Consider the following 112,124-nt stretch of genomic DNA (forward strand, 5'->3'; position numbering starts at 1 on the left):
GTGATACCAGAAATTGTATATTGTTTTTGTACTTCTCTTGTTTCGAGTAGCTATCTGGTGGTGCTTTTTATCGCGTTTTACCACCGGCATAAACACTCACGAGGGCCCTAGGTGAGGGTGCGGGGTCGGATGGCGTTGGCGCGGTCCACCAGCGCGATCCGGTCGGTCGTGTTGTCGGTGAGCCGGGCCAGCGACCGGTAGCAGCGCTCCAGCCCGAAGCGGACGTCACGCTCCTCCAGTTCACAGCCGAGCACCTTCGCCGTCGTGACCGGCTTCGTCTGGTTCGGCACCTTCAGCCAGTCATAGGCCGCTTCAAGGACCTCCGCACTGAGCCGCGTGTGCCGCTCGGCGTCGAGGTTGAGCCGCTGCAACCGACCCGACGCGTCGACGAGGTCGCCCTCGGTGACAGTCGGGTGTTCGCCGGTGCCAACGCCTTGTGCGCGCGTCTTGATCTTGATCGCCGCAACCTGAGCGTCCACGTAATGCGTAGAAGTAGCCGGAACCCCTTCCAGCACCTCGACCGCACTCTCCCGCGCACCCTGTGCCAGATAAACCCGCGCCAATCCGAACGCAGCACTCACATACGTCCGGTCAGTTCGCCAAACCAGCTCATAGAACCGTGCGGCACCGAAGTAATCCCCAACGCCCTCAGCACTGACCGCCAGCGCCAGCTTCGGTGCGATCTCGCCGGGCAGGTCGTCGTAAACCGCGTCGAACGCCACGTGCGCGACTCGCGGCCGACCGCCAGCCAGCTCGATCAGCCCGCGGTACCAGTCAATCCGCCAGTCGTGCGGGAACCCGTGCCGGATCGCCAGATACTGCGCGGCCTGCAATTGCCGCTGCGCCTCCACGAACTCGCCCAGCTCAATCCGCGCCCGGACAATCCGCAACCGCACCTCGATCGACTCACGCGGCGCGGTAGCCAGCGCCTCGATCGCCTCGTGCGGATCAAGCGCAGTAGTCGTGGCGAGCACACCGGCAGCCGGGTCGTCCGTGTCCACCTGCGGGATCGGCAGACCGGCGACAACCTCGGCAGCATCCGGCAACGGCACCCGCTCGCCCTGTTCCGGGACCACCAGGTGGACGCCGAAAGTCCGGCTCTCCGGCCCGAACACCGTCGACGCGGCTGGCCGCGGTTGACCGGTGCCCAGCGCCATGATCTCGCGCAACACACCGGTCAGCTGGTCAGCCATGTCATCGGCAGCGATGAACCGCCGATCCGGATCAGCGTGCGTGGCGCGCTTCAGGAACCGGTAATACGACCCGAAAAGCGCGAACAACGGCACCGCGTCGGGCCCGGGCAGCGTGTTCTTGAACTCGCGCGTGTACCCGGCGAACTCGAAGCTCAGCACCGCCAGCGTCCGGCCGACCGTGTACAGATCCGAAGACACCGAAGCGCCGTGCGACGCCAGCTCGGGCGCGCTGTAGCCGGTGGTGAAGAACAGCGGGCTCTCGTAGTCGTCGATCCGCCGCACCGCGCCGAGGTCGATCAGCTTGAGCTGCTCGCGGGTCTGGATGACGTTGTCCGGCTTGAGGTCGCAGTACAGCAGGCCCTGGCCGTGCAGATAGCCGAGCGCGGGCAGAATCTCCAGGCCGTACGCGATTACCTGGCCGATCGGCAGCGGCTCTGGCCGGTTGCTCTCCCGGTGGTGCTGCAGCGCGAGCTGGCGCAGCGACTGGCCGCCGACGTACTCCATGACGATGTAGCCGACGGCGTTGCCGGTCTGCGCGTCCGGATGCTGCACGAAGTTGTGGATCTTGACGATGTTCGGGTGCTCGACTTCGGCGAGGAATCGCTGTTCGTTCGCCGCGGCGGCCATCGCGGTGGAGTCGCCGGTGTCGATGAGGCCCTTCAGCACGACCCAGCGGTCGGACACGTTGTGGTCCTTGGCCAGGTAGATCCAGCCGAGACCGCCGTAGGCGAGCGCACCGAGCACCTCGTACTGGCCGCCGACGACCTCGTGCGCCTTCAGCTTCGCGATGAACGAGAACGCCGTGCCGCACTTCTCGCAGGTGCCCTCGGGCTCGCCGGGCTGACCGTCTTTGCCGCGGCCGACCTTCGCGCTGCAGTTGCCGCAGAACCGCTTGTCCTCGGCCACCACGGGGTTCGCCAGCACCGCGGTCGACGGATCGCGGTAGGGCACCGGCGGCACGTCGATGAGACCAGCGCCGAGGCGTCCGCGCCGGGACCGGCGGGTGCCGCGCGAGCCGGTGCGCCGGGAGGTGCCGGGGAACGAGCCGGTTCCGGTTCCGGTGCCTTGTGAGCCCTGCGAACCGTGGGTGCCGGTGCCGTGGCCTTCGCTGCCGCCCGACGGCAGGACGCTGTCCGTGCCGTGATCGGGCAGCGGGCCGCCGTCGGCGGGGGCCACCCGCGGGGCCGGCGGCATGATGCTCTGGGTGTGCGGCGTCGGGCTGGCCAGCACGCTGGTCGGCATCGGCGCGGCCGGGTCGACCGGAGCGACCGGCTGGTTCGACTGCGGCAGGATCACCGGCGCGAGGTCGCCCGGCGGGCGCGTGGGGGCTTCCCCGCCCTCAACGGGACGCTGGCCCTGCGCCGCGCCCATCGGGATCGGGCCGGAGTTCGGTCCGGTGGCGCGGTTCTCCGGCGGCCTCGACGGACGGTTTCCCTGCGTGCCCTGAGCCTGTTGCGGACGGTTCGGCGGGGGTCGCTGCCCGGTGCGCGACTGCGGCGGATACGGCTGGCCCTGCGACGGCGGCGCGGGCTGACCTGGCGCGGCTGGATACGGCTGGCCTTGGGTGGGCGGACGGCCTTGCGGCGGCATCGGCTGGCCGCCACGCGGAGCCGGACGGCCCTGCGTCCACGGCGGCTGACCGGCCTGGCCCGGCTGCGCGGGCTGACTCGACTGCCCTGGCTGCGCGGGCTGACTCGACTGCCCTGGCTGCGAAGGCTGTCCTGCCTGCCCCGGTTGACCGGGCTGCCCTGCCTGCTGCGCCTGACCCTGCGGAGCCCCGGGACCGGACGGCCGCTGCTGCCCGGGTTGCCCACCCTGAGCGCCCTGCGGACGCTGCACGGGAGCGTTGATCAACGTCTCGGCGTCGGGATCCGGCTGCGGATTAAGCCGCCCGGACACCGACGGTTCCGGGGTGTCCCAGCGCACCGGCGGCGGCGGAGTCCACGAAGCGTCGGCCGCCTCGCCCCGCCCGGACGGCTGGTCCGCGGCTTTCGCCTGGTCGCCGTCCCCCTCCGGTGCTGCGTGCCGAGGACGGCGCGCCTCCTCCGACACAACTACCTCCCGAGCTCCCCGCGGCAAACCTGCCGCTCAAAAAGTACAACTTGCGCGGCGCCGGCGCCGCAAGACCGGCCGGTCAGCCGTATTGCGGGGACGGCGGGTTCGCCGGCCCCAGCCGCGCGCCGACCCAGTTCTGGTAACTGCTCGCCCAGGTGCCGTCGCCGCGGATCTTGTCCAGCACCGCGTTCACGAAGCGGACCAGGTCCTCCTCGTCCTTGGGGATCCCGACGCCGTAATTCTCCTGGGTCATCGGGTCCCCCGCGACCTTCACCGTCGGGTCCTGCGCGGCCATGCCCGCCAGGATCGTGTCGTCCGTGGACACCGCGTCGACCTGGCCCTGCTGCAGCATCACCAGACAGTCCGACCAGTTCGGCACCGACACCGCGACCGGTTTGGCCGGGTCGGTGGCGATCTTCGCGAGCGAGGTCGACTTCGCCGCCGCGCACACGCGCTTCCCGGCGAGGTCGGTCAGCGACTGCGCGTTCGACGACTTCGGCACCAGGATCTTCTGCCCGGCCACGTAGTACACCGACGAGAACTGCACCTGCTTGCGGCGGGCACAGGTGATGCTGTAGGTCCGGACCACCACGTCGACCTGGTGCTCCTTCAGCACCGTCTCGCGCTGCGACGACGTGATCGCGCGGTACTGCACGTGCCCGTCGGAACCGAAAATCGCTTTGGCGATCTCGTTGACCAGGTCGATGTCGAAGCCTTCGAGCTTGCCGGTCTTCGGATTCCGGAAGCCGAAGAGGTAGGTCGTCTGGTCGACGCCCGCGATGAGTTTCCCGCGCGCTTTGATCTTCTGCAGGCTCGGCCCGGAGGTGTCCAGACCATTCGGCGCGAGGCTGGCGAGCGGGTTGCAGCTGGTGTCGGAGTCGCCGCCGGCCGCGGCGTCCGGGCCGCCGACGCCCGCCGGGGTCGGCCAGGCCGCGTCGGTGACCGGCGCGGCCTCCATCGGCTGGTCCGCCGTCCCGCAGGCGGCGGCGAGAACCGCGACCACCGCGAGCACGGCAGTCCGGACGAAGTGCCGCGACCGGATCACCGGTACTCCCTCAATCTCTCTCGCACGCCGACTGTCGCGCCGCCCGCGGCGAGCACCGCCAGCACGCCGACGCCCGCCGCGAGCGCGGTGAGCGCGTTGTCGCCGGATCTGGTGCTGTCGAGGAATTCCTGCCGGCAGACGTCGATCGCGGCCTGGAGGTTCGTGTCGAGCCGGGCGAACGCCGCGGCGGCGCTGTTCTGGCTGACGCTCGTCGCGAAGTCCACCGCCTCCTGGTACTGCCCGCCGTCGTCGAGGCGGCGCACCTGAAGGTGGGCCAGCGACCATTCGCGCGCGGCCTGTTCCGCCGCTTCGATCTTCTTCTCGCCCGCGGTGCCGGACGCGAGGTCGCGCGCCTGGCCGAGCAGGCCGCCCTTGCCGTCAGCGCCGACGAGGTTTTCGGCCAGCTTGATGAACTGCTGTTCGTACGCGCCGCCGTCGCCGCGCGCGACCAGCGTGAGAGTTTCGTCCGCGCGTGCCTGCAGCGCGTAGATCCGGGCCCGCACCAGGATGTCGACCTGCGAAGTGCCGTCGGTACGCCCGGTCGCGACGAGACTGCCCTGCACGACGAGCGCGACCGCGCCCCACAGCAGCGACAGCACGATGCAGCCGGTGGCCACGAGCAGCCCGATGTTCAGCACGCGGTTTGTCCGCCGGGTCAAGTAGATCTGCGCGACCACGAGCGCGGCGAGGAGCACGAGGACCAGCGCGACGGCCGCCCACGGCACGTCGCTGCTGCTGTCCTGCTCGTCGGAAAGCTTCTGGGTGTGCGCTTTGTAGAGCGCGTCCGCGGCGGGAAGGATCGTCGAGCGCATCAGCTGCGAAGCCTCGCGCAGATACGAAGCGCCGGACGGGAAACCCTGCCGGTTGTTCGCGCGCGCGGTTTCGACGATCCCGGTGTAGACCGGAACCTTCTGGTTCAGGATGTCCACCTGGTGGGCGGCGTCGCCGACATCGGCGGTGTCCGACGCCGCGCGGGCGAGCGCGGATCCCGCTTCGGCGACGTCCTGCTCGTACCGCTTCCGCAGCGCGGGCGGTTCGGTGCCGACGGAAAGGAAAGCACTGGCCGCGGTCGCGTCCGCGTCCGACAGCGAGCGGAAAACCTGCTGCGCGGCCGCCGCGAGCGGTTCGCGATGGTCGATCAGGCCGTTGATCGTGTTGTCCTTGTCTTTCACGGACAACACGCCGACAAGCCCGGCCACCAGCGACAACAGCACCAGCGCGACCGCGATCAGCGAAAGCTTGCCGGGCGTCGTGGTCGTCGATCTGACGACCGCTCGCACCGCCTGGCCGGGCAGGTCCAGCAGCCCGGCGATTCCGCTGCGGCCCCGAAATTCCTCCGGTGGGGGCTCGGCAGTCGTTTCCGGCCGCGTCGCAGTGCTGCTCATCCCCGATCCTCCCCGTGTGCCACTCGCAGAAGGTAGCCGGTCGGGCAAGGCGCAGCGAACGACACCCGGAAGGTGTCACCTGCACGTGATCTCAGCCAGCGCAGCGACCGTGGCTTCGGCCTTTCTCGCCGGTCCCGCTTGTAGCGGTGCTGCGCAGCAACCCCTGGGTTGCGGCTTCGGCCATCGCCGCGCGTACGTCGACGCACCATGGGCCGTCGGCGCGCAGTTCTACGTACGCGCCTTCGCCGTTCTTCAGCTCCAGCTCGCGTTCTCCATCTACCGCGATAACGCCGCCACCTGCGGCAAGGTCGACGCGTACGCCGGGACGAAGCACTCCCCAGCCGCGTACGCCGACTGGACGCACCACGCCGGGCGCGATCGCGGCGTGCACCACGTACGCGGAACTCTCGACCGGGCCAAGCTGAAGCGCTACGCCATCCGCGCTGGAACGAGAACTCGGACACAGCTGTCCGGCGATGCTCGACAGGCCAATGCCGTCCGGCTCGGCGAAGGTGCAGTAAAGCTCGGTGAGCGCGGTGGGATCCCAGAGCGCCTTCGCGCCGACGTGCTTGTTCATCGAGACCGCGACGTCCACCAGCGCGATCTCGCGGCGGTTCTTCGTGACGACCTCGAGCATGCTGACCCGCTGGGTGACGAGGTCCGCGTCGACTTGGCCGCTCGCGACCATCCCGGCGGCGAGCCCGGCCACCGTGGCCTCGCCGGCCTGCGGGAACGCGTTGTTGGTGCCGGTCGGCAGCGCGAGCAGCGGCACGTCACCACAGGCCTTCGCGGCGACGCGGGCGGTGCCGTCGCCGCCGAGGCACACGATCACGCCGGCCCCGGCGTCGACCATCCGGCGCACCGCGTTGACGGTGTCCTGTGCGGTGCCGGTGAGCGTGTCCTCGTCGCAGAACTCGACCGCGGGCAGCGGATCGCGGCCGAGGTCGCGCAGGACGGCGGCGGAGATGCCGCCGAGATCGGTGGAGAGCAGCACGCGTTCGACGCCGGTCACCGCGAACGCCGACAGCAGCCGGCGCACCAGGTTGGCCTTCTCCTCGACCGGGACGGCCGACGCCTGCGTGACGAGTCTTCGGATGTCCTGTCCGGAAGCAGGGTTCGCCACTATCCCCGCAACGACTGCCCCCATCGGGCACCCCCCAAGTCTGCTGCCGCCAGGGGGCCAGCACACACGTCCGGCCGCGCGGAGGAAAGGGTTGCACGGACGTTGCATCGGCCGTGCCTCCACGCCGGCCAGAGCCTACCCTGGGTTCCCGCGTGGCTACCCATCGTTCAAACGAGAGAAGCAAGCCCTTCGTAGGTGTACCCGGCTTCCTCGACCGCCGCGCGAACGGCCGTTTCGTCGAGGGCTTCGGCGCTGCGGACCGTCACGTGCCCGGTTTCGACGTCGACGGTCACGTTCTCGACCCCGGGCACCTCGGTGAGTTCTTCGGTGACCGACTGCGCGCAGTGGCCGCAGGACATCCCGGTGACGAGATAGGTGTTTTCGCTCATGTCCGCGAGCCTACGAGCACCCGGGCGCGCCACGATCGGGTGATCCACAATGGCCGGTCAGGCACAGAAAGCCTTGGCGGGCAACACAATCCGCATCGTGAGACTGGGCCGCGACTGGCGGGGCGCTGAGACGAAAGAAGCCACCACCCCCGGAACCGGGAGTGGTGGCGACTTAGCGATTAGACGCAGGTCAGATCAGGCTGACCGACGTGGCCTGCGGGCCCTTCTGGCCCTGGCCGATCTCGAACTGCACGCGAGCGTTCTCCTCGAGGGTACGGAAACCGTTGCCCTGGATCTCGCTGTAGTGCACGAAGACGTCGCCGCCGCCGTTGTCGGGAGTGATGAAGCCGAACCCCTTCTCGGAGTTGAACCACTTCACGGTGCCCTCAGTCATCTAAACAATCTCCATACATAACACCAAAACAGGAAGCCGACCGACGTCCTGGGCCCAGACACGGGCGAGATGCGTTCCCCGAAGAGGAGGATCACGCCCGCTGAGTCTTGCGAGCGTGCTTTACCACGAACACAAAAATCGAGACCAAGCAAAGTAAAGCACAGCGGAGCGGGACCGGACAAGCCGACTCACCCCAGTTCGCGCGGCCGGGTCACTCCCCGCTGGCTTGGCGGAGCGGCGCGCCGAACGGCGAGCGCCACTCGGCACCCTGGTCGGACGCGACCACGGCTACGTCGTGGGCCTCCGCACTGGCGCTGAACAGCACCGGAACCACTCCGGACCGGTTCTGCTCGGGCACCTCGGCGGCGGCGTGCTCCGGCTCTTCGCGCACTACGGACACCAGCGCACCGGCCCGCGCGGACCGGGCCCGGCCGCGAGCCGTCGCCGCGGCGGTACGGGATTTCCCGTCCTTTTCGTCGGCCATGACGAACTCCCCTCGTTCCTTCCTCGCGGCAAGCGAGGCGATGACCGCGATGGTGCCATCCGGCACCGACAAAATCCGGCCGAAACCGGTTGTCCCCACCCCTGAAACGCGCCGAATGGCCGCGAACCGAGCCGGGGAGCGTGTCCACCCGGGAATTTCCCCAACCGAACGCCGGCCGAACTCAGCCGAGCGAACCGGGTCCGGATGCCGAACCCCGGGAACACCGTCAGGTTACCTGAGGCAACCCCGGGCAGCTACCGAACATTCCCGGCGTTTCCCTGTGTTCTCAGGAAGATTTCAGGTCCCTGCGGGGCGCGGGGCTCCGAGAAGCGTGCTGAGCCGCACGTCCGGAGTAACGACATCCGGGTCTGTGCGCACGTCGATTACGCACGGCCGCTGCCGGACGAGCGCGCTCGCGATGATCGGCTCGAGCCGCTCGCGATCGTCCACCGTGTACCCCGCCGCGCCGAGCCCGCGCGCCCACGACGCGAAGTCAGTCAGCGGGATGGTCACTCCGGACAGCCGTCCGTGCGTACGCGCCTGATGCATCGCGAGAGGGCCGTGCAAGCCGTTCTGGAACACGACCACCATCACTGGTGCGCGGTAACGCACAGCGGTCTCGATCTCTTGCCCCGTCATGAGCGTGCCCGCGTCGCCGACCATCGCGACCACAGTGCGCCGCGGCTCGGCGAGCTTGGCCGCTACCGCCGCGGGGACCGCGTACCCCATCGCAGCGTTGCTCGGACCGAGCTGGCTGCGCGGAGCGGTGAAGCACCAGTAGCGGTGCATGAACTGTGCGAAGTTGCCAGCGTCACTTGTGACGATGGTGTCCTCGGGCGCGAGCTTTCGCAGCGCGCGCACGACGTCGACCGGATGTACGCGCGTGTTGTTGCTTGTGTTCGGCGGTGTCATGAAGGTGTGTACGGCGGCGTTCGCGGCCGACGCTCTGCGCGTACGCGGCGAAGCGATCGCGCGCAGCTCCTTCAGGAACGGCTCGACCTCAGTGTCCACACGGAACGTCAGGCCGCGACGGCGTTGTTCGTCGATGCCAGTGCCGACAAGGACAAGCGTCTGCTGCGGAGTCGGATAGCGGAAGCCCTGCGTCGTGACTTCGTCGAGCTGAGTGCCGAGCGCGAGCACGAGGTCGGCCCGTTCGAGCGCGTCGAGCTGGCGCGCCGGGATGCCGAGCCCAAGGTGTCCGGCGTAGCGGGCGTGGTTCTCCGGGAACGCGTCCTGGCGGCGGAAAGCGTTGTACACCGGGAGCGCCAGCTCGTCCGCCACCGCGATCAGCTCGTCCCGCGCCGACCGCGCGCGCCCGCCGACGATGACCACCGGGTAACGCGCTTCGTCCACCAGACCGGCGACAGCTTCCGCCGAACGGCCCAGCGTTCCGGTGACCGGCGGGCGAACCTTCGCCACCGGTTTGGCCGAGTCGTACGGCACGCCCCACGCGTCGCTCGGCACGCCGATGACGACCGGACCCGGCCGTCCCTCGCGGCAGCGGGCGAGACCTTCGGCGAGGAGGTGCGGCACGTCGTCGGGATCGTCGGCGCGGACGACCCATTTGGCGATCGTTTCGAACATCCCGGTCGAATCGGACGCCGGGACCTCGCCGGTGAGCACCGGGTCGAGCGCGGGGGTTTCGAGCAGCACCACCATCGGCGTCTCGTCCTGGTACGCCGTCTGCACGCCCATGACCAGCGCGGCGGCGCTCGGACCGCGGCTCGCGAGCAGCACGGCGGGGCGTTCGGTGAGCTTGCCCTCGGCCTCGGCCATGAAGGCGGCGCCCGAATCGTGGCGGGCCGAAACGAGCGTGACGTCGCGCTCGCGGCGGAGCGCGTCGAGCAATTCCAGGAACGACTCGCCGACGACCGCGTACACCCGGCGAACCCGGGCCTCGTTCAAGACGCGTACGGCCGTTTGCGCGACGGTGGTTCCCACTTGGTATCTAATGAGGAGAGCTTAGGGCGGCACCGTGAACCGGCGTCAAGTGATCTTGAAGAACTCACCGCGGGATTGTGCCGATTGCCGGATCGCGCTGCCCACCAGTTGGGAGGACGCCGTCGTGACATCCGCCGAACATGAGACTGTTTTCACTTACGGGGCTCCGGCGCTCAAATACGGAACCGGTTCGAGCGACGAGATCGGATACGATCTTGGCCAGTTCGGCGCCCGTCGCGTCCTCGTGGTGACCGACCCGGTCGTCGCGGCGACCGGATGGCCGGAGCGGATCGCCGAGGGCATCCGCGGCTACGGGATCGCGGCCGAGACGTTCGACGGCGTGCACGTCGAGCCCACCGACGTCAGCATGCAGAAGGCCGTGGACTTCGCGCGCGGCACCGGCCCGTACGACGCGTTCGTGGCGGTCGGCGGCGGCTCCAGCATCGACACCGCGAAGGCCGCCAACCTGCTGACCAGCAACGACGGTGAACTGATGGATTACGTCAACGCGCCGGTCGGCGGCGGCCGCGCGCCGGCGAACCCGCTGAAGCCGCTGGTCGCGGTGCCGACGACGACCGGGACCGGGTCCGAGAGCACCACGGTGTGCGTGCTGGACGTGCTGTCGCTGCGGGTGAAGAGCGGGATCAGCCACCTGCGGCTGCGGCCGACGCTGGCGGTGGTGGACCCGCGGCTCACGGTCAGCCAGCCCGCCGGGGTCACCGCGGCGAGCGGGATGGACATCCTGTGTCACGCCGCGGAGAGCTACACCGCCAAGCCCTACACCGAGTTCGGCCGGAAGCGGCCGGAGGAGCGGGTGCCGTACTGCGGGTCGAATCCGCTGGCGGACATGTTCGCGGAGAAGTCGCTGCAGTTGCTGTCGTGGGCGCTGCCCGCCGCGGTGCGCGACGGCGAGGACATGGCCGCGCGCGAGGCGATGGCGCTGGCCGCGACGTTCGCCGGGCTCGGCTTCGGCAACGCCGGCGTGCACATCCCGCACGCCAACGCGTACCCGATCGCCGGGCAGGTCCGGGATTTCCACCCCGACGGCTATCCCGGCGACGAAGCGATGGTGCCGCACGGCATGGCGGTTTCGCTCACCGCGCCCGCCGCGTTCCGGTTCACCTTCGCCGCGAACCCGGAACGCCACCAGCGCGTCGCCCGGCTGCTGGCCCCGGATTTCGAGTGGTCCGGCGACTTCGCCGACCACCTGCCCGCCGTGCTGACCACGCTGATGCGCGACATCGGCCTGCCCGCCGGGATCGGCGCGGTCGGGTACACGGAGTCCGATGTGGACGCTCTCGTGGAGGGAACGCTGAAACAGCAACGGCTGCTGGCCACCGCGCCGCGCACACCGTCCGAAAAGGACCTGGCGGGGATTCTGCGCGATTCGGTGCAGCTGTGGTGAACTATCCGCATTGGCAGACGGTTCCGTTGCGGTGGAAGGACAACGACGTCTACGGGCACGTGAACAACGTCGTGCACTACTCGTTGATGGACACCGTCATCAACACCTGGCTGATCGAACGCGGCGGCCTCGACATCGAGTCCGGGCCGGTGATCGGGCTGTGCGTGGAATCGCGTTGTGCTTACCACGCCTCAGTTTCGTTCCCGGACACGCTGCGGATCGGGCTACGGGTCGCACACCTCGGGCGGTCGAGTGTGCGGTACGAGATCGGGATGTACACAGCCTCGGAGACCCTGGTGGCGGAGGGGCATTTCGTGCACGTTTTTGTGGATCGCGAGTCCCGTCGGCCGGTCGAGGTGACTGGGAAGTTGCGGGAATCGTTGGCGGAGCTGGCTGTTTGATCATTTGGCCGCGCGCAGCGCCCGGCCGCCGAGTTCGCGCAGGTGCTCCGCCAGCTCCGGCGGCTCGTGCACCTCGAACTCGCGACCGAGGCTGGTCAGCCGGAACGCCAGCCACTCCAGAGTGTCGGCCGGGCTGACGACGCGGCAGGTGCGACCGTCCACCGCGGTCACTTCGCTTGCCGCGCCCCAAATCCGTGCTACTTCGTCCGCCGGCGCGCGCACGGTGACCACCGCGCGATGCGTCGGGCGGGAGGTGTGCAGCTTCTTGGTCACGTACGCCGCCGGGTCCTCGGCAGGCAGGTCTTTCGCGGTGAACCGGGTCCCGATGGCTTGTGGTTTTTCGATGCGATCGACGCGGAAGACCCGCCAGTCGTCGCGCTCGCTGTCGAACGCCAGCAGGTACCAGCGACGGCCGGACGACACCAGATGATGCGGTTCGACCAGCCTTTTCGTCGCCTTGCCGTCGTTGGAGAGATAGCCGAACCGCAGCCGCTCGCGGTTGGCGATCGCCGTCGCGAGGACCGTGAGCGACTCCGGATCCACGCGCGGCCCGTCGTTCACCGGCAGCGGCACCGTCGCCTTGCTCAGCACACTCACCCTGCGCCTTAACCGAGACGGCAAGACCCGCTCCAGCTTGGTGAGCGCCCGCACCGACGCCTCGTCGATCCCCGTCACCGCGTGTCCCGACGCCATCCGCAACCCGACCGCGATCGCGACCGCCTCCTCGTCGTCGAGCAGCAACGGCGGCATCGCACTGCCCGCGACCAGGCGATATCCGCCCTCCGCACCCATCGTCGCCTCGACCGGATACCCGAGCTCGCGCAACCGCTCGATGTCCCGGCGAACCGTCCGCCCGTCGACACCCAGCCGCTCCGCCAGCTCACTGCCCGGCCATTGCCTCGGCGTCTGCAACAAGGACAGCAACTGCAACAACCGCGCCGCACTCACGATCTAGGACCATATCTGACCTATATGGTCTCTAGCGTTCTCGGCATGACCATTCGCCCGTTCCGCATCGACATCTCCGACGCCGCCCTCGCCGACCTGCGCGCCCGGCTCACGCAAACCCGCTGGCCGGCGCAACTGCCCAGCGAAGGCTGGGACCGCGGGGTGCCGGTCGACTGGCTGCGCGAGGTCGCGTCCTACTGGGCGACTGGCTACGACTGGCGCGCCCACGAGGCCCGGTTGAACGAATTCCCGCAGTTCCAGACCGAGATCGATGGCGTCGACCTGCACTTCCTGCACATCCCCTCTTCTGTTTCGGATGCCACGCCCCTGTTGCTGACGCACGGCTGGCCGAACTCCTTCGTCGAGTTCGCCGACCTGATCGAGCACCTGTCGGACTTCCACGTCGTCGTCCCTTCACTGCCCGGTTTCGGTTTCTCCTCCGCGCCCGGCCCCGGCTGGGACGCTTTTCGGGTGGGTCGCGCATGGGCAGACTTGATGCACCGCCTGGGCTACCGCGACTACGTCGTCCAAGGCGGCGACTACGGCGCATACGTCGCCCCAGAAGTCGCGCGGGTTGGTCCGGTGCTGGGCGTCTACATCACCGCTGGCCTGGGGATTCCCACGGAAGCCGACTTGCCTGATCTGGACTCCGCGGAGCGCTTGGCGTTCAACGAGATGATGTCCCAGGACTGGATGAACGGCGTCGACCACCACTCGCTGCTGCGGACCGCACCGCAGACGTTCGCCTATGGCTGGAACGACTCCCCCGTGGCCGCGCTGGCTTGGATGGCGCAAAAGTTCCACGAGTTCGGCGGTGGCGGCCGGGCCTTGGACGAGATGCTGGACGCGTTCCTGACGAACCTGAGCGTGTACTGGTTCACCGAGACCTTCGGAACATCGTCGTGGTCGTTCTACTCGAGCACCGGTTTCGCCTGGCCGAGGGGCCAGAAGGAGGCTCCGACCGGGGTGTACAGCGGGGTGCCGGGGATCCGGCGGCTGGCTGCGCGGGAGTCGGAGATCGTGCACTGGCCGGTCGACAATCCGGCCGGGCACCACTTCATCGCGATGGACCAGCCGCAGGCTTACGCGGCGGATCTTGCTCGGTTCGTGAGGCAGGTGCGGTCTATGCGGTGAGGCGCAGGTGCTGGGGTGGGCTGGGGTGGGTACCCACCCCAGCGAGCGGCCGGGCGGCGCCCGCTAGACTGAGCGCGCGGGCCGTTAGCTCAATTGGTAGAGCTGCGGACTTTTAATCCGTAGGTTCTGGGTTCGAGCCCCAGGCGGCCCACCACTCTTGCAACGCGTCGACCCGGTGTGCTCAAGCCACTGGTCTGAGAACTCAGCCCGAACTCGTACCTCACCGTCACGAACACCGGCTGCGGATCGTCGCTGGCTCGGTTACGCGACCGGGGAGCGAGTGAGCACCGCGGCGAAGCCGAACGCCACACCCATCACGGTCAGTTCTAAAGCCGCCCACTGCAGCAGCGCGGTTGGTTTCTGCTGGACGATCGCCGGGAGCAGGCGGAAGCGGATGTTGCCTCCCAGTGCGGCCAGTCCGAGCAGGCACAGCATTTTGCCGACCACCAGCCTGCCGTAGCCGGTGCCGAACAGCCCGCTCATCAGATCCCGTCCCGGCGGAGTGAGCGTGACCTCGGCGATGCCGTTGGCCAATCCGGTGACGGCCACCAGGACCAGGCACACCGTGGCCAGTTTCGAGAATCGCGGCAGTGCGTCGGCGAGCAGCGCGCGGTGGTTCGCGGCCAGGGCGATCACCGCGAACAATCCGCCGGCCCACGCGGTCGCGCCGAGGATGTGCAGTTCCATCGACACCATGGTCAGGTCGTGCCAGCGCCAGTCCATGGCGTGCCCGGTCACCGGCAGCGGGAGCAGCGCTAATAGGGCCACCGCGGCGCGCGCTTCGGCCGGCAGCGACTCGCCGACGAGCAACGCCAGTCCGGCGCACGCCAGCGCACTGACGATCACCGTCAGCAACGCCTGGCCCGCGCCGAGTTCACCGATATAACTGCGAATCGCGGCGAACGACACGTCTCGCCCCGGGTGCAGTTCCGCGATTTGCAGCACGAGCAAGACCAGCGCGCAGGTGGCCCACACCAGCGAACTGGCCGCGGCCCACACCCGGCTGCCGGCCAGCACCGGACCGGCCAGTTCGGGTCGGGCAGGCCCGAGCAGCAGCGGCAGCACGCACAGGCCGACAGTGACCAACGCGGACACGTCCAGCAGCACCCGCGCGATCGGCAGGCCGACCTCGATCACCGCGCCCGGATCCAGCAGGCCGGAAGCCGGCCGGGCGGCGACGATCGCCGTCCCGAGCAGCACGCCCGCTCCGCCCGCCGCGGTGAGCAGCGCGGTCAGCCGGACCCGAGGCGAGGCGATCAGGGTCGACCTGCCAGGGGTCACGACCGTTTGCCGACCCGCAGGGCGACGGTCAGCCCGATGCCGAGCAGCACCGCGGCACCGAGAATCCACACCCAGACCGGGAGGCCGGTGCCGTCCGGTTCGCTGGGGGCGGCGACCGCGGAACGCGGCGCGGCGGCGGCCGTGGCCGGGGCGGCGGGCGGCTTGTTCAGGGTGAAGGTGATCGAGCCGCTGACCGGATGGCCGTCCTCGGACACGATCCGGTAGTCGACGGTGTACTCACCCGCGGCGCCCAGCGTGCGCAGCGGGACTGTCACCGCGCTGCCCTTCACCACCGCGGGACCGGCCTCCCAGTGGTTGTGCCGCGCGTCGGTGACCGCCACGGTGTTCAGCTCCGTGCCCTGCTGCACCGACTCGTTGAACTTCAGCTCAACGGCGGACGGTGCAGTGTCCACAGTGGACTTGTCTGCCGGAGTGGACCCGACCAGAGTGTCGTGTGCCAAGGCCGGCGTCGCCAGCCCGATCAGGGGCACCCCGGCCAGCAGCAGGGTGATCAGCGCACGTTTCATCCCCGCTCACCCCGGCTCGCCGCGGCGATTCGCCTGACTCGCGGTAACTCTTGGCGGTTTCTCCGAAGCAGGTGAAATCGACCGCGTGCGACGTGCCGGTCGCCCGCGTCCGGTGTTCCGACAATCTTGCTGTAGCGCATCATCGCCTCCATCTGGTCCGACCGCACCTGGGTGTCAGGAGAGGAAACCGGCGCGAAAGCCGGCGGCGACCGCTTCGGCTCGGTCGTGGACGCCGAGCTTGCGGAAGATCCGTTTGCAATGGGTTTTGACGCTGTCTTCGGACAGTGCCAGATCGGCGGCGATCTGCAGGTTCCGCTCGCCGTTGGCCATGCCCCAGAGGATTTGGAGTTCGCGTTCGGACAGGTGGGGACGACCGGCTTCGGGCAGTGCGCTGCCCTCCGGCTCGGCGACGACGTACGGCTCGGGGTACCAACTGTCGTATTTCTGAAGGAATCCGCCGATGCCGTGCAGCAGCGCGCTGGCCGCTGCGGCGGCCGTGCCGGACGAACCGAACAGGATCACCGAGGCACCGGGGGCGATCGACAGCAATCTCGCCGCAGCGACGGGGCCGGACCGTTCGCCCGACTGGACCGCGACGAGCACCACGTCGCTGGGCGACCGGGTGTACCGGCGGACGAGTTCGTCAGCGGTCGCGGCACATTCGACGCGCCCGATTCCTGGCGCGCCCTGCAGCGATCGCGCGACCCCGTGGCGCGCATTCGGCCGCTCGGCGTAGACCAGTATCTCCACCGCGACCGCGATTTCCGTAGCTCTTTCGCGATCGCGCTCATTTCGGGGATCGACCACGGTATCCATGCCTCCGGAACGCGGGTACACCCATTCCCTTACGCGAGATTATCAAAACGTTACCCGGATGATCGCCTGACGCATTCTCCGCCGCCGAACGGTCCCGATCAGCGCCGGGCGGCACCCGATCTCGCACTCGCCGCCGGCCAGCCGCGGAGCAGCACGCAGCCTGCCGGTTCCTCACCCGCCAACGGGGCAGCCTTGCGATCCGACTCCCCTACCAGCAAAAACGACGGCTCGTTACCAAATCGTGACTATGTCCCCACGGCGGCTCCAGGTCCGAATTCCGACCAACGGTTAACCGCCACTATCCCTATTCACCCGATCGCGCACATATTGTTGAGCTCGCGGATTCGGACACCGACGGAGAGTGGTTCGTGCAGCACGGCCAACTACCAGGAGTCACATCGACGGGTCTCGTAAGTGGCGGTTCTCTATTTCCCAGCGGATCTTTACGATCGACGGCCGGGGCGACCTCTTCGAGCAAGCCGGAAATGGTGGAGTGCGATGGCGTGGCTGCGAGCGACCTACGACGAAACGGGCACGAAGCCCGTTTCTCGTGGTCGGCGCGGACCTGCCGAGGCGCTACTTTCAGAGCCATTTGCGCGCCCGTGCCGAACGTCAGCCGGCGAGCAGGGCGAGACGGCGAGCGCGAGCCACTCGGCGCGATCGCGGCGGGCGACGTGCCTTGCCGCGATCTGCCGTGCCGTCCTTCTCGGCACGTTCGTCCTCGCGGGCTTCGCCATGGCGAGCGCCTTGGAAACCTCTACCGCCGCCGCTGATACCGGATGCGATCCGGCCGACGCGCCCGCAGCGTGCGGCCTACCGGACGTCGCCGTTCAGCCGACGGGTTTCGTGGGGCAGATCGCGTCCGCTCCGATCGCGGTGCCGACGCACCTCGCGCCGCCAACGCACCTGGCGACGAACTCGGTCACCTCGCTCGTGAACACGACCGTGCGGCAGGCCAACGCAGTGGCCGAGTCCGCCGCGCCGACCTCGGCTCCGGCGATCAAGCAGGTCGGCTCTGCGGTGCAGACGACGACCGCCGCGGTCGCCAAGACTGTCGACAGCGCAGCGCAAAACGTCGACACCGTCGCGCGCGACACCGTCACCACGGCGAGCCGCACGCTCGACAACCCGATCACGAAGAAGCTCACCGGCACGGTGTCCGCGATCGCGCCGGTCGTTTCCGCCACCGGCCTGCAGCCCCACCTCGAAGTACCGGGCGTAGCCACGATCACGGCGACAGTGCCGGTTTCGACGGACTCGGAGACGTCGCCGGCCCCGCTGACTAGCCCGGACGCACCCCGCCACCCGGCCTCATCGGCACCGCAGACCGCACCGGCGGCGGCCCTTCCCGTGCCGACCGCCGCGGCGACCCCGGCCAGCGGCGGCTCCGCGTTCTGCGTGAGCGGGCCGCACGGCCAGACCTCTTTTCAGCGATCGACCGCGACGGCGACGCCAGCCGGCATCGGCTCGCAGCGCCCGGCCGACCCGCTTCCCCTTGATCTCCCGACGGCGCCGATCGGCGCCGTCGGGTCCGGCAGTGGCACTTCGTCTGCGGGCTCTGGCAGCGGCGACGCGCAAGGCGCGATCGTGCTGTCCGGAAGGACCGCCCGCGACCAGCGGCTCGCCTGCTGGGGTGTCAACCCGGATGACGTTGCTCCGCTGCGCATGCGCGCACAGCAACCTCCAGTGTCGCCCGACTGACGTGTCGGCCGCCAACGCGAATCAACGCGTAAAGCGATCACCGCAAGATCATTAAACGCTGAGCACAGCGAACAAATGTTGATCACGGTTAATCGCGAAGCTATTCGATTGATCAGTAGCGACAGCAGGACCGTCGAGGTGCAAGCTCGACGGCTGGCTCGCGAACTCATGGGCTGAAATCGCAAGCCAGTAGCTCCCGCTGCCACTACCTCCATCAACGGCTGGTGTCCAGGGCTGTCGGCAAACAAACCCATTTCACAGCAGACACGTCAACCGCCGCGCCGATGTTATCGGCAGGCGCTCATGAACTGGAGCGTTGCAATGAAATTCACACGTTGGACACGGCGCCGTCGCGCCGATGTCCAGGACGGAGAGGCCCCCATCGGCCTTCCCCCAGGAAAGAATTCGTGTTTCCGCCGGCCGAACCGCGCGCTGCGCGGCGCGGCCGCGATGTCGGTCACCGCGACCTTCGCGCTGGCCGGCCTGGTGACAACCGCCGCCGCCGCTCCCCTGCCCGGCCTCGACGGCCTTGCCCTTTCCGGAACGGACACCACCTCGTCCGCGAGCTCTCAGCCCAGCTCGCCGACGAATGCTTCCGGAATGAGCGGCACCAGCACCGCCACCAGCCAGCCCTCGACCAACCCGTTGTCCCCGGTGGCCTCGTCCACCGGCGACCTTCCGACCGCGCAGATCCCGACCGTGGGCAAGTTCCTCAGCGGCGACGTCCTCAGCGGCGGCGCGTTCGCCGGCGGCCTGTTCGGCGGTGAGACGAAGCAGACGTCGACCGACCCGAACCAGTCCGGCGGCGCCCACTCGACCGGGGACACCAGTCACCACGGCGGCGGCGACGCGTGCGACTTCTTCCTGCAGCACATGTGGAAGAACGAGGACGGGATTCCGCTGATCGGCAGCAGCTCGCACGCCCTGACGTACCACACTGACCCGTCGTACAAGAACCTGATCCTGTCGATGGCCAGCGGTGCGATCGGGAACTCGCAGATGCCGGTCGTCGACATCTACGGCGGGCCGCTGGGCTGGATCCCGATCTTCAACCCGTCGCACGTGCGCGGCCACGGCACCGACTACCTGACCATGGCGACCGGCTGCGGCGGCATGGGCCTGCCCATCAACACCAAGACGATGGCGCTCGACATGTCCCGGCTGCCGACGCCGGACAAGGTGGCCAACTTCGTCCAGAAGGGGATGCCGAGCATTCCCGACCCGGCGAAGATCCTCAAACCGGACTACCTCTACAACACCCTCCAGGCCCGCGAAATCATGAGCCGCCTCGGACCCGGCACGGTGTTCACTCCGGACGAGTACTTGTCCTTCGCGGGCAAGAACTTCGACGCGATGCGCCTGCTGTGGCAGACCGCGTTCGACAAGCTGCAAAGCGGCAACCCGGCCGCGGTCCTGGACGTCCTGAAGGTCACTGACAACATCAAGACGCTCCAGTCGCTCGGCATGCCGGGGCTGCCCAGCCTGGGCAGCGACACGCTGGGCACGCCGGGGCAGCCGGGCGCTCCCAACCCGGGCACGCCGGGACAGCCGGGTACGCCCAATCCTGGTACGCCGGGTCAACCGGGCACGCCGAATCCGGGCACGCCGGGTCAGCCGGGCACGCCAAGTTTGCCGGGGCTGCCGGGTCTCTCCGGCTCTGGCCAACCGGGCATCGGCGGGATCCTCTCGCAGGTGACTGGCGGACTGGGCAACACCGCCCCGAAGCCGCAACCGGCACCGGCACCCGCGCCGCAGCCAGCCCCTCAACCGGCACCGCAGCCGCAGCCAGCGCCGCAGCCGCAACCGGGCACGCCGGGCACTCCTGACCCGGGTACGCCGGGTCAGCCGGGCACATCCAATCCCGGCACGCCGGGACTGCCGGGGCTGCCGGGTCTCCCCGGCTCTGGCCAACCGGGCATCGGCGGGATCCTCTCGCAGGTGACTGGCGGACTGGGCAACACCGCCCCGAAGCCGCAACCGGCACCGGCACCCGCACCGGCCCCGCAGCCGCAGCCAGCACCGGCCCCTGCACCGGCACCGCAACCAGCGCCTCAACCGGCTCCGCAGCCGCAGCCCCATCCGCAGGCGAGCATCTCTGTTGGCACGCCCACGGTGAACGGGAAGGCAGCGGGCTCCGCGCCCGGCCCGAACGTCCCGGCGGGCAGCCCGGTCACCATCACGGTTCCGGTGACCAACAACGGCAGTATCCCGGTGTCCGGGCTGGGTGGTCGCACCTCGCTCGGCACGCTGAACTGCGGCTCGAGCCAACTGGCTCCGGGCAGCACCGCCCGCTGCACGGTCACCACGACCGCGCGGCCGGGCTCGAACGCCGGGCAGTTCAACTTCACGGTGTCGGGTCCGAACGGCACCCAGCAGAGCAAGGCCTGCCGGATCTACTACACCGGCACGCCCACGGGCACCGGCACCTCTACGGGTACCGGCACGCCTACCGGTACCGGCAAGCCCGCGGGAACCGGCAAGCTCGCGATCACCGGCACGCCGACGGTCAACGGCGTCGCGGTCGGGCCGAACTCGACCGCGAACGTGCCGCTCGGCCGGACGTCCACTGCCAAGTTTCAGGTGACCAACACCGGCTCCGCGCCGATCTCCAACCTGCGGGGCTCCTCGCCGAACGGCCAGGCCACCTGCGCCGACACGACGCTCGCCCCGGGCGCCAGCACCTCCTGCACGATGCAGTTCCACGCTGGCCCCGGCACCCAGATTGCGCGGGCGGCTTTCACCGGCAAGGACACCGCCGGCGGCACGTCGACTGTCGGGTTCTCGCAGAACTACACCACCACCGGTGCCTGCACCTGTGACCCGGCCGCCTCGACTGCGACCGCCCCGACCGCGGTGACCTTGCCGCTGCACACGGGCACCCGCTAACCGGCACTAGCCAACGACTGGACACCTTCGAAAGCACTGCTGACAGATCACCGATCATCCCAGCAGACCTTGGAAAGGTTTTCTCATGCATACCTGGGTAAAACGGTCTCTCCAGGCCGGGTTGCTCGCAGGTGGCTTGATGCTCCTAGGCGTGGGCGTGGCCCAAGCCGAGGAAACCACCGAGCCCTCGCGACCAAGCGACCAGGCGACAGTCACCACCGCGGGCACCAGCCCGTCGGACTCCGTGACGTCGCTGGTGTCGGGACTCGTGCAGCCGCAAAAGTCGGCGTCAACCGGCACGACCTCGGCGTCCGCGTCGACACCTACCGGATCGGTCACCACGAGCGGCGCCGATTCGAGCAGTTCGGCCACTTCGTCGGGCAGCGGATCGGCGAGCACGCCAGTCTCGTCCGTGGCGCGAGTCCTCGCGCCAGTCAGCTCCGCGCTGACCACGAAATCCGGCTCGTCCAGCCCGGTGACCGCGGCTGCCTCGGCCATTACCGGGGGCGTCGCGCGCAGCGGAGCCACGAGCAACGCCAGGACTTTGCCCGCGGCTGTGCCGTCGGCGACGTCCATGCCGATAGCGGCGACGTCCGCCAGCGGCACCGGCGACAACACTGCTGGTGCGACAACCACCAGTTCGACCACGCCTACCGCGGTGGGCACCACCCGCGACAACGGGTGTTCGTGCCCGCTCAGCGGCTCGACGCATGTTCCGGCTCCCGCTCCGGCACCGGCTGGTGCCAGCGGGGACACCGGGTGTTCGTGCCATCTGACCATGGGCACGCCTACGGTCAACGGCACCAGCGCCGGGTCCCCGGAGAACGCGGTGCCAGTCGCCGCGGGCCAGCCGGCGACGGTGGCTGTCCCGGTGACCAACACGGGGACCAGCCCAGTCAGCAACGTCAACGGCACTACCACCGGTGGTGCGATGACGTGCAGCGGCAGCACGTTGGCCGCGGGTGAAAGCACCACGTGCAGCGGGACGCTCACGCCGACCGCGAGCACCGCTTCGGCACCGGTCACGATCAGCGGCACCGCCGCGGACGGCGAGCAGGCCAGCACCACCGGCACTGCGTACCTCGCCCCCGACAGCGGCCCGATGCCCGCTCCGGCACCGGTACCCGCTCCGGCGCCCACCGGTGGCACCACGCCCGGCGGGACCGCGGGCGGTGGCCTGCCAGGCCTGCCGAGTCTGCCGGGCGGTGGCCTGCAGAGTCTGCTGGGCGGCATCGTCCCGAGCGGCTCCTCTGACGGGGCCACCGGCACCACTGGCGGAACCGCGACCGGCGGAACCACCGGTGGCACTGACGGCACCACCGTCGGCGGCACCGGCACCGCCGGAACTCCGGACGGGACCGTGACTGGCGGCACGCCGGGCGGCACCGTCGGCACCACTGGCGGCACCGGCACCGTCGGCACTCCTGGTGGCACTGCGAGCGGTGGCCTGCCGGGTCTGCCGGGCAGTGGCCTGCAGAGTCTGCTGGGCGGCATCGTGCCGAGCGGCTCCACTGACGGAACCACCGGCACCGCCGGCGGAACCGTGACCGGCGGAACCACCGGTGGCACTGACGGCACCACCGTCGGCGGAACCGGCACCACCGGAACTCCGGATGGCACCGGCACCGTCGGCACTCCTGGCGGCACCGGAACCGTGGGCACCCCGGATGGCACTGGCACCGTTGGCACGCCGGACGGCGGCCTGCCCGGTGTGCAGGGCGGGCTTCTGCCGGGGCTCCCGGGCGGCATCCTCCCGGGTCTGCCGGGCAGCACCGGAACCGCTGGTACCCCTGGCGGCACTGGCACTGCCGGTACTCCGGACGGCACCGGAACCGTTGACACTCCGGGTGGGACCGCGACCGGTGGTACCGACGGCACCACCGTCGGTACCACCGGCACCACCGGAACTCCGGACGGGACCGTGACTGGCGGGACCACCGGCGGAACTGACGGCACCACCACCGGCGGCACCACCGCCGGCGACACCGCTGGCGTCCCGGCCGATGGCAGCACTGACGGAACCGCTGGTACGACCGGGCAGCCGGCTGGCGGCCTGACCGACGGCTCCGGCACTGCCGGCGCCGGCGACGGAGCGGTCATCGCGGTCGGCTACCCGATGGGCAGCGATCGCGGGCTCGCTTCGTGGACGGGCACCGCCGGGACCGCGGCGTACCGCGGTTCGGAAGACGCGTCTGCCACCGGGACCACGGCCGGGCATTTCGATGCCGGGTTCCCGGTGCCGGCCGGCGCGGTCGAGGCCGGCGGTGGCGGCACCGCTGACGATCACCAGGGCGTCGACGGCGGGATCGCCGGTGGCGGACTGGCGCTTCTGGCGATCGCTCTCCTCATGGTGACGGCGGCAGCCGCGCGTCGTCGTCACTTCCGATAGGGGGACGGTGTGGTGTGGCCATGCCCCGGCCACACCACACCACTCCTCCCTGTTTCACCAACTGGAGTGGGTCATGACTGCGGATAAGGACGCGGCACAGTCCGGTCGCATCCAGACCCGGCTCGGCCCGCTCGCGCTGGCCGGCCTGTCCTGGACCCTGCTGGCGGACGCATTCCTGCCGGCCGATGCCAGCCATGCCGTGGCGGTCGCGTCGCTCGTGATCGTCGGCGGGGTCGGCTGGGAGACGCTCTATCACGCCGGTCAGCGACTGCGCCGGGACGAGGACTGGTCGAGCCGGTCCGGTCTGCTCATCGCGCTCTTCGACGCCACGCTGGCCTGCCTGGTGCTACGCGCACTCGACGTGGCCGACGATTCCGCGCTCCGCTACCTCCTCTATTTCAGCTCCGCCTGGATGCTGATCTGGCTGGTCACCCAGGGCCTGAGGCGGGCAGCCGCCGCAGGCTGGCGCTACTCGGGCGCATGGCTAACCAGGCCGAGGCCGCGCCACGCGCCACGGCCGGTTCGGCACCGTCGTGCGTTCGGTGCGATCACCGCGGCCGTGGGGCTCGCGACGGCCTTGGGGCTGGTATTCGTCCTGGCCACGGACAAGACGTCAGCGCCGGAGATGGCACACACCGCTCCGGCCGCACGGCCAGCCGCACCGCCGAACCGGTCGGTCGTCGCGGTCAACAACCCCACGGTCCGGGTGGTGCCGATCGCGGTGCACCTCCCGAAGCTGGCCGCCGACTCGTCGCTGATCAGGCTCGGCCTCGACGCGAACCAGCGCATGCAAACCCCGTCGGTGACCACGCCGATGCAGGCCGGCTGGTACGAGCCGGGGCCGGCGCCCGGCCAGACCGGACCCGCGGTGATCGTCGGTCATGTCGACGGCGCGAGCCAGCCCGGGATCTTCTACCGGCTGCACGAACTCGCACCGGGCGACCGCGTCACCGTCGAACGCGCGGACGGCTCCGTGCTCACTTTCGTGGTGCGCCGAACCATCCACGCGTCCAAAGACCGCTTCCCCACCAAGGAGGTCTACGGCCGCACCGCCGGACCGGAACTGCGGCTGATCACCTGCGGCGGCTCCTTCGACCGGGCCGTGCGCTCCTACCGCGACAACATCATCGTTTTCGCTCAACTTGACGGAGAACAACAGCAGTAATCCAGCCTCGCCAATCCGCTCGAACTCTGCATTGACCAGCGCGAGCATGGCGTCGCTGCGCGCAGACGGGCCTGGAGCGGCCGCGCGGTTCGAGGCAGTGGTCGAGGGTCGGGCAGAAATGCCTGAGTCGCCGTTTCTCCGCCCCTCGGCATCTCCCGCCACGGAGAGGCAGACGCTACCCCTTGCTGCCCCAGGTGATCCTGCCACTGGCAATGCGCGCCGCGGGGCGGAAACGCACGAACGGCACGCGACATCGAGGTCGCGTGCCGAGCGAGTCGCGGGGAGATTCAGTCCTTTGCGCGGAGTTCCGCGTTTTGGCGCTGGGCTTCGTGGAGCTGGTCTTCGAGGGTGATGATGCGGCAGGCGGCGTCCACGGCGGTGCCCTGGTCCACCAGTTCCCGCACCCGGGTGGCCAGGCGCAGCTGGTGCCGGGTGTAGCGGCGGTGTCCGCCGGCGGAACGTTGCGGCTTGCTCAACCCTGCCTCGTCGAGGCTGCGCAGGAAGCTTTGACTGGTGCCGAGCATGTCGGCGGCCCGGCCCATGGTGTAGGCGGGGTAGTGCTCGTCGTCGAACTTGTCGGCCCCGCCGGGCGAGGCCGGTCCTTCTTGGCCAGGGATCATTCCACCTCCACGTCAGCAAGGACCCCGGGTGCCATGCACGGCGCCCGGGGTCCTCAAGGGTTGGGTTTCACCATTGTCAACCGGCGCGAACGCCGGCTTCTCGCACCCGCGTCCGGCATACCGCCGGCTTGCGCGGGGATCGCTCATTCGTGACCGAGAACCACCTCCGAACTCGATGGGACTGCGGCACCCGCGCGGCGCTTTCCGGCCGCCGCGGGCGTTCCAATGATGCTCCCGTCCCCTTCCTTCCGGTTTTTTCCACTTGCTGGGTACTGCGTTTTTCCTTGCGGGTACTGCGTTTTCCACTGCTGCGAACGTCACCGACGGGGAACCCTTCCACTGATCGGCCCCGGCCACCTGACCGGTCCTGCACTCGCACTTCACAACCGAACTTTCTAGGGCGAAAGACGTCGACGCTGTCCAGACTGCGAGGGAAGGCTTGCTGCCAGGCAACGCCCGAGATCACCGCGCCGCGCTCAGCAGATGGCGGCCCGGTTGCTCAACCGGCCGGAGCCGTGCCTTCCCGGTCGTGCGTGGCCGTCTCTTCGGGCAGCGTTGCGTGGTGGCGGCTGTCCCGCACAACCTCCGCGGTCACGTGGCGTCTTCTCGGGCAAAGCTTCACCAACTGCCGCGAAAAGGGGACGCCGGACATGGGATTCACCGCGAAGAAGACGGTCAAGATGGCGATGATCGGCGGGGCGATCGCCGCCACCGCGCTTCTTTCCGCTTGCAGTGGGAACAGCGGGTCTCCGGTGAACAACGCGGCAGTCCAGCAGTCGCAGGGTGCTGCCACCGGCGGGTCCGGAGGGTCCGACAACACCAAGGGCACCGCGAAAGGCAGCACCGAAGAGAACGGTGACGTCAACTGCAGCAAGCTGGAAGGCAAGCAGGTCACTCCGCCCGGCGGACCGCAGATGGACGTGATCGCCGTGTCCGCGACCAGCGGCACCAACCCGGGCTGCAACGACGCCTTCAAGGTGATTAACGAGTACTACCAGGAGATCCCGACCAAGGGCGAGGGCCCGGGCCACCGCGTGCTCGACATCTTCGGTCGCTGGACTTGCGCCGGATCCGGCGATCAGGCCAACCCTCAGGGCACCGTCTGCGGCAAGGACGGCCGCACCGATTACACGATCGAGACCCGGCCCTCCGGCAGCGGCAAGGGGTCGGCACCGCAGCCGCGCCGGTTCCCGAACACCACCCAGACCGTGCAGTTCACCGGCTTCGACGCCAGCGTCAACATGGCCACCTTCCATCTCGTCCGCGCACAGGGCCAGGGTGAGTACGTGCCGGTCGCGGGTGACACCAAGACTTACCGGCTCCCGTTGGCCGAGCGGGCCATCGTGTGGAGCGCGGCCACCTTGTGCCAGAACGACAACCAGGCCACCGTCGGCGAAGACGGCCTCGGCACTTTCCGCTGCGACGCCGACCAGTTGCGCCGCACCCTCTCCGGCGGAACTCCGGCTCTCGCCCAGATTCTGGTGAGCGGTGATGACCAGATCGCTCAGGTCAAGGAGATCTACCACCCCTGACCCGGCGGCGGAACACGCCTAGGAATCCGCTGCGGCCGCGGAGAGAAACTCGCCGTGCAGGGTATGCGAGGGAAGCTCCTCGTACGCAGCCCGATAGTGCGCGGTGAAAGCGCTAGGCCGCGTGTACCCCCACCGCGCCGCGACCCGCGTAACAGTCGTCTCCCCAGGCGCAGCAGCACGCAACTCAGCCCGCGCATGGTCGAGACGGACTCGCCGCAGGTAAGCCATCGGCGTCGTGTCCAGGTGGCGGCGAAAGGCAAGCTGCACAGCCCGCGCGGAGACACCGGCAGCCTGGGCAAGCTCGGTGGCCGTGATGTCGCGGTCCGGGTGAGCTTCGATGAACGCAACAGCTCGGCGCAAGGCTTGGGGATGGGCATCGAGATCGGTGCCAGCGCGTTCGGCCAGAGCTGTCGTGGGAAAAGCCGCGAGTACGGCCGCGGCGAGGTGTTGGGTGGCTGTGCTGAGTAGCAAAGGGTGCTCGGCGATGTCCGGAGCCGAGAGGACCTGATCCCGCACGTAAGTGATGGCCGCGCGCAGATACTGGGCACTGACAGCCGAAACCGGGTTGTGGTCGAGCAGTTCCACCGGCTTTTCGGCACCGGCGACACGAGTGAGGACAGCAGGATCCAGCATGGTGATGCTGTACCGCGCCCGGCAGATCCGGCCGGAGTACGGGCGGTCCGGCGGGGCGAAGGCGAAGAGGTCGCCGGGGGCGAAGGCGGCGGGTTCGGGCCACCCGGCGACCTGGTGGTCTTCGATGGTTCCGGCTTCGATGTCGCAGAGGCAGATCCGGCCAAGCGGCTCGACGTCGTAGCTCATGTCGAAGTGCAGGTCGAGCTTGTCGGCGCTGACGTTCTCGGACGCGACGCGCGTGATGCGGGCGCCAGCGTCCCGGCTGCCGCTGCCGATGCGCATCGGGGCGTAGGAACTGCAGAGGAATTCTTCGGTGCGGTCCAGGTCGTCGCTGTCGAACACCACCTGCCCGAAAATCGACATGGACTCCCGGTTACCCGCGTGCGCCGGGTGCCAAACGCACAATCCCCAGCTGGGCGCACGCGTCTTCGATGGTGGCGACGAGAGTGAGCCGCACGTCGACCCGGGTGAGGCGCAACGGGCGCAGTACGGCGCGGTTGCCGCCGGTCACGACGATCAGCCTTCGTTGCCGGGCTACGGCGGCGCGGTGGGTTTCGATCATCAGCGACATCCCGACGACGGCCATGAAGTCCAAGCCGGTGCAGTCGAGGACGATGTCGCGTCCGGTCCGGAGCTGCGTGGTGAGCACGTCGGCGAGGTCCTCGGCGGTGGCCAGGTCCAGGGCGCCGCTCAGCCTTACCAGTACGAGGGAGCCGACGGCCCCGCTCCGGATTTCCAGGTCGCCGGGCCGCAGCGACCGGTCGGTTGTTTCGGACATCAGCGGGTTCTCCCTGTCGTCTGTGTGGCCAACGCCGCGAGGGGGAAGCGCTTCCCCGAAGGCACCGCTGAATTTCAAGCCGGTTGCGAGCAGTTGACTCCACCGTGCAGGGCCTGGCTGGAACGGTCTAGCCGCATAACCGAACACCGGCTATCCGGAAAACGAACCGTTCCGGCGCAGCCGTGCGGGATCAGTCCGGGATACCGCCGTCGGAGCGGGCAAGTGCCAGCCGCTTTCGTACGCCGTCGTGAAGCGTTCCTCGCCGAGGGCCAGCCGGCAACGGCTGCTCAAGGTGCAGGTCAGCGCGCAGCTGCTCGCCGCGGCTTGGCTGCGCCTGGTCGCCTGACTAGCGCCGGGATCCTTGCTGTGCCTCGAGATTCGCCCGGTACGCCGTCCGTTCCGGGCGGTCCGAGTGCAGCGCGCGGTCGTCGCGGACCAGCCGCCGGATGCGGTTGAGGACCGGCTCGGGAGTGACTCCCGCGGCCGCGGCGAGCACGCCGACGTAGCCGGGGACGGCGATTTCGGCGCGGCGGTTGCGCACTGAATCGACGACCGCCCTGGCGACGTCTTCCGGCTGCACCTTCGGAATCGGCCGCATGTCCAGGCCCGAGGCGAGCGCGGTGTCGACGGCCGACGGCAGCACGGCGGTGATGCTGACGCCCGCGTCCGCGAACTCCAGGCGCGTCGCGGCGCTCAGCCCGACGACGGCGAACTTGGTGGCGTTGTAGACGGCCAGCCCCTTGACCGGGAACTTGCCCGCCAGCGACGCGACGTTGACGACGTGGCCGAAACCGCGTTCGACCATGCCCGGCAGCGCCAGTTTCAGGCCGTTGAGGACGCCGCCGAGGTTGACGTCGATCTGCAGCCGGTCGGTGGCGTCGGAGAGTTCGAGGAACCCGCCGTTCGGCATGAGACCGGCGTTGTTCACCAGCACGTGCAACGGTCCGTGGGCTTTCTCGGCCGCGGCGGCGAAGGACGCGAACGAGTCGCGGTCGGCGACGTCGAGGTGGTGGGCGGTGCCGCCGATCATCTCCGCGGTTTCCTCGGCAGCCGCCTTGTTGAGGTCGCCGATCGCGACGCGCGCGCCCTTGCCGGCGAACAGCTTGGCGACCGCACGGCCGATCCCGGCACCGCCGCCGGTGATCGCGACGGACGCGCCGTCGAGGTCGATCTTGGGGTAGGTCATCGGGTCGCTCCTTGCTCGATGGCGGCGCGGACGCGCGCTGGGGTCAGAGTGCGGCAGGCGCGGAGCACATCGGCGCGGCGGCGCAGGTCCATGAAATTCGGGCCCATGACGTCCAGTTCGGCCTGGCCCGGTTCGATCCGGAGCACCCGAACACCAGCGGCGCGGAGTTGCTTGACCTCGACGTCGACGCGTCTTGTCATCGCGTGCCGGGCAAGCCGTTCGACTCGGGCGAAGCCGCGGCCGCGTGCGCCGCCGGAGGTGGACATCGGCGGGATGAGCACGACTTCCTCGACGCCGGTTGGGAGGACGAGATCGGCGGACGTCGGCGAGACGGTGCCGCCGTCGACGTACTTGCGGCCGTTGACGGCGACCGGCGGGAACCATCCGGGGATGGCCCACGATGCGGCTATGGCGGTGCCGAGGTCTGTCCGGTGCGAATTCCCGAACGCGACCCGCTCCCCTGTGCGAATGTCGGCTCCGACGAGCCAGGTCCGCGGATGATCGACCCAGCCGTCGGCGTTGGCGAGCGCGGTGCCGAGATCGCGCAGCCATCCGGCGTCGCCACGTCCTCTCGGCAGCACCCCGGCGAGCCCGGCCAGCAGGTCGACCCGACCGCGCAACGCTGCGGCGGTGAGGCCGAGACCAGGCCAAACCGGTGTCGGCAACGGCGGCAGCATGCCCGGATGCTGGGCGAGGTGGTGCACCACGCGCTCGTCGGCAGGCTCCCCGCGCAGCGCGGCCAGGATCTCGCCGACCCCGATGCCCGAGCCGAGCAACGCCGCCATCTCCGCGCCCGCGGACGTGCCGACCAGGACGTCGGCGTCGCGCGCGTCCCAGCCCAGCTGCTCCTCGACCGCGGCGAGGGCGGCAGCGGTCCAGGCGAAGCCGAGCGTGCCGCCGCACCCGAGTACCAGTGCGCGTGGGGTCATCGGCCACCTCTGCGGAATCACGTGTCAGTGGCGGAACCGTATGTCATTTTCGCGGCGAGGGCAATCCGGTCAGCCGAGGTCGGCGCTACTGACGACCTTGTTGCGGCCGGTGTTCTTCGCGTTGTAGAGCGCCTGATCGGCCGCGTGGACGAGGCGATCGATGGCGGACCCGGACTCGGGGTAGGTCGCGATGCCGATCGAGGCCGAGAGCCCGTCGATCGTCTTCGTGCCGTTCAGGTCGGGCACCTCCACGGTGAGCCGCTCGATGGCTTCGCGGACGCGTTCGGCGACGACCCGGACGGCTGGCTGGCGGGTGTCGGTCAGCAAAACCACGAACTCCTCGCCACCGAAGCGGCCCACGGAGTCGTAGTCGCGCACCGCGCCGGTGATCGCGGTGGCGACGGCGCGCAGGACGGCGTCGCCGCTGAGGTGCCCGTGCTGGTCGTTGATCCGTTTGAAACGGTCGAGATCCACCATCAGCACGCCGAAACTGGAGTCGGCTCGCTGCGCCCGGTCAAGTTCCCGGGCGGCGAGGGTGTGCCAGCCGGTGGTGTTGAAGAGACCGGTCTTCTCGTCGGTGGTCGCGGCGATTTCCAGCTGCTTCACGAGGACTGCGCGGTGGATGACCAGCAGCGGAGGCAGAACGCAGAGGGCAAGCTCGGCCATGGTCGTGACGGCGAGCGCGGTCAGGATGCCGAGGCAGAGGGTCGCGGCTTCGAGGAGATTGTCGCCCCAGCCGCCGAAAAGGGTGCGCAGTGAGCGATCCGAGGCGTCGAGCCCGGGGACGGTGATGAGGGCGGCAATGACGAAGTACGCGGCGGCGGTGAGGGCGAGGCTGCCGAAACCGGGCCAGCCGGCGTGCAGGGCGTCGTCGAGGTTGGGGGTGGCGGTGCGGGAGAAGACGGCCGCGGCGGCTTGGCAGGTGACGATGACCAAGGCAGCGTTGAATACGACGCGGAACGCCGAGATACGGCGGGCGCGGTAAGGGCTTCGGGTGGCCAGATAGAGGTACAGGACCGCGACAAGCCCCGTGACGAGAGCCGACGGCAGCACGAGCACCCCGGCGAAGCTCCACACCGAAGTCAGGTTAATGTGCGGAGTGCCAGAGATGAGCCGAAGCCGTTCGACCTCGCGGCCCAGTTCGGCCTGCAGCAGCCCGCATCCGCTCAACAGGCAGAAGACGAGGAGATCACGGCCGGAGAAGTGTTCGGTGCAGACGGCGGTCGCGGTCGTGGCCACCGCCGCGGTATCGATCAGGAGACAGTAGGCGATCAGACCGGGCCGCTGGGTCCACAGTTTCCACCGCGGAAGCAATACCGCGGCACGGAACGAACGCGCCGGTCTGTCCGCGAGATCGGTGTCAGCCGTACCCACGTCGCCCCCTGCTAGACCAGCGCGTCCCCCGACGGACCATCAACAGTAGTCGGCGGAATTCGCACTGTCAGCAGAGTTCGGAAAACGTTGCGGCGAGCCGATAACGCGGATCTCCGGCCAGGTTTTCCTTTACCGGACTGCTGAATTCAAGCGAACCGGGTGCGCCGAACGGATCGGTGCACCCGGCACGGATCACTTCGAGGGCAGCGGCTGCGGCTTGCCGCCGTCGAGGAGGCCGTACGGCAGGATGCTGTCCGGGGTTCCGGTGATCGCACCCGCCGGGTTGTTCATCAGGCCGGTGACGAAGTTGGCGCCGGATCCGTTCGGCGAGGGCAGCAGGAAGCCGAGCGTGCCCGCGCCTCCGGCCAGGCCGCCGACCAGGTCTCCGACCCCGCCGAGGCCGCTGTTGGCGCTCGGGCTCGATCCCGGGCTGTCCATTGGTGCGGCTTGAGCCGTCGCGGTGGAGAGGAAGACCAGTGCCAGCCCCAGTCCGAGGCCCCCGAGTACACGCTTCACGAAACTGCTCCTTGTTTGAAGTGTTGTCCGGTAACGCGACTCAGGGTTGTCGGCGGCGAGCAGGGCTGCCACTGGAGACCGGGTAAAGCGCCCGATCGTGCAAGGATTCTCAGTGATGGAAGGGGGTCAACGGGTCCCAGAGTTCCGCACAATGGTGCTGGCGCGGGATTTCCGTGGTGAGCTGACTGTCTCCGGCGGCGTTGAGCGCCAGCACGACAGGATTGTCCTTTGTGTACGGATCCCATTGCGGAGCGCCGTCCACAGTGGGATTTCCGGTGCGCGCGAAGCCGGACCACTGCGTCAGAAGCTGATCGGCGAGTGCCTGCTGGTTGGGCGTGAGCTGGACGCCGTCCGGGAACATCAGCTGCCATTCGGCGACGTGGTAGGCGCCGTTCGGTTTGGCGGGGTCGACGAAGAATTGCGGCGGTATGTCGGTGTCGTCGACCTGGTAGGCGAAGACCGGGATGTGCTGCGACAGTCGTTCGTCGTTGATCAGTGCGGGGCAGACCGAGTTGGAGTCGGCGACGGCGGTCCGGTAGGCGAGGAACGGGGCTGGCGCGGGGTAACGCTTTAGCGGATAGGTCTTGCGGACCTCGTCGGCGTGCTTTCCGTACTGTTGCTTCATGAATTTGTCGTAATCGGCCGCGGTTTCAGCGAACGGCAGTTGGGTTTCGTCGCGGTCGACGCCGTGCATCAGGCTTACGTGATTGACGTGCCCGGTAGCGAAAGCCTCGGCGGGCGACATCGGGAGCGTCTTGCCGTCGACGATCGGTGCGACCGTACCGTTGTCCGGGTTTCTCCCGTGGTCGGCCTGTTTGAGGACAGCCGCGGCGGGCAGCGCACGCAAGCAGGCGGCGGTGGAACAACCCAGTGCAGTGGCGAATCGCGCGCCCTTTTGCTGCGCTTGTTCCTCGGTGGGCAGGTTTGCTTTGCAGTCCTGCGTTTGCCAGATGATGTCGACTCCGAGCAGCGAGTTGTACTCCCCGCTTTGGCTGATGCCGCGCTTGAACAGCCCCGCCGACGTAGGCGAAGCGGTGTGCGCGCACACGCTCGAACCACCCGCGGAATCACCGTAGATCGTGACGTTGTGCGGGTCGCCGCCGAACTTCGCGATATTGCGTTGCACCCAGCGGAGCGCGGCTTGCTGATCCTGAAGTCCGTAGTTGCCCGCGTGCGCGCCGAACGATTCATGTGCCAGGAAGCCGAAAATCCCGAGCCGGTAGTTGAACTCCACGCTGATGACGTGCCCCGCGGTCACGAGACGGCTCGCGTCCGTCGGCTTCCACAACAGGAATCCGCCGCCGTGGATCTGCACCATGACCGGAAGCGGACCGGGACCCGCGTTGGCCGGTACGCGAACGGTCAGGTTGAGGCAATCCTCGTTGGCCGACCCCGGACCGGTTCCGGGCGGCTGCGGGCACTCGCTGCCCTCCTCGGTCGCGGCGAACGGCTCGGTCCAGTGCGCGGGCCGCTGCGGCGCCGCCCAGCGCAACTCGCCGACCGGCGGCGCGGCGTAGCGAATCCCTTGCCACGACTTGATCTCCGCGTTCGCGACCCCGCACACTGGGCCGTCGTCGGTGGTCACCGCGGTGCCCGGCGAACACGCGGGCGCGCTCGCCTTGGTGGCCAGCGCCGCGGACCCGGCCAGCGACAGCACCGCCCCCACGAGGACCGCCACTGCCGCGGCGGGTGCCTTTCCGTCGAATCTCATCCGTCCTCCTTCGCTCCCGCCTGGCCGGGGAGGCCGAACGAACGACGAGCAGCAACCACGCACCGAACAGGCGGTTTACCGGCATGGGCTCGACCAATGACCAGCTCCGGGCCATTGCCGCGGGCACGAGTCCCGCGTGCCTCCAGTCTGACCGCCGCGCGGGGAGGCACAACCTCCGTTCGGGCGCGCGGAACTGTCAAATTCCCGGGGACGATGGTCTTTGTCAGGGATCAGACCGCGTTTTCCTTGACTGCGTGCACCTCTGCCGCCGCCCGCAATTCGCGTACCAATTCGCGGACCGCGAGGGACTGGGCACCGGCGTAAGTGGCCACGTACCCGATTCGCCGGGTAGGCGGGTCGGCGATTGGGGTGACCGCGACTCCCGGCGGGATGGCGGCGAGGGTCAGCTTCGGCAGGACTGCCATGCCAATCCCTTGTGCCACCATGGAAAGCACTACCCCGTCGTCGGCGACCTCCATTTTCGCCGAAGGCAGCCAGTCCTGCCGAGCCCACCAGGACCGCGTGTAAGAAGAGCAGTTTTCCGGCCAGTCGAGCAGCGGCAGAGCGCGCGAATCGGGCAGGGCGGCGGGGTTCACCAGGAAGTACGGCTCCCGGAACAGTTCTCCGGCGACCAGGCCCGGCGGCGGGATTTCGTCCTCGCCGAGGGTGGCGATGGCGACGTCCGCACGTCCGTCGGCGACCTCGCCCGCGGTGCCGCGGCCTAGTTCGGGGACGATCAGCACCTGCGGGTTCAGACCGGAATGCTTGGCAGTCAAGCGTTCCAGCGCCGCGGGCAAGAGATGTGCGGCCGCGCTGCGGAAAGCGGCGATGCGCAACGGTCCGGTGAGGGTTCCGGCTGCCGCGCCCCGGGCTTCGGCGCGGAGAACGTCGAGTTGGCGCAGGATCAGCCTGGCGTGCACGAGGGCGCGGGCACCGGCCGCGGTCGGGCGGGCACCCGTTCGGCCACGGTCGAAGAGGATGGCGCCGACCTTGCGTTCGCAGGTCCGGACGGCGTGCGAGACCGCGGACTGGGTGAGACTCAGTTCGGCGGCCGCGGCGGTGAAGCTGCCGGTGCGTTCCACCGCGAGCAGCAGTCGCAACTCGCCCGGCGTGAGGTCGACAGCATCCATGCGGCCAGCCTAGCGCTGGCCATGAGCAAGATTCATGGATTGGCGCGGTCCATCGATGCGGAGGTCTGCTCGCACGGCTTCGACGCGCCTAAATTGCTGGTCAGAGCCATTCATGAAGGAGATCCCGTGTCACTGACCGCCGTTCGCCAGGTCCGTCGTCCCGAGGGCGCGCCCAGTGCCGCCGACTTCGAGTTCGTCACCCAGCCGCTGCCTCGCCTCGCAGACGGCCAGGTGCTGGTGGAGAACCGGTACCTGTCCGTCGATCCGTACATGCGCGAGTTCATGGAATGGGGCGGCTGGGAGCTCGGCGCGGGTCTGGAGGGACGCACGATCGGCGAGGTCGTCGAGTCGAAGGAGCCGACGCTGCCGGTCGGCACAACGGTGTTCCACCGGCACGGCTGGGCTACCCACGCCGTCCTCACCACCGCCGACGTCCGCACGATCACCCCGGCGGACGGCGTTCCGCTGAGCGCCTACCTCGGGATTCTCGGCGGGACCGGGCTCACCGCGTACGTCGGCCTGACCCGGATCGCGCAGCTGCGGCCCGGCGACGACGTCTTCATTTCCGCGGCAGCCGGTGCGGTGGGGAGCGCGGCCGGGCAGATCGCCCGGTTGCTCGGCGCGGGTCGGATCGTCGGCAGCGCGGGATCCGCGGCGAAGGTCGAGCACCTCACCCGTGACCTCGGTTTCGACGCCGCCTTCAATTACCACGACGGTCCGGTCGCCGACCTGCTCGCGAAAGCAGCCCCGGACGGGATCGACGTGTACTTCGACAACGTCGGCGGGGACCACTTGGCCGCCGCGATCGACGTCCTGCGCGAACGCGGCCGGGTCGCTTGGTGCGGTTCAGTCGCGCAGTACAACAGCCTGCGCACGCCGCCGAGCGCGCCGCACAATCTGTTCGACGTCGTCGGGAAAAGCCTTCGCATCGAAGGGTTTCTGGTGCGCAATCACCTCGACGCGCGCGAGGAGTTCGAGAAATTCCTGATCCCGCACGTCCGCAGCGGGCAGGTGCTCGTGAATGAGACTGTGACAGAAGGGTTTTCCAGCATCGTGGACGCGTTCATCGGGATGCTGCGCGGAGAAAACGTCGGGAAGATGCTGGTGCGGGTCTGACCGGCGGGAGGGGCCGCGAAGCCCCTCCCGGGTCAGAACCTCAATCGCGCCAACGGTTGTTGAGGAAGGCGTCGTCGTCCTCGTCGTCTTCCACCGGACGCGGGCGGCGCGCCGGACGACGCGGAGCCTCGCTCCGAGGGGCGGGCTGGTTCGGAGTCACCGCGAACGGGGACGCCGAACCGGGCTCGTTGCCGAACTCGTCGGAATCGAACGCCGAGGGCGGCTCGGTGCTCGGCCGGTCCGTGCTCCACCCGGACTTGGTCTTGCGCTTCCCCATCTCCCGCCGGTGCTGGACGTACCGTTCGGCCGCCTGCGCCTGCTTTGTCATGTACTCCTGGGACTGCGCCTTGACTTCCTCGGCTTTCTGCTCGCGCAGCGCGCGGCGGTCAGCCTGCTCACGGACCAGCGCGTCCAGTTCGGCCTGCATCGCGGCGGTTTCGCTCATGCGTCCTCCTACCTGGTCCGGATGATCGGCGCGTCGTCGTCATCGTCGAGTGAACCAGTGATCCGGCTGGCGGGTTCGACGAGGTTGTCGAAGACCGCGCCCTCCACCCGGTACGCCGCGCGCCGCTCGGTCTCGCCGCCGCCACCGCCGCCGCCGTGTCCGCCGCCCATCGCGCCCATGCCGGGCATCCCGCTGCCGCCCGGCTGGCCCTGGCCGCCGGGGTGGTCGCCCGCCGGCTGCGAGAACCCACCGCCGGTTTGGGTGCCGGCGATGGGCGTGCTGTCGACCCCGACCATGGGCCCGCCGTGCAGCGGAGCGCTCGGGGCGCCCGCGGGCACGCCCGGACCGCCGCTGTGCGAGATCTCCGGACCGGGGCCGCCCTCGATCGGGTGACCCGGCGCCCCGCTCGGGACGCCGTGGTGCAGCGGCTGGGCCGGACCGCCCGCGGGGTGTCCCGGAACGTCCGCATTCCCCGGGCCGCCGCCCGCTGGATGCGCCGGATCGCCTGCCGGGTGCCCGCCGGTGTGCGAGATTTCCGGACCCGGCCCGCCTTCCAGCGGATGTCCCGGGTGCCCGCCGAGCGGGTCGCCGAAGTGCGAGATTTCCGGGCCCGGTCCGCCTTCCAGCGGACGTCCCGGATGCCCGCCGAACGGGTCGCCCGTGTGCGACATCTCCGGGCCCGGACCGCCTTCCAGCGGACGCACCGGGTGGCTGCTGCTGGGCGCAGCTCCGCCGTGCCCGTTGCCGTCGGGTCCCTTGTGCTCGCCGCCGTGTTTGCCGGGACCGTCGTCGTGCTGGCCGGGGCCGTCGCCAGCGTGGTGCCGCCCGGTCTCGGGGCGGTGGTCGACCTCGTGCACGCCCTGCTGCTTGTCCTCCTCGCCGAGCGTGTAGGTCGTCGGGTTGCCCTTGCCGTCGTCGACCGTGACGACGGTGGGCCCGTTCGGACCGTCCGGGCGCTCGGCGGTGATCTTCGTGTCGCCGTCGCGGAGGTGGATCTTGCCGTCCGGACCGGGGTGGTGGACCTCGTCGCCGTGCTGCTGGCCGCCCCCGCCGTCGTGCGCGGACTTGTCGTCGGACCAGTCGATCTTGAAGTCCTTGGCGGGACCGGAACCCTCGCCGATCTTGATGTCCATCTTGCCGTCGTGGTCCGGCTCGGACATTTCGAAGGTCTTGTCGCCCTGCTTGACCTTCAGGACATCCCGGCCGTCGTCGTCCGGTTTGCCGTCGTGGTTTTTGTCCTCGCCCGGTTTGCCGTCGTGACCCTTGCCGTCGTCATCGGGCTTGCCGTCGTGGTTCTTGTCCTCGCCCGGTTTGCCGTCATGGCCCTTGCCGTCGTCATCGGGCTTGCCGTCGTGGTTCTTGTCCTCGCCGGGCTTGCCGTCTTCGCCGCCGGGGCCGCCGTCGGCGGGGTCGGTCTTGATCGGCGGACCGTCGACCGGACCGCCGCCGCCGGGGGAACCGCCGCCGCCCTTGTCGCCAGGGCTCTTGTCGTCGCCAGGGCTCTTGTCGTCCGGGCCCTTGCCGTCGGGGCCCTTGCCGTCGGGGCCGGTCGAACCGGGTTCGCCGCCGCCGGGTCCGCCGAGCGGAGCGCCGCCGTGGCTGCCCTGCGAGTCCTTCTTCAGCGCGTCCATCGCGGCCTCGGCCTTTTGCTTGGCCTCGGCCTGGGCCTTCTGCTTGGCCTCTTGTTCGGCCCGCTGCTTGGCCTCTTCGTCGGACTGGGTGTGGTCCTGTCCGCCGTCCGAACCCGACCCACCGGGACCCGAACCGCCCGGACCCGAACCACCGGGGCCGGACCCGCCGCCGGAATCGGTCTTGATCGGCGGGCCGTCCACCGGACCGCCCCCGCCGGTCCCGCCGCCGGGACCACCGCCCGAACCGCCGCCGAGCGGACCACCGCCAGGCGAATCGGACGGGACGTCGAGGTCGGGAACCTTCCCGCCGCCCCCGCCGGAGCCAGAACCGCTGCCGGACCCGCCACCCGAGCCGGATCCGCCGCCGGTGCCGCCACCGATGCCGCCGGGACCACCGCCAGTACCACCGGTGTGGTCGCCCTGCGGCGTGTCCGAACCGGACCCGCCGCCGTAACCGCCACCGGAACCGCCGCCATGCCCGCCGCCGGGACCGCCCGGGCCGTTGCCGTTGCCGTTGCCGTTGCCCTGACTGCCGCCGTAACCGTTGCCCTTGTTGTTGCCGCCAGGCCCCTGACCGCCACCGCCAGGACCGCCGCCGCCGGGACCCCCGGGACCACCAGAACCGCCCGAGCCGCCGGCACCGCCGTCCTTGGTGCCCTCGAACTTGTTCTTGATCTTGCCCATCTCTTTGTCGAGAGTGTCGTAGGCCTTGTCGACGAGGTCCTTGGCGTCCTTGCAGGCCTTCTCGAAGCCCTTGTAGACGTTGTCCCACATGTCGGGGTTGAACTGGTTCATGATCCACTGCTTGGCGAGGTCCTTGCCGTGGCTCTGGATCTCGTCGTCGTCGCAGCAGCCCTGGTCGTTGAGGGTGTTGACCAGGTTGGTGCCGAAGTTGTAGTCCATCCAGCCGGCGATCTGGGCCAGGTCGTTGACGCTGCCGTGCTCGCCGTTGGCGACCGCGACGACCTTCTGCGCCATCGTGTAGTCGGCCTTGCCGACCTGGTCCCGGTACAGCGCGATGACCTGGTCGGCCTTCCCCTTGCACAGGTCGAACAGCGTCTTCGTGGTCGCCAGCGTCGCTTCGCTGGCGTGGTTGAGGTCGTCGCCGAGCTTCGCGGCCTTCTTCTGGATGCTCTCGTTGTACTTGTCCGACGCCGCGTCGGCGCCAGCTCCGGTCCAGGTCCCGAACAGAGTGCCCAGTTCGGTGCCGGTCTCGGTCAGCGTCGACTTCACGGTTTCCGAGCCGTGCTTGAAATGCATGGCGTCGTTGACGAAACTCTCGAAGCTGATCCCGCGCTGTTCGTCAAACGGACCGCGGATGTCCTTGTCGAGGTCGAGCTTGCGCGTGTTCCCCTTGCAGTCGTCGGGGATCTTCTCGAGCAGGCCGCCGAAGGTCTCGAACACCCGCAGCGCGGCCGCGGCGGGGTCGAAGAGTTCGTCGGACGTCTTCGTGCCGGTGGCCGCGGCGTCCTTGCCTTCGCCGGGGGCAGGCGGCTTCTTCTTGCCGAGCTCGTCCTTGCCCTGGTCGACGGCCTTTTTCTTCTCGTCCTGGTTGTAGCTGGCCTGCTGGCCCTTCTGCCGGGCCTCTTCGTAGACCTGCTCGAGCGGCGGGGCCCCGCCCGGCGCCGCGAACGGATTCTTCGGGATGGGGATGAACGTCCGTCCGTACGACTTGATGTACTTCGCGACGTCCTGGCCCTCATCGCCTTGGGGATTCGGGTGCTCGTGCACCCACGCCCGGAGCAGGCCGTCCTTCAGCTCCGGCGGCACCGCCGAGTTGTCGAGGAGCTTCTTGACGTCCGGCCACGTCTTCGGCTTGTTTTCGTCCGCCATCAGAGGATCCCGTCGACGCCGTTGCCGGTCTTGGTGATGTTGTCGGACTGGGTGTCCTCGTTCTTGCCGTAGGCCGACCCGGCGGTCTTGATGTTCGTGCCGAACGATTCGAGCGCCTTGCTGTAGCCGGAGAGCGCGCCCCACAGCTGTTTGGCGCCCTCGAGGTACTTGTCGGCGTGCGCCTGGTGCACCCGGCCGAACTTCTCCTTGGTCAGCTCGGAGTGTTCGAGGTCTGGATTGTCGTCAAGCAGCTTCTCCGCCAGGTCGCCGATGTTCTTCGACGCCGTCGACAACGCTTGGGTTGTCGCGGTGTACCCGCCCCCACCGCTCATTTCAGTGCTTCTCCTCAGCTCGGCTTGTTGCCAGGGCCTCCGCGAGCACGTCCGCCACGGATTCCACGTCGGTGAACCGATCGAGCTCGTCCAGATCGATCGACACGTCGTAGTAGATCTCCAGCGCCGCGAGAAGCCGGATCCGGCCCTTCGAGTCGATGCCGAGCTCCTCCAGCGGAGCGTCGGGCACGACGAGGGCCGGGTCGAGCCGGAAGGTGTCGCTGACGACCTTCGTGACCTCGGCGCAGTGATCACCCACGCACGCCACCGTAACGCGCTTTGGCGGCGGACCGGGCGACCTTCCCGCTGGAAGTGCGCGGAAGTCCGCCAGAAGGGACCAGGTGTACCGCACGGAGAGTGAGATCGTGCTCCCGCGACACCGCTCGCAGCACCGCCCGGGTCACGTCTTTGACCTCGGCTTCCGCGCCGCGAGCCCATTCCGCGACGACCATCGCGCCCTCGCCCTGTTCGTCGGCGACGCCGAACGCGGCGACCCGGTCGCGGCGGATCGCCGGATGCGCCTCGCCCGCCGCCGCTTCGAGGTCCTGCGGGTGGAAGTTGCGGCCGTCGACGACGATCAGGTCCTTGAGCCTGCCGGTGACGTAGAGGTCGCCGCGGTGGACGACGCCAAGGTCGCCGGTGCGCAGCCAGCCTTCGATCCCGTCGAGGACGCCGCTGAACGCCTCCGCGTCGCCGCGTCCCCAGTAGCCGGACGCGACGTTCGGGCCGTGCACCCAGATCTCGCCGACCGCGTCCTCGGGCTGCTCGTGTCCGTCGTGGACGATCCGGACGAGCTGCCCGACCGGCCTTCCGACCGACATGACCGGCTGGCCGTCCAGCGTTTCGACGGCCCGCCCCTGGGCCAGGGCTTCCCGGTCAAGCACGGCGCCACGCGGCCCTTCGTCTCCCGCGCTCGCGACGTACACCGTGGCCTCGGCCAGCCCGTAGGACGGACGGTGCGCCTCGGGACGGAACCCGCGCGGGCCGAAGACCTCGTGGAACCGCTCGACCGTGCGCGGCCGGACGGGCTCGGCGCCGTTGAGCGCGACCCGGACGTCCGAGAGATCGAGGTCCTCCTCCGCGCCGACGTCAGCCGCGAGGTCGTAGGCGAAATTCGGGGCCGCGGTGAAGACGGCCGGGTAATCCGAGAGCTGGCGCAGCCACCGCTGCGGCCGGTGCACGAACTCCGCCGGGGACATGAACACCGACCGGCCGCCGACGTAAACAGGCAGGCACAGCAGCTGGATCAGGCCCATGTCGTGGAAGAACGGGATCCAGCCCGCGCAGGTCGTCTGCTCGTCCGAGGCGTAGGCCTGGCTGGCCTGCCAGCACGCCGCGACGATCGCCCGATGCGGGATCACCGCGCCCGCCGGTTCGCGCGTCGACCCCGACGTGTACTGCAGGTAGGCCGGGCTTTCCGGATCGACGCGGACCGGGTCGATGCCAGGTCCGGACAGCTCGTCCACCACCACGAGGTCGCCAGGATCAATGAACTCGCGCACCTTCGCCGCCACGGCCGACGACGTCGCCCACACTCGCGCGCCGGAGTCGGCGAGGACGCCGGAGAGCCGGTCAGCCTGCGCGCGATTGCCCGGCAGCATCAGCGGAACAGCGACCATCCCGGCGGCGAGAGCGCCGAAAAACGCCAGCGGGTAAGCGAGTTCCTGCTCGGCGAGGATCGCGACGCGCTCGCCCGGTTCCGCGACCCGGCGCAATTCCCCGGCTACGATCCGGACTTTCGCGGCGAACTCCGTCCACGTCAGCGTCTGCTCGACGCCTCGGGTGTGCTCTTGGTGGGTGAACAGCGGCCGTACGTCGTCCTCGCGGGCGAACAGCCGGTCCACGATCGAGACGTGCATGACCTCGTCAGGCACGCTCGCAGACGTCCGGGACACGCAGCGCAACCTACTCGAACTCGGGAGCCGCCCGCGAGGCCGGTCGCGGAGAATTCACTCGCGCACCTGGGCGGCCCGGGACTCCAGATAACGCTTCTCCGCGATACTCGCCGTCGCCTTGGCCGCGAGCCGGTAGTTCTCGTACGCGCCAGGCAAATCCCCGGCTTTCTCCAGCAAATGCGCCCGCACCGAGAGCAACCGGTGATGCCGCGCCACCCGCTCTTCATCGTCTAATGTGGACAGCAGAGCGAGCCCGGCCTCAGGTCCCTCGGTTTCGGCGAGCGCGATCGCGCGGTTCAACGTGACGATCGGATTGGGCGCGATCCGTTCCAGGATCAGGTAAAGCGCGTGCACCTGCCGCCAGTTGGTCTCCTCCGCCGTCTCCGCGTCGGCGTGCGTCGCGGCGATGGCGGCCTGCAGCTGATACGGGCCGAGCTCCGAACCGGCCAGTGACGCTTTCGCCAGTTCAGTGCCCTCGTCGAGCATCGCGCGATCCCAGGTTGAACGGTCCTGATCGGCCAGCGGGACCAGATCACCGGACGCCGTCGTACGGGCGGTGCGGCGGGCGTGAGTCAGCAGCATCAACGCGAGCAGACCGGTCACTTCGCTGTCGTCCGGCAGCCGCGCGTGCACCATCCTGACCAGGCGAATCGCCTCGTACGCCAGGTCGGCGCGGTGCAGGTCGCTGCCGGACGACGCGGTGTAGCCCTCGTTGAAAATCAGGTACAGCACCTGCAGCACGACGTTCAGCCGCTCCGGGCTTTCGGTGCCAGGGAACGAACTGCCCGCCGCCTTGATCCGCTGTTTGGCACGGCTGATCCGGGCAGCCATCGTGCCCTCCGGTACCAAAAACGCGCGGGCGATCTCGGCCGTGGTCAGTCCGCCGACCGCGCGCAGGGTCAACGCGGTCTGCGACGCCGGGGTCAGCGTCGGATGGCAGCACAGGAACAGCAGGAGCAGCGTGTCGTCGGTGTCCGGCACCTCGGGCGCGGCCTCGACGGCGTTCGCCAACTCCCGCTCGCGGCGCGCCTGGTCGCTGCGCAACTGGTCGACATAGCGCCGGGACGCGACCGTCGACAGCCAGCCGCGCGGATTGTTCGGCACGCCCTCGACCGGCCACTGCTGCGAAGCGGCGAGGACGGCCTCCTGCACCGCGTCTTCGCACCCTTCGAACTGGCCGTACCGGCGCACCAACACGCCGAGAACCTGCGGCACGAGTTCGCGCAGCAGGTCCTCGACGGCGGGCGGGTTCACGCTTCCAATTGTCCTTCCGAGAACATCACCTGGCGAACCTCGACCCCCAGGCCTTCGATCGCGGCGTCCGGGATCTGCGCGGCCAGCTCGATCGCACGCTCCTTGCTCTCGACGTCGATCATGTAGTAGCCGCCGAGGAACTCCTTGGACTCGAGAAACGGCCCGTCGGTGACCACCGGCTGCCCGTTGCGGACCGACACCACCGCGGCCTGCGACGGGTCGGCGAGCGCCTGGGCGGCGATCAGCTCGCCGGACTTCTTCGTCGACTCCATGAACGCGGTGACGCCGTTGCCGAGGGCTTCCTTCTCCTCCTCGGTGAGCGCGTCGAGAACGGACTGGTTGATGTGCAGGCTGATCAGGAACTTCATGGTCTTGCTCCTCGTGGTTTCGGGGTCTTACGGGGAGAGGTCGGAGACGCGGGGCGGTTCTGCACATGCCTCAGGAAAAAACTTTCGGCCGGTACCGTCCGCACATGAATTCGACCTCAGCGTGGACGACTCCGCTCATCGCGCTCGGCGGCGTACTGCTGACTCTGCTCGTGACAGTCTGGATGGACTACCGCAAAGCCCGGCGGGAGACCCGGTTCCAGTGGACCGCCCAACTGCTCGAGCTGTACCGCGATTTCCTCGCCGCCTCCAACGACCTGCGCCAAGCCCCGGTCTGGCCGACCCCGCCCGACAGCCCGCCTCAGCCGGTCGACCCGCTGGTGGAACGGCTCCGCGCGGTGTCCGCGGAAGCCCGGCTGCTGGCACATCGCGACGTGACCGACCGGATGGCCGCGACAGTGACCACAGCCGAAACACTGCGCGACACCGTCACCGCCATCCGCACCTCCACCGAACCGGGACACAGCGGTGCGATCGACCAGCGGCGACGTCCCGAATACGACACCGCCCGCGCCTCGTTCTCCGCCGCCGTCGAGGACTTTCTCACCGCGGCCCGCGCCGACATCGATCTGCGCAGCCCCTTCAGCCGCACCAGCCAGCCGTCCTGAACCGGCCAGCACCCGAGCACATCGGGGGAACTATCGTTGAGCCAAGATCACGCCGTGCGACGAACAGGGGGGACAACACCGGATGTCCAGCGGAAACCCTCCTACGTCGAACACGGAGAGTAGTCACTCTGGTACAATGAACGAGCCGGGAGCCGGGAGCCGGGAGCCGGGAGCCGGGAGCCGGGAGCCGGGAGCCGGGAGCCGGGAGCCGGGAGCCGGGAGCCGGGAGCCGGGACAACTTTCGTTCCCGAGCGGCGAGTCGTGTTCGTCGGGCACAACCGCAACTCCGTCGCCCGCCTTCTGGACGTCCAGGAACTGCTGCACAACGACCTGCGAATCGAGTACGTCTACGCGATCAGCAGCTCGTCCCAGGCACCCGCGGGCACTCTTGAACTGCTCCGCGACCACGGTGTCGCGGACACCTCCATGACCGCGCTCCCCGCCGTCGGCGACGACTGCCACCTAGTGCTGACCGCGAGCGAGAACATCGACTTCGCGGCCACGAAGGGGCCGGTGGTGCTCTTCGCGCACGGCTTCGGGTTCAACAAAGAGTGGCCCGACGGGCATCTGGCAGGCCTGCCTCGTCCGGACGCGCTCGCCACCGGCCGCATCCTCATCCTGTTGTCCACCTCGGAGCAAGACAACCAGCTTCGCGCCGCCTACTCCGGAGAAGGGCTCCGCACACAGGTTGTCGGAGACAGCACGCTCGACCAACTGACCGCCAGCCTGCCGCTGCGGAATCGCTATCGACGCCGACTGGGCGCCGACAACCGCCGGCTGATCGTCTTCGCGTCGTCATGGGGCCCGGAATCGGGCATCGCCAGGCACCCCGGTTTGCTCCGCACGCTGCTCGCGGGGCTCCCGTACGACAGCTATCGGTTGTGCCTGGTCCTCCACCCGCGAGTGTGGGCCGAGCACGGCACGCGTTTCCTGGAACTCGGGTTCTCCGACGAACTCGACTCCGGAGCGGCGGTACTCCCGCCCGAGGCGGGCTGGCACGCCGCGCTCGTCGCCGCGGACCTCGTGCTCACCGACCACGGCAGCCTCGGCCTCTACTCCGCCGGGATCGGGAGACCGTTGCTGCTTACCGAGCCAGCCACGGAAACCGTCCCGGGCTCGCCGGTCGCCGCGCTCCACGAGCTGGCCCCGCACCTCGACCCCGGCGAAAACCTCCGAGCGCAGGTGGACGCCGCTGTCGAAAATTACGACGCCACCCGGTACCAGCCGGTCACCTCGCGCCTGTTCGAACATCGCGGCGAAGCCGCGGACCGGATCCAGCGCGTTCTGTACGACCTGCTCGCCCTCGAGCCGCAACGATCCGCTCCCTTGCTGCGGGCCCCCGATCCGGTGCCGTGGAAGCATCGCGAACCCGCCGCGTTCCGCGTCCGGCTCACTCCCGCCTCCGCTGGCGGAGTCTCCGTCGATCGTCGTCCGGCGGCCGCGTTCCAGCACGATTCGGACCTGTGGCCGATCCCGCAAAGCGAGGAAGAGTGGCCGCTCGTGGTCGAGGAGAGCGTGCGCGACCTTCGGTGCGCGGAACGCGCCTCCGTACTGTGCCGCGGCGAATCGGCCGGCGCCGAATCCGCGTGGGAATGGACGGCTCAGACCCTCGACGCGTATCCGGCCCAATTCGCCGTCGCGAGCGTGGGCTCCGGCCGGTATGCCGCGCGGACTCGCGACGGCCGCCGGTTGTGGCTGACGACGACCGCGGACGTTCCCGTCACGATCGCGGCGGCCGCCGCCTTCGCCCGGGTACGAACGGAATCCCCGCTTGCCACCGAGTTCCCGGTGGAGTTCGGACCGCACCGATGCCGCATGCGGATCGAGGTCACCGACCGTCCAGTTCCGCCAGCCGCCGGGTGAATTCGGCGACCCGGTCGCTGCCGAGCCGGGCATGGATCTCCGCCATCCTCGCCACCGCGGCCCGCTCCGCCTGACGGTCACCGAGCCTTCCGGCAAGTTCTGCCGCGTCTTCCTGCGTCCACGATTCGTGGAACAGATCGCCGTTGTCCCGCAGCACCCGCACAGACTTGGCGAACCACTCACGTGCCGCGGCATCCTGTCCGCGCGCTGTTTCGAGGCGGCCAAGCGTCCGCATCGCGCGACCGAGCATTTTGGCGTCGTGCTGCTCGAGCAGGCTGAGCGAACGGAGAAGGGTCTCCTCGGCGGTCAGGACGTCGTCGAGTGCCAGTTGTGCGCAGCCGATGAAGTAGGTCAGCGACGCCGCACCCCGGCCGTCTTCGACGCTGTCGAACAGTTCCAGAGAACGCCGAAACGACGCCAGCGCTCGCTCCCAGTCGCCCTGCGTTTCATGGTAGCGGCCGTCCATTTCCCACACCGATGCCCGAAGGCGGACATCGGTCACCTTGTCCAGCAAGGAAAATGCACTGTCCAATTCGGACCGTGCCCGCTCCGGCCTTCCCAGCTCGACCCACGCGCGCGAAGAAAAACTGCGCAACCGGGCCTCCGCGGCGGCGTTGTCCGCCAAGGCCGCCGCCTGTGCGCCGACGGCGCTCGTCTCAGTCCAGTCCACGAGATAACGCCGGTTCGCGTAAAGCGCGGTCACGGCCTCTGCCAGCTGCGCGGACAGGTCGTACCACTTGTGCCGCAAAGCCGCGCGGATCGCGGCGGCGATCGCCGGCCGCCGGGTGTCCAGCCAGTCCAACGCCGCGGGCCGGTCTCCGCCGAACGGACTCTCGCCGGTCTTGAGCACCTCGGCGTACCGCGGGCTCCGGTACCGGCCGGATCCGGTCACCGTGAGGTCGGCGAACGCGGCACGCCCGCGAAGGAACTCGACCAGCCGCCGTGCCGCCGCGGTCAGTTCCCCCGAGGAGTCCTCGGCCAGCGCTCGGTCCGCGGCATGGCGGCGAACCAGCGTGTGGAAGCGGAAGACCTCGCCCGGCTCGATCTGGAGCAGACCGGCTTCGGCGATGATTCCCAGCGACTGGCCGGTTTCCGCGGCCGTGCCGTCCAGCACGGCGGCAGCGAGGTCGAGGTCGAATCCGCCCGCGGGCGCGGCCACCGCGCCGAGCAGCCGGTACGCCCGGGCCGCCGGAGCGGGAAGCTCCGCATAGCCCATTCTGAAGGTCGCGGTCGTCTTGTCGTCACCGTGTTCGGCGATCGTCTCGGCCAGAGCACCGACGGTGAGGCCGGGACTGCTGAGCAACCGCTGCACCGCGACGCGAAGCGCCACTGGCAGGCCACCGCATTCCTGGACCAGGCGACGCAATCCGGCCTCGTCGGCGGTCACCGCCGGACCGCACAGTTCCCGGACCAAGTGCATCGCCGACTCGTCGTCCAGCGGGGGCACCGGCAGTACCTCCGCCCCTTCGAACCGGAGGTCGGTCAGCCGGGCGTTGCTCGTCACCAGGACAGCGCTGCCGGGCGAGTTGGGCACGAAAGAGAGCACCTGAGCGGGATCGGTGACGTCGTCGAGCACCACCAGCGTCGGCGCGGCGGCCGTTTTCGTGCGGAACAGCGCGGCCCGGTCGGTCAACCGTGGCGGGATCGCCTCGTTCGCGACGCCGAGCGCGAGCAGGCACGACGTCAACGCGTCGCTCACCGCCTCCGTTCCCTGGCCCGCGGCCCCGTAGTCGATGTAAAGCTCCCCGCCGGGAAACACCCCTCGGTTCTCTTCGACATAGCGCCGGGCGAGCCACGATTTGCCGACGCCCGGCAACCCGCTGAAGACCGCGATCCGGGTACCCGGGCCGTCCCCTCCGCCGAGCAGGGCCTGTGCCTTGGCCAGTTCCCCGGCGCGGTTCACGAACCGTTGCGGGGTCGGCGGGACCTGATGCGGAACCTCGATCCCTCCAGGATGCGCACCCAGCACGCCCATTGCCTTTGCGTCCCCCTCATCCGACGAGCCCGACGTGACCAAAACCATACGGTACGCGAACAGCCGAGCGGACGATCTTGCCGCAGGTCGTGCTGATCGAGCACGTCCGGGCGCAGTATGAACGGCATGGAGACCGACGCCTGGGCCGCGCTGGCGAGTCCGTTCGTGGAAGGCGCGTACGCGACCGTCAAGGGTCGAGTCCGCACGTACGTCCTGCATCAGCAGCTCCTGGCGCACCTGCCTCCGCCGCCGGCCACGGTGCTCGACGTCGGCGGCGGGGCCGGGCATCAGTCGTTTCCGTTGGCACGCCTGGGTTACGACGTCGTCCTGCTGGATTCGTCCGACGCGATGCTGGCGAAAGCGCAGGAGCGGCTCGCTTCGGAGTCAGCCGAGGTTCGCGAGCGCGTCCGGCTGGTGCGCAGCCGCGGCGAGGACGCCGCCGGGGCGGTCGGCGGCCAGAAATTCGACGCGGTGCTGTGCCACGGCGTGCTGATGTATGTGGACGATCCCGTGCCGATGATCGACGCGCTGTGCGCCTGCGCGGCACCGGGCGGGATCGTCTCCGTGATGGCGCTCAACGCCGAGACGCTGGCCGTGCTCCCAGCTTTGGAAGGACGGTGGAGCGACGCGCTGACGGCGTTCGACGCGCGCGGCGAGCGGGGCGTCCTCGGAGTGGACACGCGCGCCGACACCGTGGCGGGGCTGTCGCAGCTGCTCGTCGGGCAGGGGCCCGAACCGCTTGCCTGGTACGGAGTTTGGCTGTTCTCGGACTGGATGGACCTGGACACCGACGAGAGCCGGATCGCCGAAATCGCGGAGGTGGAGCTGGAGGCGGCGCGACGAGATCCGTACCGGCGGATGAGCCGGGTGTTCCATCTCGTCGCGCGCGCCTGAACTGTCCTATTCGGACGCTTCCCAGAACTCCGTGAGGATTCGCGCGCCCTGGACCGGGTCCTGCGTCATCCACCAGTGCCCGAGACCCTCCAGCACCGCGACCTTCGCCCCGGCCCGCTCGGCCGCTCGGCGGCGCTGCTCGTCCGTCCCGACGAAATGGTCCTCGGTCGCCAGCACGACGAGCCCCGGACGCTCCGCCGCGCGTTCGAGATTCCGGCCGAACTCCGCGATCGCCGGCTGCGCCGCGGACCGGTAAAGCGGGAGCACCGCGCGGGCCATGTCGTCGTTCATCCCCTCGGCGACCTTGGCGGCCACCGACTCGTGCATTCCGCCGCCGACCAGGCGTTCCGCCCGCTTGTCCGCCGGCGCACCGAACATCGCCGCGACAGCTTCCTCGCCGACGCCCGGTTTCTGCCAGCCCTGCGCGAGGTCGTGCCAGACGTAATCCGGGTCGAACGCGCCCGCCGTGTCGCTGGCCCAGGTGCGCACCAGCTCCGGGCGGGCCATGACGGCGTTGAGCACGTGCGCGCCGCCCCAGTCGTGGCCGACGAGGTCGACCGGTTCGGGGAATTTCTCCAGCTCGGCGATCAGCCAGTCGCGATATTCGACGGCCGTCGCGCCAAACCCTTCGGGCCACGGCGCGCCGAATCCAGGCGGCGACAGGCACACGACCGGCCGGTCGCCCAGCTCAGCGAGCAGCCGCTCCCACACGGCGGCGGTTTCCGGATTGCCGTGGACGAAAACTGCGGTCATCGGACTTCCTCCCTCTCGTCGATCCCACTCTACGCATACTTGCTTGTCAGCTGGCAAGTATGTTGTAGAGTTTCTTCCCGTGACCACGCGCCGCACTCAACAGGAACGCCGCGACCAGGCGTCGGCCGCTTTGCTCGAAGCCGCCGCCGAACTGGTCGTCGAGGAGGGCGTGCGCGCGGTGACCCTGGCCCGGGTCGGCTCACGCGCCGGGTACAGCCGCGGTCTGGTCACGCACCATTTCGGCGGCAAACAAGCGCTGCTGGAACAACTCGCCCGCAGCACGCAGACCGGCTTCGTCCCCGGCCTGGACGCGCTGCCACCCGGCCTGGACCGCCTGCTGCGGCTGATCGACGGCTACCTCGCCCAGCTTGCCGAGCCGGACGTGTTGAGCCGGGCTTTCCTGGTGCTGTGGGCGGAATCGATGACCGCACCGGAACTGGCCCCGATCTTCCGCGAACGCGACCAGGCCTTCCGCGACGACCTGCGCCACGAGATCTCCGCAGGCATCGCCGAGGGCACCATCCGCGCCGATGCGGACCCGGAGCAACTCGCCGTGGCCATCGTCGGACAGCTGCGCGGCATCGCACTGCAGTGCCTCCTCGACCCGGCCGCGGTGGAGCCCGCCGAGTTGTGCCGGTGCGCCGCCGAAGTGTGGAAGCGGGCGCTTTCCTAGCCCACTGTCTGTGAGGCACTTCGGAGCGCCGAACCGCGCATACTGGCGGTTTCGACGGAACATCCCGACTCAACCTGCGCATTCCTGGATTAACATAGAAATTGCGTCTAGAGTATTAATGTCTAGTCGCCTTCCGCATTTCGGAGAACGTCACACAGGCAGTGAGTGATCAGCTACTTTGTTAGCTGTCTGCATTTGCTGACACCGAACATGGGGAGGGCTTCGCGTGTGGGAGGACGTCGAGTTCTCGGTCTTTCACCCTGCCGATGCCAAGCCCGCGGCGAACGGGTTTTCGCTGGACATCGACGTAGCCAAGCAGGTTCTCGAGGAGCTGCTCGGCTATCAGGACAGGTTGGGAGTCATGAAGCGCAAGGTTTCCACCCTGTGCAGCATGAAGCCGCCGTCGAAAGATCCTTCGACGATGGCAATGCACATCGCCATGGTCGGCGACGGCAGCGGAAAGCTGGGTGCGTTCTCCTATGGCGGCGGGCACATCGACTTGCAACTGGACTACGTCACCGAGCTGATCGACCGGATCAGGAAAGCGCTGGCCGCGATCGGCCAAAGCGACCATGACCAGGCGGCGGCAGTCCAGAAAACCAACCCCGGCACCGGCTCTCGAGGAAACTTCGGATGAACCTGCGCACGATCGTCGGAGTGCTCGCCCTCGCTGCCCTGGCCGCCGGCTGCTCAACGCCCACTAACGGCACCCCGACGAGTTCGGCGCCGTCGTCCCCGTCGCTGCCTTACGGAGGCGCGCCGAAGGTCGACAACCCGCTCCCAGACACCGTGTTCGCCGACGGCCCGTGCCAGGCACTCACCGCCGATCAGCTCTCTTTCCAACTCGGCTCCGCGGTGGCCGGGAAGCCGGACAACTCGGCGGCCCCGAGCTGCGACTGGATCAGCCCGGACACCCACGCCCGGATCGGTTTGTCGTTCTTCGGCAAGAACAACGACGGCCTCAGCAACGTCTACGCCAACGTCCGGCCGCAGATGAAGCGCTTCGACGTGCTCCCGCCCATCCAGGGTTTCCCAGCCGTCGCGTACAGCACTCAGCCCGGGCCCATCACGAACTCGTGCGATGTCAACGTCGGTGTCACCGACCAGCTCTCCTTCATGGTCGAAGCCGCGCCCGGCGAGACCAAACTGAACAAGATCGACCCGTGCCCGCTCGCGGTCTCCGTCGCGGGAAACGTCATCACCACGCTGAAGCAGAAAGCCGGCCGGTGACATGAAATTCTGGGAGCCGATCAAGCAATACCTGGACCAGCACCAGGAACTGACGGTGCCGATCGAGGACATCGTCAAGGAAGTGCACGCATCGGACCCCAGCGGCTGGCATACCGGCGCGACCTCCGCACACGAGGTTGCCAGTGAGCTGGAAGCGATCAGCCAGGACATGTCCGGAACGCTGACGAAGCTCGAGTCTTCCTGGACCGGCCAAGGCGCCGACCTGGTCGCCGAACGCCTGCGCCGCGTCCGTGCTTCGGCGATCGACGCACACCAGGCGTTCGCGGCCAACGAAAACACCCACGCCACCGGCATCGCCATGCACGAGAATCTGCGGAATCAGCTGACGTCGATCCCGCCCGCCCCCGCGGGAAGCCCGACCCCCGCGGCGGGTCTGATGAACGCGGACGTCATGTCCAAGCTCCTGGAACATGACAGTGCGCAGCAGAAAAACCTCGATACGTATGAGAAGTTCACGTCGGAAAGCCAGGGAAACACCCAGCAGCTGAAGGCCGACTACGGAAAGATCGGCACTTACGACGGCGGGGATGTGACCATCCAGCAGCATCCCGCCGCCGAGGCCAAGCCCCAGCCCGGCCCGGTTGCCCCCGAGCACCACGCGACCGGCGGTCCTGGCTCGACGTTCACTCCCTCCACCAGCTCTTCCCCGCACAGCTACTCGGCCGCGAATACCCCGCCTGGCGGGGAAAACGACCACACCAGCACCTCCGGATACACGCCGCCGCCTTCCGGTCCAACAGCGGAAACCCCGTGGCGCGGCGGAACGAGGTCTCCCTCGGCACCCGGCCCGGCGAACGAATTCGGCATCCCACCGATCAGCGTCCCCGGGACCGAACGCCCCGGCGGTATCTCAGAACGCCTAGGCGGCTCCGGCCGCATCGGCAGCGGCTCCGCCCGTGGCGGCGGCAGCTCCGGACGCACTGGCAGCGACCCGAGCAAACTCGGCACCCCAGGACGCCCCGGCAGCGAAGGCAGCTCCGGCCGTCCCGGCGCCAATTCCGGCCGGCTGGGTGGCGAAGCAGGCCCCCGCTCCGGTGCCGGTGCCGGTGCGAGTGAAGGCGCAGCCTCCCGAGTCAGCGCAGAACGCGGTGCCCCCGGCGGAAAAGGCCTACCCGGCGCAGCAGCACCCGGCGGCCAACGTGGCAAGAACGAAGAAGACGAAGAGCATGAACGCAAGTACGTTCTTGATGTAGACCTCTTCGCTGATGACGGTACCGCCGTCGACCCGGAAACCGGCATGCGTCCGACTCCGCCGACTCTCGGGGCATAACGGCACAAGACCTGTTGCCTCGACGGATCTCAGTCGACCCTCCGGACCAAATCACGACGCTCGCCGGAACACGGTAACGACTGGCCCGCAACAGAAGCAGACTCGAGACCCGGTCCCGCCCCGCCACCCATCAGGCGGCGAGGCGGAACTCCCCCTCGAACGGAACTCTCCTCAAGGGCTGCGCCTCGGGCTGGCTGGCTATCGGACATCGCCCTCCAGCAACGCCCTTCAGGCGGCCGCGCCTGAGGCACCGCTCCCCTCAAGCACTGCCCGGCGAGACCGACTAGCCCATCGAACGTCACCCCTCCGGCAACGCCCTCCGGGCGATCGGCCCTCAAGCACCGCTCCTCTCAAGCGCTACCCCTCGAAGCCCGACTAGCCCTTCAAACGCCGCCCACCCGGCAACACCCTCCGGGCGATCGGCCCTCAAGCACCGCTCCTCTCAAGCGCTACCCCTCGAAGCCCGACTAGCCCTTCAAGCGCCGCCCCTCCGGCAACGCCCTCCGGGCGATCGGCTCTCAAGCGCTGTCCCTCGAACGTTGGCTGGCCCCCTCGAACGTCATCCCTCCGCCAACATCCTTCAACCGGCCGCGCTCGGGTGCTGCCCTCGAAGGCCGACTAGCCCGTCGGAACATCGCCCCTCCAGCAACATCCTTCAACCGGCCGCACCTCAGGCACCGTCCCTCAACGGCATCTCCCCCGTGCTATCCCTTGAACAGCCGCATCCCTCGAGCGATCGTCCCTCCGGCGGCGCTGTCCCTCTCAGACATCCGTCCCCTCAAACGGATGCGCCTCGAACGCCACCCCTCACGACCGCCCTCTGGCACTGCCTCTCTCAGGTAGCCGCATCCTCACGACGCACTCCCCGCGAAGCATTCGCCTCCCCGCAATCGCTCCGCGCATTGCTGCCGGTGAAACGGTCACCGCCCTCGGGCACAGTCACCTCTCCGGCACCGTCCTCACAAACAGCCCCCTCCGCGCGAAGCACACGCCCCCCACGAACGCTCCGCACAACACTGCCCGTAAAGCCGCCGCCCTCGAGAGCACTGCCCCAACACAGTCGCCCCTCCGACACGCCCGGCAGGTCGGCTTCATCGAGCGGCACGACCCCTCAGAACGCGCCGCCCGCGAAAACCGCGTCCCTCAACGACCTCAGACCGCGAACGCCGCGGCCTTCCGCGCAATCACCGCGTTCTTCCGCGCCCGCACCGCTCGGTTGGCGCCGGGCAGCCACTGCACCACGAGTACCGCCAGCAGGCTCAGTACCGCGACCGCGTCGAAGGCGTTCAGGAGCGCCGGGTTCAGGTCGATCAGGTCGCGCAGGCCGAGGCCGATGCCGAAGACCGCGAACACCGTCAGCACCACTCGCGCCCAGTTGTGCGCGGCCAGGACCATCACGGCCGACACCAGCGTTACCAGGCCGATGACCAGCCAGATCGCCGCGCGGCTGTTGAACGACGACATGGCGATTCCGGTCAGGTCGTCGGCCGTCAGCAGACCGCTCGAGGCCAGTTCTCGACCCTCGGCCTGCAGGTATTCCTGCACGGCGGGGCGGATCAGCCCCTCGCCCTGCACCAGCACCATCGCACCCCACAGCAGCCCGCTGAGCGCGCCGAGTAATCCCAGCCCCCCGCCGATGGTCAGGGTGCGGGATCGTCGCGCGCCGGTGGAACTGTACGAACTCACTTCTGTCGAACTCCTTGGATCAGCAATCGAATCAAGCGTCACGGAGTTTCCCGCCGACTGCTTGCGCCGTCCACTGGTTCGCCGATAAAATCTGCAGATTTTTTGAACTGGCCACGAGATCAGGAAGGCCGGGTTAGGCTCTCCGGCGTCCGCGATGAGAATGAGAAGGCGAGTCCTGCAAGATGTCCGCACCCAGCCCGTTCCGGTCGCCGTCGTTCAACGTGCTCAGCAGGCTCCTGCGCTCGTCACCTGCCCTGCTCGACACGACGTTCGACCAGTTGCGCACGCTGATCACGGTCGCGGAAACCGGAACCGCCCTCGCCGCCGCCCGTACGCTCGGCCGCGACCAGTCCAGTGTGCAAAAACAACTCGACACTCTCAACCGCAATTTCTCCGAATTGTGCGGGGAACCATTGTTGCACCGCCAGGGACGCGGCCGCGACGTTCTTTTTACCGACACCGGGCGCGCCGTCGCACAACAGGCTCGCCGCACTCTTACCGAATGGTTGGACACCATTCACGAATGCCGCCGCGAACTCGGCGGAACGCTCACCGTCGGCGCGACCCGGTACACCCTCGGCAGCCTGGCCCACGCCGGCGATCTCGTGGCCGAGCAGTTCCGCGCCCGCGACATCGAGCTGAACGTGGTGCACGTGCGCACCAAAGACCTGATCGACCGCCTGCTGGCCAAGGACGTGGACTTGGTGTGCGGCAGCGTCGTCACGACCAACGCGCTCGACTCCGTCGACGTGCTCGAATGGCGGCGCAGCGGCCTCGGCATCGTGTCCAATATGGACACTCCGAAGCCCGGCGAGTCCGTGCGCACCAGTGAATTGCCGACACTGCCGCTCGTCGTGCCCAGCGGCGGCGTGATCAACGACTTTATGCACGGCTGGTTCGGCTCCGACTACCGCAACCGGCTCGACATCGTAGCCGAGATCGACTCCGCGCAATACGGATTCGAACTGCTCCGTTCGGGTCTGATCCGCGGATGCATGCTCGTCACCCAAGGGCTCGGCGAAGCCGCGGGCGAAAACCGCCTGCACGCCGCCTCCGGATTGCGCACAATCGGCCTCGTCGACGACATCGAGCCGAAACTCGAACTGCTCGTCGGCGTGTTCGCCCGGCGCGGCGAACGCTCCTCGTACCCGGACAGCCATCCGCTCAACCTGCTGTGGAACGCGCTGCAACAGGCTGGCGAAGCATCCTGGCTCGAAGTCGATCGCTGACCCAGTTCCTGGCCAGGACCAGCCACCGCCGGGATCGACCCCGGACCAGGACCAGGACCAGCAGCGAACCGAGAGCAGCACCGCATCGGCCGCAACTCCGAGCCGGGCCAGCCTCGCGCCACGATCAGCTACAGGGCCAAGCAATACCCCTCAGCCGAGAGCGGCACGGGCGACGAGCAGCTCCGAACCCGGACGGGCAACCAACCGAAGTCGGCTCCGGACCACCGTCAGCAATAGGCTCCGGACTGTGGTCAGCCATAAGCCGAGCCGGACAGTCAACGGGGCAGCTCCGGCTCACGGTCGACCATGAGCCGGTGCGGGCAGTCACCCCGGGTCGGCACCGAACCGGTGTCACTGCTGATCCGGAGCAGGCAGTCAGCCGAAATCGGCACCGAACCACGCCCGCCAACGAGCCACGATCAGCCTCAGGCCAACCGAATACCCCTCAACCGACCTCCTCGATCTCCACCCGGTCCGGATAAAACGCGACGTGTCCCTTGATCGGAGCCACCGCGTCGTACGGGGCCTCGTAAACCCACACCGCGTTCTCGCCGTCCGGTACCGCGGCGAGGCTGTAGTACGAAGCGTCGCCCTTGTACGGGCAGTGCGTCTTGTGCTCGGTGGGCGACAGCATCGCCAGGTCGACATCCTCCAGCGGGATGTACTGCACCGGCGGGTAGCTGGCCTCCCGCAGCACCTGCGCGCGGGTGGTGTCGGCGATGGTCTTCTCGCCTGCCTTGACCACCACCCGCGCGGGGTTGGGCTCAACGGTGATCGGGTGGTCCGGCCCCGGGATCAGCTTGTCGGGCATCGTTCTCCTCCTCCGCGCAACGGAAGCGGTGCGCACTCCCAACACTAGGCCGGACCACCGACAAAATCAGACGTCGGAAAACTCAGACGCCCGCGACCTGCGAGATCCAGCTGCGGTACCGCGTGATGTTGGTGTACGCGGTGCTGCTCTGCCGGTCGCTGGTCGACGCGACGCCGACCTGTCGTCCGGACGCGAACATCGGGCCGCCCGAGTCGCCGCCGGCGGTGATGCCGTCGCCGTAGGTCGCGCAGACCGCGACGCCGCCTTCGTAGTCGCTGCACGAAGGCGTCGTCACCCGCACGTTGGCCACCTTCAGGTACCGCGACTGGCAGTTGATCTCCGAACCGCACCGGCTCGTCGCGCCCCAGCCGTAGACCTGCACGGTCTGTCCGGCGCGGACGTCGGTCGACGTGCCGAGCGGCGAGTACGTCGCGTTCACCGAGCTGGACAGCCGGACGATGGCCAGGTCAGCGGCACCGGGGTAGCGCGTGATCGCGGCGCCGGTGGCCATCGTGCCGCCGCTGCTCTGGTCGAGGCTGCCGATGCGGAAGGTGTAGGTCCCGCTGGAGGCGACGCAGTGCTTCGCGGTGAGGATGTACTGCGGGGCGATGATCGTGGCCGTGCAGTTCTGCTGCCCGTTCACGAACAGCCGCGCCGCCCACGGGGCGTTGGACGCGTAGCCGCCGCCGATGATCGCCGGGCCAGGAGACGGAGCAGTGGCGGCGCCGGCCTGACCGGCGAATCCGGCTAGGCCAAGCGCGGTAGCGAGCACGAGGAAACAGGTGCGCAAACGCATGGTCTCTCGTTTCTGCGGCATCGTCGCCGCGGTTCCGGTGGGGACGGGGAACCCTGATCATCAAGGTGCCGCCCAGGAACCAGAACCGGCGAAAGTAGCCGGGGACCACCTGTTCTTCTGCCGCCACCGCCGCTACGGACAGTTCCGCGTACTGTTCCTCAGCCTCGCGTCCGGCGCAGCCAGTACAGCCCGATCACCGGAAGCACCAGCGGGATGAACAGATACCCCTGCCCGTACACCGACCACACCGTGGCGTCCGGGAACGCCTGCCGGTCGAAAATGCTCAGCGTCCCGACGGTCAGCACGCCCAGCAGTTCGACCGTGCACGCGGCCAGCGCGATCCGCCACCACGTCCGGCCGCCGCGGGCGAGCGCGATCGTGGCCAGGATGTAGACCAGCGCGGCGAAGGCCGACAATACGTACGCCAGCGGTGCCTCGTGAAACTTCGTGCCGATCTGGACGCCCGCCCGCGACGTCGCGGCGAGCGCGAAGATGGCGTACACCGCGACCAGGATCCGGCCGGGACCGGTGGCCGTCTTACGCGCTTGCTCCACTCCACACCTCGTTCAGTCGCAGCACCATCACCGGAATGGCCAGGCAGGCGATGCCGAGCACGACCGTGCTCGACCGGCTCTGCTCGGCCAGCGCCCACGCCGCGCCGACCGGCAGCACGACGAGGCAGCCGATCAGGTAGGCGAGGTAGGTCGCGAGGCTGCCCGGATGGTGGCCGCTGACCAGCAGCACGATCCCGATCACGAGCTGGGCGACCAGCAGCACCTCGATCACGCCGAGCGCGACGAGCAGCGGGGTGTCCGGCAGCTTCTTGCGCGCGGCCTGGACGAAACTCCACAGCGCGACGAGCGCCGCGCATCCAGCGACCGCTATCGCGAACCCGACGATCACCCGTTCCTCCTTTTGCCCGCCGGGCTCAACGTACCCGCCTGGCTGACCGCCCCGGACGGGCGAGGGTCCGGCGGCGTGGCCGGGGCCACGTTCACCGGAACGGGTTCCTGGCATTCCGTCAATTCCCGAATGCCACGGAAATCCCGCTCGACCGGGCGACGGGGAATCACGCTCGGTTCGCCAGTGCCGGTTTTATCCGCGCCCTGCTCGGGTCGGCCGAACGCTGAATTGGCGGATTGGCGCGGCGGCGAAGCTGTGCGGGAATGGTTTCCGTCGCCGGAGCACCGGAGAAGCGCACACGCGGAAAGGTCGACTTTTATGAACGTCCGGCACGAGGCATTCTGCCTCGCCGATCCGTGGTTCTTCGACCGCCGACGGGAAATATCCGCCGACGACCTGACCGCCGCCCCGCCGAGTCCACTGTGGACAGTAGAGGGAACCGAGCACTGGCGCTACCTCCGCCCGCCTGGCGCCGCATTGCCGGAACAGGGCTGGGCCGTAGAGATTTCCGCCGCCCCCGGCAACGCCGAGCGAGTACTGGACCGCGTCCGCGGGTACTGCCGGACCCACGGCCTGCACCACCGGCACCTGCGTTCCCGGTCGATATTCCTCGATCACAATGCCGAATATCCGACAACCGGAGGAACGGGCGCGCTCGCGACTATTTATCCGCCGGACAATAACACACTGGATCGCATCCTCGACGATCTTTCCGAACTCCTCACCGGCGAACCAGGACCGGATATCGACGGCGCGCTCCGCTGCGGAGAATGCCCGATTCACGTACATTACGGCGGATTCACCGAACTGTGGACCGAGTACGGCGGCGCCCGCGTGCCCGCGCTGCGCAGGCCGAGCAGCGCGCTCGAACCGGAGCACCAGGGCCCGGACTTCTCCGTGCCCGGCTGGGTCCGGATTCCCGACTGCGTCGCGGAGTACACCGAGGCGCCGGAGCCGCCGCATCCCGTCGTCGAAGTACTCCGCCAGGCCCACGGAACCGCCGTCTACCTGGCCGAACGCGGTGGCGAGCAGGTGCTCGTCGAGGAAGCCTGGCCCTACACCGGCTTGGACGGCAACGGCATCGACGCGGTCGCCCGACTGGAGCGCAAGCACGACCTCCTCCAGCGGCTCTCCGGAATCCCCGGCATCCCGAAAACCCACGCGTACCTCGCCGGGCAGCGCCACTACCTGGTGCGGGAGTACCGGCCCGGCGTGGCGCTGGACGCCTGGCTCACCCGGCATTACCCGCTCACCCGCCGCGACTGCCCGGAAAGCGACCTGGCCGCCTACCGCAAACAAGCGCTGTCCGTGCTGGCGCAAGTCGATCGCATCGTCGCCGAAGCCGCCGAGCGCGGCGTCGTCCTCGAAAACCCGCACAACATCCTGGTCGACAGCACCGGCACGGTGTCGCTGACCGGCTTCGACCGCGACGAAACGGCCCTGCGGCTGCGCCTTTTCCTTCCGCTGGCCCCGCTCTACCACCTGGTGCCCGAACGCCTCCGCTGGGCCGCTGAGCTCACCGAACGCCGGTTCTCGCTGCCCGCCGGATATGCCGACGGCATCGCGCCGCACACCGAGCCCGCGCACACCGAACTCGACGAGCCCCGTCCCGATTGGACGTTGGTGCGCAAGCAGATCTCCGAAGCACTGCTCGCGTGCGCGACCCCGAACCGCCTGGACCGCCTGTTCCCCGGCGACATCGAGCAGTTCCGCGTCGGCGGCGCGACCTTCGGCACCGGCGCGGCGGGTGTCCTGCATTCGCTGCACGTCGCGGGCGTCGGCCGCTTCCCCGAACACGAGCAGTGGCTTCTCGACGCGGTCGAAGGACAACAGCCCAGCCGTGCGGGTTTCTACGACGGCAGCCACGGAATCGCTTACGTGCTCGAGGAATTCGGCTACCGGAAGGCCGCGGCCCATCTGCTCGCCGCGTCGCGCGCACTGGTGGACCAGACCGTCGGCCACGACCTGGCGAGCGGGCTGGCCGGCATCGGCCTGACCCGGCTGCACTTCGCCGCGACCCGCGGGGACAACGAATTCGGCAGGCAGGCGCTGAACATCGGCATCCGGCTGGCCGAGGCGCTCGACACCGCGGAACCTCCGGGCGCGACGGCGCAGGCCGGACTCTTGTACGGCTGGTCCGGCCCAGCGCTGCTGTTCCTGAGGCTCTACGAACGCACCGGCGAACCCGCTTGGCTGTCGTTCGCCGACCAGGCGCTCCAACGCGATCTGGAGGAATGCGTGCCCGCGCTCGACGGCTCGCTGCCGGTCCGCGACGGCAACCGGGGTTCGCGCCGCGGCGCGGGAATCGGCAGCGCCGGCATCCTGATCGTCACCGAACAGCTGGCGCGGTACCGCCTCGACGCGAAGGCCGCGCGCAGCCTGCCCGCGCTGCGCGTCGCGTGCCGCGGGGAATTCGCGCTCCATCCCGGCCTGCTGAACGGCCGCTGCGGGCTCGCCGCCGGGCTGGCGTTCAGCAGCACCCCGGACCGGCGCACCCAGGACGCGATCGACCGGCACCTGACGCGGCTTTCGTGGTATGCGGTCCCGTTCCGCGGCGGCCTTGCCTTCCCCGGCGCTCGCCTGCTACGACTGTCCGCCGACGTCGCCACCGGCGGCGCCGGAGTCCTGCGCACCCTCTCCGCGCTTCAGGACGGCACGGAACTGCTCCCGTTCCTCGGACCGACGCCGCGGATCGCCCATTAGTCCACAGTGGACATTTTCTGTCGACATGTCGCCTAGTCGGCAGTTCCACCACGCGGAACCTTGAATGAGTGTCCGGACACTTTTTGAATCACTCATTCAGCCCAGCCCGTTGGTCCGAAACCCGCAGCCGGGGCTAGGGCCTCGGAAAACGCCGGGGGAACTCGGCACTACCGTCGGTAATCGCCGTCAAGACGGCGTTCGGCTGCTCGTTCAGCGGAACCACGAGGCCCCCGTTCGTGATAGAAACCGGGGCTGTTCCGTTCGGTGGGCCTACGAAGGGTGTATCCGAGATTTCCGTGACGAGGACCACTCGCACCCACTGGCGTGTCCGCTTCCCCGGCCGTGTCCGCACTCTCGCCGAGGGTGACCCAGGAGTTCGTGAATCATCGTGGAGACCAAGGACGATCCCGGCAAGGCGTACGACAAGTCGATCCGGAAGAGGCTGACCCGGACGGTCCTGATCCCGAGCATCACCCTGCTCGTGCTGTGGGCGGTGCTGGCGACGGCCTTCTTCATCAACGGCTTGTACGTGCGGCTCGTCGCGGGCTCGGTGCGTGACGTTTCGATCCCCGCGCTCACCGCGCTGTCGTCGCTGCAGCAAGAACGTCAGTTCGCCCTGCAGTACCTCGACAGCCCCAGCTCCGGCCCGCAGCAGCTGCAGCAACAGGAGCAGGACAGCGACGGCAAGCTGAAGGGCCTGCAGGAAGCCTTCGCCGCCACCATTTCCAGCGCGCCGGACGAGATCGCCGGCAAGGTCACCGCGCTGAAGGCGCAGCTCGACCAGCTGCCGGTGCTGCGCTCGCAGGTCAACTTCCGCAGCATCAACCGCTCTCAGGTCAACGCCTATTACAACGGCGTCCTCGACTCGGCGGCGACGCTGTTCGACACGCAGGCGCGCATCGTCCCCGACGCGACCGCGGTGCAGGGCGCGATCTCGGCGACCTCGCTTTTCCGGGCGGGCGACCTGATGTCGCGCGAGACGTCGCTGGTGTCGGCGGCGTTCTCCGGCGGCACCTTCGCGCCGGACGACTTCGTCCAGTTCTCCCAGCTGGTCGGCTACTACCGCACGCAGCTGGCGCAGATCTCGCCGTTCCTCGAACCGGCGGTGCGCCAGCACTACCAGCAGCTTTCGACGAGCGACGCGTGGAAACGGCTCAACGCGGCCGAGGATTCGCTGATCAAGCACGGTCCGTGGAACAGCGGCGACCAGAACACCGTGCCGGTCTCGGCGGGCGATTGGCACGCGCTGACCGCGCAGGTCGCGCAAGGTCTGAACCAGCTCACCATCGAGCAGGCCGACCAGGTTTCCGCCGCCGCGATCGACTCCGGAAACGCGCAGCTGCGCAACGCCATCATCGGCAGCATCGTGGCCCTGCTCGCCTCGCTGGCCGCGATCATCGTCGCGGTGCGGGTGTCGCGTTCGCTCGTCGACCGAACCCTGATGACGCGACTGGAGCGGCTGCGCAACGACTCGCTCGACCTCGCGCGCAACCGGCTGCCGAACATCGTCGGCAGGCTCAAGAGCGGCGACCCGGTGGACATCGAGGCCGAGCTGCCGAAGCTGGACCACGGCCGGGACGAGATCGGCCAGGTGGCCGAAGCGTTCAACACCGCACAGCTCACAGCGGTCAACGCGGCGGCGAGCGAGGCGAAGGCGCGAAGCGGTGTGCACAACGTGTTCCTCGGCATCGCGCACCGCAACCAGGTCCTCGTGCACCGGCAGCTGCAGATCTTGGACGAAATGGAAAGCCGCGAAGAGAACTCGACTCAGCTGGCGTCGTTGTTCCAGCTCGACCACCTCGCCGCCCGCGCCCGGCGGACCACCGAGAACCTGATCATCCTCGGCGGCAAGCAGCCCGGACGGCGCTGGCGCAAACCGGTTTCGCTGATGGAGGTCCTGCGCGCGGCCGTCTCGGAAACCGAGCAGTACTCCCGGGTGCAGGTCGAGCAGGTGCCGGACGTCGCGATCGTCGGCACCGCGGTCGCGGACACCATTCACCTCGTCGCCGAGCTGGTCGACAACGCGACGTCGTTCTCCCCGCCCGGTTCGCAGGTCGAGGTGACGAGCCGGATGGTCGCGCGCGGCGTCGTGGTCGACGTGTCCGACCAGGGGCTGGGCATGAAGGAGGGCGTGCGCGAGTGGGCCAACGCGATGATGGCCGACGCGCCTGAATTCGACGCGATGGCCCTGCGCGCGGACTCCAGCCTCGGCCTGTTCGTAGTCGCGCGGCTGGCTTCCCGGCTCGGCATCACGGTCACCTTCGACCCGTCGCGCTACGGCGGCACGCGGGCGACCGTGCTGATCCCGTCGAACCACCTGGCCGACGGGAACGCGCCCGAACCCGCGGAGGAGGTCCCGGCGCTCGCTCAGGTCGGCGCGCCAGCACCGGAAGGCGCTCACCGGGCGGCCCCGGAGTCTCCGCAGCCGACCCCGGCGCCGTCGCCGCGCCCGTACCCGGCTCGCCCGCTGCCCACGCCGGCCCCGCGGAATCCGGAGCCGTATCCGCCGTCCGCGGGCCAGATCCCGGACGTCCCGGCCGCGCCGCGCGCGTCCGCCGAGCCGGACCTCAGCGGTCTGCAGGGCGACGACCGGCCCCGGCTCCCGCGCAGGCAGCCGCAGCAGAACCTCGTCGCGCAGCTGCACGACGACCCGGACGCGGCCGCCGAAGCGGACGTCACCAACGCCGGCGAGACCACCGCGCGGACGCTGATGGCGTTCCACAAGGGCACCCGCCGGGCGCGAGGCGGGCAAAATGACTCATAACGACCGAACACCTCACGACACCGAAAGTCAGGGTCTGTCCGCATGAACGAGTACGGGAACTCCACCCCTGATCTCAATTGGCTGCTCGACGACGTCGTCAACCGCGTCGTCGGCGCGCAGAACGCCATCGTGCTGTCCGCCGACGGCCTGCTGCTCGGCAAGTCGTCCGGGATGAGCAAGGACGACTCGGACCAGCTCTCGGCCATCGCGTCGAGCCTGCAGAGCCTCGCCAAAGGGGTGAGCAGGCAGTTCCACCGCGGTCCGGTGCTGCAGAACATGATCGAGATGGAACGCGGGTACCTTTTCGTCTCGGCCGCCGGGCAGGGCGCGTGCCTCGCCGTGCTCGCCGGTGCGGACATCGACGTCGAAATGATCGCCTACGAGATGAACCGGCTGGTCAAGCGCGTCGGCGACTATCTGGCCTCGGCGCCGCGCGAGGCCGCGAACCTGCTGCGGGAGGCGACATGAGCGAGGACGGCTGGTACGACGAGGCCGCCGGGCCGCTGGTCCGGCCGTACACGATCACAAGCGGACGGACCCCGTCCGAACATCAGCTCGACCTCTCCACCCAGGTGATGACCCTGCAGCAGGGATCGGACCCGGTCGGGCTCGGCCCGGAACACCTGGCGATCACGCAGCTGTGCCGCAGACCCTTGTCGGTGGCCGAGATCGCGGTGTACGTGAAGCTGCCGCTCGGCGTCGTGCGCGTGCTGTGCGGGGACCTGATCGACCGCGGTCTCGTCATCACCCGCGCCCCGTCCCGTCAGCCGGCCCAGGCGCCGGACCACGAAACTCTCCAGGCGGTTCTCGATGGCCTCATCAAGCTCTGAAGACGCCGCGACGTCGGTGCCGACCCCGGTCAAGATCATCGTCGCCGGCGGGTTCGGCGCCGGGAAGACGACCATGGTCGCCTCGGTCAGCGAAATCCCGCCGCTGTCCACCGAGGAGGTGCTCACCGAGGCGAGCACCGGCGTCGACGACCTGTCCGGCGTCGAGCAGAAGAAGACCACCACGGTCGCGCTCGACTTCGGCCGGATCACCATCTCGCCGCGGCACGTGCTCTACCTGTTCGGCACCCCGGGCCAGGAACGGTTCTGGTTCATGTGGGACGACCTGGCGCGCGGCGCGATCGGCACCGTCGTGCTGGTCGACACGCGCCGGCTCGAGACCAGCTTCGCGGCGGTCGATTTCTTCGAGCGGCGGAAGATCCCGTTCGTCGTGGCGGTGAACTGCTTCGACAACGCGCCGCGCTACACCCCCGACGAGATCCGCGAGGCGCTCGTGGTGCCCGACGGCGTGCCGATCGTCATGTGCGACGCGCGGCAACGGGATTCGAGCAAGATCGCGCTGATCCGGCTGGTGAAGCACGCGATGACGGTGGTTCCGCAGCCCGCCTGAGCCGGGCTTTCAGACCAGCGAGGGGGTTCCCGGCGCGGGGAGCCCCCTCGTTCGCTTCGTGCGGTCCTTAATGGACTCTTAGTGGACCGGGGCCATCCGGAGATTGAAGTGCCGCAGGATCTTCGGCGCTTCCACGATCCGGTACCCCGGCACCTGCTCCGGGTTTTTCGCGATGTCGCCGAGGATCTCGGCCACGTAGTCGTAGTGGCCCTGGCTGTACACGCGCCGCGGCAGCGCCATCCGGACCAACTCGAACGGGGCCGGGGTGATCAGCTCGTTCTGCTCGTCGAGCGTGCCGAGGTAGAGCGAACCCAGTTCCACACAACGGATTCCGCCCGCCAGGTACAGCTCGCAGGCCAGCGAGTGGCCCGGGAACCGGGACGCGGACAGATGCGGCAGCAGGCGGCCGGCGTTGAGGTAGAGCGCGTGGATGCCCGGGGGCTGCACGATGTCCACCCCGGCCTCGTTGGCCTGCCTCGCGAGCCGGGCCGCCTCGCCCGCACGCGCGGCGAGATAGTGCGGGTCAACGACTTCCTGCAGGCCCTTGGCCACGCGGTCCAGGTCGTGCGCCGCGAGCCCGCCGTACGTGCGGAAGCCCTCGGTGGCGATCAGGTTGGTTTCGCAGCGCTGCGCGAGTTCCGGGTCGGTCAGGCCGATGAACGCGCCCATCGGCGAGATGCCGTCCTTCTTCAGGCTCGCGACACAGCCGTCGACCAGGCTGAACGCCTCTCGCGCGACCTCGCGCGGCGTCTTGTCCGCGTAGCCCGCCTCGCGCTGGATGACCAGCCACGCGTTCTCCGCGAACCGTGCGGCGTCAAGGAAAACCGGGACGCCGTGTGCCCGCGCAAGCTTCGCCGCCGCGGCCAGGTTGGCCATCGAGACCGGCTGTCCGCCGCCGCCGTTGTTGGTGATGGTGAGCAGCACCTGGCCGACGCGGTTGCCGTCCGGGCCGCTGAGCAGGCGTTCGAGTGCGCCGAGGTCGATGTTGCCCTTGAACGGTTCGAGGCTGTCGAGATCGCCGAACTCCGCGCAGGGCAGGTCGATCGCCTCGGCGCCGAGCAGTTCGACGTTCGCGCGCGTGGTGTCGAAATGCGTGTTGCTGACCGAGATCCGGCCGCTGCACAGCACGCTGGAGAACAGCACGCGCTCGGCCGCGCGGCCCTGGTGCACCGGCAGGAGGTGCGGGTATCCGGTGAGTTCGCTCAGCGCTTCGCGGAAGCGGTAGAACGAATCCGACCCGGCGTACGAACGGTCCGCGGCGGCAGCGGCAGCCTCCTGCGCGGTCGAGACCGCGCCGGTGCCGGAGTCGGTGAGCAGGTCGATGCTGACCTTGTTCGCGGGCAGGTTGAAGGCGTTGTAGCCCGCCGCGGCGAGCGCCTGTTCCCGTTCGGCACGGGTGGTGACCGGGATTTCGGCGACTACTTGGGCGCGGTACGGCGGGAAGGTCCGCATCAGGGTATTTCCTCCAGTTGTGGGCGACGGCCGAAAACTGCTGTGTCAGGCAATCCGGCCGAGCACCGGGCGCTTTCTGGGCGGCGCTACCGCGTAGGCTTCCGACGACAGGTAGACCGTGATTCCGGAACCGAACTCGCCCATTCGCAGCGACACGTGCGCGATCAGTCCCACGCCGTCGCGCAGTGGCCGTTCCGAAACCGCTGCCAGCGCTTTGTCCAGTTGTGTCGGGTCGAAGTCGTATTGCGCGAGAATGGCGTGCACCCGGGCGCGGGCGATCTCGTCGTCCGGCACGTAGCTGCGAATAGGAAGGTAAAGACTGTAGTTTCCCGGAGTGCCGCCCATGCCCTCGACAAAGGAATAGCTGGAAACCAGCGGGCGGCCTTCGAAGGGGCCTTTTCCGCCGCCGAGCACGGCGAGGAATTCCCGGATCAGCATCGGGTCCGCGCCGGGCACCAGCTCCGCCGCGCGCACCGCGTCCTCGGCCTCGGCGGCGTCGTGCGAGACGTACACCTTGACCCGGGAGAGCGGGTCGTCGTCGAGGTCGAGCGCGAAGAAGGTGAAGTTGTCGCTCTCGCCGCGGCGCAGCGCGTGCTCGACCACCGGGTCGAACGCCTCGCCGAGGTTCAGCCGCCGGAACCCCTCGCTGACCAGCGAATCCGCCATGGTCGGGCCGCTGATCTGCGGGTTCAGGTAGACCTTGATTTTCGGCGCGCGGCCGTTGCGGAAGATCAACGAGTACCACAGCGTGAACGGCCCGCGGCGCTCGTCGTGCGGAAGGAAGAGGTCGGCCACCGCGTCGAGCCGGTCGGTGACCAGGCCGTACTCGCCGGCCACCTGAGTGAGAAACTCGCGCGGGTCGGGGGCCCCGACGGTCTCGCCGAGAACCCTTACCACACATTCGCCATTGGCGTCGAATGCGACCGAGAATTCAACGGGCGTGGTGTCGTCCGCCACATTGCACGGGAACTGCGCCGGAGCGTCGACAGTCAATTCACCGGACTCGCCGAGCAACAACCGGAGAAGATCCAGGTGACGGCGTTCTTCGGGATCGAATCCCACTGCCTGGCACAGCCGGTCGAGTTGACCGCCGGCGTGGGTGTACATCGACAACTCGACCATCGGCACACTCGCTCCGACCATGGCGCTGTATTCACCGTTTCATTCGTGCGTTCGGCCCCGCGAAGCATCCGCTGTTCGGCGGAGCGGGCGCTCCCGGGCCGCCGAGAAGATTAATCCCCGGAATGCCGATCACGATACCTCTGACGGAGCGACAACACCGTGCGGAAACCGTGTCTGAGTGTGCTGATCAACACCGGAATTCACCTGAATTCCGCATCGACAGAACTGGATTCTGCAGCTACCCGGGCCCGCCATGTGGCCTAGCCCACTGCGGTACGCGGCCGGTGTCCCGTGCACCCGGCGCGCGGCGCTGTGCCGAAAATTGTCGGTGGCGGGTGAGACGCTCGTCTCATGACACAGATCCCGCAGCATCTGGCCAAAGTCGCCGAGAGCGACCGCCCGCCGATCCCCCGAGTCGCCGACGAACGCGAAACCCTGCTCGCTTACCTGGAGTGGCACCGGGAAACCCTCGCGCTGAAGTGCTCCGGGCTGAGCCAGGAAGCCGTGTCGGCGCGGGTGGTGCCACCGTCCACAATGTCGCTGCACGGCCTGGTCCGGCACCTGGCGGGCGTCGAACGATGGTGGTTCCGCATCCAGTTCGCGGGCGAGGACGTCCCGCTGCTGCACTATTCGGACGACGATCCGGACCAGGACTTCGACCGGCTGGACGGCGATTTCGGCGAGGCACTGGCGTTGTGGCGCGCGGAGTGCGACCGGAGCCGGGAGATCGTGGCCGCGGCGTCTTCTTTGGACGCGCAGGGGGTCGGAAAGACGACGGGCGAGCCGTTCTCGCTGCGGTGGATGCTGATGTCGATGGTCGCGGAGTACGCCCGGCACAACGGACACGCGGACCTGCTCAGGGAGGTGGCGGACGGGGCGACGGGTCGGTGAGGTGGTGGTTGTTTCGAGTCCTGTTAGGAGGTGATGCGCCAAGGTTTGCGCTCAAGTGATCGACAACCGTCGGCGCTGCGTTCTCGCCGATCGCTTCGCCTGTATCGCGCTGTCGGCACCCAGTCGTCCGCGCGCTGCCGTCCACACCCAGCCGTCCGCACTCAGCCCGTCCGCGTGCTGCCGTCCGTGCGCTGCCGTCCGTGCCCAGCCAGGCCGTGCACCGCCGTCCGCGCGCTGCCGCCCGTGTGCTGGCGTCCGTGCCCAGCCAGGCCGTGCACCGCCGTCCGCGCGGTGCCGTCCCCGATGCCAACAGCCGCCAACGGCGCAGCAGCCAGCCAGCGACAGCGTCTCCAGAGCTGGGCGGGAAGCTTGTGCCCAGCCCGATCGCCACCTCTCGTGCCCGGGGTGACCAGCGACCTTCCAACCCGAAGCGGCCCGGCGTGCGATGCTGGACGGCATGACCGCCGATCCTGACTCCGGCCTGCTCTCCCCGGTGCGCGCCGGAACCCCGGCCGAAGCGGTGACTGGTGACCGTGCGTTCGCGGCTGCCCTGCTGGAGGCGGAGGCCGCACTCGCGCGAGCGCAGGCGCGGCTTGGCACGGTGCCGTCCGAGGCAGCTGAGCGGATCAGCACTGCCGCGCGGCTGTTGGGCGAGGGCGAACTCGACGTCGTCCAGCTGGCCCGCGACGCGCGTGCGACCGGGAACCCGGTGGTCAGCCTGGTGCGCACGCTGTCCGCCAAGGTCCCGGACGTCGCCGATTACGTGCACCGCGGCTCCACCAGCCAGGACATCGTCGACACGGCGATGATGCTCGTCGCGCGCGACGCTCTGCGGCTGATCAGCGCGGACCTCACGGCGATCGCGGACGCCCTCGCCACCTTGGCGCGCGCCCATCGCGACACCGTCATGCCCGGACGTACCCTCACCGCGCACGCCGTCCCGACGACTTTCGGTCTGAAGGCAGCGATCTGGCGGCAGGGAGTTCGAGAGTCCGCGCGCCGGATCGCTGCGCTGCGGCTGCCGGTGTCACTCGGCGGCGCGGCGGGAACGTTGGCGGCCTACGTCCAGTACGGCGACGGCACCGATGAATACGCGGAACGGCTCGTCGCTGCCTTCGCGGAGGAAACCGGTTTGACCGCACCGATTCTGCCGTGGCACGCGGATCGCACCCCGGTGGCCGAACTGGTTTCCGCGTTGGCTGGCGTGACGACGGCGTTGGGCAAGATCGCTGTCGACGTCCAGGTGCTGGCCCGCACCGAAATCGGCGAAGCGACCGAGGCGACCGGCGGTGGATCTTCGGCGATGCCGCACAAGCAAAATCCGGTGCAGTCGGCGCTGGTGCGCTCGGCAGCGCTGCAGGTGCCGGTGCTGGCGGCGGGAGTCACGCAATCCGGGTTGGCAGAGGACGAACGCTCGGCTGGCGTCTGGCAAGCCGAGTGGCAATTGCTGCGCGAATGCCTGCGACTGACCGGCGGCACCACGCATACGGCCGTGGATTTGGTACGAGGCTTGGACATTCACGCGGACCGAATGCAGCATAATCTCGAGCTGACCAACGGGTTGATTGTCTCGGAACGACTGTCGGCGGCGCTGGCACCGATCGTGGGCAAGGCACGCGCGAAGGACTTGTTGGGCACCGCTTCCCGCCGGGCGATCGAGGAAGACCGCCCACTGGCAGAGATCCTGGCGGACACGCCGGAGATTACCGCCGCCATCGACGCTGAGACGCTGGCTGATCTCGGAGACCCGGCGCAGTACGTCGGCGCGGCGGGACGGATGGTGGACCGCGCGCTCGAAGATTCCGCCGAGTAAGCACGAACGGGACCGCCGCCGGAGGAAATCCCGCTCCGGCAAGCGATCCCGCTGCGCAATTATTCCACTGTGGACGAACTAGTGGGCCAAGCCGTGCCCGCCGGCCTCGGGTCGGCGCGGCTGAGCAGCCGTGTCGACCTCGGCGGGTTCCTCGTCCTCGGGAAGCAGAACCCCGTGGCGTGCCGGGAGTACCGCGGTCAGCAGACCGAGAACCGCGATGCCGAGATGCAGCCAGTTGTCCGCGTCGGCGAGGTTGAGCGGGTTGCCAAGGCCGGATACCGGGTTGACCGTGATCGTCCCGGCGAGCATCAGGCCCCAGACGAACAGCGCGCCGTAGCCGATGAAGAGCAGCCAGCCGAACGTCCGGGCGCGGCCGGAACCCAAGGCCAGCAGCAAGCCGATCACGCCGGTCACCACGTGGACGACGTTGTTCAGCGGATTGGCGGAGAACCGCCACAAAGTGACACCGTGTCCGGTGAAATCCCCGAACCCGGACTTCACGAGCCCGATGATGCCGTAGGCGAGAAACAGGACCCCGAGCAGAATGGCCAGCACCTGGGCGGGCTGCACCCCTTCCACCCGGACGCGGGCTCGATGCGCACGAACCATGACTCCAGTCCTTCCCATACCGAAGGTGACGGTGGGTCAACCCTGAAGGGATCCCCCGCCACACCCGGCCCGAAACCCGAATCCGCCCGTCCCGACGCGCCCACCGGGCAAAATCGGCGACACGGACTGGGCTGCCGGGGCCAATGTGGCTGCTGAGCCGATCGGATGCCCGAGTGAGGTACCGGACGGGACCAGCTTCGCGGCCTCGGCGGCGGCGAAGAGCTGGCGCTGCGACTCATCCAGCCCCGGAAACGGGAGCGATCCGCAGAGCCGCGCGGCTCGGACCAGCCCGGCGACCGGCAGGGCTCGCGCGGAACTCACACCAGCCCCAACGAACCTGCGCCGCACCCGGACCAATGCGGCGACCGGCAAAACCCGGCCGCACCCACACCAGCCCAGCGACCAGCAGAATCTCACGCACCCAGACGCGCCCCACGATCGGCAGGACTCGCGCGGCACTAAACCCAGCCAAGCGAACCCGCGCCACACCCAGACCAGCGCGTCGACTGGCAGAACCGGCCGCACCCACACCAGTCCGACGATCGGCAAACCCCGCCCGCACCCGGGCCAACCCAACGAGCAGCAGAACCCCGCCGCTCCCACGCCAGCCCAGCGAGCAGCAGGCCCGTCCGCACCCACACCAGCCCAGCGAGCCGCAGGCCCGGCCGCACTCACGCCAGCCCAAACGACCGGCAGAACCCCAAGCACGCAGACCAGTCCAGCAATCGGCGCGACCGCCGCGCTCAGACCAGCGCGGCGACCAGCACAGCGAACGCACCGATGATCACCGCAACCCGCACATAGTGGTAACGGTCCCAGCGGTTCATCTGCTCTTTCCAGTCCGCGGGCCGGTTCTCCGGGGTCCACGTCTTGCCCTGGTTGTTGATCGGAACCAGCAGCAGAATCGACATCACCACACTCACGATCAGCAGCCCCGCGCCAATCACGACGAGCCCGGTGCCAGGGCGATCCCAAGCAAGAACCGCCCAGATCGCGCTCAGGATGAGCGACCCGATGTACCAGAACGGCATGATCGCGCCGAGCATCCGGCCCCCATGGGCGCGGCCTAGCTGATTGCTGTCGTCGGGGAGTCCGTTGAGGATCGGGTTGATGACGAAGGCGACGGAGAACTCCACCCCCACCATCACGCCGACGACCACGATGGTGCAGACCTCGAGTGCGCTGAGCATGATGACCTTCCTGAAATCTAGCAGTGCTAGCCGATGAGGCGATGCTAGTACTACTGCCGCTCGGTTGTCTAGCAGTGCTAGACTCCCTTCATGTCGGTACACGAACGCAAGCAGCGCGAACAAGCGGAACGCGAGCGCCTCATCGTGGCGACCGCCCGGGAGCTCGCCGAGCAGCAGGGCTGGGACGCCGTCACCACCCGCAGGCTCGCCGAGCGCATCGAGTACAGCCAGCCCGTCCTCTACAGCCATTTCCGCGGCAAGCGCGAGATCATCGGCGCGGTCGCGCTCGACGGGGCCGCCGAGCTGGCCGCGGCGGTGCGGGCTGCGGCCAGCGCCGAAGACGATCCGCGCGCTCGGGTTACCGCGCTCGCCCGCGCGTATCTCGACTTCGCCGAGCAGCATCCGGCGGTCTACGACGCGATTTTCCAGCTCGACGGTGGTATCGCGTTCGCGCAGGAAGACACTCCGGAACCGCTGAAGGACGCCTTTGCCGCACTGATGGAAACCCTCGGCGAAGTCGCCGGCGAAGGCGTCCACCCGGGTCTGTTCACTGAGCTGTTCTGGGCGTCCCTGCACGGAATCGCGACCCTGACCCGCGCGGGACGGCAGCCGCGGGAGTTCGCCGAGCAGCGGGTCGACCTGCTTGTGGAACGGCTCGCCGTGGTCTGAACCATCCCTGCTTGCCCGCAGCCCGCCCGACCGTCACGCGTACTGGCCGGTACCGAGACCCATCCCACAAACCGGCCCGATTCGGCGAACCCTGATCAGGTGATCGGGGAAGTCGGGGCATGCGCAGGGCGAACACGTTCCTCTTGGCCGGCTTGCTCCTCGGCGCGGTCATCGCGTTTCTGGTCACCGAGGCCCAGCCGTACCGGCAGGTGGTCACCGCTGCCGGGCCGGCGGACAGGTCCGGAGTCATCTCCGCGACAACCGGCTCCAGCACACCCGGTCCCGTCCCGAAAGCGAGCACCGGCAGCGCCGCGCCGCAGCAGGGTCCCGATCTCAAGACCGAACTCCCCGCGCTCGTCCCCCAGGGGCACGTCAGCGTGGTCGTCTACGACCGCGGCAAAGGCACGACCCCGGTTTCTCTCGACCCGCATCGGCACTACACGTCCGCGTCCCTCGTGAAGCTCATGATCGCCTTCGACGCGCTCGACCGCGACACCAATCCGGCCACCGTGCAGGAAATGCTGTCCCGCAGCGACGACGACACCGCCAGCAAGCTGTGGGTCGCGGGCGGCGAGACGCGCATTGTCCGGGAAGCGGTGCGCGACATGGGCCTCGCCGAAACCACCCCGCCGGACGACCCGGGACGTTGGGGCGACACGGAAATCACCGCCGCGGACATCACGCGCGTCTACCGCTACCTGATGGATCGCGCGCCGGCCCAGCAGCGCGAGACCATTCTTCGAGCGCTCCGCAAAGCCACCGAGAACGGGGCCGACGGATTCCGGCAGTACTTCGGCATCCCGGACGCGCTCGGCGACGCTTCCTGGGCTGTCAAACAAGGTTGGTCCTGCTGCAATCCCGGGCGCATCCTGCACACCTCAGGTCTCGTCAAGGACGACCGGTACATCGTCACGGTCCTCACCGAGAACCCCCGCTCCGTCGGCTACGAAACCGCCGAAGCTCAGGTCACCGAAGTGGTCAAGCACCTTCCCGGGATCCGCTGAACGTCACTGCTCGACCGCGGTCAGCCCGCCCCGTGCGCCCGTGCTCGGCAACGGCCACGGCTTCACGCCACCGGTCACGTCCGCCCGCGGGCCTGGTGCCGACGGTCCCGGAATCCGCTGTCCGATCCACGTCAGGACGTCCGGCAGCTGCGCCTTGAAGGTGTTCATGTTGTGCCCCGCGTCCGGAATCCGCCATGACGTGAACTGCACCGGCGCCTGCGCGGCCGCGCGCATCTGGTCGACCGCGCGGCTTTCGTTCTGTTCCTTCTCGCCGGAGATCGCGAGGAGTTCCAGCGGGGCCGGGTGCAGCCGGACGTTGATCTTGACGTTGTTCGCGTCCTCGATGTCCTTGCGGCCGCGGAAGAGATTCTCGGTCTCACCGTCCACTTGGGCCTTTTCGTATCCGCTGACGCTCGCCGCCTGCGCATACCACTGCGGATGCCGCGTCACGAGATTCAGCGCGCAATAGCCGCCGGACGACCAGCCCGCGATCGTCCACGCCCGCCGGTCCGGATTGACGCCGAGGCGCTGGATCGCCCATTCCCGGACGTCCGCGGACAGGTAGGTGTCATTGGGACTTCCGTTGACCTCGTCAACACATTCGGTGTCGTGACCGATTTTCGGCGTTCCGGTCGGGTCCGGGATCAGCACGATCACCGGCGGCAGCAAGTGCTTCGCGATCGCCGCGTCAAGCTGCTCGGGCAAGTGGTATCCGATCGGGGCGGTGGTGACCTCCGGGCCGGACGGGTAGTTCGGGATCCAGGTGATCGCCGGGAACCGCATCGACTTGTACGGATGCTGGAAGTATTGCGGCGGAAGGTAAACCGTCACGTCGCGGGTGAGGCCGGTGCGCCGCCCGGTCACCGTCACGTGCGCGATGGTCCCCTTGCCGACCCGAGCGTGCGCCACTCCGAGGTCCCGTGCGCGGGCGAGATCCACACCGTTGTCGCCGCCCTCGACGTCGATGCCCTCCGCGGCGAACGCGCCGGTGCCGAGCAGCGAGCCGAGCGTCGGGAAGAATCCGCCGATCATGTTGCCGGTCAAACCAAGCGTGACGATTACCAGGCACAGCGCGACAAGAACCGTGGCACTGCGGCCGATTTGCTTGCGCTTGCGCCATTTGTCCCAAAACCACGGGACCGAGATGACCGCGAGAAGCGCGAGCACGCCGATCACCGCGAGCATCACGGGCGAATCCAACCTGATTGCGCTCAGGTGCACGGGAACCTCCAGGACCGATCGCGCGCCCGGAAGGCGGGACCCGCTGCTCTAGATACGTTTGAGGGGCCATCCTCGTTGTGATCACGTGACGTCGATCACGCCCAGAATGGCCCCGGCAAACTCAGCAGAACCTCAGGATTGCCCGTTAGTCCCTGATTAGTTGCCGAATGCGCCACGCAAGACCGTGATCGCCTGTGTGATCGCAGCTTCCGCTGCGTGCGTTTCACGAAGCGCGTTCACCATCACGAAGTCGTGGATCACGCCCTGGTATCGCACCGCCGTCACCGGCACGCCCGCCGTACGCAGCTTCGCGGCGTACGCCTCGCCTTCGTCGCGAAGCACGTCCGCCTCGCCGGTGATCACGAGAGCCGGCGGCAGTCCGGCGAGCTGCTCCACAGTGGCGCGAAGCGGCGAAGCCGTGATCTCGGCGCGCTGCGCTTCATCGGTCGTGTACTGGTCCCAGAACCACTTCATTCCTTCGCGGCTGAGGAAGTAGCCGTCGGCGAACTTGGTGTACGACTCGGTGTCGAAGGAAGCGTCGGTGACCGGGTAGAACAGCACCTGTTGAAGGAACTTCACGTCCCCGCGCTCCTTCGCCATGAGCGTCAGCGCCGCGGTCATGTTTCCGCCGACGGAGTCGCCCGCGATCGCGATTCGCGTGGTGTCGAGCCCCTTCTCCGCACCGTTCTGGACAACCCACTTCACGGCGGCGTAGTTCTCTTCGATCGCGACGGGGTAACGAACCTCCGGCGAACGGCTGTATTCCGGGAAAACGACGGCCGCGCCGGTTCCGGCGGCGAGTTCGCGGACCAGTCGCTCGTGGGTGTGGAAATCGCCGAAGACCCAGCCGGCGCCGTGGATGTAGACGAGCACCGGCAGCGGCCCGGTGACGCCCTGCGGCTTCACGATCCGGACCTCGACGTCGCCGTTCGGTCCACCCGGGACGGTCAGCGTCTCGATGTCGGCGGGCGCCAGTGCGACGTCGCCGTCCTGGACGCCGTCGACCGCCTTGCGGCCTTCGGCGGGCGGGAGCTGGAAGAGGTACGGCGGCTGGTCGGTGGCCTCGGCGAACGCCAGGGCGGCCGGTTCGAGAGCGAGGTTCTGCGGGTTCGCGGTCATGACTTCCTCCGATAGCTGCGTCGTGCGGACTCCACAGAACATAGCCTCACAACTTAGTTGTGCACAACTAGATGACGCACAATGAGATATAGAGCACTTGAGTTGCCTATCCCGGCCAGCCGAGAGAGGATGGAGAGCTGGGAAGAAGAAAGCCGAGGGAGGCCACCGATGACCAGCCCAGACACCGGAGAAACCGGCTCGCTGCTGCTTGACGACCAGCTGTGCTTCGGCCTGTACTCGGCCTCCCGGGCAGTCACCGCGCTCTACCGCGCACTGCTCGAACCGCTCGACCTGACCTACCCGCAGTACCTGGTGATGCTCGCGCTGTGGCAGCAGGACGAACAGCAGGTCAAGGAACTCGGCTCCGCGCTGAACCTCGACTCCGGCACGCTGTCGCCGCTGCTGAAGCGGCTGGAGAAGGCCGGGCTCATCAAGCGCGAACGGCAATCCGACGACGAGCGCTCGGTCCGCATCCGGCTCACCGAAGAGGGAACCGCGTTGCGCGCCAAGGCGGAAGGGATTCCGCCGCACGTCGGAGCGGCGATGAACTTGAACAACGCCGAACTCGGCCGGATGCGCGCCGCGATGGATCAGCTGACGGCTTCGGTCAACGCCTACCGGGAGTCCTACCGGCCGAGCTGAACGCGGCGCCATGGTTAGCATGAGCGCCAGGGCGAGCGTGAGGACGGCGATGAGCACACAGGACGAAGCACTGCGCGCGGTGGAAGCCAGTCTGGACCGGCCGTCGGCGGCCCGCGTCTACGACTACTTCATCGGCGGCACCACCAACTACGCGATCGACCGGATCTTCGCCGAGAAGGTGCGCGAACGGCTGCCGCTGATGGGCGAGTACTGCCGCACCAGCAGGCAGTTCCTCGGCCGCGCGGTGCGCCAGAGCGTGCGCGAGGGCATCCGGCAGTTCGTCGACATCGGCTCCGGCCTTCCCACCGCGGGCAACGTGCACGAGGTGGCCGACGACGAACGCCCGGAACACGACACTTCCGTGCTGTACCTGGACAACGAGCCGGTCGCGCTCGCGCATTCGCAGGTGCTGCTCGCCGACACCGCGGACGAGGACCGGCACCAGGCGATGGCCGCCGACCTCCTGCAGCCCGCCGAATTGTGGGACCGGGTCGCCGATTCGCACGTGATCGACATCCGGAAGCCGGTGGCGCTGATCGTCAACGCGGTGCTGCACTTCATCAAGGACGACCAGGACCCGGACGGCATCCTCGACTTCTACCGCAAGCAGCTCGCACCGGGCTCGTTGCTCATTCTTTCCCAGATGACCAACGAAAACCCGGTGGACGACAACGAACGCCAGGCGCTGGTCGACATCATCAAGTACTACGAGTCGACCACCAACCCGGGCATCCTGCGCACGAAGGCGGAGTTCGAACGGTTCTTCGGCGGCTGGCCGCTGCTCGAACCGGGCCTGGTGTACGCGCCGGCGTGGCATCCGGACGGCGACACGGTGTTCGCGAAGGCGCCGTCGGAGTCGCGCGTGATCGGCGGCGTGGCCCGCAAACCGCAGGCCTGACAGGGGTTTTCCCACCCGGCCTCCACCCTCGGGTGGAGGCGCGGGACGACCCGGCCCGGGCACAGTCGACGCTGTGCCGAACACCTTCGACAACATCCTGATCGGTCTGGTCGTCCTGACCTGGCTGATGTGGCGGCAACTTCAAGCCCGCCGCGCCGACCGCCCGCCGGTGGTACTGCTCGTCATCAGCGCGCTCGGAGCCGCCTCGCTCGGCGTCGCGATCGCCAAGACCACGCCGACCACCGCAGCGATCCTTTTGCTCGTCGGCAGTTTCGTCATCGCCGGTGGCTTCGGCGTTGCCCGCGGTTACACCATGCGGGTCTGGCGGGCCGACGGAACCCTGTGGCGGCAAGGCAATGGGCGAACCGCCGTGCTGTGGCTCATCTCTTTCGGCGTCCACTTAGGACTTGACTTCGCCATCGATGCGGCCAACGAAGCGAAAGGCCTCGGCGGCGCGTCAATCCTGCTGTACCTCGCGGTTTCCCTCGCCGCCCAACGAATCACCGTCCGCAACCGCGCTCACGACGCCTTGCGCAGCACGTCCAACGCCGCGTAAACCGCGTCCCGCCCCAACTCCACCGCACGCCGCAGCACCGCCGGATCCCGCTCCAGCACAGAAACATCCGGCGCACCGAACGGCGGCCGGACGCTCGTCAGCCGCGGATCTTCCTGCAGCTGGCGTTCGTCCTCCAGATCCCGCTGGTACTGCGTGCGCCAAGCATCGATGGTGCCCGGCGCGTGGCGGCGCAGAAACCGCGGCACGACCACGTCTTGCACCCGCGGCGGCCGCATCGGGAGTTCGTCCTCGCGCCGGGTCCGCAGCACCAGCACATCGGTCGCGCCCTGCTCCAGCGCGGTGCGGAACGGCAGCGGCTCGGCGATCCCCGCGTCCACGAACCGCCGCCCGCCCATCGCGATCGGCGGCCCGGCCAGCACCGGCATGCACGACGACGCCGCGAGCGCGGTTTTGATCCCGGCCACGTCCTCGATGAACGGCTGCAGATCGGTCGACTCACCGGTGTCGGCATCGGTGGCGAGCGGATGGAAGCCGACCGGATTCGCCAGGATCGCCGGGAAATCCATCGGTTCGAGCACCGAATACACCTGGTGCACGAGGTACTCGAGGTCGACCACCGCCCGGCCGCGCAGGGCGTGCAGCGGGTTGATGATCCGCCGCATCACCACCGGGTTCCACCAGGTCCGCACGCCGGTCCGCGAACGCCCGCACAACAGCCACGCCGCGTTGAGCGCCCCGGCGGAAGCGCCGTAGACGTCGTCGAACGCGCTGGCGGCCCCGAGTTCGTCGAGCGCGAGCGCCATTCCGCTCGAATACGTGCCGCGGCTGCTGCCGCCCTCCACCGCGAGCGCGAGCCTGCGGCCGTCCGTCCGCCGCCCCGGCACGCTGCCCTCGGCGATGCGCTCGGCAAGCAGTTCCAGAACCGGATCCACCCCTCCATCTTGGTGCTCTTCGCCCCTGCGATCGACCCGTTTTGCCCCCTCTGCGGGTGACCTGGCTTGCACTCAGTTGCACTGCATCTAGTTGCATATGACACTGTCCGGCATGGCACTGGAGCACGCGATCCTCGTCTCGCTCTCGGAACGCTCCGGCTCGGGCTACGAGCTGGCGCGCCGGTTCGAGAAGTCCATCGGGCTGTTCTGGAGCGCCTCCCACCAGCAGATTTACCGCGTGCTGAAGCGGATGGAGGAGGCCGGTCAGGTCGCGGTCGACGTGGTGGCCCAGGACGGTCGGCCGGACAAGAAGGTCTACACCGTCAGCGAGCCGGGCCGGGTCGAACTTCGCCGCTGGCTCGCCGAACCGTCGCCGTCAGCTGGGCCGCAGGAGCTGGCGGTGAAGCTGCGCGGCGCGTCGTTCGGAGACCCCGAGGCGGTCGCCGCCGAGATCACCCGGCACCGCGACGCGCACGCTGAGCGGCTTGAGCTGTACCGGCAGATCGAGAAGCGCGACTTCCCCGCCCCAGACCGGCTCCGCGGCCGCCCGCTGCACCAGTACCTCGTGCTGCGCGGCGGAATCCGGGTCGAAGAAGGCCAGGTCGACTGGTTGGAAGAAATCCTGACCGCGTTGCAGGCAGACGAGAAGGACGGACGATGACCGAGTACCCGAACCTGCTGTCTCCGCTCGATCTCGGCTTCACGACGCTGCGCAACCGCGTCCTGATGGGCTCGATGCACACCGGTCTCGAAGACCGCGCCTCTCGCTTCCCGGCGCTGGCCGAGTACTACGCCGAACGCGCGCGCGGCGGCGTTGGCCTGATCGTCACCGGCGGATTCGCGCCGAACCGCACCGGCTGGCTGTTGCCGTTGGCCTCCAAGCTGTCCACACCCGCCGAGGCGAAGAACCACCAGCTGCTCACCAGCGCGGTGCATGCCGAGGGCGGCAAAATCGCGCTGCAGATCCTGCACGCCGGCCGCTACGCCTACCACCCGCTGAGCGTTTCCGCGTCGAGCCGCAAAGCGCCGATCAATCCGTTCCGCCCGCGCGCGCTCACGGCGTACGGAGTGCACCGCACCATCCGCGCGTTCGCCGATTGCGCCGCGCTGGCCCGCGACGCCGGGTACGACGGCGTCGAGATCATGGGTTCCGAGGGCTACCTGATCAACCAGTTCCTCGCCGAACGCACCAACCGGCGCACCGACGCGTGGGGCGGCACCGCGGAGAAGCGTCGCCGGTTCGCGGTCGAGATCGTCCGCCGCACCAGGGAAAAAGTGGGGCCGGACTTCATCATCATCTACCGGCTGTCCATGCTCGACCTCGTCGAAGGCGGACAGAGCTGGGACGACGTGGTCGCGCTGGCCCGCGACGTCGAGGCCGCCGGGGCCACGATCATCAACACCGGCATCGGCTGGCACGAGGCCCGCGTGCCGACGATCGTCACGTCGGTGCCGCGCGGCGCGTTCACCTGGGTCACCGGCAAGCTGAAGCCGCACGTGTCAGTGCCAGTGGTGACCTCGAACCGGATCAACCTCCCGCACGTCGCGGAGCAAGCGCTCGCCGACGGCGACGCGGACCTGGTCTCGATGGCCCGGCCGCTGCTCGCCGACCCGGACTGGATCCGCAAGGCCGAAACCGGCCGCGCGGACGAGATCAACACCTGCATCGCTTGCAACCAGGCCTGCCTCGACCACGCGTTCAGCCGGAAACCGGTGTCCTGCATGGTGAATCCCCGGGCCGGACACGAAACGACCCTGAACCTGCTGCCGACCCGGCGAGTCAAACGCGTCGCCGTCGTCGGAGCCGGACCGGCCGGGCTCGCCACCGCGACCGCGCTCGGCGAACGCGGCCACGACGTCGAACTGTTCGAGGCCGACGACGAAATCGGCGGCCAGTTCGGGATCGCGCAGCGGATTCCGGGCAAGGAGGAATTCGCCGAGACCATCCGGTACTACACGCGCCGCCTGGAGGTCACCGGCGTGAAAGTGCACCTCGGCACCCGGGTGACCGCCGCGGATCTGACCGGCTTCGACGAGGTCGTGCTGGCCACCGGCGTCACGCCGCGGGTCCCGTCGCTGCCCGGGATCGATCATCCGAAGGTGCTGTCGTACGTGGACGTCGTGCGGCACGGCAAACCGGTCGGCGAGCGCGTCGCGGTGATCGGGGCGGGCGGCATCGGCGTGGACGTCAGCGAATTCCTCACGCACAGCTCGTCGCCCGCGTTGGATCGCGACGCCTGGATGGCCGAATGGGGCGTCACCGACCACGCGCTCGCACCCGGCGGGCTGGCGAAACCGAAGCCGGAACCGTCGCCGCGGCAGGTCTACCTGCTGCAGCGCAAGAAGTCGCCGATCGGGGCCGGGCTCGGCAAGACGTCCGGCTGGGTGCACCGCGCGGCTTTGCGCGCCAAGGGCGTGGAAAAGATCAGCGGCGTTTCCTACGACCGGATCGACGACGCCGGCCTGCACGTCACGATCGACGGGAAACCGCGGCTGCTGGAAGTCGACACCGTGGTGGTCTGCGCAGGCCAGGAATCCGTGCGGGAGCTCGCCGGCGCGCTCGGCGACGTGCCGGTGCATCTCGTCGGCGGGGCCGACGAAGCGCGGGAACTCGACGCCAAACGGGCCATCGACCAGGGCACCCGGCTGGCCGCCGTCCTGTAGCCGCTTGCGCGCACTGGCAGGATGGCCCCGTGCGAGACGTATGCGTAATCGGGCTCGGGCTCATCGGCGGTTCCCTGCTGCGAGCCGCCGCGGCGAGCGGCAGGACGGTCTGGGGAACCACAGTGTCCGAAGTGGACGCTGACGCGGCGAGCCGCGGCGGCTACGACGTCACCACCGACGCCGAGGCCGCGCTACAGCGGGCTGCGGCCGCAGACGCGATCGTGGTCATCGCGGTGCCGCTGCCCGCCGTGGAGAACCTGCTGCGGCAGGTCGCGCAACACGCGTCGCACTGCATCCTCACCGACGTGGTCAGCGTGAAGGGCCCGATGGTCGACGCAGTCCGCCGCCGCGCGCCGTACACGCGCTACGTCGGCGGACACCCGATGGCGGGCACGTCGCGCTCCGGCTGGCTCGCGGGCGACACGATGCTTTTCCGCGACGCGGCCTGGGTCGTCGGCGTCGAAGAGGAAACCGACCTCACGGCGTGGGCCGAGGTCACCCGGCTCGTGCTGGACGTCGGCGCGCACGCCATCCCGCTGCCCGCCGATTCGCACGACGAGACGGTCGCCCGGATCTCGCACCTGCCGCACCTGTTCGCCGCGATCCTCGCCTCGGTCGGCGCACAGGGCGGCCCGCTCGCGATGACACTGGCCGCCGGCTCGTTCCGCGACGGCACCCGCGTGGCCGGATCGTCGCCGGACCTGGTGCGCGCCATGACCGAAGGCAACCGCGACGCCCTGCTCCCGATCGTGGACGACGCACTCGGCCGCCTCGGCGCCGCCCGCGGCTCGCTCGCGTCCACCGGCGGCCTCGCCGCGACCATCAACGCAGGCCACGAAGGCGCGTTGGCGTTGGAAGCGGCCCGCGACGCGGCGCTGTCCGGCGTCCGCATCGACCTCACCGCCGCCGACGCCCGCGAAGGACTCGTCGCGCTCGGCGAACGCGGCGGCCGGATCACCGGACTGGACGGAGCGGTCGCACTCGGCGAAGTGTCTTGACTTGCCTGGAACGCCTGGTGTGTGACGATTGAATCCTCTCAATCCCAACCCCGGGGAGGCATTCGATGGGCATCAACTTCGACGAGATCAAGAACAAGGCGACCGAGGCGCTGCGCGAGAACAGCGGCAAGCTCGAGCAGGGTCTCGAGAAGGCGGCTGAATTCGCGAAGTCCAAGGTCAGCGGGCACGACTCGCAGATCGACGGCGGCGTGGGCAAGGCGAAGGACCTGCTCGGCAAGGTCACCGGCAAGAACGAAGCAGGCGGCGAGAAGCCCGAAGACGGCCCGAAGCCTGAGGGCGGCCAGGCCGAGGGCGGCCAGCCCGGCGGACAGCAGTAACCGCTCCGCCTCCGGGTTGGGCCCGGCTGCGCCCCAATGCGGCGTTGGGTGCATCCCACGCACCCAATGCGGCGTTCGGTACATCCGTTGCGCCCCAACGCCACATTCGGTGCATCCCACGCACCCAATGCGGCGTTCGGTGCGTCTGACGCACCCAATGGCGCATTGGGGCGCTTCGGCCAGGCTCAGGTGCGCCGGTGATAAGGCAGGAACCGGCGCACCAGCCGCAGCGGCGACCGTTCCACCAGGTCCGGGCCGCGCACCGCGTCGAAGGTCGAGCCGAGCTGGTCCACCACCCCGGCGAGCCGCGGGTTGTCCGGCATCGGCACCGAATCCGGGTCCCGCTGCTCGCGGACCGCGGAAGCCAGCTCCGCCAACGCATCCGTGAGCAGCTCGATGTCCGCGGGCGACGGAGCGGGCGCGCCCTCCCCGATCGTCACGCCGACTTCGGTCACCGCGTCGGTCACGCGTTCCAGGCCAGCGATCACCGGCCACCACGCCACCGCCTGCCGTCCCGCCGGCGACGGTTCCACGATCACCTGCTGAAACGCCGTCCGCAGGTCCGCGAGCGCGCGATACGCCCCGCGCCGGGCCCGCGACCGGGCGAGCCGCGATTCGCTGGTCGAGTTCAGCACCATCGCGGTCCGGACGTACTTGGCGACGGTGTCGAAACTGTCCGCCAGCCGCCCGCCGACGGTCGGCCGCCGCGAACCCGGCCACAGCAGATAGCCGACGACGAGCACGATCACACAGCCGATCACGGTGTCGACCAGCCGCGCCAGCACGACCGTCCAGCTGCCGGTGTTGGCGAGGTCCATCTGCAGGATGATCAGCGGCGTCACGAACGTGCCGAGCATCCCGTAATTGCGCACCTTCCCGACCGCGGCCCCGCCGGCGAACACCGCGATCAGCGCCACCAGCACCCAGCCGCGCGCGCCGAAGGCGAGTACCACCGCGCCGATCCCGACGCCCGCGACCGTGCCCATCCCGCGCAGCACCGCGCGGCCGAACACCGAGCCGAAGTCCGGTTTCAGCACCACACCCACGGTGAGCGTGATCCAGTACGACCGCTCGAACGGCACCATCAGCGCCACCACTTCGGCCACCGCGACGCACACCGTGAGCCGCAACGTCGCCAGCCAGGTCAGCGGTCCGGAAAGCCCGCTCGCCCACTCGCGCACGCGACGCAGCAGCGAGACCTTCTTGCGGCGCTTGCGGTCGTCGAGCTTCCCGATCCGCGCCAGCCCGGCGTAGAGCGCGCTGACCACCGCGTCGGCGTTCTCGTCCGCCAGCTCGGGTGCGGGCGGCAGCGGCTGGCTCGCGAGCACCGACGCGGCCACGCGCGTCAGGTAGTCGATCACCTCGTCCGGGGCGCGCTGTCCGGCGTTGACCATCGCGACCGACGCCTCGACCGCGGGCGTCGTCGCGGACAGCCGGTTCAGCAGCCGCCGATACGCCGCGTCTCGACCGGACAGCCAGGAACGCGCGACCAGCAGCCGGTCGTACGCCGTGCTCATCGCGGTGGTCAACTGGTGGCGCGCGACCCGCGAAGTCGGTTCGTCCTCCGCCGACAGCATCGCCGCGAGTTCGATGTAGACCTGCGCGACGGCTGTGCGTTCGGGGCTCGTCGCGCGAAGCGTCCAGGTGCCGAGCGCGACCAGCAGTCCCCAGCCAGCGCCCGCGCAGAAGAGGCCGAAGAGCACTTCGGTGCGTACGCCGGTCGCGTGCTGCGCGGTGCCGAGTACGCAGAAGACGAACATCTGCAGCCCGGCCACCGACGCGTTGCTACCCGCCGCACTGATGAGCGCGGAAACCGCCGCGACCACCACGATCGCCGGGATCGACCAGGCGGGCATGCCGCCAGTCAGGAGTCCGATGAGGTACCCGACCCCGGCCGCGAACGTCGCCCCGCCCAGCCGGCGCGCGCGGTAGCGGTAGGCCCCGGCCGCCTCGGACAGCACGGTCGGCAGCGCTCCGGTGGAGATCAGCGCACCCACCGCGATGTCGCCCGCCGCGTACGCGACCGCCAGCGGGGTAGCCAGCGCGACCACCGCGCGAGCGACCATGTTCCACGGAATGGGAACAGGTTTGGAACGCAGAAGCTGCGTCAGCCAGTGCGGCGCGGCGAAGTCGGGGCGGCTCACCGCACCATCTTGACCTACCGGGGCCGTCCGGGATTGATTTGTCGCTCTGCCAACAACGTGTTCGAGGAGCTTTCATGCCGGGTCGCAAGTACTCGTTCGAGGTCAACAAGGTGAGCAGCGCGCCACCGCCAGTGCTGTTCCGCCTGGAAAGCGACGGGTCGCTGTGGTCGACGTGGGCGCGGCCGCTCGTGTGGCAGTCCCGGTGGTCGGCGCTCGGCGACGACGGCAAGGTCGGCGCCGTCCGGGAAGTCGGATTGTGGCCGGTTCTGCTGCGCGAGCGGACTCTCGAATACGTACCGGACCGACGCCACGTCTACACAATCGACGGTTTCAGCCCGGTCCACGACTATCGTGCGGAGGTGGTGTTCACGCCGAACGCCAGCGGCGGCACGGACCTCAGGTGGTCCGGGTCGTTCACCGAACGCATCCCCGGAACGGGGCCTGTCGCCCTCGCAACGTTGCGCAGCGTGATCGGATTTTTGGCCACACAGCTGGCCAAAGCGGGCAATCGTGCTGCCTGACGGGGGTGCGTTGCACCACAACGATCAACTCAGACTGGAGTACAGACGTCATCCCCTCGGGTGACCCCGAGGGAAAGGAAGCAGCATGGCGAAGCGGTGGCTGGCGGCAGCATTGGCCGGTTTGCTCGCACTGTCGGCGTGCTCCGGTCCTGATTCGAGTCAACCCCCGGAACAGGCGAACCCCGCCCCGGGGGCCGCGAAGCCGGGCCCGCCGCCCGGGCCGTATCCGTTCGGCACCGTGCAGCAGAAGGCCCCGGCGATCCAGGACGGCAAGGTCGGCGTGGTCCGCCGCATCCAGACCGACAAGCCGTACGTCTTCATCACCATGGACGACGGCGCCGTGAAGGACCCGTCCGCGCAGGGCCTGATCCAGCAGTCCGGCGGGCATCCGGTGCTGTTCCTCAACAATCGGTACGTGAAGGGCCACGAGGCGTACTTCAAGGCCATCCTGGACTCGACCGGCGCGGTGCTCGGCGACCACACGGTCAACCACCCGAACCTCAAGGGCAAACCGCTGGACTTCCAGAAAAAGGAAATCTGCGACGATGCGGACGACTTCCAGAAGTCGCTCGGCGTGCGCCCGAGCCTGTTCCGCCCGCCGTTCGGCAACTACGACGACAACACCCTGAAGGCCGCCGCGATGTGCGGCATGCGCGCGACGGTCCTGTGGACCGCCTCGGTGAACGACGGCGTCGTCCAGTTCCAGGTCGGCGACAAGCTCCGCCCGGGCGACATCGTGCTGATGCACTTCCGCAAGACGTTCAAGGAAGACTACGAAGCGTTCATCGCCCGGGCCAAGCAGGACGGCCTGACCCCGGTCCCGCTGGCCGACTTCCTGGGCTGAGCGCTGCTCGCGCCAACCCTCGTGCGCGGCGACTGGTTCTCACTGGCACCGCTGCGCACGAAACCTCGCCGCGCACTGCGGACTTGCCGCCGCGCTGCTTCCTTCGCCAACCCTGCCGTCGGCTCCGGGAGCTCAGCCAGCCCCGAGGCACACGAACGGCCGCCGCATCGGATCCACCGCCACCGCCTCCGCCAGCGCCAGCGCGGGTGAAGTCCCCTCCGCGAGCCGCCGGTGCAGGTCCGCCATCGTGTCGGCCGCCGCGCGGTCGCCGACTCGGGCCACCGCGCCGATGACCGTCCGCGAACCGCTCGCCAGCAGCGTCCCGGCGAAGCCCAGCGCTTCCTCGCCCGGCCGGATGTGGCTCATCGCCAGCTCGCACGCGGCCAGCACCACGCGCTCCGGCGGGTTCGCGAGCCGGGTCGTCTCGTGGGCGAACAGCGGGCCGTCGACCAGCTCCACGCGGGAGAACAGCGCGTTCGCCGGCTCGTGCGCGCCGTGCGCGACCAGGTGGGCCAAGCGGGTGCCGTCCAAGGCGGTCAGAACCGTGGCGCTCGTCGCCTCATCGCCCTCGACCAGCTGCGCGTCCGGGTAGACCGAGCGCAGTTTGCTCACCTCGCCGACCGCGCCCGGCACCCCGGGACCGCCCGCGAGCAGCACCGGCCCGTCCTCGGCGGGGCGTTTCGCGGTGATCCACGCGGTCGCCGACGGCGCGATCGACACCGGATGCCCGCGCAGCGACGGCAACGCGCCCCACGGCATCGCGTACAGCTGCCCGATCGGGACGATCACCAGCTCGCGATCGTCGAGCGTTTTGACCAGCGACGCGGAAATCAGCGCGTCGAGCTTCTCCGCCCGGCGGCGCGCGGACGCGGACACCGTCTCCGCCATGATCGGCGACAGATGGTCCGGCGCGAGCGCGTCGAGATCGGCGTGCAACTGGGTCGCGGTCTCCACGATGTCGTCCAGCGGCCCCAGTTTGAGCAGCCGGAACGTCCCGCGGTCGACGACCACCGAGTACAGCTGATTGTTGTACGGCACCAAACTCACCAGCACGCGGTCGCCGAGCGCGGCGACGACCTCGTCCGGCGTCGCGACCGGACGCGGGCGGCCCCACTGGCTCGTGTACCAGCCGAGCCTGCTCGCCTCGCGCTGCAGCTGGTTGTACCGCTGCTCCAGCGCCTTCACCGGCTCGCCCTCCAGCCGGGCGCGCTGAATGGTGCGCTGGACGTGCCGCATCTCGTTGATGTGCTTGGCCAGCACCGGATCCTCGATCACCGGCAGCGGTTCGTACCGGTAAACCTGCGCCCGGGTGCGTTCCAGCCACGCGAACATCCGCCGCGCGCCCGCCGCGTTCCGGCGCGCGCGCCGCAGCACGAGCCGCATCGCCAGCCTGCCGAGTTCCTCGCCGTGCACGGCCGTGCCGCACAACAGATCGAGCCCGCCCATCCGGTCGCGGATCGTGCCGAGTTCGCGCAGTCCGGCGCGGGCCTGCGCGAGCGCGGCGCGCGGCCGATCCTCGGCGACGGCCAATTCCGCCCGGCACAACCGGAACAGCATCCGATGGTCGACCGGCGACGTCGCGCGCGGGGCGGGAACGTGCGTGAGAACGAGCGAGGCTTCGGCGATTTCCTTGCGGCGGATCAGCAATCGCACCGCGAAGAGCCGCGCGACGGCCGCTTCATCACGCAGCCCCAGCGCGGCCAGCCGTTCGGCGATGGAGACAAGTTCGGCGGGCAACCGCGAGGTAGACCGGCCTTGGCGGTCCGACAGCACCTGTTGTGCTTCCGCGCGAAACCGCGCGAGACCGGCGATCTCGGCCCACGTCCGATTGCCGCGGCGGAGAAATCGGCGGCGCGCGTCGGAGGCAGACTTTCGCGCCAACGCGAAATCGCCCTCCAGCAACGCGGCCGCGGCGCGCGCGACCTCAGCTTCCGCGATGTGCTGGCCGGATCCGTTGGCGCGCAACTCCGGCAGCGCTTCGTCGAGGTGCTTGCCCGCTTCGTCGGCGAGGCCCGCGGTGAGCAGCGCGCGGGCCTGGTCGAGCCGGATCAACGGGATCGAACCGGGCGATTCGGTGACGAGGATCCGCGCGGCTTGTTCGTAGCTGGACAACGCTTGCGGGACGTCGCCGATGAGCTGCGCGTGGTCGCCGAGGTTCTGCCGGATCTTGCCTTCGAGCCGGGTGTGCCCGTTCTCGCGGGCGAAGCCGAGCGCGCGCTCGAGGTCGGCTTGCGCGGCGTTCGGCTGGTTCAGCGCCATGTGCACGAGGGCCCGGTTCAGGAGCATGACCACCAGCGTCCGGCGGGAGTCGTCGAACTCGGCCTCGATCCCGGGCATGACGGCGTCGTACACCGAAAGCGATTCGCTGAACCGGCCGCCGCGCATCAGCACCACCGCGCGTTGGCCAGTGACCAACAACCCCAGTTCGCGGACGGCCTTGCTTTCCGGCAGCTGGTCGCGAAGCTGCCGCGCGGTCTCCAGGTGCGCGAGACCGGCGTCGGTGGAGGCGACCTCGGCCTCGGCCGCGCCGAGGCTCACCAGCACCCGCACCTGCAGTTCCCGGTGCTCGGGCAGCGGTTCGGCGACGCGCGCCAGCCGCGTGAGCGCGCTGCGGAACAACCGCACCGCGATGCCGGGCCGCTGGTCGGACGCGGCGGCCCGGCCGCGCGCGTACAGATCGGACGCCGCCGCGATCGTACGATCATGGACGGGCGCGGACACGGACTCTATGGGAGCACACCTCCGCCACTCTCCATAACGCCCGTCCGGGTTTCTCAGAGAACGACGGTCGGCGTGACGACGGTGCGGCGGTGCGCGCCGGCGCCGAGGTGCACGAGGATCTGCGTGGTTCCGCAGGGGACGCGTTCGAGCACGAACCGTCCGCCCTCGTCGGTGGCCGTCGCGAACGTGCCGTGATCGGCGACCCGTACCTCCACGTCGTACTCGCCCGCGGGCGCGAGCCAGCCGTCGATCCGGTGCGTCTTCCCGATTTTGGTCAGGTTGATCATCACCGTCAGGTCGCTGACGGTGAAGGTGATCGTGCCGGTCGCCGTGCTGCGGACGCCCGCCAGTTCGTCGAGCCGCTCCCAGCGCGCGACCTCGACGTCGAGGTTCTCGAGCTCGAGCGCGAACTGGACCCGCTGCACCAGATCGTCCGGCGGCGGGTCTATTTCGTCGAGAAACCGGCCGATATCAGCCAGAATGGCCTCGTCGTCCGGAATCGCTTGGCCGTGTCCCGGCCTGCCGATGTTGTCGCTCACCGGGCACCCCCTTCTCCTGCGAGCAGATCGCGCATCGAGTCGAGGCAGCGGCCCCTGGTAGGCCCCACGCTGCCGCGCGGCATCTGCATAGCCTCGGCGACCGCGCGGTATTCGGCGCGGCCGGCGAGGACGGTCAGCCGCAGCAGCTCCTGGCAGCGTGCGGGCAGGCGGAGGAAGGCGCGCCAGACCCGGCGGTCCCGGTCGGCGCGGACGGCTTCCTCCTCAGGCGCGGGATGATCGCTTTCCAGCGTCGCGGCGACCTCGTCGGACAGCGGCACGGGCTGGGTGCGCCTGCCGTAGGGACGGGTCGCCTCGCGGCGAGTCGTGGTGATCAGCCAGGCGGCGAGCGCGCGGGGGTCGCGCAGCTTCGCGAGCTGGCTGAACAGAGCGAGCCACACGGTCTGGACCACGTCCTCGGCCAGCTGCCGGTCGAGCCCGTTGGCGCGCGCGACGTGCCACACGAGCGGCGTCAGCTCGTCGACAAGTTTCGCCATGGCGCGCCGATCGCCGCCCTGCGCCGCTTTCATGCAAGCGGCGTGCAAGTCGGCGCCGGTCAGGCCTTCCCAGGGCGGGTCTACCTCGGTGGTGTGCACGTCGGTCACCGTAGCTGCCTCACTCCGGAGGTGGGCCGACCCAGGCGAGCAAGCCACCGGTCGTGTCGGCACGGCCGGGCCCGTCGCGGGTCGCCTCTCCGGTCGGGTACCGGATCGATCGTGAATTGTGCGCGCTCTTTCGGTGGGTTCGGTGATGCGGATGGTGTACCGGGGCACGGTGTGTGCCCCGTGGGTGGGCTCTAGGTTGAGGAGCGAACAACTGGCTCTGGGATACATGAATCTCTGACTTTTTTTCGGGTGAGTTTTTTCTTGGAGCCGGTTGGGGCGGCTTTGGTGCGACTTTGCTGCGGTTCCGGTGCTGCTTGTGGTGCGGATAGTGCTGCGATCTCGGTGCTGCTTCGGCGCGGGCGGTGCTGCGGTGCTGCTCTGGTGCGGGCGGTGCTGCGGTTGCGGTTGTGGTGCTGCTTCGGCGCGGTGGCTGTGCGGGTCTTGCTGCGGTTTTCGCGCCGTTCGCCCGGCAGTGTTTGCGCAGGTCCGGCGTGTTCTCCCGGGCCTGACAATCCGGCTGGCTTCCGTCGGGACCGGCGGGGTGCCGGGACACGACCGGCCGGGCTCCCCCTCCAGCACGGCCGCGTCCCGACAGCTCCGTCGGACCCGATGAGTCCCCCAACGACCCATCGCGCCCCGCCGACCTGGCTCGTCCGGGTGGATCCCTCCCCTGGATCCACCCGTCCTCGCCAGCCCGGAAGCTGCCAGCCGATTCACCAGTCCCGCCCGTCGGCCGGATCGATCCCTCCCCCGGATCCGCCCGGCCGAGCCAGTCAGGCCAGTTCGCAGGCCTGGTCTGGCTAGGCGGATTCCTCCCCGAACCCGCCCGGCCAGACCACGCCGCAAGCCAACCGCCGGACCAGCCCGCGAGCCCGGCACCCGGCGAATCCCTCCCCGAGATCCGCAGCCGGACAGCCCGCGGACCGATCCGCCAGTCCTGCCGAACCTGCCCGCGAAGCCCGCCAGCCGAACAGATCCCTCCCCGGACCTGCCCAGCCACGCCAACCCGCGGGCCAGCCCGTCAATCCCGCTGAACCGGCGCACAAACCAGCCAGCCGAACGAATCCCTCCCCGGATCCGCCAAGCCAGGCCAGCTCGCACGCCAGTCCGCTTGAACCTGCCCACGAAGCCCGCCAACCGAACGGATCCCTCCCCCGAGATCCGCCAAGCCGCGCCAGCCTGCAAGCCAGTCCGCTTGCACCCGCCTGCGAAACCCGCCAACCGAACAGACCCCTCCCAGAACCCGTCCAGCCACGCCAGCCCGCGAGCCAGTCCGCTGAGGTCTGGCCTCTTCCGCCGCTCCGGTCTGCTCAGCAAGCCGAGCGGGTCCCCTCCGAAACCCGTCCTGCCGGGCCGGGTCCCCCAGACCCGGGCCGAGCGGAGACCGGACCAGCTCGCGCGCCAGTCCTCGCCGTCACGTCCATCTCTCTAACCAAGCACCGGCCGCCGGCCTGATCGCCCCTTGTGCCGATCAGGTCGCCGGTTCAGTGCTCGTGCACGCGGAGCGTGCAGTGTGCGGGTGCGCACCGGCCAGCGCGGGCTGCTCGCGCGCGCCGACCGGTACTCCCCGCCCCCCATGAGGGCCCGCTCCCCTGTCGGGCCCCGCCGGAAGGGAATTCCTCCCCGAACTCCCTCCGGCTGACGACGTCCGGCAGCCCCCTCGGCTCCCGGGCGCCGCCCGTCTCGCTACTTGGCAGTACCGGTGTCGTCGAGCGGCTCGTGGTTGCCGTCCGGCTGCACTCCCCGGTTCGCCCCAGGCGCGGGGCTCGTCTTGACGGGCGGAACGGTGGTTCCCGGCTGCCGCTCGTTCTTCTGATCCGCAGGCATGTGGCCCTCCCTTTCCTTGGTTCGCCCTATAGGACGCATCCAGGGTGCGCCTAGATACACGGAGCGCCAAAGTTTTTGGGATTTTTGTGAACCTGCCGGTCAGGAAGGCCGCGTCACCTCCCCCGGATGCCAACCGTCAGTGACGATCGGTAATCCCTCCGAGAGCGCGGCGGCCCATGCGCGGTAACCGTCCGGACCGGGATGGAAACGGTCAGCGGCGAACATTCCCGGACGGAGCAATCCCGGCGCCAACGGGATGTGCGTGACCCCGGGAAGCCGGGTCAGCTCGCGCGCCGCCCGGTCGAGCGCGACGGACCGCGCGCCGAGCACGTCCCGCAGCGGCCGGGGCAAGGACGGGAAACTCGCGAGCGGCGGCACGCCCGCGAGAACGACCGGGACATCGCCGGCCCTCCGCCGCACCTCGACGACGATCGCCAGCAGATCCCGCCGGTACCGGGCGGCCGAGTGCAGTTCCAGGGTGTCGTTCACGCCGAGGGCGACGACCAGCACGTCCGCCGCCCGGACGCGCGGAACCAGCTCGTCGAGAACCACCCGCGCCGACGCACCGGTGATGCCCAGCGCGTGCCACCGCACCTCCCGGTCCGGGTACGCGCGCCCCAGCCCCACCGCGAGCTGGCCGGTGAGTGCGTCGGCGTGGGTGAGCGCGCCGACGCCGTCCACAGTCGACTCGCCGATGACGGTGAGCCGCAGCGGTCGCCCGGAACCGAGAGCGCCCTCGATCGGCCCGTCGGCCCCGGGGAGCCGCGGAGTCGCCCGACGCACCCGGACCGCCTGTGCGACCAGCACGGGTGCCATCAGGAAGAGGAGGAACAGCCGAAGAACTGCCATGCCTCCGACAGTAACGAGGGCCTACGACAAATCCGGGTCCGCGGAGGGAGTTGTCCACAGGGGATGTGAGTTGTGGACAACCCTGGGGATAGTTTGGGGAAAGCCGCCAGCGGCATGTCTGCAACTGCCGACAGAAACCACCAGCCACGGGCGGCAGGACCCCAGACAATCCAGCCACCGGCGGCGAGACTCCGGGCCTCCAGCCACGGGCGGCGGCCGCCCAGGCAATCCAGCCACGGGCGGCGGCCGCCCAGGCAATCCAGCCACGCGCGGCGGGCTCCAGGCCTCCAGCCACGGGCGGCGGGGCCCCGGCACTCCAGCAACGAGCGACGGGACCTAGGCAACCCAGCCACCGGCCGCGGCGCCCAGGCAATCCAGCAACAGGCGGCGGGCCCCGGGCAAGCCAGCCCAGGTGTCGGCAATCGCCGACAGCCTCGTCACTGAGCGATCGACACCGTCTTCCCCGTCAGGGAATCGTCCTCGACCGCGTCCAGCAAGAACCGCGCCACGTTCGCCCGCGAAATCTGGTAACTCCCCCGCACATCCCGCCCCACCTGGCTGCGCACCCGAGCCCGCGCGGGTTTGTCCGTCAGCCTCGTCGGGCGCACGATCGTCCACCGCACCTCCGGAGCCTCGTGCAGGATCGTCTCCATCCGCTGCAAGTCGGCATATCCATTGCGCAACACCGCCCCCAGCAACGGCTTCAGCAGCAACCGCGAAAACAGGGCATCCCCTGGAGAAGGCAGACCCGACGCACTCACCACGACAAACCGCGTCTGCGAACCACGCAGCGCGGACACCACGGAGCGAGTGCCGTCGGAGTTGACCGTCGTCGGCTTGAGGTCCGTGGGGCCAAGGGCCAGGACAACAGCGTCACGACCAGTTACCGCATCGGCCAGGCGAGGATCGGTCAGCGTGTGAACCGCGACGTCCAATCGGGGATGCGCGGGCACAGTCAACCGCGCAGGGTCGCGGACTACGGCGGTTACGTGCCATCCGCGAGCCAGCGCTTCCCGCACCGCCAGGCCGCCGATCCGGCCGCTCGCGCCTAGGACGGTGATCTTCATGAGAGACCTCCAAAGAGGGGGTGAGTGAACACTTACCAGCTAGGGTGAGTGAACACTCACCACGCTGAGAAGACCCTCAGGGAGCACACATGGGAAGCCGCGAAGACCTCGTCGCCGCAGCAGCGACGGTCATGCGGGAACGCGGGTACGCACATGCCACGACCAAGGCGATCGCGCAGGCCGCGGGCTATTCGGAAGCCTTGCTGTACAAGCATTTCCGCGACAAGACCGCACTCTTCCTGGCAGTGCTGAAAGAGGAGCTGCCCGACCTCGTCGCCACCGTGGCGAGGCTCACCGAAAACCCCGGGAAGGCAGAACTCGGCGACAATCTCGCCGAGCTGACCACCACGGCGCTGGCCTTCTACTGCGCGAGCTTCCCGATCTCCGTCTCGATCTTCTCCTCGCGCGACCTGCTCCGCACCCACCGGGACACCCTCGAAAACGGCCCCGACCTGCCGATCCAGCTCGTCGCCGACTACCTGGCCGCCGAGGTCAAGCTGGGCAGGCTGCGCAGCGATCTCGACGTCGAGGCCGCGGCCCGGCTCCTGCTCGGAGCGTGCTTCCAAGAGGCGTTCCTCGCGTCCTTCGAAGACCGAGAGCCGCGCCCGGACCTCGCACACCGCCTGGTCGCGACCATCGAGAAGCTCGGCTAGTCGCGGTTCTTCCGCAGCTCGTGCCAGCGGTCGTACAGGTTGTTGACCTCGACCAGCATGAACGCCAGGAAGTCCCGCATCTCGGCCAGCCGCTTCCCGGCGGGAGTGTCCGAGCCGAGCGCGTCGATGCCCTCGGTGGCCGCGTCGCGCCACATGATCAGGAAACGGTCGCGCTTGAGGAAAGTCGCGTACCAGAGGTCGTCGTAGAGCTGGTAGTGGTCGCGGCGCTCGCCGGGTTCGCGGACCTTCCGCACCAGGCCGATCTGGTCGAGGTACCGCACCGCACCGGAGATCGCGGCCGGGCTCACCGACAGCTGCTCCGCGAGCTCGGCAGCCGTCAGCTGTCCCGAATCGGTCGTCATCAGCGCCGCGAAAACCCGCGCCGACATGCGCTGCATCCCGATCTGAGCCATCACCAGGCCCAGGCTCTCGACGTATCGGCGGACGGCGTCCTCGTCACGTTCTGTCTCAGGCGTCGTCATCCGTCCATCCTCTCCCACGCCTCCCCGGAAGATCACTCGGTCCAGACGTTTTCTTAACTTCACAACTTCGTGAAAAGAGTGTAGCTTCCGAACCATGGGAAACGCCATTGCGATCTCCGGCCTGCACAAGGCATTCGGCCGGGTGAAGGCCCTAGACGGCCTTGATCTTCAGGTTCCCGCGGGGGAAGTCCACGGATTCCTCGGTCCGAACGGCGCCGGGAAGTCCACCACGATCCGGGTGCTGCTCGGATTGCTGCGCGCCGACGCCGGCCAGGTCCGGCTGCTCGGCGGCGACCCGTGGCGCGACGCCGCGAGCCTGCACCACCGGCTCGCCTACGTGCCCGGCGACGTCAACCTCTGGCCCAACCTGTCCGGCGGCGAGGTCATCGACCTCCTCGGCAGGCTGCGCGGCGGCCTCGACCAGAAGCGCCGCGAGGAACTCGTCGAGCGCTTCGACCTCGACCCGCGCAAGAAGGGCCGCACGTACTCGAAGGGCAACCGGCAGAAGGTCGCCATCGTCGCCGCGCTCGCGTCCACTGTGGACCTGCTGCTGCTCGACGAGCCGACCTCGGGCCTCGACCCGTTGATGGAGGCCACCTTCCAGGAAGTCATCCAGGAGGAACGCGCGCAGGGCCGCACCGTGCTGCTGTCCAGCCACATCCTCGCCGAGGTGGAAGCCTTGTGCGACAAGGTGAGCATCATCCGCAACGGCCGCACGGTCGAGTCCGGGACGCTCGCCGAGCTGCGCCACCTCACTCGTACCTCGATCTCCGCGGAGCTGTGCGGACCGCCGAACGGCCTGGCCAAGCTCTCCGACGTGCACGACCTCAAGGTCGAGGGCAACCGCGTCCGCTTCGACGTGGAAACCCGCTCGCTCGAGGACGCGCTGCGCCAGATGACCCAGATCGGCGTGCGCAGCCTGGAAAGCAGGCCGCCGACGCTCGAAGAACTCTTCCTGCGCCACTACGCGGACGAACTCGAGGCAGGGAAATGACCGGCGCGCTCAACGGCACCGGGCCGCTGATCCGGCTGGCCCTTCGCCGCGACCGGATCATCCTGCCGATCTGGATCGTTCTGCTCAGCCTCATCCCGGTGGCCACGATCAGCAGCTACGACCAGTTCTATCCGACCGCCGCGAGCCGGGCCGGGCTCGTCGCGTCGGCCGCCGCGAACCCGTCGTTCGCGCTGCTTTACGGCCCGGCGTTCAACCTCGGCACGGCGGGCGGGTTCATCGCCTGGCGGATGGGCGGGTTCCTGGCTCTGCTGACCGGCCTGATGGCGATCTTCACCCTCACCCGGCACACCCGCGCGGAGGAGGACACCGGCCGCGCCGAACTGCTTGCGTCCACTGTGGTCGGTCGATACGCGCCGCTCACCGCCGCACTCGCGGTGACCGGCGGGGCGAGCGTGCTGATCGGTGCGCTGCAAGCGAGCACGCTGGCGTCGAAGGTTCCCGCGGCGGGTTCCGTCGCGCTCGGCGCCAGCACTGCGCTCGCCGGCCTGGTCTTCACCGGCGTCGCCGCGGTGGCCGTGCAGCTCGGCGAATACTCGCGCACCGCGAACGGCATCGGCACGGCCGTGCTCGGCGTCGCGTTTCTGTTGCGCGGCGCGGGAGATTCGACCACGGACGCACATTGGCTGTCGTGGATCTCGCCGCTCGGCTGGGCGCAGCAGATCCGGCCGTTCGCCGAAGAACGTTGGTGGGTACTGATTTTGCCCTTCGCGACCACGCTCGTGTTGTTCGTCGTGGCCTACGTGCTGCTGCCGCGCCGGGACGTCGGCGTCGGCCTGCTTCCGCCACGGCTCGGACCCAGCGAGGCCGCGCCGTCGCTGCGGTCGCCGTTCTCGCTGGCCTGGCGGCTGCAACGGGGTCCGTTGCTCGGCTGGTTGGTCGGGCTCGCGGTCGGCGGCGCGTTGTTCGGGACGATCGCGCAGGGCATTTCCGGTCTGGTCGGCGGCACCGAGCAGAGCAGGCAGATTTTCGAACGGCTCGGCGGATCGCACGGACTGGTCGACGCTTTCCTCGCGACCATGGTGAGCCTGTTCGCGATGCTCGCCTCGCTCTACGGCGTGCAGGCGACGCTGCGGATGCGCACCGAGGAAACGGCGATCCGGCTCGAACCGCTGCTGGCCACGCGGGTCGGACGGTTGCGCTGGGCCGCGAGCCACCTCGTGTTCGCGTTCCTCGGCAGCGCGTTGCTCGTGCTCGTCGGGGGCGTGCTGCTCGGGCTGTCGAACGGGCTGCGCAGTGGTGACGTCGGGGGTTCGGTCGGGAACATGGTCGCGGCCGTCGCGGTGCAGGTGCCCGCGGCATGGGTGATCGTCGCGGTGGCCGCGCTGATCTTCGGGCTGCTGCCGAAGCTGGCGACCGCAGCCTGGGGCGTGGCGGCGCTGGCGTTGCTGATCAGCATGTTCGGGCCGGTCGTCAACGCGCCGCAGGTGCTGCTGGACGTCTCGCCGTTCCAGCATCCGCCGAAGGTGCCCGGCGAGGTGTTCACCGCACTTCCGCTCGTGGTGCTGCTGGCGGTCTCGGCGGTCGTGCTGGCAGCGGGCCTGGCCAGCTGGCGGCGGCGCGACGTCGGCTGACCTCAGCGTTCGTCGCGGACGAACCCGGTGGTCGGGGCCAGTGTGGTCGGCGGGGGTGCCGACGGGCTGGAGGCCGTGGGGGTGACCGACACCGTGGCCGTGGTGGTGCGCGGCGGCGGGGCCGGGGGTGCGGGCGGGCGATGGGTCACGGTGATCGGCGGCAGAGGGAGGCCGGTCACCGTGACCGTCACCTGCTGCACGGGCGGCGGGGTGGGCGGCGAAGACTCTCCAGCTGGTCGCGGAGTGCGACCAGCGACCAGCAGCGCGGCGACGAGCAGGCCGCCAGCCAGCCCGGCGAGACCGGTCACGACGACATAACCCCAGGTGGGAGCGGTGTCCGACATCCGGCACCTCCTCGCCGCACGGTCACTCGGCTACGAGGGTTCGTCGCGTTGATCATAGGCTTCGTTACGCAGTGTGCAACTTGATATATACCGGCTCAACTTATGTCACACTGCTCGCATGAGGGGGATTCTTCGCTCGCCGGATTTCCGGCGGCTCTGGCTCGCCGACGGCCTCAGCCAGGTCGGCAACCGCATCGATTTCCTGGTCATCCCGCTGCTGGCCACCACGACGCTCGCCGCGTCCGTGGCCGAGGTTTCGCTGCTGCGGACGCTCAGCACGCTCCCGTACCTGGTGCTCGGGCTGCAGGTGGGCGCGTGGTGCGACCGGATGCGCAACCGGCCGGTGCTGATCACCGCCGATCTCGGCCGCGCGGTGCTCATCGGCTCGGTGCCGCTCGCCGCGCTGTTCGGGTCGCTGACGCTGGGGCATCTGTACGTCGTCGTCCTGCTGGCCGGCGTGTTCACCGTCTTCTTCAACGTCGCGCACCAGACCTATCTGCCGAACCTCGTCGAGCGCGGCGAATTGCCCGACGCGAACGCCAGGCTGCAGACGAACCTGTCTGTCGCTGCGATCGCCGGGCCCGGGCTCGGCGGGATGATCGTGCAGTTCGTCGGGGGCGCGGGCGCGATGGCGCTCGACGCGTTGACCTACCTGTGGTCCGCCGCGTGGTTGCGCCGCATTCGCACGCCGGATGTCCGGCCGGAGCCCGCTGAGCGGAACCTCCGCCGCGAAATCGGCGAAGGCCTGCGGACGGTGCTGCAAAACCCGATTCTGCGGGCGATCACCGTCCACAGCGCCGTTTCGAGCCTGTTCCAGTCGATGTTCATGGCGGTCTCGGTGGTGTTCTCGGTCCGCGACCTGCACCTCGAACCGTTCATGATCGGCCTGGTCAGCACGGTCTCGCTGACCGGAGCGCTGCTGGCCAGCCTGGTCGCCCAACGGCTCGGCACCCGCTTCGGCGCGGCGCGGGCGCTTTACATCGGCGGTGCTGTGTACAGCATTTCGTTCCTGCCCAACGCTTTCGCGACGCCGGGGTGGGGTATCGCGTGGTACATCGCCGGTGGCATCGCGTCGAGCTTCGGGATCATCGTGCTCGGAGTGTTCGAGACGAGCTTCCGGCAGGCGATCACCCCGCACGAATTGCTCGGCCGCGTCTCGTCGGTGTCGCAGACGGTCGTTTTCGGCATCGCCCCGCTGGGCAGTCTGCTCGGCGGCTTGATCGCGGAACTCACCACAACCCGGGTCACGCTGTACGTGTGCGGCATCGGAATCCTTGCCGCATCAGCGATTCTGATCGCTTCGCCGCTTCGCAAGATGCGCGATTTGCCGCTGGCTGAGGGTGCGGTCAAGAACGATTAGGGGGACGGCAAGCGCGGCGAGGACGGCTCCGATGAGGCTGACCCAGGTGAGGGCTTGGGTCAGCGCGGCTGCTGCTAGGACAGGAGTCGCGCTGATTCCCAGCTGAAAAGCCGACACCGTGGTCGCGCCGGCGAGCGTGGGAGCGTCGGCCGCGATGGCGAAGACGCGGCCGTAGATCGCGGGGTTCACCACGAAAGCGGCGACCCCGAGCAGAAACACGGTGGGAAGCACCGCCCACGAGCGGTGGATCGCGAAGACCAGCACGACCGAGAGGAGCGCGATCGCGACGGCTCCGGTCAGGAGCGCGGTGTGCGGTCGCTGGTCGGAGACGCGGCCGCCGATGGACAGACCGGCGAAAGCGCCGATGCCGAAAAGCGCGAGGATCGCCGGGATCCAGACCGTGGAGACGCCGGTGATCTCGACGAGCATGGCCGAGAGGTAGTTGAACGTGATCATGTACGCCGCCGTCGTCAGGATCGTGATCCCGAAAATGCCCCAGAGCCGCGGTTTGCGGATCGTCGCGAGTTCCCGCGGCACACTCGGCCGCACCGCCGAGCGGGTCGCCGCGGGGATCCCGAGCGAGCAGGCGACGACGCCGGCGAGCGTCAGTGCGACCACGGCCCAGAATCCGCCGCGCCACTGGGTGAAATGGCTGAGCAGGGTGCCTGCCGGTCCGCCGGCGACCATGGCGACGCTCAGGCCGCTGACCACGACTCCGGAGGCGCGGGCGTTGCGGTCCGGGGTGACCAGGCTGATCGCGGTCACCGAAGCGACGGCGAAGAATCCGGCGTAGGCGACGCCCGAGACAACCCGGCTCACCAGCAAGACCGGATAGTCGCCCAGCAGCCCGGCGGCGACGCTGGCCGCGAACACTCCTTGGGTGGCCATCAGCGCGGTGCGCCGGGGCCAGCGCAGGCTGAGCACGGCGAACGGCGGTCCGCCGAGGACGACGCCGAGCGCGAACGCGGTGATGAGAAACCCGGCGGAGGACAGCGAAACCTGGAGATCGTCAGCCACCGCGGGCAGGACGCCTGCCAGAAGAAACTCCGCGCTGCCCATCGCGAAGAGGCTGAAGGCGAGCAGGTACACGCCGATGGGCAGGCGGCCGCTGCTCGCCTCGGCGAGGCGCACGCTGCCGGCGGTGGTGCGGGTTCTCGGATCCATGTGGATCACCTCCGCGACCAGCATCGGAAGGTTCGACCGGAAGCAGCAAGAAACGTTGCCGTTTCCGGGACGCATTGGTTGACTGCGCCGCATGAGCGACCACCCCGCCGTCGACGGCGTGCTCGAGCAGATCGCGCCCCGGCTGCGGCGTGCCCGGGACAACCGGGGCGTCAGCCTCGCCGAACTGTCACGGTCCACCGGCATCTCGACCAGCACGCTGTCCCGGCTGGAATCCGGCCAGCGAAAGCCGAGTCTCGAACTGCTGTTGCCGATCACCGCCGCGCTGGGCGTCCCGTTCGACGAGATCGTCGCCGCGCCCCGGATCCTCGACCCGCGTGTGCCCCAGCAGGCCGCCAAGCGGGACGGGCGGGTGCTGATCCCGCTGTCCCGGCATCAGGGGGAACTCCGCGCCTACAAACAGATCATCCCGGCGCGCGACGAAGAGCCTCATCCGCGTAGCCACGACGGGCACGAATGGCTCTACGTCCTTCGCGGACGCCTACGCGTACGGCTGAGCGATCACGACTTCATCATGGGACCTGGCGAAGCAGCCGAGTTCGACTGCCACATCCCGCATTGGTTCGGTGCCGCTGGCAAGGGCGACGTCGAAATCCTCAGCCTCTTCAGCAAATCCGGCGAACGCATCCACCTACGCGTCGGCCGCCGCGACTAGACCTTGCGCAGACCGTCGAGCAGTACGCGCACGAGGTGCCGACTGTCCGGCGTAAACCGCTCCACCGCGAGCGCGCCGACGATGAGTGCGCGCAGGTCTTCGCCGTCGATGTCGGCGCGTACAGCGCCTACGGCTTGCGCGCGTTCCAGCAGCGCGGTGAGGTTCACGCGAAACCGCTCCGCTGCTTCGGCCTTGTACGCGGAGCCGCTTGTCTCACCGAGCGCTTCGCAGATCGCGCGGTTACGCGACGCCTGTTCGATGACGCGCGTGAAGTAGTCGTAGAACGCTTCGCCCGGCGCGTCGGAGTCGATCAACTCCTGCGCCTCGACGCCGTACTGCTCCAGCCGCTCCACTACGACCGCCTGGAACAGCGCTTCCTTGCTGGGGAAGTGCCGGTAAACCGTGCCCGCACCGACGCCGGCCAGCCGCGCGATGTCGTCGAGCGGCACCGAGAGGCCGTCGACGGCGAAGGCTGCTTCGGCGGCAGCCAGCACACGGGCGCGGTTCCTCCGCGCGTCCGCGCGAAGCGCAGGCTTCTCCACCGGCGGTCTCCTCTGCTCTCAAAGTGGTGCGGTCGTCCGATTCTTCCCCGGAACGATCGCCGCCGCTTCTGACCGTGTCTCAGATCTCCAGGCCGCCGTTGACAAACGGAGTGAGAACTCCGTATCTTCGAAAGCGGGTGCCCCGTTCCGATTATCCGCCTGTCTTCCCGAATGAGGTTTCCGATGCCCCGCACCGTGTCCGAAGTGGCCGAGATCGTCGCGAACGCGCTGAGCGCCTTCGACGCCGCGCCGTTCGCTGACGTCCTCGCCGAGGACGCCGTCTACGAAATCCCGTTCACCGGCCACCGCTCGGCGGGCCGGGACGCCGTGCTGGCCACGCTTGGCGCAGGCAGCACCGTCGCCGCCCGGATCGGCCTGGAGAAAGTCGAGGTCACCACTACCGAAACCGCGGACGGATTCGCCGTCGAACTCGTCGCCGAGGGCCGCAATCCGCACACCGGGCACAGCTACCGGATCCCGTCGTCCGCCGGGCTGCTGACCGTGCGGGACGGCGAGATCACCCGGTACCGCGACTACCCGAACAACGGCGCGGCAACCGCGTTGCACGGGACGAAGGAGGTTTTCCAGCGCTTCCTCGACGCGGCCGTCGACAACCGCTGGGACGACCTGATCGACCTGTATTCCGAGGACGTCGTGATCGAAATCCCGTTCGCGCCGGCCGGCGTGCCGAAGGTGACGCGCGACCGGGAGGAGTTGCGCAAACGCTTTCACGAGGCAGGACAGCGCCGCCGGATCACCAAGTCGGACCGGGTGGTCGTGCACGAGACCGGCGATCCGGAGGTGCTGGTGGCGGAGTACGACCTGCACGGGGAGTTCGAGGGCAAGCCGTACGTGTCGACGTACGCGATGGTGTTGACGGTGCGCGACGGGCGGATCGTGCACTCCCGGGACTACTCGGGCGCGCCGGTGTTCACGGAATCGGCTTAAGCGGCGTCGACGCCCGCCAGCCCGATCGCCATGTCCGCCAATGCCTCGCACCCCTCCCGCGCCCGCGTGTCGACGGGGTCGCAGACGTACTGCAGGATCAGTCCGTCCACTCCGGCGACGATCATGCGCGCGAGGTGATCGAAGGAAACGGCGGCGGTCTCGCCCGCTCGCTCGGCGGCTTCCCGGCACCAGGTAGCAACGACGCCGACGTAGCGCTCGTACTGGAGCCGGGCGAGCTCTTCGTGGCCCGGAGTGCGCAGCGCGTACATCGTCAGCTCGTACTGCAGCAACTGCAGGTCGCGTCCGCCTTCGACGAGCTTGCCCCAGAAGGTGTCGAGTCCTTGCCGGATCGCGTTCTCCAGGCCTTGGTCGGTGGTGGCCGAGGCCTGGAGAACGCCGGCGATCTCGTCGACGACGTCCTCGATCACGGCCCGGAGCAGCTTCTCCTTGGACGGGAAGACGTACTGCATGGTGGCCAGCGGGACGTCCGCCCGCGCGGCGACGACGCGCAGCGAAGTCTTGGCGACGCCGTGGGCGGCCAGTGCGGCGCGGGCGGCCGCGATGAACTGCGTCCGGCGTACCGCGGCCTCGACGTACGGCATGGCCACCCCTTCCGGTCAGTCGACCGAAATCTTGCCACGAACCCTTGCCAGCCGCGGCGGCGCTCCTTAGGCTGCACCAATTCGGTCACCTGACCGAATCTCCGGGACGCGAGGGGAGCAAGCCATGAAGGTCGTGGTCGTCGGCGCGGGACTGGCGGGGCTTTCCGCCGCACGGGAACTCAGCGACGCCGGAGCCGAGACAGTCGTGCTCGAAGCTCGCGACCGGGTCGGCGGGCGAGTCGAGGGCGGCGAGATCGGCGGCCATCCGATCGAACTCGGCGGCACCTGGATCGGCGAGGGCCATTCCCGGATGCGCCGGCTCATCGGCGACCTCGGCCTGGAGACTTTCCGTACCTGGAACGACGAAGGCAAGACGCTTGTCCAGCTCGGCGGCAGGCGAGCCCTCGTCAACGGAGCCAAGGGCGCCGTGCCGCGGCTCAATCCGGTCGCGCTCGCCGACCTCGCGCAGGGTTTGGCCCGCTTCGGCAGGCTCGCCCGCGGCATCGACCCGGCCCAGCCGTGGACGCATCCGAAGGCGCGCCTGCTCGACAGCCAGACCTTCGCGACCTGGGTCCGGCGCAACCTGCGCACCCCGAGCGGGCGGGCCTACTTCCAGGTCGCGACCGAAGCCGTCTTCGCCGCCGATGCCAGCGATCTGTCCCTGCTGCACGCGCTGTTCTACGCAGTCAGCAACGCAGATCTGGAAACCCTCCTCGCCGTCGACCGCGGCGCACAGCAGGACCGCGTCGTCGGCGGCTCCGTCCTGGTGGCACAACGACTCGCCGACGGACTCGACGTCAGGCTTTCGACACCGGTCGCGTCGGTGGCCCACGACCGGACTGGGATCACGGTCACCACCCGTGCTGGTCAGAACTTCACCGGCGACCAGGTCGTCATCGCCCTCCCACCGACGCTCGCCGGGCGGCTGAGGTACGCCCCGGTGCTGCCCGCTTGGCGCGACCAGCTGACGCAAAAGCTGCCAGCCGGCACCGTCACCAAGTCGTTCGCCGCGTACTCGACGCCTTTCTGGCGTGAGCAGGGGCTCAACGGGCAGGTCGCTTCCGACACCGGCCCGGTCAAGGTCACCTTCGACGTTTCCCCGCCGGGCGGTGAGATCGGCGTCCTTCTGGGCTTCGTCGAAGGCGGCGAGGCACGGCGCTGGCAGCGTCTTCCTGCCGACCGGCGCCGTCAGGCTGTGCTCGATTCCTTTGTCCGTTACCTAGGGCCGCGGGCCGCCGAACCGACTGCGTACGAGGAGAAGGACTGGAGCGCCGAGGAATTCACCCGAGGCTGTTACGGCGCCCACTTCGCCCCCGGTGTGTGGACCAGTTACGGCGACGTGCTGCGGCCACCGGTCGGCCGAATCCACTGGGCGGGTGCGGAGTACGCGGTGGAGTGGAACGGCTACATGGAGGGCGCAGTGCGATCCGGCAGCGCTGTCGCGGAAGAGATCATGCGCCGTTGAATTGGCTCACCGAGTCGCGGTCTGCGAAGCCCCAGGAGTGAACAAATGCTCCACCGTAGCCACCGTCCAATCCCACACCCCCGGCACCAGCAGCACCCCCACCAGCGCGAACACCGGGAACACCAGTCGCGTCTCCACCTTCTTCCCGGTGTGCAGCCGCAGCGGCTTCGGCGGGCGGAGTTCGTACCAGGTCTCCCCCGCGATCGGCAGCGGGAACAGGAACGGGCAGCCCGACTCGGTCAGCGAATCGCCGAGGCAGTGCACGAAACAGCCAGCCGCCACAGCCACCCCGAGCCAGCCGGAGATGTCCGCCAGCTGGGCCACCCGGTCGTCCGGTGCGGTGAAGTACCACCAGGCCACGGCACCGCCGTACGGCAGCAACAGCCAATCGCCTAGCGCGGCGACGGCGAGCAGGAGTCCGAACAACAGCACGCCCAGCACGGCCCAAGCTCCGCCAGCCGAACAGCCAGCGGAGGTAGCCGCGCCGAGGGCGACGGCGAACAGCAGGGTGTGCGAGAGGTGCCGGTGCGTGCCGGTCACCTTTTCGTCGCGCGGGCCCTTCGTCAGGGCGTATACGGCTGCGGACACCCGGCGCAGCAGCCAGGACAGCGCGCCGGTCAGCCAGCCGAACAGGCGGGTCGCGCTGGCGCTGGGATGGTCAAGGTCCGGCAGCAGCGCGAACCCGGCCGTGGTGGCCGCGAAGACCACCGCCTGGTGCACCGTGCCGACGCCGACCGCGGGTGCCAGGGCGAGCCCCGCGCACCAGCCGGTCAGGGCGTGCGTGCGCCCCATCATGATGGTTATCCCCCAGGTCGCGGATCACTTACTAATCCGGCCAAAAGTAGGCCGACCCCCGCCACGGCACGTAACCGTTGCTACGAAGCCATGAGGCCGTGGCTGTGGCCGGATTAGTAACGATCGGCACAGTGAAGTCCGCGCGACCGTATCGGGAGATCAGGCCGGAGGTTCCTCCGACACGCTCAGGTGTTCGGCCACGCCGGTGAGCTCGATCACCCGGCTCACCGCCGGGCTCGGCACGACCTCGAGTTCGACGTCCTGTTCCCCGGCCTGCCGCTGTGCGTGCAGGACGACGTTCAGCGCCGAAGAGTCGAAGAAGGTCACCCCGGTGAGGTCGGCCACGACGCGACGGGAATTCTTGTCCGCGATCAACCCGGCAAGAGCTTCCTGCAGCTGCGGGCTGGTGAGCAGATCGAGTTCACCCGTGACCACCACCCTCGGCTCGGCGGCCGCGGTGTCCAGCGTGATGCCGAATCCGGGCGGAGTGGCGTTCTGGTCGGCTGCGGGCATGCAGTTTCTCCTCGTCAGGCGCTGCTCCTGCGCCGGTACGCGCCTGTAGTACTCAAGCGGCAACCGTGTCACGGTCCCAAGCATCTGGAGACTCAACCCTAACCCAGTGGGTGACTGAGTCCGCGTCGGCACATGGCTACACCTTGGCGCGCGGGCGACCGGCGGACGCACAGCACCCCGCGCGCCGCAGGTGGGCGCGCGGGTCGTGGGGCAGGACGGGTCAGGCGGACACCGTCTTGCGCTTCGCTCGCCGTTCGCGCATGAACAGCTCGCGGCGCTCGATCTCGCCGAGCCCGCCCCAGATTCCGTACGGCTCTTCGACGGTCATCGCGTGCTTGCGGCACTGCGCCAGCACCGGGCAGGTGTGGCAGATCGCCTTCGCGCGGGACTCGCGGCGCTCGCGCGCGGAGCCGCGCTCATTGTCGGTATGGAAGAACAGGCTGCTGTCCGCGCCTCGGCACGAGCCTTGAAGCTGCCACTCCCACTCCTCGGCCACCACGTTGGGCAGTCGGCTCACGTCAGCCATGTCGTCCCCACCTTTCCCGGGATCAGCACTCGACCGCTACATGCCCGCCGGTCGCGGCGGTCAAACCCGGGTTTGGTTTGCTCACCCCCCGGGCATGTGGCAGACCGGGCACGAAAGACTGGCGCGGCACGCCGGAGAGAGGAACAGCACGTGGAGGAGAACGCCCCGCTCGAGCGCGAGGACGCACAGCTCATCGAGGTGCGGACGGCGGCTATCCCGCACGTGGTGCCCACCCTGCGCACCATCGTCGCCGACATCGCCATGCGGCAGGACTTCGACCTGGACGCGGTCGAGGATCTGCGGATGGCCGTGGACGAGGCCTGTTCGATGCTGCTGCCCTCGGCCGCCGACGGCAAGCTGACCTGCGTGTTCTCCTGGCTGGAGGGCCGGATCGAGGTCACTGTGTCGGTGGTCTCCGACCGCGCCGACCACGGCGACGAGACCGGGCTGTCCTGGCAGCTGCTGACCGCGCTCGCGACGTCGGCGCGGCGCACCGTGACCCCGGCCAACGGCCGGTACCTCTCCCGGGTGCAACTGGTCCGGGAGAGTGAGGCGGCCAGCTCGTGACGAACCCCGCCGGCGGCGACAAGCCCACCGACGTGGCGGCACTGTTCCACGAGCTGACGCAGCTGCCCGACCGTTCGCCCCGCCGCGAGGAGATCCGGGACCAGCTGGTGCGCGAGCATCTCGAACTGGCGCGCAATCTCGCCCGGAAGTTCCGCAACCGCGACGAGGCGATGGACGACCTCGTGCAGATCGCGACCGTCGGCCTCATCCACGCGGTGGACCGCTACGACCCCGGGCAGGGCACCGACTTCCTGGCCTTCGCGGTGCCGACGATCTCCGGCGAACTGCGCCACCACTTCCGCGACAACAGCTGGTCGGTCCGGGTGCCGAGACGGCTCAAGGAACTCAACGCGACGATCTCGGCCGCGCGCGAGGAGCTGACCGTGCGGCTGTCCCGCGCGCCGAAGCCCAGTGAGATCGCGCGCCATCTCGGGGTGCCGATCGAGGACGTCTACGAGGGCCTGCGGGCCGGTCAGGGCCGGTACGGGGCCTCGCTGGACAACCTGCTGGAGAACTCCGCGCACACGCGCTTCGGCGCGCCGGACGCGAACCTCGGCCAGGCCGAACTGCGCGAGGCGCTGCGGCCGATGCTGGACAGTTTGCCCGAGCGCGAGCGCAAGATCGTGGCGTTGCGGTTCGGGTCCGGGATGAGCCAGTCGGACATCGCGCGCCGCGTCGGGGTTTCCCAGATGCAGGTGTCCCGATTGCTGGCGGCGACGCTGAAAAAGCTGCGTACCGGACTGGCCGAGACTGACATCACCGAGGGCACCTGATTCGCCTTCGGCCGAGTTGGGTAAACACCACATGCGAGCACAGCGGTCGGGAGGTGCGAAAGCCATGACGACGTCGAGGATGCCAACCAGGAGCACCGGGGCGGCCGCCGCCACCGTGCGCCTGGAGCTCCCGGACGACGTCACCGCGCCCGCTATCGCGCGAGCCCAGGTTCGCGCCGCGCTCGCCCAGCTCGACGTTCCCGCCCAGGTGCGCGACGACGTGCTGCTGGCGACGTCCGAACTCGTCACCAACGCCTTCGAGCACGGCGACCGGCCGGACCGGCTCGAACTCCGCCTTGAGCACGGCGAGCTGATGGTGCGGGTCTTCGACACTTCCGCCTCCATTCCGCAGCTGAAAGAACCGGTCGCCCCGTCCGCGGCGCGCAGCCGGGGACTGATGCTGGTGCGCGCGCTGTCCCGGCGCTGGGGTTACGACCCGGCCGAGGGCGGCAAGTGCGTCTGGGCGGCGTTCGGCCTCGGCTGACGACGCCTGCACACCACGAGTCCGGCCGCGCCGAGCGCGCCCAATCCGACGCCGAGCCAGCCCGCGATCATCCGCGGCCGTTCGGCCGCCGCGCAGCCGTCCTCGCCGTGCGCCTCGGCGATCAGCCAGCCTTCCGGAGCGCTGAGCGCCGTGCCGCAGCCGATCCGGACGCTCGTGGTGTCCATCGGCGGATCGCCTTGGCCGAACATATTCGCCGGGAGCCCCAGCATCTGGTCGCTTCGCGTTCCGTAGATCGTCTGGACGCCGGCGGGGTTTCCGTTGCCGTCGAGGTAATAAAGGGCAGTCACCGGCAGCAGGAAGAACACGATCCCGGCGACGAAGGCCGCCGCGCTGGCGAGCCCGATCCACAGCGCCGGACGCCGGGCGAGGGCTAGCCGCGGTTCGCCGGGAAAGGCCCGGTGAGCAGGGCCGAGAGGCGGCGTGGGGCGGGGATCTTCGGTCATCGTCGTGCCTCCTGATCGGGAGTTGCCGACCCGGTTGTAGTCCGGTCCGCCGGGACGGGTCCCGAGGCGGCGCTGTCCGGTTTTGTCTCGTTCGCTCCCGTTGCCGGTGCCTTACGCTCGCCGGATGCTGGACGCAATCGGGGTGACTGGGGACGAGGAGCGGGTCTACCGGCTCCTCGTCGGGATGTTCGACGCCGGACCGCGTCAGGTGGCCGAGCAGCTCGGGCTCAGCCCGGCGCAGGTGTCGGCGATCCTGCGTTCGCTGCACGCCAAGGGGCTGGTCAGCCTGGTCGCCGGGGACGAGCCGAAGTACGCGCCGTCGCCGCCGGACGTCGCGTTCGGGCCGTTGCTGATGCGCGGGCAGGAATCGCTGGAGTGGGCGCGCACCGCGGTGAGCCGGATGGCCGAGGAGTACCGCGGGGGCGCGCGGCGCCGCGACGCGACGCAACTGGTCGAGGTGATCACCGGGAGCGCGGCGATCCGGCAGCAGCTGACGAACATCCAGGTCGGCGCCCGGCACGAACTGCTGTGGTTCTGCCGGGCCGGGCACATCGCGATGGCGTCCGGCGAGAACGCCGACGAGTACGACGCGCTCGCCCGCGGCGTGCGGTACCGGGTCGTCTACGAGCGGGCGATGCTGGAAGAGCCCGGCATGATCGAGAACGTCGCGCACGGGATCCGGCACGGCGAGGAGGCGCGGTCCTCGACCGTGGTGCCGGTGCGGCTGGCGATCGCCGACGGCACCATCGCGTTGTGCCCGCTGGTGCAGAACCTCGACGGCTCCGGCGAACCGACCGCCGCGCTGATCCGCGACAGCAGCCTGCTGGCCGCGCTGATCGCGTTGTTCGAGAGCTACTGGGAACGCGCGTGGCCGTTGCGCGCGGACGGGACTCCGCAGGACGCTCCCGGCGGCGCCGGGCCGGATCGGGACGAGCTGCATCTGTTGTCGTTGCTGGTCGCCGGGGTCACCGACAAGGCGATCGCGACGCGGCTCGCGGTCAGCCAGCGGACTGTGCAGCGCCGGATCCACGACCTGATGTCCCGGATGAACGTGCAGACCCGGATGCAGCTGGCGTGGGAGGTCAGCCGGCAGGGCTGGCTCGACGAGCCTGCGGCAGCCGGATAACCGCGAGGGGTTATCCGGCTGCCTCTTTCTCAGGAGAGCCCGTAGGCCCGGATTACCGTCTGCTGCACCGCGTTCCCGTCGGCGTCGGACCCGTGCACGCGCAGGGAGACGAAGCCGTTGGTCCGGTCCAGCCGCGGATGGTCGACCACGGCGCGGAAACGGCCGTCGCCGATGCTGTCCATCCGCTTGACGTTCGTCCACGTGCGACCGTCGTCATAGGACACTTCGACGGTCAGCCGCGGATTCTTCGGCGCTGCCATGCCGTCCTGGTTGCGGACGGTGAACTCGACCGGAAGCGAGCGCCCGGCGCGCGCCTTCTGCGTCAGGTCGGTCTGCACGCCGTAATCCACCTGCAGCAACGGAAGCAGGTCCGTTTTGCCTTCGGCGGGCCGCTTCGACCCGAAGGTCCACGACGTTTCGGTGTGCGTGCCGTACGCCCAGTCCGGAGAGGTCTTGGTCAGCGACAGATCGAGCCGGTACTTCGCCGGGTCCGCCGAAGCGGGGAACTTGCCCCACGCCGCCGGGCCTTCCTTGACGAGCTTTCCGTCCTGGTAAAGCTTCGCGCTCACCTGGTCCGGCTCGTCGTCCCAGCCCGATTCGGAAAACGCGTAGTGCGAGGTTTCCGGATCGGCGAACTCGGGGATGCGGAAGGCGAAAGTGTCGCCGGTGCGCGACGTTTCCAGTCCCGCGCCGCGCGGGATCGCCGGGCGGACCACTGGCGCGTACCAGTTTTCCGTCGCCCGCTGCCCGGCCTTGAAGGTGTGCGGCTGTTCGAGCATGCCGACCGCGAGCGGCTGGAAAGTGTCCCAGCTGAGTTTGTTGTTCACGCGGTGCTGCCAGATCGTCTCGTCGGTCGAAACGATTTCCTCGCGAGCCGTTCCGGTGTGCGCGTACCGCTGATACTGGTTGATCGCGGTCTTTTCCCAAGGCCGCCACCCGAACCGCTGCTCGGAAAGCCACTCGTCCTTGCCGGTCGCCCGGTAATTCGCGGTGACCGTCGCGCTGTTGCGGTCGCTGACCTGATAGACGATCTTCTGCGGAATCTGGTCGTGCGTCACCTGCATGATGTCGTACAGGTACGGGCTCACCGGCGTGCCCTGCAGGAACATGCTGGTGAAGCCGTATTTGGCGCGGTCAGCCAGCTTCATGCCCTGTTCGTTCGTGATCAGCACGGCGGGAATCGGCAGGCGATCGCCGCGCGGCTGCCAATGCCCGTACGTGTGCTCGTCGGGCAGGCTGACGACCATCACCATCGCGGCACCCGCGGCAGCGGCCTGTTTCGCCGCGGTATCCGGGTTGGTGCCGTCCTTCGCCGGGGTCACCA

Annotated in this window: 107 protein-coding genes and 1 tRNA gene (1 of these 108 running past the window's edge); 47 read left to right on the forward strand and 61 right to left on the reverse strand. The window is 69.1% G+C overall.

Annotation, left to right across the window (positions count from 1 at the left end; all coding sequences use genetic code 11):
* Positions 1-107: 107 nt before the first annotated feature.
* The 8 genes from ACWDNU_RS10130 to ACWDNU_RS10165 form a co-directional block, all read right to left on the reverse strand.
* On the reverse strand, positions 108-2,564 hold the full coding sequence (locus tag ACWDNU_RS10130) for a tetratricopeptide repeat protein (RefSeq protein WP_449668638.1): 2,457 nt from the start codon (positions 2,562-2,564) through the stop codon (positions 108-110).
* Positions 2,565-3,327: 763 nt separating this feature from the next.
* Positions 3,328-4,260 carry a glutamate ABC transporter substrate-binding protein gene (locus ACWDNU_RS10135; RefSeq protein WP_449668639.1) on the reverse strand — a complete coding sequence of 311 codons (933 nt, stop codon included), beginning with the start codon at positions 4,258-4,260 and terminating at the stop codon, positions 3,328-3,330.
* 29 nt (positions 4,261-4,289) lie between these two features.
* Positions 4,290-5,678 (reverse strand): hypothetical protein, encoded by a 1,389-nt coding sequence (locus tag ACWDNU_RS10140; protein ID WP_370932410.1) that lies wholly within the window; start codon positions 5,676-5,678, stop codon positions 4,290-4,292.
* A 91-nt stretch (positions 5,679-5,769) separates the two neighbouring features.
* A complete protein-coding gene (locus ACWDNU_RS10145) occupies positions 5,770-6,825 on the reverse strand; it encodes an ATP-NAD kinase family protein (protein ID WP_344287959.1) in 1,056 nt (351 codons plus the stop codon).
* 143 nt (positions 6,826-6,968) lie between these two features.
* Positions 6,969-7,190, reverse strand: coding sequence for a heavy-metal-associated domain-containing protein (locus ACWDNU_RS10150; protein ID WP_009071751.1), 222 nt, complete (start codon positions 7,188-7,190; stop codon positions 6,969-6,971).
* A 190-nt stretch (positions 7,191-7,380) separates the two neighbouring features.
* Positions 7,381-7,584: a cold-shock protein gene (locus ACWDNU_RS10155; protein ID WP_009071749.1), complete on the reverse strand. Its 204-nt coding sequence runs from the start codon at positions 7,582-7,584 to the stop codon at positions 7,381-7,383.
* Positions 7,585-7,795: 211 nt separating this feature from the next.
* A complete protein-coding gene (locus ACWDNU_RS10160) occupies positions 7,796-8,068 on the reverse strand; it encodes a hypothetical protein (RefSeq protein WP_370932411.1) in 273 nt (90 codons plus the stop codon).
* Between the two features lie 297 nt (positions 8,069-8,365).
* Positions 8,366-10,009: a thiamine pyrophosphate-dependent enzyme gene (locus ACWDNU_RS10165; protein WP_449668540.1), complete on the reverse strand. Its 1,644-nt coding sequence runs from the start codon at positions 10,007-10,009 to the stop codon at positions 8,366-8,368.
* 124 nt (positions 10,010-10,133) lie between these two features.
* On the opposite strand from ACWDNU_RS10165, the gene ACWDNU_RS10170 reads away from it, so the two are divergent.
* Positions 10,134-11,414 (forward strand): hydroxyacid-oxoacid transhydrogenase, encoded by a 1,281-nt coding sequence (locus tag ACWDNU_RS10170; protein WP_449668541.1) that lies wholly within the window; start codon positions 10,134-10,136, stop codon positions 11,412-11,414.
* The gene (locus tag ACWDNU_RS10175) at positions 11,408-11,815 is read left to right on the forward strand and encodes an acyl-CoA thioesterase (protein ID WP_449668542.1); all 408 of its coding nucleotides are present in this window, start codon (positions 11,408-11,410) and stop codon (positions 11,813-11,815) included. Before ACWDNU_RS10170 ends, ACWDNU_RS10175 begins: the two co-directional genes overlap by 7 nt.
* On the opposite strand, the gene ACWDNU_RS10180 is transcribed toward ACWDNU_RS10175, so the two are convergent.
* Entirely contained in the window at positions 11,816-12,766 is a 951-nt protein-coding gene (locus ACWDNU_RS10180) for a helix-turn-helix transcriptional regulator (RefSeq protein ID WP_449668640.1), read from the reverse strand.
* Positions 12,767-12,808: 42 nt separating this feature from the next.
* On the opposite strand from ACWDNU_RS10180, the gene ACWDNU_RS10185 reads away from it, so the two are divergent.
* Positions 12,809-13,897 carry an epoxide hydrolase family protein gene (locus tag ACWDNU_RS10185; protein ID WP_449668543.1) on the forward strand — a complete coding sequence of 363 codons (1,089 nt, stop codon included), beginning with the start codon at positions 12,809-12,811 and terminating at the stop codon, positions 13,895-13,897.
* Between the two features lie 78 nt (positions 13,898-13,975).
* A tRNA-Lys gene (locus ACWDNU_RS10190) sits at positions 13,976-14,051 on the forward strand.
* 107 nt (positions 14,052-14,158) lie between these two features.
* Here the strand turns inward: ACWDNU_RS10190 and ACWDNU_RS10195 are convergent.
* From ACWDNU_RS10195 to ACWDNU_RS10205, 3 genes are all read right to left on the reverse strand, one after another.
* Positions 14,159-15,178: a copper resistance D family protein gene (locus ACWDNU_RS10195; RefSeq protein ID WP_449668544.1), complete on the reverse strand. Its 1,020-nt coding sequence runs from the start codon at positions 15,176-15,178 to the stop codon at positions 14,159-14,161.
* Positions 15,175-15,705 (reverse strand): copper resistance CopC family protein, encoded by a 531-nt coding sequence (locus ACWDNU_RS10200; protein WP_449668545.1) that lies wholly within the window; start codon positions 15,703-15,705, stop codon positions 15,175-15,177. The genes ACWDNU_RS10195 and ACWDNU_RS10200 overlap by 4 nt, the downstream gene beginning before the upstream one ends.
* Positions 15,706-15,879: 174 nt before the next feature.
* Positions 15,880-16,455, reverse strand: a complete 576-nt coding sequence (locus ACWDNU_RS10205) for a response regulator transcription factor (protein ID WP_449668546.1) — start codon at positions 16,453-16,455, stop codon at positions 15,880-15,882.
* Between the two features lie 813 nt (positions 16,456-17,268).
* On the opposite strand from ACWDNU_RS10205, the gene ACWDNU_RS10210 reads away from it, so the two are divergent.
* The gene (locus ACWDNU_RS10210) at positions 17,269-18,222 is read left to right on the forward strand and encodes a hypothetical protein (RefSeq protein ID WP_449668547.1); all 954 of its coding nucleotides are present in this window, start codon (positions 17,269-17,271) and stop codon (positions 18,220-18,222) included.
* Between the two features lie 321 nt (positions 18,223-18,543).
* A complete protein-coding gene (locus ACWDNU_RS10215) occupies positions 18,544-21,108 on the forward strand; it encodes a hypothetical protein (RefSeq protein WP_449668548.1) in 2,565 nt (854 codons plus the stop codon).
* A 54-nt stretch (positions 21,109-21,162) separates the two neighbouring features.
* Here the strand turns inward: ACWDNU_RS10215 and ACWDNU_RS10220 are convergent, their stop codons facing one another.
* Positions 21,163-22,182 carry a hypothetical protein gene (locus ACWDNU_RS10220; protein WP_449668549.1) on the reverse strand — a complete coding sequence of 340 codons (1,020 nt, stop codon included), beginning with the start codon at positions 22,180-22,182 and terminating at the stop codon, positions 21,163-21,165.
* Positions 22,183-22,210: 28 nt separating this feature from the next.
* On the opposite strand from ACWDNU_RS10220, the gene ACWDNU_RS10225 reads away from it, so the two are divergent.
* On the forward strand, positions 22,211-23,497 hold the full coding sequence (locus ACWDNU_RS10225; protein WP_449668550.1) for a hypothetical protein: 1,287 nt from the start codon (positions 22,211-22,213) through the stop codon (positions 23,495-23,497).
* A gap of 73 nt (positions 23,498-23,570) precedes the next feature.
* Positions 23,571-24,662, forward strand: a complete 1,092-nt coding sequence (locus tag ACWDNU_RS10230; protein WP_449668551.1) for a class F sortase — start codon at positions 23,571-23,573, stop codon at positions 24,660-24,662.
* A 287-nt stretch (positions 24,663-24,949) separates the two neighbouring features.
* Here ACWDNU_RS10230 and ACWDNU_RS10235 read toward each other — a convergent pair whose 3' ends face one another.
* Positions 24,950-25,282, reverse strand: a complete 333-nt coding sequence (locus tag ACWDNU_RS10235; RefSeq protein ID WP_449668552.1) for a MerR family transcriptional regulator — start codon at positions 25,280-25,282, stop codon at positions 24,950-24,952.
* 650 nt (positions 25,283-25,932) lie between these two features.
* Here ACWDNU_RS10235 and ACWDNU_RS10240 point away from each other — a divergent pair.
* Entirely contained in the window at positions 25,933-26,814 is an 882-nt protein-coding gene (locus ACWDNU_RS10240) for a hypothetical protein (RefSeq protein WP_449668553.1), read from the forward strand.
* Positions 26,815-26,832: 18 nt separating this feature from the next.
* Here ACWDNU_RS10240 and ACWDNU_RS10245 read toward each other — a convergent pair whose 3' ends face one another.
* From ACWDNU_RS10245 to ACWDNU_RS10280, 8 genes are all read right to left on the reverse strand, one after another.
* Positions 26,833-27,810 (reverse strand): helix-turn-helix transcriptional regulator, encoded by a 978-nt coding sequence (locus ACWDNU_RS10245; RefSeq protein WP_449668554.1) that lies wholly within the window; start codon positions 27,808-27,810, stop codon positions 26,833-26,835.
* Between the two features lie 10 nt (positions 27,811-27,820).
* A complete protein-coding gene (locus ACWDNU_RS10250) occupies positions 27,821-28,225 on the reverse strand; it encodes an STAS domain-containing protein (RefSeq protein ID WP_449668555.1) in 405 nt (134 codons plus the stop codon).
* 346 nt (positions 28,226-28,571) lie between these two features.
* On the reverse strand, positions 28,572-29,411 hold the full coding sequence (locus ACWDNU_RS10255) for an SDR family NAD(P)-dependent oxidoreductase (protein WP_449668556.1): 840 nt from the start codon (positions 29,409-29,411) through the stop codon (positions 28,572-28,574).
* Positions 29,408-30,340 carry a patatin-like phospholipase family protein gene (locus tag ACWDNU_RS10260; protein ID WP_449668557.1) on the reverse strand — a complete coding sequence of 311 codons (933 nt, stop codon included), beginning with the start codon at positions 30,338-30,340 and terminating at the stop codon, positions 29,408-29,410. The genes ACWDNU_RS10255 and ACWDNU_RS10260 overlap by 4 nt, the downstream gene beginning before the upstream one ends.
* A 69-nt stretch (positions 30,341-30,409) precedes the next feature.
* Complete coding sequence (locus ACWDNU_RS10265; RefSeq protein ID WP_449668558.1) at positions 30,410-31,714, reverse strand: GGDEF domain-containing protein; 1,305 nt, start codon at positions 31,712-31,714, stop codon at positions 30,410-30,412.
* Positions 31,715-31,906: 192 nt separating this feature from the next.
* A complete protein-coding gene (locus tag ACWDNU_RS10270) occupies positions 31,907-32,230 on the reverse strand; it encodes a hypothetical protein (protein ID WP_449668559.1) in 324 nt (107 codons plus the stop codon).
* Positions 32,231-32,339: 109 nt separating this feature from the next.
* Positions 32,340-33,941: a carboxylesterase/lipase family protein gene (locus tag ACWDNU_RS10275; protein WP_449668560.1), complete on the reverse strand. Its 1,602-nt coding sequence runs from the start codon at positions 33,939-33,941 to the stop codon at positions 32,340-32,342.
* Positions 33,942-34,171: 230 nt separating this feature from the next.
* Entirely contained in the window at positions 34,172-35,071 is a 900-nt protein-coding gene (locus ACWDNU_RS10280) for a LysR family transcriptional regulator (protein ID WP_449668561.1), read from the reverse strand.
* A 126-nt stretch (positions 35,072-35,197) separates the two neighbouring features.
* Between ACWDNU_RS10280 and ACWDNU_RS10285 the strand changes: the two genes are divergently transcribed.
* Positions 35,198-36,187 carry an NADP-dependent oxidoreductase gene (locus ACWDNU_RS10285; protein WP_449668562.1) on the forward strand — a complete coding sequence of 330 codons (990 nt, stop codon included), beginning with the start codon at positions 35,198-35,200 and terminating at the stop codon, positions 36,185-36,187.
* A 40-nt stretch (positions 36,188-36,227) separates the two neighbouring features.
* Here ACWDNU_RS10285 and ACWDNU_RS10290 read toward each other — a convergent pair whose 3' ends face one another.
* The 7 genes from ACWDNU_RS10290 to ACWDNU_RS10320 form a co-directional block, all read right to left on the reverse strand.
* Positions 36,228-36,632, reverse strand: a complete 405-nt coding sequence (locus ACWDNU_RS10290; protein WP_354738868.1) for a hypothetical protein — start codon at positions 36,630-36,632, stop codon at positions 36,228-36,230.
* An 8-nt stretch (positions 36,633-36,640) separates the two neighbouring features.
* Positions 36,641-40,096: a WXG100 family type VII secretion target gene (locus ACWDNU_RS10295; protein ID WP_449668563.1), complete on the reverse strand. Its 3,456-nt coding sequence runs from the start codon at positions 40,094-40,096 to the stop codon at positions 36,641-36,643.
* Positions 40,096-40,428, reverse strand: coding sequence for a hypothetical protein (locus tag ACWDNU_RS10300; protein ID WP_370932437.1), 333 nt, complete (start codon positions 40,426-40,428; stop codon positions 40,096-40,098). Before ACWDNU_RS10300 ends, ACWDNU_RS10295 begins: the two co-directional genes overlap by 1 nt.
* A 1-nt stretch (position 40,429) precedes the next feature.
* Positions 40,430-40,687: an acyl carrier protein gene (locus ACWDNU_RS10305; protein WP_344287866.1), complete on the reverse strand. Its 258-nt coding sequence runs from the start codon at positions 40,685-40,687 to the stop codon at positions 40,430-40,432.
* Complete coding sequence (locus ACWDNU_RS10310; protein ID WP_449668641.1) at positions 40,680-42,287, reverse strand: fatty acyl-AMP ligase; 1,608 nt, start codon at positions 42,285-42,287, stop codon at positions 40,680-40,682. Before ACWDNU_RS10310 ends, ACWDNU_RS10305 begins: the two co-directional genes overlap by 8 nt.
* Before the next feature lie 90 nt (positions 42,288-42,377).
* Positions 42,378-43,577 carry an RNA polymerase sigma factor gene (locus tag ACWDNU_RS10315; protein ID WP_449668564.1) on the reverse strand — a complete coding sequence of 400 codons (1,200 nt, stop codon included), beginning with the start codon at positions 43,575-43,577 and terminating at the stop codon, positions 42,378-42,380.
* Positions 43,574-43,945 carry a YciI family protein gene (locus ACWDNU_RS10320; RefSeq protein ID WP_370932439.1) on the reverse strand — a complete coding sequence of 124 codons (372 nt, stop codon included), beginning with the start codon at positions 43,943-43,945 and terminating at the stop codon, positions 43,574-43,576. Before ACWDNU_RS10320 ends, ACWDNU_RS10315 begins: the two co-directional genes overlap by 4 nt.
* A 104-nt stretch (positions 43,946-44,049) precedes the next feature.
* Between ACWDNU_RS10320 and ACWDNU_RS10325 the strand changes: the two genes are divergently transcribed.
* Both ACWDNU_RS10325 and ACWDNU_RS10330 read left to right on the forward strand, forming a co-directional pair.
* Positions 44,050-44,571 carry a hypothetical protein gene (locus ACWDNU_RS10325; protein ID WP_449668565.1) on the forward strand — a complete coding sequence of 174 codons (522 nt, stop codon included), beginning with the start codon at positions 44,050-44,052 and terminating at the stop codon, positions 44,569-44,571.
* Positions 44,572-44,832: 261 nt separating this feature from the next.
* Complete coding sequence (locus tag ACWDNU_RS10330; RefSeq protein WP_449668566.1) at positions 44,833-46,434, forward strand: hypothetical protein; 1,602 nt, start codon at positions 44,833-44,835, stop codon at positions 46,432-46,434.
* Here ACWDNU_RS10330 and ACWDNU_RS10335 read toward each other — a convergent pair.
* A complete protein-coding gene (locus ACWDNU_RS10335) occupies positions 46,400-48,409 on the reverse strand; it encodes a hypothetical protein (RefSeq protein WP_449668567.1) in 2,010 nt (669 codons plus the stop codon). The genes ACWDNU_RS10330 and ACWDNU_RS10335 overlap by 35 nt on opposite strands.
* A gap of 126 nt (positions 48,410-48,535) precedes the next feature.
* Here ACWDNU_RS10335 and ACWDNU_RS10340 point away from each other — a divergent pair, with 126 nt between their 5' ends.
* Positions 48,536-49,303, forward strand: a complete 768-nt coding sequence (locus tag ACWDNU_RS10340) for a methyltransferase (protein WP_449668568.1) — start codon at positions 48,536-48,538, stop codon at positions 49,301-49,303.
* A gap of 6 nt (positions 49,304-49,309) precedes the next feature.
* Here the strand turns inward: ACWDNU_RS10340 and ACWDNU_RS10345 are convergent, their stop codons facing one another.
* Positions 49,310-50,056, reverse strand: a complete 747-nt coding sequence (locus ACWDNU_RS10345; RefSeq protein WP_370932444.1) for an alpha/beta fold hydrolase — start codon at positions 50,054-50,056, stop codon at positions 49,310-49,312.
* Positions 50,057-50,135: 79 nt separating this feature from the next.
* Here ACWDNU_RS10345 and ACWDNU_RS10350 point away from each other — a divergent pair, with 79 nt between their 5' ends.
* The 4 genes from ACWDNU_RS10350 (at position 50,136) to ACWDNU_RS10365 (ending at position 53,250) form a co-directional block, all read left to right on the forward strand.
* Positions 50,136-50,729, forward strand: coding sequence for a TetR/AcrR family transcriptional regulator (locus ACWDNU_RS10350; protein WP_449668569.1), 594 nt, complete (start codon positions 50,136-50,138; stop codon positions 50,727-50,729).
* 226 nt (positions 50,730-50,955) lie between these two features.
* Positions 50,956-51,366 (forward strand): hypothetical protein, encoded by a 411-nt coding sequence (locus tag ACWDNU_RS10355; protein ID WP_449668570.1) that lies wholly within the window; start codon positions 50,956-50,958, stop codon positions 51,364-51,366.
* Positions 51,363-51,959, forward strand: a complete 597-nt coding sequence (locus ACWDNU_RS10360) for a DUF3558 domain-containing protein (protein ID WP_449668571.1) — start codon at positions 51,363-51,365, stop codon at positions 51,957-51,959. Before ACWDNU_RS10355 ends, ACWDNU_RS10360 begins: the two co-directional genes overlap by 4 nt.
* A 1-nt stretch (position 51,960) precedes the next feature.
* Positions 51,961-53,250, forward strand: a complete 1,290-nt coding sequence (locus ACWDNU_RS10365) for a WXG100 family type VII secretion target (RefSeq protein ID WP_449668572.1) — start codon at positions 51,961-51,963, stop codon at positions 53,248-53,250.
* Positions 53,251-54,402: 1,152 nt separating this feature from the next.
* Here the strand turns inward: ACWDNU_RS10365 and ACWDNU_RS10370 are convergent.
* Positions 54,403-54,936 carry a hypothetical protein gene (locus ACWDNU_RS10370; RefSeq protein ID WP_449668573.1) on the reverse strand — a complete coding sequence of 178 codons (534 nt, stop codon included), beginning with the start codon at positions 54,934-54,936 and terminating at the stop codon, positions 54,403-54,405.
* 182 nt (positions 54,937-55,118) lie between these two features.
* Between ACWDNU_RS10370 and ACWDNU_RS10375 the strand changes: the two genes are divergently transcribed.
* The gene (locus ACWDNU_RS10375; RefSeq protein ID WP_449668574.1) at positions 55,119-56,165 is read left to right on the forward strand and encodes a LysR family transcriptional regulator; all 1,047 of its coding nucleotides are present in this window, start codon (positions 55,119-55,121) and stop codon (positions 56,163-56,165) included.
* A 445-nt stretch (positions 56,166-56,610) separates the two neighbouring features.
* Here the strand turns inward: ACWDNU_RS10375 and ACWDNU_RS10380 are convergent, their stop codons facing one another.
* The 4 genes from ACWDNU_RS10380 to ACWDNU_RS10395 form a co-directional block, all read right to left on the reverse strand.
* Positions 56,611-56,976 (reverse strand): DUF427 domain-containing protein, encoded by a 366-nt coding sequence (locus tag ACWDNU_RS10380; RefSeq protein WP_370932452.1) that lies wholly within the window; start codon positions 56,974-56,976, stop codon positions 56,611-56,613.
* An 82-nt stretch (positions 56,977-57,058) separates the two neighbouring features.
* Positions 57,059-57,772 carry a S1 family peptidase gene (locus ACWDNU_RS10385; protein WP_370932453.1) on the reverse strand — a complete coding sequence of 238 codons (714 nt, stop codon included), beginning with the start codon at positions 57,770-57,772 and terminating at the stop codon, positions 57,059-57,061.
* Between the two features lie 158 nt (positions 57,773-57,930).
* A complete protein-coding gene (locus ACWDNU_RS10390; protein ID WP_449668642.1) occupies positions 57,931-58,287 on the reverse strand; it encodes a hypothetical protein in 357 nt (118 codons plus the stop codon).
* Positions 58,288-58,309: 22 nt separating this feature from the next.
* A complete protein-coding gene (locus tag ACWDNU_RS10395) occupies positions 58,310-58,675 on the reverse strand; it encodes a hypothetical protein (RefSeq protein WP_370932454.1) in 366 nt (121 codons plus the stop codon).
* Positions 58,676-58,993: 318 nt separating this feature from the next.
* Between ACWDNU_RS10395 and ACWDNU_RS10400 the strand changes: the two genes are divergently transcribed.
* From ACWDNU_RS10400 to ACWDNU_RS10420, 5 genes are all read left to right on the forward strand, one after another.
* Positions 58,994-61,378 carry a class III lanthionine synthetase LanKC N-terminal domain-containing protein gene (locus ACWDNU_RS10400; protein ID WP_449668575.1) on the forward strand — a complete coding sequence of 795 codons (2,385 nt, stop codon included), beginning with the start codon at positions 58,994-58,996 and terminating at the stop codon, positions 61,376-61,378.
* Positions 61,379-61,766: 388 nt separating this feature from the next.
* Positions 61,767-64,142: a nitrate- and nitrite sensing domain-containing protein gene (locus ACWDNU_RS10405; RefSeq protein WP_449668576.1), complete on the forward strand. Its 2,376-nt coding sequence runs from the start codon at positions 61,767-61,769 to the stop codon at positions 64,140-64,142.
* 42 nt (positions 64,143-64,184) lie between these two features.
* The gene (locus ACWDNU_RS10410; RefSeq protein WP_116199532.1) at positions 64,185-64,610 is read left to right on the forward strand and encodes a roadblock/LC7 domain-containing protein; all 426 of its coding nucleotides are present in this window, start codon (positions 64,185-64,187) and stop codon (positions 64,608-64,610) included.
* Positions 64,607-64,972: a DUF742 domain-containing protein gene (locus ACWDNU_RS10415; RefSeq protein ID WP_449668577.1), complete on the forward strand. Its 366-nt coding sequence runs from the start codon at positions 64,607-64,609 to the stop codon at positions 64,970-64,972. The genes ACWDNU_RS10410 and ACWDNU_RS10415 overlap by 4 nt, the downstream gene beginning before the upstream one ends.
* Positions 64,953-65,540, forward strand: coding sequence for a GTP-binding protein (locus tag ACWDNU_RS10420; protein ID WP_449668578.1), 588 nt, complete (start codon positions 64,953-64,955; stop codon positions 65,538-65,540). Before ACWDNU_RS10415 ends, ACWDNU_RS10420 begins: the two co-directional genes overlap by 20 nt.
* A 78-nt stretch (positions 65,541-65,618) precedes the next feature.
* On the opposite strand, the gene ACWDNU_RS10425 is transcribed toward ACWDNU_RS10420, so the two are convergent.
* Entirely contained in the window at positions 65,619-66,992 is a 1,374-nt protein-coding gene (locus ACWDNU_RS10425) for a tryptophanase (protein ID WP_449668579.1), read from the reverse strand.
* A gap of 45 nt (positions 66,993-67,037) precedes the next feature.
* The gene (locus ACWDNU_RS10430) at positions 67,038-68,135 is read right to left on the reverse strand and encodes a tryptophan dimethylallyltransferase family protein (protein ID WP_449668580.1); all 1,098 of its coding nucleotides are present in this window, start codon (positions 68,133-68,135) and stop codon (positions 67,038-67,040) included.
* Between the two features lie 330 nt (positions 68,136-68,465).
* On the opposite strand from ACWDNU_RS10430, the gene ACWDNU_RS10435 reads away from it, so the two are divergent.
* Positions 68,466-69,005: a DinB family protein gene (locus ACWDNU_RS10435; RefSeq protein WP_370932459.1), complete on the forward strand. Its 540-nt coding sequence runs from the start codon at positions 68,466-68,468 to the stop codon at positions 69,003-69,005.
* A gap of 161 nt (positions 69,006-69,166) precedes the next feature.
* Here ACWDNU_RS10435 and ACWDNU_RS10440 read toward each other — a convergent pair whose 3' ends face one another.
* The gene (locus ACWDNU_RS10440) at positions 69,167-69,325 is read right to left on the reverse strand and encodes a hypothetical protein (RefSeq protein ID WP_449668581.1); all 159 of its coding nucleotides are present in this window, start codon (positions 69,323-69,325) and stop codon (positions 69,167-69,169) included.
* A 137-nt stretch (positions 69,326-69,462) separates the two neighbouring features.
* On the opposite strand from ACWDNU_RS10440, the gene pcaB reads away from it, so the two are divergent.
* Positions 69,463-70,818, forward strand: a complete 1,356-nt coding sequence (gene pcaB, locus ACWDNU_RS10445; RefSeq protein WP_449668582.1) for a 3-carboxy-cis,cis-muconate cycloisomerase — start codon at positions 69,463-69,465, stop codon at positions 70,816-70,818.
* 78 nt (positions 70,819-70,896) lie between these two features.
* On the opposite strand, the gene ACWDNU_RS10450 is transcribed toward pcaB, so the two are convergent.
* Positions 70,897-71,427: a DUF4383 domain-containing protein gene (locus ACWDNU_RS10450; RefSeq protein WP_370932461.1), complete on the reverse strand. Its 531-nt coding sequence runs from the start codon at positions 71,425-71,427 to the stop codon at positions 70,897-70,899.
* Between the two features lie 743 nt (positions 71,428-72,170).
* Positions 72,171-72,617, reverse strand: coding sequence for an anthrone oxygenase family protein (locus ACWDNU_RS10455; RefSeq protein ID WP_449668583.1), 447 nt, complete (start codon positions 72,615-72,617; stop codon positions 72,171-72,173).
* A gap of 90 nt (positions 72,618-72,707) precedes the next feature.
* On the opposite strand from ACWDNU_RS10455, the gene ACWDNU_RS10460 reads away from it, so the two are divergent.
* Both ACWDNU_RS10460 and ACWDNU_RS10465 read left to right on the forward strand, forming a co-directional pair.
* The gene (locus ACWDNU_RS10460; RefSeq protein ID WP_449668584.1) at positions 72,708-73,286 is read left to right on the forward strand and encodes a TetR/AcrR family transcriptional regulator; all 579 of its coding nucleotides are present in this window, start codon (positions 72,708-72,710) and stop codon (positions 73,284-73,286) included.
* Between the two features lie 119 nt (positions 73,287-73,405).
* Positions 73,406-74,290 carry a hypothetical protein gene (locus ACWDNU_RS10465; RefSeq protein ID WP_449668585.1) on the forward strand — a complete coding sequence of 295 codons (885 nt, stop codon included), beginning with the start codon at positions 73,406-73,408 and terminating at the stop codon, positions 74,288-74,290.
* A gap of 3 nt (positions 74,291-74,293) precedes the next feature.
* On the opposite strand, the gene ACWDNU_RS10470 is transcribed toward ACWDNU_RS10465, so the two are convergent.
* Both ACWDNU_RS10470 and ACWDNU_RS10475 read right to left on the reverse strand, forming a co-directional pair.
* Positions 74,294-75,475, reverse strand: coding sequence for an alpha/beta hydrolase (locus tag ACWDNU_RS10470; protein WP_449668643.1), 1,182 nt, complete (start codon positions 75,473-75,475; stop codon positions 74,294-74,296).
* A gap of 192 nt (positions 75,476-75,667) precedes the next feature.
* Entirely contained in the window at positions 75,668-76,630 is a 963-nt protein-coding gene (locus tag ACWDNU_RS10475) for an alpha/beta hydrolase (RefSeq protein ID WP_370932464.1), read from the reverse strand.
* 168 nt (positions 76,631-76,798) lie between these two features.
* Here ACWDNU_RS10475 and ACWDNU_RS10480 point away from each other — a divergent pair, with 168 nt between their 5' ends.
* The 3 genes from ACWDNU_RS10480 (at position 76,799) to ACWDNU_RS10490 (ending at position 78,726) form a co-directional block, all read left to right on the forward strand.
* The gene (locus tag ACWDNU_RS10480; RefSeq protein WP_370932465.1) at positions 76,799-77,272 is read left to right on the forward strand and encodes a MarR family winged helix-turn-helix transcriptional regulator; all 474 of its coding nucleotides are present in this window, start codon (positions 76,799-76,801) and stop codon (positions 77,270-77,272) included.
* A 49-nt stretch (positions 77,273-77,321) separates the two neighbouring features.
* On the forward strand, positions 77,322-78,170 hold the full coding sequence (locus tag ACWDNU_RS10485; RefSeq protein ID WP_370932466.1) for an SAM-dependent methyltransferase: 849 nt from the start codon (positions 77,322-77,324) through the stop codon (positions 78,168-78,170).
* 73 nt (positions 78,171-78,243) lie between these two features.
* On the forward strand, positions 78,244-78,726 hold the full coding sequence (locus ACWDNU_RS10490) for a hypothetical protein (RefSeq protein WP_449668586.1): 483 nt from the start codon (positions 78,244-78,246) through the stop codon (positions 78,724-78,726).
* Here the strand turns inward: ACWDNU_RS10490 and ACWDNU_RS10495 are convergent.
* Complete coding sequence (locus tag ACWDNU_RS10495) at positions 78,690-79,619, reverse strand: patatin-like phospholipase family protein (RefSeq protein ID WP_449668587.1); 930 nt, start codon at positions 79,617-79,619, stop codon at positions 78,690-78,692. The genes ACWDNU_RS10490 and ACWDNU_RS10495 overlap by 37 nt on opposite strands.
* 112 nt (positions 79,620-79,731) lie before the next feature.
* On the opposite strand from ACWDNU_RS10495, the gene ACWDNU_RS10500 reads away from it, so the two are divergent.
* The 4 genes from ACWDNU_RS10500 (at position 79,732) to ACWDNU_RS10515 (ending at position 83,619) form a co-directional block, all read left to right on the forward strand.
* Entirely contained in the window at positions 79,732-80,280 is a 549-nt protein-coding gene (locus ACWDNU_RS10500) for a PadR family transcriptional regulator (RefSeq protein ID WP_449668588.1), read from the forward strand.
* A complete protein-coding gene (locus ACWDNU_RS10505) occupies positions 80,277-82,283 on the forward strand; it encodes an oxidoreductase (protein WP_449668589.1) in 2,007 nt (668 codons plus the stop codon). The genes ACWDNU_RS10500 and ACWDNU_RS10505 overlap by 4 nt, the downstream gene beginning before the upstream one ends.
* 29 nt (positions 82,284-82,312) lie before the next feature.
* Positions 82,313-83,281, forward strand: a complete 969-nt coding sequence (locus ACWDNU_RS10510; RefSeq protein ID WP_370932473.1) for a prephenate dehydrogenase — start codon at positions 82,313-82,315, stop codon at positions 83,279-83,281.
* Between the two features lie 65 nt (positions 83,282-83,346).
* Positions 83,347-83,619: an antitoxin gene (locus ACWDNU_RS10515; protein WP_449668590.1), complete on the forward strand. Its 273-nt coding sequence runs from the start codon at positions 83,347-83,349 to the stop codon at positions 83,617-83,619.
* Between the two features lie 185 nt (positions 83,620-83,804).
* Here the strand turns inward: ACWDNU_RS10515 and ACWDNU_RS10520 are convergent, their stop codons facing one another.
* Positions 83,805-85,763 carry an FUSC family protein gene (locus ACWDNU_RS10520; protein WP_370932475.1) on the reverse strand — a complete coding sequence of 653 codons (1,959 nt, stop codon included), beginning with the start codon at positions 85,761-85,763 and terminating at the stop codon, positions 83,805-83,807.
* 74 nt (positions 85,764-85,837) lie between these two features.
* Here ACWDNU_RS10520 and ACWDNU_RS10525 point away from each other — a divergent pair, with 74 nt between their 5' ends.
* Together ACWDNU_RS10525 and ACWDNU_RS10530 are read left to right on the forward strand one after the other, a co-directional pair.
* Positions 85,838-86,284 carry an SRPBCC family protein gene (locus tag ACWDNU_RS10525; protein WP_449668591.1) on the forward strand — a complete coding sequence of 149 codons (447 nt, stop codon included), beginning with the start codon at positions 85,838-85,840 and terminating at the stop codon, positions 86,282-86,284.
* Between the two features lie 85 nt (positions 86,285-86,369).
* Positions 86,370-87,128 (forward strand): polysaccharide deacetylase family protein, encoded by a 759-nt coding sequence (locus ACWDNU_RS10530; protein ID WP_449668592.1) that lies wholly within the window; start codon positions 86,370-86,372, stop codon positions 87,126-87,128.
* 132 nt (positions 87,129-87,260) lie between these two features.
* Here the strand turns inward: ACWDNU_RS10530 and ACWDNU_RS10535 are convergent, their stop codons facing one another.
* The 6 genes from ACWDNU_RS10535 to ACWDNU_RS10560 form a co-directional block, all read right to left on the reverse strand.
* The gene (locus ACWDNU_RS10535; protein WP_449668593.1) at positions 87,261-89,849 is read right to left on the reverse strand and encodes a CHAT domain-containing protein; all 2,589 of its coding nucleotides are present in this window, start codon (positions 89,847-89,849) and stop codon (positions 87,261-87,263) included.
* A 53-nt stretch (positions 89,850-89,902) separates the two neighbouring features.
* Entirely contained in the window at positions 89,903-90,388 is a 486-nt protein-coding gene (locus ACWDNU_RS10540) for a carboxypeptidase regulatory-like domain-containing protein (protein ID WP_354738939.1), read from the reverse strand.
* Positions 90,385-90,990 (reverse strand): RNA polymerase sigma factor, encoded by a 606-nt coding sequence (locus ACWDNU_RS10545; protein ID WP_370932479.1) that lies wholly within the window; start codon positions 90,988-90,990, stop codon positions 90,385-90,387. The genes ACWDNU_RS10540 and ACWDNU_RS10545 overlap by 4 nt, the downstream gene beginning before the upstream one ends.
* A gap of 1,686 nt (positions 90,991-92,676) precedes the next feature.
* Positions 92,677-92,817 carry a hypothetical protein gene (locus ACWDNU_RS10550; protein WP_449668594.1) on the reverse strand — a complete coding sequence of 47 codons (141 nt, stop codon included), beginning with the start codon at positions 92,815-92,817 and terminating at the stop codon, positions 92,677-92,679.
* Positions 92,818-92,916: 99 nt separating this feature from the next.
* Positions 92,917-93,666 (reverse strand): SGNH/GDSL hydrolase family protein, encoded by a 750-nt coding sequence (locus ACWDNU_RS10555; protein WP_449668595.1) that lies wholly within the window; start codon positions 93,664-93,666, stop codon positions 92,917-92,919.
* A 437-nt stretch (positions 93,667-94,103) separates the two neighbouring features.
* Positions 94,104-94,733, reverse strand: a complete 630-nt coding sequence (locus ACWDNU_RS10560) for an NAD(P)-dependent oxidoreductase (RefSeq protein WP_449668596.1) — start codon at positions 94,731-94,733, stop codon at positions 94,104-94,106.
* An 89-nt stretch (positions 94,734-94,822) separates the two neighbouring features.
* On the opposite strand from ACWDNU_RS10560, the gene ACWDNU_RS10565 reads away from it, so the two are divergent.
* Positions 94,823-95,386, forward strand: a complete 564-nt coding sequence (locus tag ACWDNU_RS10565) for a TetR/AcrR family transcriptional regulator (protein ID WP_449668597.1) — start codon at positions 94,823-94,825, stop codon at positions 95,384-95,386.
* On the opposite strand, the gene ACWDNU_RS10570 is transcribed toward ACWDNU_RS10565, so the two are convergent.
* Entirely contained in the window at positions 95,383-95,868 is a 486-nt protein-coding gene (locus ACWDNU_RS10570) for a GbsR/MarR family transcriptional regulator (RefSeq protein ID WP_370932483.1), read from the reverse strand. The genes ACWDNU_RS10565 and ACWDNU_RS10570 overlap by 4 nt on opposite strands.
* A gap of 94 nt (positions 95,869-95,962) precedes the next feature.
* Between ACWDNU_RS10570 and ACWDNU_RS10575 the strand changes: the two genes are divergently transcribed.
* Both ACWDNU_RS10575 and ACWDNU_RS10580 read left to right on the forward strand, forming a co-directional pair.
* On the forward strand, positions 95,963-96,862 hold the full coding sequence (locus tag ACWDNU_RS10575) for an ABC transporter ATP-binding protein (protein ID WP_449668598.1): 900 nt from the start codon (positions 95,963-95,965) through the stop codon (positions 96,860-96,862).
* A complete protein-coding gene (locus tag ACWDNU_RS10580) occupies positions 96,859-98,454 on the forward strand; it encodes an ABC transporter permease (protein WP_449668599.1) in 1,596 nt (531 codons plus the stop codon). Before ACWDNU_RS10575 ends, ACWDNU_RS10580 begins: the two co-directional genes overlap by 4 nt.
* Positions 98,455-98,456: 2 nt before the next feature.
* Here the strand turns inward: ACWDNU_RS10580 and ACWDNU_RS10585 are convergent, their stop codons facing one another.
* Entirely contained in the window at positions 98,457-98,798 is a 342-nt protein-coding gene (locus ACWDNU_RS10585; RefSeq protein WP_370932486.1) for a hypothetical protein, read from the reverse strand.
* Between the two features lie 118 nt (positions 98,799-98,916).
* Here ACWDNU_RS10585 and ACWDNU_RS10590 point away from each other — a divergent pair, with 118 nt between their 5' ends.
* Positions 98,917-100,158, forward strand: a complete 1,242-nt coding sequence (locus tag ACWDNU_RS10590) for an MFS transporter (RefSeq protein WP_449668600.1) — start codon at positions 98,917-98,919, stop codon at positions 100,156-100,158.
* Here the strand turns inward: ACWDNU_RS10590 and ACWDNU_RS10595 are convergent.
* Positions 100,081-101,322, reverse strand: coding sequence for an MFS transporter (locus tag ACWDNU_RS10595; RefSeq protein WP_449668601.1), 1,242 nt, complete (start codon positions 101,320-101,322; stop codon positions 100,081-100,083). The two genes, ACWDNU_RS10590 and ACWDNU_RS10595, sit on opposite strands and share 78 nt — an antisense overlap.
* A gap of 91 nt (positions 101,323-101,413) precedes the next feature.
* Here ACWDNU_RS10595 and ACWDNU_RS10600 point away from each other — a divergent pair, with 91 nt between their 5' ends.
* Positions 101,414-101,995, forward strand: coding sequence for a helix-turn-helix domain-containing protein (locus tag ACWDNU_RS10600; RefSeq protein ID WP_449668602.1), 582 nt, complete (start codon positions 101,414-101,416; stop codon positions 101,993-101,995).
* Here the strand turns inward: ACWDNU_RS10600 and ACWDNU_RS10605 are convergent.
* Positions 101,992-102,537, reverse strand: coding sequence for a TetR/AcrR family transcriptional regulator (locus ACWDNU_RS10605; protein ID WP_370932490.1), 546 nt, complete (start codon positions 102,535-102,537; stop codon positions 101,992-101,994). The two genes, ACWDNU_RS10600 and ACWDNU_RS10605, sit on opposite strands and share 4 nt — an antisense overlap.
* A 183-nt stretch (positions 102,538-102,720) precedes the next feature.
* Between ACWDNU_RS10605 and ACWDNU_RS10610 the strand changes: the two genes are divergently transcribed.
* The gene (locus ACWDNU_RS10610) at positions 102,721-103,485 is read left to right on the forward strand and encodes a nuclear transport factor 2 family protein (protein WP_449668603.1); all 765 of its coding nucleotides are present in this window, start codon (positions 102,721-102,723) and stop codon (positions 103,483-103,485) included.
* Here the strand turns inward: ACWDNU_RS10610 and ACWDNU_RS10615 are convergent.
* Positions 103,482-104,087 (reverse strand): TetR/AcrR family transcriptional regulator, encoded by a 606-nt coding sequence (locus tag ACWDNU_RS10615; RefSeq protein WP_370932492.1) that lies wholly within the window; start codon positions 104,085-104,087, stop codon positions 103,482-103,484. The genes ACWDNU_RS10610 and ACWDNU_RS10615 overlap by 4 nt on opposite strands.
* A gap of 124 nt (positions 104,088-104,211) precedes the next feature.
* Here ACWDNU_RS10615 and ACWDNU_RS10620 point away from each other — a divergent pair, with 124 nt between their 5' ends.
* Positions 104,212-105,552, forward strand: coding sequence for a flavin monoamine oxidase family protein (locus ACWDNU_RS10620; protein WP_449668604.1), 1,341 nt, complete (start codon positions 104,212-104,214; stop codon positions 105,550-105,552).
* Positions 105,553-105,558: 6 nt separating this feature from the next.
* Here ACWDNU_RS10620 and ACWDNU_RS10625 read toward each other — a convergent pair whose 3' ends face one another.
* The 3 genes from ACWDNU_RS10625 to ACWDNU_RS10635 all read right to left on the reverse strand — a co-directional run bounded on the left by ACWDNU_RS10625 (position 105,559) and on the right by ACWDNU_RS10635 (position 107,386).
* On the reverse strand, positions 105,559-106,344 hold the full coding sequence (locus ACWDNU_RS10625) for a metal-dependent hydrolase (RefSeq protein WP_370940600.1): 786 nt from the start codon (positions 106,342-106,344) through the stop codon (positions 105,559-105,561).
* A gap of 162 nt (positions 106,345-106,506) precedes the next feature.
* Positions 106,507-106,860, reverse strand: coding sequence for an STAS domain-containing protein (locus ACWDNU_RS10630; protein ID WP_009086015.1), 354 nt, complete (start codon positions 106,858-106,860; stop codon positions 106,507-106,509).
* Between the two features lie 220 nt (positions 106,861-107,080).
* The gene (locus ACWDNU_RS10635; RefSeq protein ID WP_009086013.1) at positions 107,081-107,386 is read right to left on the reverse strand and encodes a WhiB family transcriptional regulator; all 306 of its coding nucleotides are present in this window, start codon (positions 107,384-107,386) and stop codon (positions 107,081-107,083) included.
* Positions 107,387-107,536: 150 nt separating this feature from the next.
* Between ACWDNU_RS10635 and ACWDNU_RS10640 the strand changes: the two genes are divergently transcribed.
* The 3 genes from ACWDNU_RS10640 to ACWDNU_RS10650 all read left to right on the forward strand — a co-directional run bounded on the left by ACWDNU_RS10640 (position 107,537) and on the right by ACWDNU_RS10650 (position 109,210).
* Positions 107,537-107,953: an ATP-binding protein gene (locus ACWDNU_RS10640; protein ID WP_182893754.1), complete on the forward strand. Its 417-nt coding sequence runs from the start codon at positions 107,537-107,539 to the stop codon at positions 107,951-107,953.
* Positions 107,950-108,726, forward strand: coding sequence for a SigB/SigF/SigG family RNA polymerase sigma factor (locus ACWDNU_RS10645; RefSeq protein WP_449668605.1), 777 nt, complete (start codon positions 107,950-107,952; stop codon positions 108,724-108,726). Before ACWDNU_RS10640 ends, ACWDNU_RS10645 begins: the two co-directional genes overlap by 4 nt.
* A 64-nt stretch (positions 108,727-108,790) precedes the next feature.
* The gene (locus ACWDNU_RS10650) at positions 108,791-109,210 is read left to right on the forward strand and encodes an ATP-binding protein (protein ID WP_344287745.1); all 420 of its coding nucleotides are present in this window, start codon (positions 108,791-108,793) and stop codon (positions 109,208-109,210) included.
* Here ACWDNU_RS10650 and ACWDNU_RS10655 read toward each other — a convergent pair.
* Complete coding sequence (locus ACWDNU_RS10655) at positions 109,156-109,674, reverse strand: hypothetical protein (RefSeq protein ID WP_449668606.1); 519 nt, start codon at positions 109,672-109,674, stop codon at positions 109,156-109,158. The genes ACWDNU_RS10650 and ACWDNU_RS10655 overlap by 55 nt on opposite strands.
* A gap of 124 nt (positions 109,675-109,798) precedes the next feature.
* Between ACWDNU_RS10655 and ACWDNU_RS10660 the strand changes: the two genes are divergently transcribed.
* Positions 109,799-110,800, forward strand: a complete 1,002-nt coding sequence (locus ACWDNU_RS10660) for a helix-turn-helix domain-containing protein (RefSeq protein ID WP_370932496.1) — start codon at positions 109,799-109,801, stop codon at positions 110,798-110,800.
* A gap of 29 nt (positions 110,801-110,829) precedes the next feature.
* Here the strand turns inward: ACWDNU_RS10660 and ACWDNU_RS10665 are convergent, their stop codons facing one another.
* Positions 110,830-112,124: the 3' end of a S8 family peptidase gene (locus ACWDNU_RS10665; protein WP_449668607.1), read on the reverse strand. The gene runs 2,419 nt beyond the window's last position; the window shows 1,295 of its 3,714 coding nt (coding positions 2,420-3,714); its start codon lies beyond the right edge, outside the window — the gene reads right to left on this strand; its stop codon occupies positions 110,830-110,832.

The sequence above is a fragment of the Amycolatopsis sp. NPDC003676 genome (genome assembly GCF_053587275.1).

What these genes read in the sequence shown, in the direction of transcription:
- ACWDNU_RS10130 (WP_449668638.1), bottom strand. Translation starts at nt 2,564, where the DNA reads ATGGGCGCGGCGCAGGGCCAGCGTCCCGTTGAGGGCGGGGAAGCCCCC.
- ACWDNU_RS10140 (WP_370932410.1), bottom strand. Translation starts at nt 5,678, where the DNA reads ATGAGCAGCACTGCGACGCGGCCGGAAACGACTGCCGAGCCCCCACCG.
- ACWDNU_RS10145 (WP_344287959.1), bottom strand. Translation starts at nt 6,825, where the DNA reads ATGGGGGCAGTCGTTGCGGGGATAGTGGCGAACCCTGCTTCCGGACAG.
- ACWDNU_RS10150 (WP_009071751.1), bottom strand. Translation starts at nt 7,190, where the DNA reads ATGAGCGAAAACACCTATCTCGTCACCGGGATGTCCTGCGGCCACTGC.
- ACWDNU_RS10155 (WP_009071749.1), bottom strand. Translation starts at nt 7,584, where the DNA reads ATGACTGAGGGCACCGTGAAGTGGTTCAACTCCGAGAAGGGGTTCGGC.
- ACWDNU_RS10160 (WP_370932411.1), bottom strand. Translation starts at nt 8,068, where the DNA reads ATGGCCGACGAAAAGGACGGGAAATCCCGTACCGCCGCGGCGACGGCT.
- ACWDNU_RS10185 (WP_449668543.1), top strand. Translation starts at nt 12,809, where the DNA reads ATGACCATTCGCCCGTTCCGCATCGACATCTCCGACGCCGCCCTCGCC.
- ACWDNU_RS10200 (WP_449668545.1), bottom strand. Translation starts at nt 15,705, where the DNA reads ATGAAACGTGCGCTGATCACCCTGCTGCTGGCCGGGGTGCCCCTGATC.
- ACWDNU_RS10215 (WP_449668548.1), top strand. Translation starts at nt 18,544, where the DNA reads ATGAAATTCACACGTTGGACACGGCGCCGTCGCGCCGATGTCCAGGAC.
- ACWDNU_RS10225 (WP_449668550.1), top strand. Translation starts at nt 22,211, where the DNA reads ATGCCCGCTCCGGCACCGGTACCCGCTCCGGCGCCCACCGGTGGCACC.
- ACWDNU_RS10230 (WP_449668551.1), top strand. Translation starts at nt 23,571, where the DNA reads ATGACTGCGGATAAGGACGCGGCACAGTCCGGTCGCATCCAGACCCGG.
- ACWDNU_RS10235 (WP_449668552.1), bottom strand. Translation starts at nt 25,282, where the DNA reads ATGATCCCTGGCCAAGAAGGACCGGCCTCGCCCGGCGGGGCCGACAAG.
- ACWDNU_RS10240 (WP_449668553.1), top strand. Translation starts at nt 25,933, where the DNA reads ATGGGATTCACCGCGAAGAAGACGGTCAAGATGGCGATGATCGGCGGG.
- ACWDNU_RS10245 (WP_449668554.1), bottom strand. Translation starts at nt 27,810, where the DNA reads ATGTCGATTTTCGGGCAGGTGGTGTTCGACAGCGACGACCTGGACCGC.
- ACWDNU_RS10250 (WP_449668555.1), bottom strand. Translation starts at nt 28,225, where the DNA reads ATGTCCGAAACAACCGACCGGTCGCTGCGGCCCGGCGACCTGGAAATC.
- ACWDNU_RS10255 (WP_449668556.1), bottom strand. Translation starts at nt 29,411, where the DNA reads ATGACCTACCCCAAGATCGACCTCGACGGCGCGTCCGTCGCGATCACC.
- ACWDNU_RS10260 (WP_449668557.1), bottom strand. Translation starts at nt 30,340, where the DNA reads ATGACCCCACGCGCACTGGTACTCGGGTGCGGCGGCACGCTCGGCTTC.
- ACWDNU_RS10275 (WP_449668560.1), bottom strand. Translation starts at nt 33,941, where the DNA reads ATGAGATTCGACGGAAAGGCACCCGCCGCGGCAGTGGCGGTCCTCGTG.
- ACWDNU_RS10280 (WP_449668561.1), bottom strand. Translation starts at nt 35,071, where the DNA reads ATGGATGCTGTCGACCTCACGCCGGGCGAGTTGCGACTGCTGCTCGCG.
- ACWDNU_RS10290 (WP_354738868.1), bottom strand. Translation starts at nt 36,632, where the DNA reads ATGAGCGAAACCGCCGCGATGCAGGCCGAACTGGACGCGCTGGTCCGT.
- ACWDNU_RS10295 (WP_449668563.1), bottom strand. Translation starts at nt 40,096, where the DNA reads ATGGCGGACGAAAACAAGCCGAAGACGTGGCCGGACGTCAAGAAGCTC.
- ACWDNU_RS10300 (WP_370932437.1), bottom strand. Translation starts at nt 40,428, where the DNA reads ATGAGCGGTGGGGGCGGGTACACCGCGACAACCCAAGCGTTGTCGACG.
- ACWDNU_RS10310 (WP_449668641.1), bottom strand. Translation starts at nt 42,287, where the DNA reads ATGCACGTCTCGATCGTGGACCGGCTGTTCGCCCGCGAGGACGACGTA.
- ACWDNU_RS10320 (WP_370932439.1), bottom strand. Translation starts at nt 43,945, where the DNA reads ATGAAGTTCCTGATCAGCCTGCACATCAACCAGTCCGTTCTCGACGCG.
- ACWDNU_RS10325 (WP_449668565.1), top strand. Translation starts at nt 44,050, where the DNA reads ATGAATTCGACCTCAGCGTGGACGACTCCGCTCATCGCGCTCGGCGGC.
- ACWDNU_RS10335 (WP_449668567.1), bottom strand. Translation starts at nt 48,409, where the DNA reads ATGGGCGTGCTGGGTGCGCATCCTGGAGGGATCGAGGTTCCGCATCAG.
- ACWDNU_RS10340 (WP_449668568.1), top strand. Translation starts at nt 48,536, where the DNA reads ATGGAGACCGACGCCTGGGCCGCGCTGGCGAGTCCGTTCGTGGAAGGC.
- ACWDNU_RS10345 (WP_370932444.1), bottom strand. Translation starts at nt 50,056, where the DNA reads ATGACCGCAGTTTTCGTCCACGGCAATCCGGAAACCGCCGCCGTGTGG.
- ACWDNU_RS10360 (WP_449668571.1), top strand. Translation starts at nt 51,363, where the DNA reads ATGAACCTGCGCACGATCGTCGGAGTGCTCGCCCTCGCTGCCCTGGCC.
- ACWDNU_RS10365 (WP_449668572.1), top strand. Translation starts at nt 51,961, where the DNA reads ATGAAATTCTGGGAGCCGATCAAGCAATACCTGGACCAGCACCAGGAA.
- ACWDNU_RS10375 (WP_449668574.1), top strand. Translation starts at nt 55,119, where the DNA reads ATGTCCGCACCCAGCCCGTTCCGGTCGCCGTCGTTCAACGTGCTCAGC.
- ACWDNU_RS10380 (WP_370932452.1), bottom strand. Translation starts at nt 56,976, where the DNA reads ATGCCCGACAAGCTGATCCCGGGGCCGGACCACCCGATCACCGTTGAG.
- ACWDNU_RS10385 (WP_370932453.1), bottom strand. Translation starts at nt 57,772, where the DNA reads ATGCGTTTGCGCACCTGTTTCCTCGTGCTCGCTACCGCGCTTGGCCTA.
- ACWDNU_RS10400 (WP_449668575.1), top strand. Translation starts at nt 58,994, where the DNA reads ATGAACGTCCGGCACGAGGCATTCTGCCTCGCCGATCCGTGGTTCTTC.
- ACWDNU_RS10410 (WP_116199532.1), top strand. Translation starts at nt 64,185, where the DNA reads ATGAACGAGTACGGGAACTCCACCCCTGATCTCAATTGGCTGCTCGAC.
- ACWDNU_RS10415 (WP_449668577.1), top strand. Translation starts at nt 64,607, where the DNA reads ATGAGCGAGGACGGCTGGTACGACGAGGCCGCCGGGCCGCTGGTCCGG.
- ACWDNU_RS10420 (WP_449668578.1), top strand. Translation starts at nt 64,953, where the DNA reads ATGGCCTCATCAAGCTCTGAAGACGCCGCGACGTCGGTGCCGACCCCG.
- ACWDNU_RS10425 (WP_449668579.1), bottom strand. Translation starts at nt 66,992, where the DNA reads ATGCGGACCTTCCCGCCGTACCGCGCCCAAGTAGTCGCCGAAATCCCG.
- ACWDNU_RS10430 (WP_449668580.1), bottom strand. Translation starts at nt 68,135, where the DNA reads ATGGTCGGAGCGAGTGTGCCGATGGTCGAGTTGTCGATGTACACCCAC.
- ACWDNU_RS10435 (WP_370932459.1), top strand. Translation starts at nt 68,466, where the DNA reads ATGACACAGATCCCGCAGCATCTGGCCAAAGTCGCCGAGAGCGACCGC.
- pcaB (WP_449668582.1), top strand. Translation starts at nt 69,463, where the DNA reads ATGACCGCCGATCCTGACTCCGGCCTGCTCTCCCCGGTGCGCGCCGGA.
- ACWDNU_RS10450 (WP_370932461.1), bottom strand. Translation starts at nt 71,427, where the DNA reads ATGGTTCGTGCGCATCGAGCCCGCGTCCGGGTGGAAGGGGTGCAGCCC.
- ACWDNU_RS10455 (WP_449668583.1), bottom strand. Translation starts at nt 72,617, where the DNA reads ATGCTCAGCGCACTCGAGGTCTGCACCATCGTGGTCGTCGGCGTGATG.
- ACWDNU_RS10460 (WP_449668584.1), top strand. Translation starts at nt 72,708, where the DNA reads ATGTCGGTACACGAACGCAAGCAGCGCGAACAAGCGGAACGCGAGCGC.
- ACWDNU_RS10465 (WP_449668585.1), top strand. Translation starts at nt 73,406, where the DNA reads ATGCGCAGGGCGAACACGTTCCTCTTGGCCGGCTTGCTCCTCGGCGCG.
- ACWDNU_RS10470 (WP_449668643.1), bottom strand. Translation starts at nt 75,475, where the DNA reads ATGCTCGCGGTGATCGGCGTGCTCGCGCTTCTCGCGGTCATCTCGGTC.
- ACWDNU_RS10475 (WP_370932464.1), bottom strand. Translation starts at nt 76,630, where the DNA reads ATGACCGCGAACCCGCAGAACCTCGCTCTCGAACCGGCCGCCCTGGCG.
- ACWDNU_RS10480 (WP_370932465.1), top strand. Translation starts at nt 76,799, where the DNA reads ATGACCAGCCCAGACACCGGAGAAACCGGCTCGCTGCTGCTTGACGAC.
- ACWDNU_RS10485 (WP_370932466.1), top strand. Translation starts at nt 77,322, where the DNA reads ATGAGCACACAGGACGAAGCACTGCGCGCGGTGGAAGCCAGTCTGGAC.
- ACWDNU_RS10500 (WP_449668588.1), top strand. Translation starts at nt 79,732, where the DNA reads ATGGCACTGGAGCACGCGATCCTCGTCTCGCTCTCGGAACGCTCCGGC.
- ACWDNU_RS10505 (WP_449668589.1), top strand. Translation starts at nt 80,277, where the DNA reads ATGACCGAGTACCCGAACCTGCTGTCTCCGCTCGATCTCGGCTTCACG.
- ACWDNU_RS10515 (WP_449668590.1), top strand. Translation starts at nt 83,347, where the DNA reads ATGGGCATCAACTTCGACGAGATCAAGAACAAGGCGACCGAGGCGCTG.
- ACWDNU_RS10525 (WP_449668591.1), top strand. Translation starts at nt 85,838, where the DNA reads ATGCCGGGTCGCAAGTACTCGTTCGAGGTCAACAAGGTGAGCAGCGCG.
- ACWDNU_RS10530 (WP_449668592.1), top strand. Translation starts at nt 86,370, where the DNA reads ATGGCGAAGCGGTGGCTGGCGGCAGCATTGGCCGGTTTGCTCGCACTG.
- ACWDNU_RS10550 (WP_449668594.1), bottom strand. Translation starts at nt 92,817, where the DNA reads ATGCCTGCGGATCAGAAGAACGAGCGGCAGCCGGGAACCACCGTTCCG.
- ACWDNU_RS10555 (WP_449668595.1), bottom strand. Translation starts at nt 93,666, where the DNA reads ATGGCAGTTCTTCGGCTGTTCCTCCTCTTCCTGATGGCACCCGTGCTG.
- ACWDNU_RS10560 (WP_449668596.1), bottom strand. Translation starts at nt 94,733, where the DNA reads ATGAAGATCACCGTCCTAGGCGCGAGCGGCCGGATCGGCGGCCTGGCG.
- ACWDNU_RS10565 (WP_449668597.1), top strand. Translation starts at nt 94,823, where the DNA reads ATGGGAAGCCGCGAAGACCTCGTCGCCGCAGCAGCGACGGTCATGCGG.
- ACWDNU_RS10570 (WP_370932483.1), bottom strand. Translation starts at nt 95,868, where the DNA reads ATGACGACGCCTGAGACAGAACGTGACGAGGACGCCGTCCGCCGATAC.
- ACWDNU_RS10575 (WP_449668598.1), top strand. Translation starts at nt 95,963, where the DNA reads ATGGGAAACGCCATTGCGATCTCCGGCCTGCACAAGGCATTCGGCCGG.
- ACWDNU_RS10580 (WP_449668599.1), top strand. Translation starts at nt 96,859, where the DNA reads ATGACCGGCGCGCTCAACGGCACCGGGCCGCTGATCCGGCTGGCCCTT.
- ACWDNU_RS10585 (WP_370932486.1), bottom strand. Translation starts at nt 98,798, where the DNA reads ATGTCGGACACCGCTCCCACCTGGGGTTATGTCGTCGTGACCGGTCTC.
- ACWDNU_RS10590 (WP_449668600.1), top strand. Translation starts at nt 98,917, where the DNA reads ATGAGGGGGATTCTTCGCTCGCCGGATTTCCGGCGGCTCTGGCTCGCC.
- ACWDNU_RS10595 (WP_449668601.1), bottom strand. Translation starts at nt 101,322, where the DNA reads ATGGATCCGAGAACCCGCACCACCGCCGGCAGCGTGCGCCTCGCCGAG.
- ACWDNU_RS10600 (WP_449668602.1), top strand. Translation starts at nt 101,414, where the DNA reads ATGAGCGACCACCCCGCCGTCGACGGCGTGCTCGAGCAGATCGCGCCC.
- ACWDNU_RS10610 (WP_449668603.1), top strand. Translation starts at nt 102,721, where the DNA reads ATGCCCCGCACCGTGTCCGAAGTGGCCGAGATCGTCGCGAACGCGCTG.
- ACWDNU_RS10615 (WP_370932492.1), bottom strand. Translation starts at nt 104,087, where the DNA reads ATGCCGTACGTCGAGGCCGCGGTACGCCGGACGCAGTTCATCGCGGCC.
- ACWDNU_RS10620 (WP_449668604.1), top strand. Translation starts at nt 104,212, where the DNA reads ATGAAGGTCGTGGTCGTCGGCGCGGGACTGGCGGGGCTTTCCGCCGCA.
- ACWDNU_RS10625 (WP_370940600.1), bottom strand. Translation starts at nt 106,344, where the DNA reads ATGGGGCGCACGCACGCCCTGACCGGCTGGTGCGCGGGGCTCGCCCTG.
- ACWDNU_RS10630 (WP_009086015.1), bottom strand. Translation starts at nt 106,860, where the DNA reads ATGCCCGCAGCCGACCAGAACGCCACTCCGCCCGGATTCGGCATCACG.
- ACWDNU_RS10635 (WP_009086013.1), bottom strand. Translation starts at nt 107,386, where the DNA reads ATGGCTGACGTGAGCCGACTGCCCAACGTGGTGGCCGAGGAGTGGGAG.
- ACWDNU_RS10650 (WP_344287745.1), top strand. Translation starts at nt 108,791, where the DNA reads ATGACGACGTCGAGGATGCCAACCAGGAGCACCGGGGCGGCCGCCGCC.
- ACWDNU_RS10655 (WP_449668606.1), bottom strand. Translation starts at nt 109,674, where the DNA reads ATGACCGAAGATCCCCGCCCCACGCCGCCTCTCGGCCCTGCTCACCGG.
- ACWDNU_RS10660 (WP_370932496.1), top strand. Translation starts at nt 109,799, where the DNA reads ATGCTGGACGCAATCGGGGTGACTGGGGACGAGGAGCGGGTCTACCGG.